This window comes from Streptomyces sp. NPDC002057, from assembly GCF_040296665.1.
Classification (GTDB): domain Bacteria; phylum Actinomycetota; class Actinomycetes; order Streptomycetales; family Streptomycetaceae; genus Streptomyces.
The window spans coordinates 1-112658 of record NZ_JBEOXR010000018.1 but is presented as its reverse complement, the minus strand read 5'-3'; the positions used below and the strand labels follow the sequence as shown (position 1 = coordinate 112658).

Annotated in this window: 106 protein-coding genes and 2 tRNA genes; 72 read left to right on the top strand and 36 right to left on the bottom strand. The window is 72.4% G+C overall.

Annotated elements, in window-relative coordinates; translation table 11 throughout:
* The first annotated feature begins 117 nt into the window (after positions 1-117).
* From ABT129_RS16975 to ABT129_RS16945, 7 genes are all read left to right on the top strand, one after another.
* Positions 118-1143, top strand: a complete 1026-nt coding sequence (locus tag ABT129_RS16975) for a glycosyltransferase family 2 protein (RefSeq protein ID WP_351901561.1) — start codon at positions 118-120, stop codon at positions 1141-1143.
* A complete protein-coding gene (locus ABT129_RS16970) occupies positions 1143-1619 on the top strand; it encodes a GtrA family protein (RefSeq protein ID WP_351901559.1) in 477 nt (158 codons plus the stop codon). Before ABT129_RS16975 ends, ABT129_RS16970 begins: the two co-directional genes overlap by 1 nt.
* Before the next feature lie 120 nt (positions 1620-1739).
* Positions 1740-2843, top strand: coding sequence for a glutamate 5-kinase (gene proB, locus ABT129_RS16965; protein ID WP_351901583.1), 1104 nt, complete (start codon positions 1740-1742; stop codon positions 2841-2843).
* A gap of 158 nt (positions 2844-3001) precedes the next feature.
* Positions 3002-3538, top strand: a complete 537-nt coding sequence (locus tag ABT129_RS16960; protein ID WP_351901557.1) for a DUF8830 family protein — start codon at positions 3002-3004, stop codon at positions 3536-3538.
* 213 nt (positions 3539-3751) lie between these two features.
* A complete protein-coding gene (locus tag ABT129_RS16955) occupies positions 3752-5035 on the top strand; it encodes a glutamate-5-semialdehyde dehydrogenase (RefSeq protein ID WP_351901555.1) in 1284 nt (427 codons plus the stop codon).
* Positions 5036-5111: 76 nt separating this feature from the next.
* Complete coding sequence (locus tag ABT129_RS16950; RefSeq protein ID WP_351901553.1) at positions 5112-5672, top strand: SCO2584 family spore wall biosynthesis protein; 561 nt, start codon at positions 5112-5114, stop codon at positions 5670-5672.
* 131 nt (positions 5673-5803) lie between these two features.
* The gene (locus ABT129_RS16945) at positions 5804-6895 is read left to right on the top strand and encodes an SCO2583 family membrane protein (protein ID WP_351901551.1); all 1092 of its coding nucleotides are present in this window, start codon (positions 5804-5806) and stop codon (positions 6893-6895) included.
* Positions 6896-6971: 76 nt separating this feature from the next.
* Here the strand turns inward: ABT129_RS16945 and ABT129_RS16940 are convergent, their stop codons facing one another.
* Complete coding sequence (locus tag ABT129_RS16940) at positions 6972-8090, bottom strand: M48 family metallopeptidase (protein WP_351901550.1); 1119 nt, start codon at positions 8088-8090, stop codon at positions 6972-6974.
* A 128-nt stretch (positions 8091-8218) separates the two neighbouring features.
* On the opposite strand from ABT129_RS16940, the gene ABT129_RS16935 reads away from it, so the two are divergent.
* The 7 genes from ABT129_RS16935 (at position 8219) to ABT129_RS16905 (ending at position 12556) form a co-directional block, all read left to right on the top strand.
* A complete protein-coding gene (locus ABT129_RS16935) occupies positions 8219-8506 on the top strand; it encodes a hypothetical protein (RefSeq protein WP_351901585.1) in 288 nt (95 codons plus the stop codon).
* A gap of 83 nt (positions 8507-8589) precedes the next feature.
* Positions 8590-8751, top strand: coding sequence for a hypothetical protein (locus ABT129_RS16930; protein WP_351901548.1), 162 nt, complete (start codon positions 8590-8592; stop codon positions 8749-8751).
* A 51-nt stretch (positions 8752-8802) separates the two neighbouring features.
* Positions 8803-9423, top strand: coding sequence for a nicotinate-nucleotide adenylyltransferase (gene nadD / locus ABT129_RS16925; RefSeq protein ID WP_351901546.1), 621 nt, complete (start codon positions 8803-8805; stop codon positions 9421-9423).
* Between the two features lie 19 nt (positions 9424-9442).
* Entirely contained in the window at positions 9443-11188 is a 1746-nt protein-coding gene (locus ABT129_RS16920; protein ID WP_351901544.1) for an LCP family protein, read from the top strand.
* Positions 11189-11271: 83 nt separating this feature from the next.
* Entirely contained in the window at positions 11272-11739 is a 468-nt protein-coding gene (rsfS, locus tag ABT129_RS16915) for a ribosome silencing factor (RefSeq protein WP_351901542.1), read from the top strand.
* Positions 11736-12389, top strand: a complete 654-nt coding sequence (locus ABT129_RS16910; RefSeq protein ID WP_351901581.1) for a histidine phosphatase family protein — start codon at positions 11736-11738, stop codon at positions 12387-12389. The genes rsfS and ABT129_RS16910 overlap by 4 nt, the downstream gene beginning before the upstream one ends.
* Before the next feature lie 94 nt (positions 12390-12483).
* Positions 12484-12556: transfer RNA gene (locus tag ABT129_RS16905), tRNA-Ala, on the top strand.
* Between the two features lie 3 nt (positions 12557-12559).
* Here ABT129_RS16905 and ABT129_RS16900 read toward each other — a convergent pair.
* Positions 12560-13465 carry a helix-turn-helix transcriptional regulator gene (locus ABT129_RS16900; protein ID WP_351901540.1) on the bottom strand — a complete coding sequence of 302 codons (906 nt, stop codon included), beginning with the start codon at positions 13463-13465 and terminating at the stop codon, positions 12560-12562.
* 101 nt (positions 13466-13566) lie between these two features.
* Between ABT129_RS16900 and ABT129_RS16895 the strand changes: the two genes are divergently transcribed.
* Both ABT129_RS16895 and ABT129_RS16890 read left to right on the top strand, forming a co-directional pair.
* Positions 13567-15000 carry an MFS transporter gene (locus ABT129_RS16895; RefSeq protein WP_351901538.1) on the top strand — a complete coding sequence of 478 codons (1434 nt, stop codon included), beginning with the start codon at positions 13567-13569 and terminating at the stop codon, positions 14998-15000.
* A gap of 137 nt (positions 15001-15137) precedes the next feature.
* On the top strand, positions 15138-15371 hold the full coding sequence (locus ABT129_RS16890) for a hypothetical protein (RefSeq protein WP_056559019.1): 234 nt from the start codon (positions 15138-15140) through the stop codon (positions 15369-15371).
* Here the strand turns inward: ABT129_RS16890 and ABT129_RS16885 are convergent.
* On the bottom strand, positions 15350-16570 hold the full coding sequence (locus ABT129_RS16885; protein WP_351901536.1) for a glycosyltransferase 87 family protein: 1221 nt from the start codon (positions 16568-16570) through the stop codon (positions 15350-15352). The genes ABT129_RS16890 and ABT129_RS16885 overlap by 22 nt on opposite strands.
* A 124-nt stretch (positions 16571-16694) precedes the next feature.
* Between ABT129_RS16885 and ABT129_RS16880 the strand changes: the two genes are divergently transcribed.
* From ABT129_RS16880 to ABT129_RS16835, 10 genes are all read left to right on the top strand, one after another.
* Positions 16695-16767: transfer RNA gene (locus ABT129_RS16880), tRNA-Ala, on the top strand.
* A gap of 326 nt (positions 16768-17093) precedes the next feature.
* The gene (leuS, locus tag ABT129_RS16875; RefSeq protein WP_351901534.1) at positions 17094-19970 is read left to right on the top strand and encodes a leucine--tRNA ligase; all 2877 of its coding nucleotides are present in this window, start codon (positions 17094-17096) and stop codon (positions 19968-19970) included.
* A 200-nt stretch (positions 19971-20170) separates the two neighbouring features.
* Positions 20171-20923: a hypothetical protein gene (locus ABT129_RS16870; RefSeq protein ID WP_351901532.1), complete on the top strand. Its 753-nt coding sequence runs from the start codon at positions 20171-20173 to the stop codon at positions 20921-20923.
* 75 nt (positions 20924-20998) lie between these two features.
* A complete protein-coding gene (locus ABT129_RS16865; RefSeq protein ID WP_351901531.1) occupies positions 20999-21844 on the top strand; it encodes a DegV family protein in 846 nt (281 codons plus the stop codon).
* A gap of 117 nt (positions 21845-21961) precedes the next feature.
* Complete coding sequence (locus ABT129_RS16860) at positions 21962-22996, top strand: ComEA family DNA-binding protein (protein ID WP_351901529.1); 1035 nt, start codon at positions 21962-21964, stop codon at positions 22994-22996.
* A complete protein-coding gene (locus ABT129_RS16855; RefSeq protein ID WP_351901527.1) occupies positions 22993-25551 on the top strand; it encodes a ComEC/Rec2 family competence protein in 2559 nt (852 codons plus the stop codon). The genes ABT129_RS16860 and ABT129_RS16855 overlap by 4 nt, the downstream gene beginning before the upstream one ends.
* Before the next feature lie 194 nt (positions 25552-25745).
* Complete coding sequence (locus ABT129_RS16850; RefSeq protein WP_351901525.1) at positions 25746-26366, top strand: winged helix-turn-helix domain-containing protein; 621 nt, start codon at positions 25746-25748, stop codon at positions 26364-26366.
* Between the two features lie 5 nt (positions 26367-26371).
* The gene (locus ABT129_RS16845; RefSeq protein ID WP_351901523.1) at positions 26372-27634 is read left to right on the top strand and encodes an MFS transporter; all 1263 of its coding nucleotides are present in this window, start codon (positions 26372-26374) and stop codon (positions 27632-27634) included.
* Between the two features lie 30 nt (positions 27635-27664).
* Complete coding sequence (locus ABT129_RS16840) at positions 27665-28528, top strand: arylamine N-acetyltransferase family protein (RefSeq protein ID WP_351901521.1); 864 nt, start codon at positions 27665-27667, stop codon at positions 28526-28528.
* Between the two features lie 98 nt (positions 28529-28626).
* On the top strand, positions 28627-29565 hold the full coding sequence (locus ABT129_RS16835) for a YceI family protein (RefSeq protein WP_351901519.1): 939 nt from the start codon (positions 28627-28629) through the stop codon (positions 29563-29565).
* Between the two features lie 18 nt (positions 29566-29583).
* On the opposite strand, the gene ABT129_RS16830 is transcribed toward ABT129_RS16835, so the two are convergent.
* Complete coding sequence (locus ABT129_RS16830; protein ID WP_502981788.1) at positions 29584-29844, bottom strand: hypothetical protein; 261 nt, start codon at positions 29842-29844, stop codon at positions 29584-29586.
* Positions 29845-29892: 48 nt separating this feature from the next.
* On the opposite strand from ABT129_RS16830, the gene holA reads away from it, so the two are divergent.
* Positions 29893-30882 (top strand): DNA polymerase III subunit delta, encoded by a 990-nt coding sequence (holA, locus tag ABT129_RS16825; RefSeq protein ID WP_351901515.1) that lies wholly within the window; start codon positions 29893-29895, stop codon positions 30880-30882.
* 608 nt (positions 30883-31490) lie between these two features.
* Here holA and rpsT read toward each other — a convergent pair.
* The gene (rpsT, locus tag ABT129_RS16820) at positions 31491-31757 is read right to left on the bottom strand and encodes a 30S ribosomal protein S20 (RefSeq protein WP_351901513.1); all 267 of its coding nucleotides are present in this window, start codon (positions 31755-31757) and stop codon (positions 31491-31493) included.
* Between the two features lie 183 nt (positions 31758-31940).
* Here rpsT and lepA point away from each other — a divergent pair, with 183 nt between their 5' ends.
* The 3 genes from lepA to hemW all read left to right on the top strand — a co-directional run bounded on the left by lepA (position 31941) and on the right by hemW (position 37188).
* Entirely contained in the window at positions 31941-33806 is a 1866-nt protein-coding gene (gene lepA, locus ABT129_RS16815) for a translation elongation factor 4 (protein ID WP_351901511.1), read from the top strand.
* A 184-nt stretch (positions 33807-33990) separates the two neighbouring features.
* Positions 33991-35868 (top strand): AMP-dependent synthetase/ligase, encoded by a 1878-nt coding sequence (locus tag ABT129_RS16810; RefSeq protein ID WP_351901509.1) that lies wholly within the window; start codon positions 33991-33993, stop codon positions 35866-35868.
* A 78-nt stretch (positions 35869-35946) separates the two neighbouring features.
* Entirely contained in the window at positions 35947-37188 is a 1242-nt protein-coding gene (gene hemW / locus ABT129_RS16805; RefSeq protein WP_351901507.1) for a radical SAM family heme chaperone HemW, read from the top strand.
* A 95-nt stretch (positions 37189-37283) separates the two neighbouring features.
* Here the strand turns inward: hemW and ABT129_RS16800 are convergent, their stop codons facing one another.
* Entirely contained in the window at positions 37284-38084 is an 801-nt protein-coding gene (locus tag ABT129_RS16800) for a DUF3097 domain-containing protein (protein WP_351901505.1), read from the bottom strand.
* Positions 38085-38094: 10 nt separating this feature from the next.
* On the bottom strand, positions 38095-38823 hold the full coding sequence (locus ABT129_RS16795; RefSeq protein WP_351901503.1) for an MBL fold metallo-hydrolase: 729 nt from the start codon (positions 38821-38823) through the stop codon (positions 38095-38097).
* A gap of 148 nt (positions 38824-38971) precedes the next feature.
* Between ABT129_RS16795 and hrcA the strand changes: the two genes are divergently transcribed.
* The 4 genes from hrcA to ABT129_RS16775 all read left to right on the top strand — a co-directional run bounded on the left by hrcA (position 38972) and on the right by ABT129_RS16775 (position 43072).
* The gene (gene hrcA / locus ABT129_RS16790; RefSeq protein WP_351901501.1) at positions 38972-39991 is read left to right on the top strand and encodes a heat-inducible transcriptional repressor HrcA; all 1020 of its coding nucleotides are present in this window, start codon (positions 38972-38974) and stop codon (positions 39989-39991) included.
* Complete coding sequence (dnaJ, locus tag ABT129_RS16785; protein WP_056559063.1) at positions 39992-41128, top strand: molecular chaperone DnaJ; 1137 nt, start codon at positions 39992-39994, stop codon at positions 41126-41128.
* A gap of 121 nt (positions 41129-41249) precedes the next feature.
* Entirely contained in the window at positions 41250-42332 is a 1083-nt protein-coding gene (locus ABT129_RS16780; RefSeq protein ID WP_351901498.1) for a nitronate monooxygenase, read from the top strand.
* Positions 42329-43072 carry a 16S rRNA (uracil(1498)-N(3))-methyltransferase gene (locus ABT129_RS16775; protein WP_351901496.1) on the top strand — a complete coding sequence of 248 codons (744 nt, stop codon included), beginning with the start codon at positions 42329-42331 and terminating at the stop codon, positions 43070-43072. Before ABT129_RS16780 ends, ABT129_RS16775 begins: the two co-directional genes overlap by 4 nt.
* Here ABT129_RS16775 and ABT129_RS16770 read toward each other — a convergent pair.
* The gene (locus ABT129_RS16770; protein ID WP_351901494.1) at positions 43069-43455 is read right to left on the bottom strand and encodes a hypothetical protein; all 387 of its coding nucleotides are present in this window, start codon (positions 43453-43455) and stop codon (positions 43069-43071) included. The two genes, ABT129_RS16775 and ABT129_RS16770, sit on opposite strands and share 4 nt — an antisense overlap.
* 74 nt (positions 43456-43529) lie before the next feature.
* Here ABT129_RS16770 and ABT129_RS16765 point away from each other — a divergent pair, with 74 nt between their 5' ends.
* The 5 genes from ABT129_RS16765 to ABT129_RS16745 all read left to right on the top strand — a co-directional run bounded on the left by ABT129_RS16765 (position 43530) and on the right by ABT129_RS16745 (position 48390).
* Positions 43530-44927: an ATP-binding protein gene (locus ABT129_RS16765; protein ID WP_351901492.1), complete on the top strand. Its 1398-nt coding sequence runs from the start codon at positions 43530-43532 to the stop codon at positions 44925-44927.
* Positions 44924-46018 (top strand): tetratricopeptide repeat protein, encoded by a 1095-nt coding sequence (locus ABT129_RS16760; RefSeq protein WP_351901490.1) that lies wholly within the window; start codon positions 44924-44926, stop codon positions 46016-46018. Before ABT129_RS16765 ends, ABT129_RS16760 begins: the two co-directional genes overlap by 4 nt.
* A 74-nt stretch (positions 46019-46092) precedes the next feature.
* Positions 46093-46452, top strand: coding sequence for a histidine triad nucleotide-binding protein (locus tag ABT129_RS16755; protein WP_351901488.1), 360 nt, complete (start codon positions 46093-46095; stop codon positions 46450-46452).
* 3 nt (positions 46453-46455) lie between these two features.
* Entirely contained in the window at positions 46456-47358 is a 903-nt protein-coding gene (locus tag ABT129_RS16750; RefSeq protein ID WP_351901486.1) for a ribonuclease Z, read from the top strand.
* A 9-nt stretch (positions 47359-47367) separates the two neighbouring features.
* Entirely contained in the window at positions 47368-48390 is a 1023-nt protein-coding gene (locus ABT129_RS16745) for an adenosine deaminase (protein ID WP_351901484.1), read from the top strand.
* Between the two features lie 64 nt (positions 48391-48454).
* On the opposite strand, the gene ABT129_RS16740 is transcribed toward ABT129_RS16745, so the two are convergent.
* The gene (locus tag ABT129_RS16740; RefSeq protein ID WP_351901482.1) at positions 48455-49786 is read right to left on the bottom strand and encodes an MFS transporter; all 1332 of its coding nucleotides are present in this window, start codon (positions 49784-49786) and stop codon (positions 48455-48457) included.
* Positions 49787-50057: 271 nt separating this feature from the next.
* Here ABT129_RS16740 and ABT129_RS16735 point away from each other — a divergent pair, with 271 nt between their 5' ends.
* The 5 genes from ABT129_RS16735 to ABT129_RS16715 all read left to right on the top strand — a co-directional run bounded on the left by ABT129_RS16735 (position 50058) and on the right by ABT129_RS16715 (position 54518).
* Positions 50058-51176: a PfkB family carbohydrate kinase gene (locus ABT129_RS16735; RefSeq protein ID WP_351901480.1), complete on the top strand. Its 1119-nt coding sequence runs from the start codon at positions 50058-50060 to the stop codon at positions 51174-51176.
* Between the two features lie 104 nt (positions 51177-51280).
* A complete protein-coding gene (locus ABT129_RS16730) occupies positions 51281-52357 on the top strand; it encodes a PhoH family protein (RefSeq protein WP_351901478.1) in 1077 nt (358 codons plus the stop codon).
* 12 nt (positions 52358-52369) lie between these two features.
* Positions 52370-52867, top strand: coding sequence for an rRNA maturation RNase YbeY (gene ybeY / locus ABT129_RS16725; RefSeq protein WP_351901476.1), 498 nt, complete (start codon positions 52370-52372; stop codon positions 52865-52867).
* A 5-nt stretch (positions 52868-52872) separates the two neighbouring features.
* Positions 52873-54168, top strand: a complete 1296-nt coding sequence (locus ABT129_RS16720; protein WP_351901474.1) for a hemolysin family protein — start codon at positions 52873-52875, stop codon at positions 54166-54168.
* Entirely contained in the window at positions 54165-54518 is a 354-nt protein-coding gene (locus ABT129_RS16715; protein ID WP_351901472.1) for an MmcQ/YjbR family DNA-binding protein, read from the top strand. The genes ABT129_RS16720 and ABT129_RS16715 overlap by 4 nt, the downstream gene beginning before the upstream one ends.
* 124 nt (positions 54519-54642) lie before the next feature.
* Here ABT129_RS16715 and ABT129_RS16710 read toward each other — a convergent pair whose 3' ends face one another.
* Positions 54643-56046: an MFS transporter gene (locus ABT129_RS16710; protein ID WP_351901470.1), complete on the bottom strand. Its 1404-nt coding sequence runs from the start codon at positions 56044-56046 to the stop codon at positions 54643-54645.
* A gap of 118 nt (positions 56047-56164) precedes the next feature.
* On the opposite strand from ABT129_RS16710, the gene ABT129_RS16705 reads away from it, so the two are divergent.
* From ABT129_RS16705 to ABT129_RS16675, 7 genes are all read left to right on the top strand, one after another.
* Positions 56165-57025, top strand: coding sequence for a helix-turn-helix transcriptional regulator (locus ABT129_RS16705; protein ID WP_351901579.1), 861 nt, complete (start codon positions 56165-56167; stop codon positions 57023-57025).
* Between the two features lie 27 nt (positions 57026-57052).
* Positions 57053-57415: a cytidine deaminase-like protein gene (locus ABT129_RS16700; RefSeq protein WP_351901468.1), complete on the top strand. Its 363-nt coding sequence runs from the start codon at positions 57053-57055 to the stop codon at positions 57413-57415.
* A 237-nt stretch (positions 57416-57652) separates the two neighbouring features.
* Positions 57653-58132 carry a hypothetical protein gene (locus ABT129_RS16695; RefSeq protein WP_351901466.1) on the top strand — a complete coding sequence of 160 codons (480 nt, stop codon included), beginning with the start codon at positions 57653-57655 and terminating at the stop codon, positions 58130-58132.
* A 216-nt stretch (positions 58133-58348) separates the two neighbouring features.
* Positions 58349-59686: a beta-xylosidase gene (locus tag ABT129_RS16690; protein ID WP_351901464.1), complete on the top strand. Its 1338-nt coding sequence runs from the start codon at positions 58349-58351 to the stop codon at positions 59684-59686.
* Positions 59687-59752: 66 nt separating this feature from the next.
* Positions 59753-60727, top strand: a complete 975-nt coding sequence (locus tag ABT129_RS16685; protein WP_351901462.1) for a WxL protein peptidoglycan domain-containing protein — start codon at positions 59753-59755, stop codon at positions 60725-60727.
* A 21-nt stretch (positions 60728-60748) separates the two neighbouring features.
* Positions 60749-61699 carry a GTPase Era gene (era, locus tag ABT129_RS16680; protein ID WP_502981786.1) on the top strand — a complete coding sequence of 317 codons (951 nt, stop codon included), beginning with the start codon at positions 60749-60751 and terminating at the stop codon, positions 61697-61699.
* Between the two features lie 67 nt (positions 61700-61766).
* Complete coding sequence (locus tag ABT129_RS16675) at positions 61767-63113, top strand: TerD family protein (RefSeq protein WP_351901458.1); 1347 nt, start codon at positions 61767-61769, stop codon at positions 63111-63113.
* A 24-nt stretch (positions 63114-63137) separates the two neighbouring features.
* Here the strand turns inward: ABT129_RS16675 and ABT129_RS16670 are convergent, their stop codons facing one another.
* Positions 63138-63389, bottom strand: a complete 252-nt coding sequence (locus ABT129_RS16670; RefSeq protein WP_351901456.1) for a protealysin inhibitor emfourin — start codon at positions 63387-63389, stop codon at positions 63138-63140.
* 21 nt (positions 63390-63410) lie between these two features.
* Positions 63411-64475 carry a M4 family metallopeptidase gene (locus ABT129_RS16665; RefSeq protein WP_351901454.1) on the bottom strand — a complete coding sequence of 355 codons (1065 nt, stop codon included), beginning with the start codon at positions 64473-64475 and terminating at the stop codon, positions 63411-63413.
* 289 nt (positions 64476-64764) lie between these two features.
* Here ABT129_RS16665 and leuA point away from each other — a divergent pair, with 289 nt between their 5' ends.
* From leuA to ABT129_RS16655, 3 genes are all read left to right on the top strand, one after another.
* Positions 64765-66528 (top strand): 2-isopropylmalate synthase, encoded by a 1764-nt coding sequence (gene leuA / locus ABT129_RS16660; RefSeq protein ID WP_351901452.1) that lies wholly within the window; start codon positions 64765-64767, stop codon positions 66526-66528.
* A gap of 49 nt (positions 66529-66577) precedes the next feature.
* On the top strand, positions 66578-66745 hold the full coding sequence (locus ABT129_RS38055; RefSeq protein ID WP_502981785.1) for an LAVTG motif-containing sortase-dependent surface protein: 168 nt from the start codon (positions 66578-66580) through the stop codon (positions 66743-66745).
* A gap of 131 nt (positions 66746-66876) precedes the next feature.
* On the top strand, positions 66877-67569 hold the full coding sequence (locus ABT129_RS16655) for a tellurite resistance TerB family protein (protein WP_351901450.1): 693 nt from the start codon (positions 66877-66879) through the stop codon (positions 67567-67569).
* A gap of 47 nt (positions 67570-67616) precedes the next feature.
* On the opposite strand, the gene ABT129_RS16650 is transcribed toward ABT129_RS16655, so the two are convergent.
* The 4 genes from ABT129_RS16650 to ABT129_RS16635 form a co-directional block, all read right to left on the bottom strand.
* Entirely contained in the window at positions 67617-69401 is a 1785-nt protein-coding gene (locus tag ABT129_RS16650; protein ID WP_351901448.1) for a LuxR C-terminal-related transcriptional regulator, read from the bottom strand.
* 69 nt (positions 69402-69470) lie between these two features.
* The gene (locus ABT129_RS16645; protein WP_351901446.1) at positions 69471-70841 is read right to left on the bottom strand and encodes an FAD-dependent oxidoreductase; all 1371 of its coding nucleotides are present in this window, start codon (positions 70839-70841) and stop codon (positions 69471-69473) included.
* Positions 70842-70978: 137 nt separating this feature from the next.
* Complete coding sequence (locus ABT129_RS16640; RefSeq protein WP_351901444.1) at positions 70979-71785, bottom strand: hypothetical protein; 807 nt, start codon at positions 71783-71785, stop codon at positions 70979-70981.
* 32 nt (positions 71786-71817) lie between these two features.
* Positions 71818-72234, bottom strand: a complete 417-nt coding sequence (locus ABT129_RS16635) for a helix-turn-helix domain-containing protein (RefSeq protein ID WP_351901442.1) — start codon at positions 72232-72234, stop codon at positions 71818-71820.
* Positions 72235-72396: 162 nt separating this feature from the next.
* On the opposite strand from ABT129_RS16635, the gene ABT129_RS16630 reads away from it, so the two are divergent.
* Together ABT129_RS16630 and ABT129_RS16625 are read left to right on the top strand one after the other, a co-directional pair.
* The gene (locus tag ABT129_RS16630; protein ID WP_351901440.1) at positions 72397-72618 is read left to right on the top strand and encodes a hypothetical protein; all 222 of its coding nucleotides are present in this window, start codon (positions 72397-72399) and stop codon (positions 72616-72618) included.
* Complete coding sequence (locus tag ABT129_RS16625; RefSeq protein ID WP_351901438.1) at positions 72615-72830, top strand: hypothetical protein; 216 nt, start codon at positions 72615-72617, stop codon at positions 72828-72830. Before ABT129_RS16630 ends, ABT129_RS16625 begins: the two co-directional genes overlap by 4 nt.
* A gap of 102 nt (positions 72831-72932) precedes the next feature.
* Here ABT129_RS16625 and ABT129_RS16620 read toward each other — a convergent pair whose 3' ends face one another.
* A complete protein-coding gene (locus ABT129_RS16620) occupies positions 72933-75257 on the bottom strand; it encodes a hypothetical protein (RefSeq protein ID WP_351901436.1) in 2325 nt (774 codons plus the stop codon).
* A gap of 238 nt (positions 75258-75495) precedes the next feature.
* Between ABT129_RS16620 and ABT129_RS16615 the strand changes: the two genes are divergently transcribed.
* From ABT129_RS16615 to ABT129_RS16605, 3 genes are all read left to right on the top strand, one after another.
* Positions 75496-76419 carry a hypothetical protein gene (locus ABT129_RS16615; RefSeq protein ID WP_351901434.1) on the top strand — a complete coding sequence of 308 codons (924 nt, stop codon included), beginning with the start codon at positions 75496-75498 and terminating at the stop codon, positions 76417-76419.
* A gap of 97 nt (positions 76420-76516) precedes the next feature.
* Positions 76517-77266, top strand: a complete 750-nt coding sequence (gene recO, locus ABT129_RS16610) for a DNA repair protein RecO (protein ID WP_351901432.1) — start codon at positions 76517-76519, stop codon at positions 77264-77266.
* A 13-nt stretch (positions 77267-77279) separates the two neighbouring features.
* Positions 77280-78104, top strand: coding sequence for an isoprenyl transferase (locus tag ABT129_RS16605; RefSeq protein WP_351901430.1), 825 nt, complete (start codon positions 77280-77282; stop codon positions 78102-78104).
* Positions 78105-78157: 53 nt separating this feature from the next.
* On the opposite strand, the gene ABT129_RS16600 is transcribed toward ABT129_RS16605, so the two are convergent.
* From ABT129_RS16600 to ABT129_RS16585, 4 genes are all read right to left on the bottom strand, one after another.
* On the bottom strand, positions 78158-78568 hold the full coding sequence (locus tag ABT129_RS16600) for a Fur family transcriptional regulator (protein WP_351901428.1): 411 nt from the start codon (positions 78566-78568) through the stop codon (positions 78158-78160).
* A gap of 71 nt (positions 78569-78639) precedes the next feature.
* The gene (locus ABT129_RS16595; protein WP_351901426.1) at positions 78640-79533 is read right to left on the bottom strand and encodes a metal ABC transporter permease; all 894 of its coding nucleotides are present in this window, start codon (positions 79531-79533) and stop codon (positions 78640-78642) included.
* Positions 79534-79549: 16 nt separating this feature from the next.
* Positions 79550-80323 carry a metal ABC transporter ATP-binding protein gene (locus ABT129_RS16590; protein WP_351901424.1) on the bottom strand — a complete coding sequence of 258 codons (774 nt, stop codon included), beginning with the start codon at positions 80321-80323 and terminating at the stop codon, positions 79550-79552.
* Between the two features lie 26 nt (positions 80324-80349).
* Positions 80350-81339 carry a metal ABC transporter substrate-binding protein gene (locus ABT129_RS16585; RefSeq protein WP_351901422.1) on the bottom strand — a complete coding sequence of 330 codons (990 nt, stop codon included), beginning with the start codon at positions 81337-81339 and terminating at the stop codon, positions 80350-80352.
* A gap of 166 nt (positions 81340-81505) precedes the next feature.
* On the opposite strand from ABT129_RS16585, the gene ABT129_RS16580 reads away from it, so the two are divergent.
* A complete protein-coding gene (locus ABT129_RS16580) occupies positions 81506-82888 on the top strand; it encodes a glycine--tRNA ligase (RefSeq protein WP_351901420.1) in 1383 nt (460 codons plus the stop codon).
* A 94-nt stretch (positions 82889-82982) separates the two neighbouring features.
* Here ABT129_RS16580 and ABT129_RS16575 read toward each other — a convergent pair whose 3' ends face one another.
* Together ABT129_RS16575 and ABT129_RS16570 are read right to left on the bottom strand one after the other, a co-directional pair.
* Complete coding sequence (locus tag ABT129_RS16575) at positions 82983-83573, bottom strand: TetR/AcrR family transcriptional regulator (RefSeq protein ID WP_351901418.1); 591 nt, start codon at positions 83571-83573, stop codon at positions 82983-82985.
* A gap of 43 nt (positions 83574-83616) precedes the next feature.
* Positions 83617-84654: an aldo/keto reductase gene (locus tag ABT129_RS16570; protein ID WP_351901416.1), complete on the bottom strand. Its 1038-nt coding sequence runs from the start codon at positions 84652-84654 to the stop codon at positions 83617-83619.
* 231 nt (positions 84655-84885) lie between these two features.
* Here ABT129_RS16570 and ABT129_RS16565 point away from each other — a divergent pair, with 231 nt between their 5' ends.
* Both ABT129_RS16565 and ABT129_RS16560 read left to right on the top strand, forming a co-directional pair.
* The gene (locus ABT129_RS16565) at positions 84886-85155 is read left to right on the top strand and encodes a DUF6243 family protein (RefSeq protein ID WP_351901414.1); all 270 of its coding nucleotides are present in this window, start codon (positions 84886-84888) and stop codon (positions 85153-85155) included.
* Positions 85156-85307: 152 nt separating this feature from the next.
* Positions 85308-86192, top strand: coding sequence for an MmyB family transcriptional regulator (locus tag ABT129_RS16560; protein WP_351901577.1), 885 nt, complete (start codon positions 85308-85310; stop codon positions 86190-86192).
* A 72-nt stretch (positions 86193-86264) separates the two neighbouring features.
* Here ABT129_RS16560 and ABT129_RS16555 read toward each other — a convergent pair whose 3' ends face one another.
* Positions 86265-87722, bottom strand: a complete 1458-nt coding sequence (locus tag ABT129_RS16555; protein WP_351901412.1) for an MFS transporter — start codon at positions 87720-87722, stop codon at positions 86265-86267.
* Between the two features lie 52 nt (positions 87723-87774).
* On the opposite strand from ABT129_RS16555, the gene dusB reads away from it, so the two are divergent.
* The 3 genes from dusB to ABT129_RS16540 all read left to right on the top strand — a co-directional run bounded on the left by dusB (position 87775) and on the right by ABT129_RS16540 (position 93738).
* Positions 87775-88911, top strand: coding sequence for a tRNA dihydrouridine synthase DusB (dusB, locus tag ABT129_RS16550; RefSeq protein ID WP_351901410.1), 1137 nt, complete (start codon positions 87775-87777; stop codon positions 88909-88911).
* A gap of 355 nt (positions 88912-89266) precedes the next feature.
* On the top strand, positions 89267-91978 hold the full coding sequence (ppdK, locus tag ABT129_RS16545) for a pyruvate, phosphate dikinase (RefSeq protein WP_351901408.1): 2712 nt from the start codon (positions 89267-89269) through the stop codon (positions 91976-91978).
* A gap of 707 nt (positions 91979-92685) precedes the next feature.
* Positions 92686-93738, top strand: a complete 1053-nt coding sequence (locus ABT129_RS16540; RefSeq protein WP_351901406.1) for an ArsR/SmtB family transcription factor — start codon at positions 92686-92688, stop codon at positions 93736-93738.
* A gap of 36 nt (positions 93739-93774) precedes the next feature.
* On the opposite strand, the gene ABT129_RS16535 is transcribed toward ABT129_RS16540, so the two are convergent.
* Positions 93775-94929: an alkaline phosphatase PhoX gene (locus ABT129_RS16535; RefSeq protein WP_351901404.1), complete on the bottom strand. Its 1155-nt coding sequence runs from the start codon at positions 94927-94929 to the stop codon at positions 93775-93777.
* A 229-nt stretch (positions 94930-95158) separates the two neighbouring features.
* Here ABT129_RS16535 and ABT129_RS16530 point away from each other — a divergent pair, with 229 nt between their 5' ends.
* Together ABT129_RS16530 and ABT129_RS16525 are read left to right on the top strand one after the other, a co-directional pair.
* Positions 95159-95608 (top strand): group III truncated hemoglobin, encoded by a 450-nt coding sequence (locus tag ABT129_RS16530; protein ID WP_351901402.1) that lies wholly within the window; start codon positions 95159-95161, stop codon positions 95606-95608.
* Between the two features lie 114 nt (positions 95609-95722).
* The gene (locus ABT129_RS16525) at positions 95723-96136 is read left to right on the top strand and encodes a VOC family protein (protein WP_351901400.1); all 414 of its coding nucleotides are present in this window, start codon (positions 95723-95725) and stop codon (positions 96134-96136) included.
* A gap of 43 nt (positions 96137-96179) precedes the next feature.
* On the opposite strand, the gene ABT129_RS16520 is transcribed toward ABT129_RS16525, so the two are convergent.
* The 6 genes from ABT129_RS16520 to ABT129_RS16495 form a co-directional block, all read right to left on the bottom strand.
* Positions 96180-96944 (bottom strand): SDR family NAD(P)-dependent oxidoreductase, encoded by a 765-nt coding sequence (locus ABT129_RS16520; RefSeq protein ID WP_351901398.1) that lies wholly within the window; start codon positions 96942-96944, stop codon positions 96180-96182.
* A 64-nt stretch (positions 96945-97008) separates the two neighbouring features.
* Positions 97009-98472: an MFS transporter gene (locus tag ABT129_RS16515; protein WP_351901396.1), complete on the bottom strand. Its 1464-nt coding sequence runs from the start codon at positions 98470-98472 to the stop codon at positions 97009-97011.
* Positions 98473-98559: 87 nt separating this feature from the next.
* The gene (locus tag ABT129_RS16510; protein WP_351901394.1) at positions 98560-99144 is read right to left on the bottom strand and encodes a TetR/AcrR family transcriptional regulator; all 585 of its coding nucleotides are present in this window, start codon (positions 99142-99144) and stop codon (positions 98560-98562) included.
* A 103-nt stretch (positions 99145-99247) separates the two neighbouring features.
* Positions 99248-99577, bottom strand: coding sequence for a nitrite reductase small subunit NirD (gene nirD, locus ABT129_RS16505; RefSeq protein ID WP_351901392.1), 330 nt, complete (start codon positions 99575-99577; stop codon positions 99248-99250).
* A complete protein-coding gene (gene nirB / locus ABT129_RS16500; RefSeq protein WP_351901390.1) occupies positions 99574-102162 on the bottom strand; it encodes a nitrite reductase large subunit NirB in 2589 nt (862 codons plus the stop codon). The genes nirD and nirB overlap by 4 nt, the downstream gene beginning before the upstream one ends.
* 1 nt (position 102163) lies before the next feature.
* Positions 102164-103360, bottom strand: coding sequence for an NAD(P)/FAD-dependent oxidoreductase (locus ABT129_RS16495; RefSeq protein ID WP_351901388.1), 1197 nt, complete (start codon positions 103358-103360; stop codon positions 102164-102166).
* 217 nt (positions 103361-103577) lie between these two features.
* On the opposite strand from ABT129_RS16495, the gene ABT129_RS16490 reads away from it, so the two are divergent.
* Genes ABT129_RS16490 through ABT129_RS16480 form a run of 3 tightly spaced genes read left to right on the top strand, consistent with a single transcriptional unit; the run spans position 103578 to position 106228 of the window.
* Positions 103578-105221, top strand: coding sequence for a ferredoxin reductase family protein (locus tag ABT129_RS16490; RefSeq protein WP_351901386.1), 1644 nt, complete (start codon positions 103578-103580; stop codon positions 105219-105221).
* Positions 105214-105405, top strand: a complete 192-nt coding sequence (locus ABT129_RS16485) for a hypothetical protein (protein ID WP_351901384.1) — start codon at positions 105214-105216, stop codon at positions 105403-105405. The genes ABT129_RS16490 and ABT129_RS16485 overlap by 8 nt, the downstream gene beginning before the upstream one ends.
* Positions 105406-105442: 37 nt before the next feature.
* Positions 105443-106228, top strand: a complete 786-nt coding sequence (locus tag ABT129_RS16480) for a sulfite exporter TauE/SafE family protein (RefSeq protein ID WP_351901382.1) — start codon at positions 105443-105445, stop codon at positions 106226-106228.
* Positions 106229-106276: 48 nt separating this feature from the next.
* On the opposite strand, the gene ABT129_RS16475 is transcribed toward ABT129_RS16480, so the two are convergent.
* The 5 genes from ABT129_RS16475 to ABT129_RS16455 all read right to left on the bottom strand — a co-directional run bounded on the left by ABT129_RS16475 (position 106277) and on the right by ABT129_RS16455 (position 110836).
* A complete protein-coding gene (locus tag ABT129_RS16475) occupies positions 106277-106894 on the bottom strand; it encodes a class F sortase (protein ID WP_351901380.1) in 618 nt (205 codons plus the stop codon).
* A 136-nt stretch (positions 106895-107030) separates the two neighbouring features.
* The gene (locus ABT129_RS16470; RefSeq protein WP_351901378.1) at positions 107031-107537 is read right to left on the bottom strand and encodes a GVDTG sorting domain-containing protein; all 507 of its coding nucleotides are present in this window, start codon (positions 107535-107537) and stop codon (positions 107031-107033) included.
* A gap of 258 nt (positions 107538-107795) precedes the next feature.
* Complete coding sequence (locus ABT129_RS16465; RefSeq protein WP_351901376.1) at positions 107796-108239, bottom strand: hypothetical protein; 444 nt, start codon at positions 108237-108239, stop codon at positions 107796-107798.
* The gene (locus ABT129_RS16460) at positions 108236-110053 is read right to left on the bottom strand and encodes a right-handed parallel beta-helix repeat-containing protein (protein ID WP_351901374.1); all 1818 of its coding nucleotides are present in this window, start codon (positions 110051-110053) and stop codon (positions 108236-108238) included. The genes ABT129_RS16465 and ABT129_RS16460 overlap by 4 nt, the downstream gene beginning before the upstream one ends.
* A gap of 21 nt (positions 110054-110074) precedes the next feature.
* Entirely contained in the window at positions 110075-110836 is a 762-nt protein-coding gene (locus ABT129_RS16455) for an aminotransferase class IV (RefSeq protein ID WP_351901372.1), read from the bottom strand.
* Between the two features lie 92 nt (positions 110837-110928).
* Between ABT129_RS16455 and ABT129_RS16450 the strand changes: the two genes are divergently transcribed.
* A complete protein-coding gene (locus ABT129_RS16450; RefSeq protein WP_351901370.1) occupies positions 110929-111558 on the top strand; it encodes an NADPH-dependent FMN reductase in 630 nt (209 codons plus the stop codon).
* A gap of 12 nt (positions 111559-111570) precedes the next feature.
* The coding region (locus tag ABT129_RS16445) for an ABC transporter permease (RefSeq protein ID WP_351901368.1) at positions 111571-112658 on the top strand (1088 nt) is incomplete at its 3' end.

Below are 112658 nucleotides of genomic sequence, written 5' to 3'. Positions count from 1 at the left end.
CTCGGGCGACGCCGGACGGTCACCGCCGCTCCGTACCCTGGCCGCGCTGCTCGAAGGAGAGTCCGGTGGCGGTCCCTCAGGACGTACTCTCGCCCATCCCTCTGGAGTGACCGTTCAATGACCAGGCTTTCCGTCGTCGTCCCCTGCTTCAACGAGGAGGACGTCGTCGAACGCTTCGACGCGCGGATGCGCCAGGTGCTCGACACGCTCCCCGTCGGCTACGAGATCTGCTACGTCGACGACGGCAGCTCCGACGGAACGCTGGACAAGCTCCGCCAGATCGCCGCCCGGCACCCGCACCGGACCCAGTACGCCTCCTTCAGCCGCAACTTCGGCAAGGAGGCCGCCATGCTGGCCGGGCTCCGCAAGTCCACCGGCGACGCCGTGGTCATCATGGACGCCGACCTCCAGCACCCGCCCGAACTCCTCGCGCGCATGCTGGACCTGCACCACCAGGGCCACGACCAGGTGATGGCACGGCGGACCCGCGAAGGCGACAAGAAGCTCCGCTCCGCGCTCAGCCGGATGTACTACCGGGCCGTCAACCGCTGGGTCGACGTGGAACTCACCGACGGCGTCGGCGACTTCCGTCTGCTCTCCCGCCCCGCCGTCGACGCCCTGCTCTCGCTGCCCGAGTACAACCGCTTCTCCAAGGGGCTCTTCTCCTGGATCGGCTTCGACACCGTCACCTTCGACTATCAGAACGCCGCACGCGAGGGCGGTGAGACGAAGTGGCGGTTCAGCTCCCTGGTCAACTACGGCATGGACGGGCTGATCTCCTTCAACAACCGTCCGCTGCGCATCGCGCTCTGGCTCGGGATGATGCTGAGCGGCCTCGCCGCCCTCTACGCGGTGTGGGTGACCGTCGCCGCCCTCTCCCAGGGCGTCACGGCCCCCGGCTACGTCACCCTGGTCGCGATCATCGTGGGCCTCGGCGGCGTGCAGATGGTGATGCTGGGGCTGATCGGCGAGTACATCGGCCGCATCTACTACGAGACCAAGCGCCGGCCGCACTTCCTCGTCAAGGAGACCCACCGCTCCTTCGGCCGAGGGGCCGCCGAACGCGCCGCCGCCGAACGGATCCGCGTCGTGGCCGGCGAGGCCGTCGCCACCGAGGTCGTGGCCACCGAGGGGGAGCGCTGATGGGCACCGACCCGGGCAGGCCGGCCCGCGCGGGGCGCGGACGCCTCGCCGAGATATTCCGCTTCGCGCTCGTCGGCGGGGTCAACACCGGCACCTTCTTCGGGTGTTACCTGCTGTTCCACCCGTGGATGCCGTACTTCGCCGCGTACTCCCTCGCCTTCCTCCTCAGCATGATCGGCTCCTTCTTCCTCAACACCTACTTCACCTACCGCACCCGGCCGACCTGGAAGAAGTTCGCCCTCTTCCCCCTCACCAACGTCACCAACTACCTGGTGCAGAGCGTCGGTCTGTACGCGCTCGTCACCTGGGCCGGAATGGACGACAGAATCGCGCCACTCGTCGCCGCCGTCGTCGCCATCCCGTTCACCTACCTGATCTCGCAGCGGATCCTGGTGCCCCGGGGCGCCGGACACGGCCCCGAGGACTCCGGTCCAGGGACCGGAACGGACGAGCGGCAGCCCTCCCGCCTCGCGTAGATTGCCCTGGCGGCCGCAGCGTGAGCACGCGGCGCGAAGGACAGCCGAGTGAGGACGACGCAGGTGGCGGCAGACGTGACGACGCAGGTGACGGGACAGACGGACGCGACGAGGCAGTACGTGACGGAGGCCCGCAGGATCGTCGTCAAGGTCGGCTCCTCCTCGCTCACCACCGCCTCCGGAGGGCTCGACGCCGACCGCGTCGACGCCCTCGTCGACGTGCTCGCCAAGGTCCGCAGCGGAGGCGAGAAGGAGATCGTCCTCGTCTCCTCCGGCGCCATCGCCGCCGGTCTCGCACCGCTCGGCCTCACCCGCCGCCCCAAGGACCTCGCCCGCCAGCAGGCCGCCGCCAGCGTCGGCCAGGGGCTCCTCGTCGCCCGCTACACCGCCTCCTTCGCCCGCTACGGCGTCCGCGTCGGCCAGGTCCTCCTCACCACCGACGACACCAGCAGGCGCGCCCACTACCGCAACGCCTACCGGACCCTCGACCAGCTGCTCGCCATGGGCGCGCTGCCGGTCGTCAACGAGAACGACACCGTCGCCACGGACGAGATCCGCTTCGGCGACAACGACCGGCTCGCCGCCCTCGTCGCCCATCTCGTCCGAGCCGACCTGCTCGTCCTGCTCTCGGACGTCGACGGCCTCTACGACGGCGACCCGGCCAAGCCCGGAACGTCGAGGATCGCGCAGGTCAGCGGCCCGGCCGACATCGCCCATGTGGAGATCGGCTCGGCCGGCAAGGCCGGCGTCGGCACCGGCGGCATGGTCACCAAGGTCGAGGCCGCCCGGATTGCCGCCGCCGCCGGCACCCCCGTGGTCCTCACCTCCGCGAGCCGCGCCGCCGACGCCCTGGCCGGCCGGGACACCGGCACGTACTTCCACCGCACCGGCCGCCGCTCCGCCGACCGCCTCCTCTGGCTCGCCCACGCCTCCACCCCGCAGGGCTCCCTGACCCTGGACGACGGAGCCGTACGCGCTGTCGTCGAGGGCAAGAAGTCCCTGCTCGCGGCCGGTGTCGCGGGAGTCGAGGGCGACTTCGTGGCCGGCGACCCCGTCGAACTGCGCGACACCGCGGGCCGGGCCGTCGCCCGCGGCCTCGTCAACTTCGACGCCAAGGAGCTGCCCCGGATGCTCGGGCGCTCCACCCACGAGCTCGCCAAGGCCCTCGGTCCCGAGTACGAGCGCGAGGTCGTCCACCGCGACGGCCTGGTCGTCCTCGGCTGACCCTCACGCCCCTCCCGAAACGGCTGAAAGTGCGGCCATCCGGAAGGGACGTTTACCAAAACCGCCCCAAGTACGCCCTCGGGCTGGTCAACTTTGTCTCGGGGGTAAGAGAGCAGGGGCGGGGTACAGCACCACACGCATCACACAGGAGGCCGCCGGTGAGACGAGCGCGCCCAGGGGCCACGCCCCGAGGGACTGCCGAACGCGCCCTGACCAGTGTCGAGGCCGGAGCCGACTTCGACGAGGCACGGGACAGGTCCACGGACAGGAAGACCGAGACCACCGAGACACATGAGGTTCGCGAGGCACGTGAAGCTCGCGAGACACGCGAGGCACGCGCCAAGGAACAGCCCGTGTCCAAGCTCTGGCACATCACCCTCAGCGTGTCGGGTGTGGAGTCGCCGCTGAAGGAGGTGCGACGCGGGCTGGAACAACTGGCCCACGACCACCCCTTCCTGCTGACCAGCCGGTACGCCAACGACCACGCCGAGATCCGGTACTGGGAGGAGGCCCGCGACCTGCACGACGCCGCGGCCGTCGCCCTGCGCCTGTGGGGCGAGCACCGGCAGACCGCCAAGCTGCCGCCGTGGGAGATCGTCGGCCTCGAGGTCATCGACCGCGAGACCTACCACCAGCGGATCGCGGAGGGCTACGGCCCGCCACCGGCCGCCCCGGTCGGCGTCCACCCGTACTGACGGACGCGCCGCGTCCCGCGAGGGAGGGGCCGCCTCCGGGTCCTCCGGCGGCGGGAGCTCCTCGCGGCGCGGCGGCGCGGCGGCGGGGCCTGGCCGCGTACGCCGACCTTCGGTCATGTCCCGCGGCGGGGCCGGGTCTCGCGAGCGCCGGGGTACGTCTCGGAGTGCGGGATACGTGAGGGATGTCCGCAGGGGTGCCAGTACCCTGCGGGCATGACCTCGCTCACGCCCCTCGACAACCTGTCCCCGGTCACCCGGGCCGCCTACCGGGCCCGTGGCGCCGCCGCCGAAATCGCGCCACTCCCGCGCGCGGCCAAGGACGACGCCCTGCTGGCGATCGCGGACGCCCTCGAAGTCCGTACCGCCGAGATCGTCGAGGCGAACGCCGAGGACATCGCCAAGGCCCGCGCCGCCGGGACCAGCGAGGCGATCATCGACCGGCTCACCCTCACCCCCGAGCGCGTCCGGGCCATCGCCGCCGACGTCCGTGACGTCGTCGCACTGCCCGACCCCGTCGGCGAGGTCGTCCGCGGCTCGACCCTCCCCAACGGCATCGACCTGCGCCAGGTCCGCGTGCCGCTCGGCGTCGTCGGCATCATCTACGAGGCCCGGCCCAACGTCACCGTCGACGCCGCCGCCCTCTGCCTGAAGTCCGGCAACGCCGTCCTGCTCCGCGGCTCCTCCTCCGCGTACGCCTCCAACACCGCCCTGGTGACCGTCCTGCGCGACGCCGTCGGCGGCGCGGGACTGCCCGCCGACGCCATCCAGCTCGTCCCCGGCGAGTCCCGCGAGTCGGTCCGCGAGCTGATGCGGGCCCGCGGCCTCGTCGACGTCCTCATCCCGCGCGGCGGCGCCTCCCTGATCCGGACGGTCGTCGAGGAGTCCACCGTCCCGGTCATCGAGACCGGCACCGGAAACTGCCACGTCTACGTCGACGCCCAGACCGACCTCGACATGGCCGTCGACATCCTGATCAACTCCAAGGCCCACCGGGTCAGCGTCTGCAACGCGGCCGAGACCCTCCTCGTCCACCAGGACGTCGCCGCGGCCTTCCTGCCCAGGGCCCTCGACGCCCTCGCGGAGGCCGGAGTCACCGTCCACGCCGACGAGCGGGTCCTCGCCCTCGCCGAGGGCTCCAAGGCCACCGTCGTCCCCGCCACGCCGGAGGACTGGGAGACCGAGTACCTCTCGTACGACATCGCCGCCGCCGTCGTCGACTCCCTCGACAAGGCCGTCGAGCACATCCGCACGTGGTCCTCCGGCCACACCGAGGCCATCGTCACCACCTCGCAGGCCGCGGCGCGCCGCTTCACCCAGCTGGTCGACTCCACCACGGTCGCCGTGAACGCCTCCACCCGGTTCACGGACGGCGGACAGTTCGGCTTCGGCGCGGAGATCGGCATCTCCACCCAGAAGCTGCACGCCAGGGGCCCGATGGGCCTTCCCGAGCTGACGTCGACCAAGTACATCGTCACCGGCGACGGTCACGTCCGGTAATCCCTCCTTTCGGTACGGGCCGGGAGGGTTCGCACTCTCCCTGCCCAAAACCACCTTCCGGGGCTACTCTGAATCCGTGCCGGACGACGTGGGGGGCACGCCGTTCCAGGACGGCGGGGACCCTGAGGACTCTGTCGACCGCGGAGGCGCCGACGAGGTCTACGCCGACGTGGTGTTCGACGAGGACTTCGTGCGGGCCGCGACGGTCCACGAACCGACCGCGGTCGAGCGACTCCTCGCCGCTGCCCAGGCCCGTGCCGAGGCCGAGGCCGCCCGCGCCCGCGCGGGTGGGGGACCGGGCGACGACGACTTCTACGAGGAGTGCCACGACTCCTCCGCCCTCACCTACGAGCCGGACGACATCGGCGACGACGCCAGCCCCTACGGCCGTCACGGCGGCGCCCTGCGCCCCTACCGGGGCAGCGCCCGCTGGCACCGCCCGACCGCCTGGCTCCTCGCCCTCGTCATGGGGGTCGGCATGGTCGCCCTGGCGTTCAGCGCCGTCTACCGGGGCGCGGCGGCCAACCGCCAGGACCAGATGCCGCCGCCGGCCACGACCGGTGTCGACACGCCCAACCCGAACCCGGGACCGCCCGCCGCCCACGCCCCCGCGGCACGCTCCGCGTCCCCGAAGTAACGCTCGGCGTCCCCCTGGCGGCCGAACCGCCCGGCTCCTCCGAGCCTCCCGCACACCCTGACGGCGCAATTCTTCCGAACTGTCGGACGGCTCGGCGTTTACCGAAGCCCCGGCGGACCTACCCTGAAGGTATGGCAGGGCGTGGCGACCCGCCTGAGGGGACGCCCGAGGGGTTCCCCGGCGGTGGTGAGGACGAGTACCGATCCGTCGTCTTCGACGAGGCGTTCGTCCGCGCTGCCCACCTCCAGGAGTTCTCGGCCCGGGAACGGATGGGCGAGCACGCCCAGGCCGTCCGCAGTCTCGGCTCTCCCCGGGAGGGCCGGAGCGGTTCCCGTCAGGCCGTCCTGCTGGTCCTGCTGATCCTCCTGGCCTTCGGCACCGCCATCTACCTGGGGGTGCGCAATCCGTACCAGCCGCCCGCCGACCAGCGGGCCGAGCCCTTGCGGACCACCGTGGTCCCCCTCGCCCCGCAGGGCACCGTGCCGGGCGGGGTGCCCGACCGGCTCTTCGACCACAGCCCCGTCGCCGAGTACCGCACCGGCGCCGCCGGCATCAACCTCCCCGTCACCGGACGCACCACCCACTTCGCCGAGAGCCAGGTCGTCACCGCCCTCAGCATCGCCAAGGAGTACCTGGTGGCCTCCTCCCTGGAGCCCGGCGTGGTGGCCGGGGCGACCGTGCGTCCCCCGCGCCTGCTGCTCGACCCCGACCAGCTGGAACAGTTCGACCGGAGCGTCGAGACACCCGCCGACGACGGCCGGCACGCCCTCGCCGCCTGGCTCGTCCGCTTCGACCCCCGGAAGGTCGCCCTCGCGGACCCCGCCGTGCGCGTCCAGGGCACCCTCCGCTTCGAGGAGACCAGCTCCGACACCCTGGACGTCACCGCGGACCACACGTACACCTACGCGCTCCGCCCGGCCGGCCAGGGCGGTGGGCCGGTCGCCGCGGCGTCCCTCTTCACCGTCCACCGCGAGGTGCACTTCCGCTTCGACCGCGAGGACCTGCGCATGCACCGGACCGAGCTGGTCACCAGCACCGTCGAGGCGGGCCCGCAGGCGTGCGGCGCGGACACCACCGGCTCCCTGAAACCGCTCCTGGCGGGAGCGCGGGCCCCCGAGGCCGGCGGACCGGTGGTCACCGACCCGTACGCCACGGGCCGGCCCGCCGCCCCCTCGCTGTGCGGAGCGCTCGCGCCGAGCGCCCAGCCCTCGCTCCCGTCCTGACGCTCCAGGCCTTGTCCGGGCACTCCTGACGCTCAGGCCTTGGCCGGATGACGCTCAGGCCTTGCCCGGGTGACGCTCAGGCCTTGGCCGGGCCGTCCTCGGAGCCGCTGTCCCCGGCGCCCTTGTCGTCCTCGGCGGTGCCGCCACCGTCCGACTTGCCCGGGCCGCCGGCGAACCGGTTGCGCAGCCGCCCGCCCAGGTCGCCCGCCAGGTCACCGGCGCCCCCGGCTATGTCGCCGACCAGCTTCATCAGCGGATCCTTGCTGGTCCGCACCGTGTCGGCGTAGTGCCCGGCCGACTCGCGGAAGGAGTCCGTGACCGAGGTGTCCTTGTCCTCCGACCGCTTCGGGTAGTGACCGTCCATGATCCGCTGGTAGTCGCGGGTCTCCGACCACTTCTTCAGCTCCGCCGCCCGCACGGTGGTGAAGGGGTGCGTGCGCGGCAGCACGTTGAGGATCTTGAGGACCGAGTCCCGCAGGTCCCCGGCCTTCTCGTACTCGTCGGCCTGGGCCAGGAACGCGTCCACGTTCATCTCGTGGAGGTGGTTGCCGCCGGCGATCTTCATCAGACCGCGCATCGAGGCCTGCACGTCCTGGCCGACGAGCAGCCCGGCCCGGTCGGCCGAGAGCTCCGACTTGCGGAACCACTCGCGCAGCGCCGTCACGATGGCCATGATCGCGACGTTGCCCAGCGGGATCCAGGCGATCTTGAGCGCCAGGCTCGTCAGGAAGAGCAGCACCGTGCGGTACACGGAGTGTCCGGAGAGGGCGTGGCCGACCTCGTGGCCGACGACCGCCCGCATCTCCTCCTCGTCGAGGAGCTCCACCAGGCCGGTGGTGACGACGATGATCGGCTCGTCCAGGCCGATGCACATCGCGTTGGGCTTGGGGTCCTGCGTCACGTACATCGGCGGGACCTTCTCCAGGTCCAGGATGTAACAGGCGTCCCGCAGCATGTCGTTGAGATGGCTGAACTGCGCGTCGCTCACCCGGACGGAGTCCGAGAGGAAGAGGAGTCGCAGGCTGCGCTCGGGCAGCAGCCCGCTGAGCGCCTTGAAGACCGTGTCGAAGCCGCTGAGCTTGCGCAGCGCCACCAGCGCCGAGCGGTCGGCCGGATGCTCATAGGCCCGCGAGGAGATGCCGGGGAACCGCTTCCGCTGCCTGCTCGGCACGTTCCCCTGGTCGTTCTCGGTCATGGATGCCCCCTGTTCGTACGAGTCGGTGCTCGTCCCCCTGACGGGACCCAGCCTAGGCGGTGGAGCTACCGTGTGCCGGGGCCTGTGGATAACTCGGGCACCAACGACCACGGAGGAGCACGACCGACATGCCGGACACCGTCGACACCGCTGCCGCCCTGCTCGCGGCCGCCGCACAGGAGGGGCCGGGGGACACGCTTCGCATCGTGCTGCTCGCCTCGATGGTGGGCGGCGCCCTGCTGGCCTGGTTCCTCCTGCGGGGCTACCGCAGCGATGACACCGTGGACTCCGACGCCCCGGACGGCGCCGGCGGAGGCCGGGACGTGGCCGGCGGAGCCCCGGACGGCGCCGGCGGAGCCCCCGACGTGACCGATCGAGCCCCGGACACGGTCAAGGACCGTGACGCCAACGCCTGAGTCGGCGTGAGCCCGTCCGGACCGCCCGCATACGATGTGCGCGAAGTCTCCGCTCCCATCCCCGATCGATAGGTCTGTCGAAGATGAGCCTCCACAGCACCGCCGCCAACCTGGTCTCTCTCGCCGAGGGCGCCGAGCACGGCGGCAACCACGAAAGCCTCAGCCCCTACCTCACCGGTCTGGGTGCCTTCGGTGCCCTGATGCTCCTGCTGTGGATCACCACTCGCTTCAACCGCGACCGCTGAACCGGCGACCCTGATCAGGCGTCCGCTGCCGTGCCAGTAGGCTCTGCACGCATGGGAGAGCAGGAAGTGCCTACTGGCGGGCGCGGGAAGCGCCGAGTCGGCGTGATGGGCGGGACCTTCGACCCGATCCACCACGGACACCTGGTGGCGGCGAGCGAGGTGGCCGCCCTGTTCCACCTGGACGAGGTGGTGTTCGTGCCGACAGGGCAGCCGTGGCAGAAGAGCCACAAGGCCGTCTCGGCCGCCGAGGACCGCTACCTGATGACGGTCATCGCGACGGCGTCCAACCCACAATTCTCGGTCAGCCGGATCGACATCGACCGCGGTGGCGCGACCTACACCATCGACACCCTGCGGGACCTGCGCTCTCTCAACAGCGACGCGGACCTCTTCTTCATCACCGGGGCCGACGCGCTGTCGCAGATCCTCACCTGGCGCGACGCCGAGGAGCTGTTCTCGCTCGCGCACTTCATCGGCGTCACCCGGCCGGGCCACGACCTCACCGACGACGGACTGCCCAAGGGCGGCGTCTCGCTGGTGGAGGTGCCCGCGCTCGCCATCTCCTCCACCGACTGCCGGGCGAGGGTCGCGCAGGGCGATCCCGTCTGGTACCTGGTCCCGGACGGCGTGGTGCGCTACATCGACAAGCGCCAGTTGTACCGCGGCGAGTGAGCTTCGGGGAGGGGCACCGGTGAACGATCAGCAGCATCCGTACGACCCGTACTATCCGCAGCCGCAGATCATCGGCTACGACGAGTACGGGCAGCCGGTGTACCAGCAGCCACAGGCGCCCCAGGGTGCCACCGGGCAGCACTACGACCCGTACGGCGGCCAGGAGCAGGCCCAGCAGGCCCAGCAGCCGCAACAGGCGTACGGCTACGACCCCTACGCCCAGCAGCAGTACCAGGAACCACAGCAGCAGCCCCAACAGCCGCAGCAGCACCAGGGGCAGCAGTACGACCCGTACGGACAGCAGGGCTACACCTACCCGTCCTACGACACGGGACAGCAGTGGGCCACCCAGGCGGAGCCCGCACCCGCCCCCGTACAGGCCCAGGCACCCGTGCAGGCCCCGCCGGCCGCGTCCGTCGCGGCCCCGGCCGGTGTCCCCGGGCAGCGCCCGGCCTCCGAGCGGCCCGCCCCCGCCCGCCAGGAAGCCGCCGCCGACGACGACCGCGAGTACCGCACCGAGCAGTTCTCGTTCATCGAGGAGCCCGACGAGGACTCCGAGGACGTCATCGACTGGCTGAAGTTCACCGAGAGCCGCTCGGAGCGGCGCGAGGAGGCCCGGCGCCGAGGGAAGAACCGGGTCATCGCGCTCGTCGTCGCGCTGGTCCTCGCGGTCGCCGGCGGCGTCGGCTACCTCTGGACGGCGGGCATGCTCCCCGGGTCGTCCGAGGGGGAGCAGAAGCAGAACACCGCGACCGGTCCGCAGAAGCGCGACACGATCGTCCTCCACCTCCACGACACCACGGGCGGCGGGACCTCCACCGCGCTGCTCGTGAACAACGCCACCACCAACCAGGGCACCACGATCCTGCTCCCCAACTCCCTCGTCGTCGCCGACTCCGAGGGCGCCCCGACCACCCTCGGCAAGTCGGTCGAGGACGACGGTTCCAGCGGGACCCGGGAGGCGATCGGCAACCTCCTCGGCGCCCCGATCACCGGCACCTGGCGCCTGGACACGCCGTACCTGGAGAACCTCGTCGAGCTCGTCAGCGGCATCGAGACGGACACCGACACGGACGTGCCCGCCCCGAAGAAGGGCGCCGAGCCGCTCGTGCGCAAGGGCGAGAAGCAGAGCCTGAACGGCCGGGCCGCCGTCGCCTACGCGACCTACCGCGCGCCCGGCGAGGCCGACACCAAGCAGCTCCAGCGTTTCGGCCAGGTCGTCCACGGGGTGCTCCGCAAGATCTCGGACAATCCCGAGTCCGCCACGGTGACCATCGAGAGCCTCACCCAGATCTTCGATCCGTCGCTCTCCGAGAAGGACCTCGCGGCCTCCCTCGCCAAACTCGCCGAGCACGCCAAGATCGGCGACCACAAGACGGCCCTGCTGCCGGTGGCACAGGACGGCACGCTGGCCGACGGCGCGAGCGACAGTGTGGTGAAGGACATCCTGGGCGGCAAGGTCACCGCCCCCGAGGCGGGCGATGTGACCCGCGTCTCGTTGCGGGACGCCTCCGGCAAGGACGCGACCGAGGCAGCCCGGATCGTCCTGATCAACGGCGGCTACGCCTTCGTGGGCGGAACCAAGGCGGACACCCAGGAGAAGTCGCAGGTCCTCTACGGTGACGACGCCCAGAAGGCGACGGCGGCCGAGGTCGCCGAGACGCTGGGGCTGCCGGCCGGGTCGGTCGCCAGGGGCAAGCCCTCCGGAACGACCGCGGTCACCGTGGTCCTGGGCCAGGACTACAAGGTTCCGGGGGCCCGGTAACGGCGCTCCGGAAAACGTTGGCGGGGCCGTCGGCGGTCCGTGAGACCCTGGAGGGGTACTGGACCGCCGACGAAAGCCTGCATGTGACCGCCACGGATCGCTCCATCGAACTCGTCAACGCCGCCGCTCAGGCGGCCGCAGACCGGCTCGCGCACGACATCATCGCGTACGACGTCAGTGATGTGCTGTCGATCACCGACGCCTTCCTGCTCGCCTCCGCGCCCAACGACCGTCAGGTCAAGTCGATCGTCGACGAGATCGAGGAGCGCCTGAACAAGGACCTCGGCGCCAAGCCGGTCCGCCGCGAGGGCGACCGCGACGCCCGCTGGATCCTCCTGGACTACGTCGACATCGTCGTCCACGTCCAGCACAGCGAGGAGCGGGTCTTCTACGCCCTGGAGCGGCTGTGGAAGGACTGCCCCGAGCTGCCGCTGCCCGAGGACGCGACGAAGACCCGCGGCAAGGGCGCCGAGCACGCCGCCCTGACCGGTGTCGACCTCTCCGAGCACGCCGCCGGGCTGCCGGACGAGGTGGACGGTGAGCTGAGCTGAACACCACCAAGGGCGGCACTGGCCGCCGTATCGTCCTCTGGCGCCACGGCCAGACCTCCTGGAACCTGGAGCGCCGCTTCCAGGGCTCGACCGACATCGAGCTGACGGAGGCCGGCGTCGCCCAGGCGCGCCGGGCCGCCCGGCTGCTCGCCGCGCTGAAGCCGGACGCCATCGTCGCCTCCGACCTGAAGCGCGCGGCGGCCACCGCGGCCGAGCTGGCCGTGCTCACCGGCCACACCGTCGCCCACGACTCCGCGCTGCGCGAGACGTACGCGGGGGAGTGGCAGGGGCTGACCCACGACGAGATCGTGGCGCGGTACGGCGAGCAGTACGCCGCGTGGAAGCGTGGCGAGCCCGTGCGCCGGGGCGGCGGCGAGCTGGAGACCGAGGTGGCCGACCGGGCCGCCCCGGTGGTCCTGGAGCACGCCGACAAGCTCCCCGAGAACGGCACGCTCGTCGTGGTGAGCCACGGCGGCACGATCCGCACCACCATCGGCCGGCTCCTCGGCCTGGAATCCCAGCACTGGGAGAGCCTGGGCGGCCTCACGAACTGCTGCTGGTCGGTCCTCGGCGAGGGTGCCCGCGGCTGGCGTCTGATGGAGCACAACGCGGGCACGCTGCCCGAGCCGGTCCTCGGCGACGACGACTGAGCCCCCGACCTGCCTGCCGGCGCCGGATTTCACTTTCCGGCAGGTCACAGGCTAAAGTTCTTCTTGTTCGCAGCGCGGAGCGCGAAGAACACGAGGGGCTATAGCTCAGTTGGTAGAGCGCCTGCATGGCATGCAGGAGGTCAGGAGTTCAATTCTCCTTAGCTCCACAATCACCGGATCCCGTCCCCAGCAGGGGGCGGGATTCGTCGTTCCGTCACCTCGCGCAGGGACGCGAGCCCGTGGCGGCTCTCCTCGTCGTTCGGCGTGTACGTCACGATCCGGCACTCCGGCATCCCGTTCACGGAGAGCGAGACCGAGGTCAACCGGACCTCGCCCACCCGCTCGTGGCGGAAGACCTTCACCCGCGTCCCCGGAGGGACGACGTCGCCGCTGCGCCACAGCCGCGCGAACTCCGGGCTGGCCTCCGCGAGGAGCCGTACGTACTCCTCCCACGCGGGCTCGCCCACATGGCGGCCGTACGCGCCCCTCAGCTGGGCCACCATCAGCGGCAGCTCCCGCTTCCGGTCGACCACCGGGCAGGTGGGTCCGGGCACGCTGAAGAGCGCCCACAGCACGTTGCGTATGCCGAACGGGCCGGTGTCCAGGCCCTGTCCGTCCTGGAAGAAGAGCCGCTCGTACATGGCGTTCGTCGCGAGCACGTCGTACCGCGCGTTGTAGAGCACCGCCGGGTGCGGGTCGAGGGCGTCGAGGATGCCCTGGATCTCCGGGCTGACCACCTCGACGTCCGAGGGCGATCTGTCCGGCGCGAACGGCACCTCGGCCAGGTGGTAGAGGTGCTCGCGCTCGGGACGGTCGAGCCGGAGCGTGCGGGCGACCGCGTCGAGCACCTGCGCGGACGCGTTGATCGGACGTCCCTGTTCCAGCCAGGTGTACCAGGTGACGCCGACGCCGGAGAGCTGGGCGACCTCCTCGCGGCGCAGCCCCGGCGTGCGGCGGCGGAGCCCCGGCGGCATCCCCACGTCCTCCGGGGTCACCCTGGCCCGGCGGCCGCGCAGGAACGCGGCCAGTTCCGGCCGTCGGCGTCGCTGTGTAGGAATTGCTGCCACGATCGTCACACCCCCATGGTCGAGTCCCCGTGCCGCTGCTGCCAGGTGGTGTCAGTACCCGTATCAGCGGGCTCTCGTTACCCGTATCCGATCGAGGTCACGCTCGACGCATGACCTCGACCGCAAGACGTCCCGTACTCAGTAAAGACGGTGGCACCGACAATCGCCCCGGACCCCTGCTCGGCGTGGTCCTCGCCGCCCAGTTCATGGCGCTCCTCGACGTCTTCATCGTCAACGTCGCCGCCCCCACCATCCGCGCCGAACTCTCCGCGTCCGGGGCCGCGCTCCAGCTGGTCGTCGCCGGATACACCATCGCCTACGCGGTGTTGCTGATCACCGGCGCCCGTCTCGGCGACCTCTTCGGACACCGCCGGATGTACCTCGGCGGCCTCGCCCTCTTCACCGCCGCCTCACTGGCCTGCGGACTCGCGGCCGACACAGGCCAGTTGATCGCCTTCCGGCTCGTCCAGGGCACGGGCGCCGCCCTGATGATCCCCCAGGTGCTCAGCCTCATCCAGCGCAACTTCACCGGCGAACACCGGGTCCGGGCCCTCAGCGCCTACTCCGCCGTCCTGGCCACCGGCGCCGCCGCGGGACAGGTCGTCGGCGGCGTCCTGGTCAGCGCCGACCTCTTCGGCACCGGCTGGCGGCCCGTCTTCCTCGTCAACGTCCCGATCGGCGTCGCGCTGCTGGTCCTCGGCGCCCGGGTGCTGCCCCGCGACACCCCGGCCGGACCCACGCGGGCGCGTGCCCTCGACCTGCCGGGCCTCGTCCTCCTCGCGGCCGCCGTGTCCCTCCTGACCGTCCCCCTGGTCCTCGGCCAGGAGCAGGACTGGCCGCTCTGGTCCTGGCTCTCGCTCGGCGGCTCCCTGGTGCTGCTCGCCCTCTTCGGCGCGTACGAGGCGGGGCTCGCCCGGCGCGGCGGCGCGCCGCTCATCGCCCCGCGCGTCCTGCGCCTCCCCGGCATGGGCCGGGCCGTCCTGTGGATCACCCTGGCGATGGGCGTCAACGCCGGCTTCCTGTTCACCCTCACCCTGCATCTGCAGGGCGGGCTCGGACAGAGCGCGCTGCGCGCCGGACTCACCTTCGGACCCGCCGCCGTCGTCTTCGGCACCGTCGGACTGACCTGGCGGCGGTGGCCCGCCGGGCTGCGCCGGATGCTGATCCCGGGCGGGTTCCTGCTCGCCGCCGCGGGCGCCCTCTCCGTCGGCGGGCTGCTCGCGGACGGCGGCACGGGCGGCTGGGGGCTCTTCCCGGCGCTGGGGGCGCTCGGGGCGGGCATCTCGCTGGCCTTCAGCCCGGCCCTGACGGGCGCGCTGGCCTCCGTACGGCCCGAGGACGCGGCCGACGCGAGCGGGCTGCTCGCGACCGTCACCCAGCTCGGTCAGCTGATCGGGGTCGCCGCCTTCGGCACCGTCTTCCTCGGCGCGGCGGCGGGACCCGGAGCGCGGGACTCCGCCGACGCGCTGTGGGCGACCACCCTGGCCCTGGCCGTCACCGCGGTCGTCGGCGCCGCCGTCGGGCCGCCGCGCCGAGCACGCTGACCCTCTTGCGAGGCCATGGCAGAATCGGACGGCCGGAGGGGGACGAGGATCCGGACGGGAGGGTGGCCCAAGTGCTCGGCGACAACGGCGGGGTGTCCTATGGGTGCACGGCCTGCGGCCACAGCTGGAGCTGACTGATGGGTGCACACAGGCGGAAGTGCGACTGGTGCGGCAGCGGCACGCCCATCGTGCGCGACATGGAACCCGTCAATCCGGGGTTCCAGTACTGGTGCGAGGAGTGCGCGCGGGCGCTGATCATAAAAGGCGACCCCATCGAGACGTACCGCGAACTCGAGGGGGAGCCGATCTACGGCCGGCTCCTCGACGAGCACTGCACCCTCAAACGGTTCTACTCCTTCGCCACGGCCTGACGCCGCAGCGTCAGCGCGTACCCCACGAACAGCGCCGTCGTCGTCAGCGGATAGATGGCGGACAGCACCATCTGAGCGGCGTTCTGGTCCAGTTCGGGCCGGCCCGGGTCGTGCGGAACCCACCACAGCGCGAACGAGGCGAAGGCCAGGGCCACCGCCGCCGTCACCGGCCACGGGCGCGTGGCGCGGTCCGCGAGCAGGATCAGCAGCGGCACGCACCAGACCCAGTGGTGGGACCAGGAGATCGGGCTGATCATCAGCGCCGTGAACGCGCAGACGATCACCGCCACCGCCTTGTCGTCGCGCAGCGCGGCCCGGACCGCCAGCACCATCGCCGCGCCGCCCAGGACGGCCGCGGTCACCGCCCACCACATGCCCGGGTCGTCGGTGTGCATCAGCCGGGCCAGGACCCCGCGGATCGACTGGTTGGCGGTCTCCTCGGCGAAGCCGACCCGACCGGTCTCGAACAGCGTCTCCGTCCAGAACTTCTTCGAGTCCGCCGGCAGCGCGAGCGCCACGGCCAGCGTCGTCGCCAGGAACACCCCGGTCGCCGTGGCCGCGGTGCGCAGCCAGGTGTTCCAGGTGCGGTCCCGACGCCACAGCAGCACGCCCGCGACGAGCAGCAGGACCACGAAGAGCCCCGGTGTGAGTTTCACCGCGGTCGCGAGGCCGATCCCCAGGCCGGCCCAGCGGCTGCCCCGGCGTCGGGTGAGATCCCAGAGCACCGCCACCGCTATGAGCAGGTTGATCTGGCCGTACCGCAGGGTCGTCCACACCGGCTCGCACCAGACCACGATCGCGGCGACCCACAGCGTCGTGCGCCACAGGTCGGTGCGGGACAGCGTCGGCCGCACCAGCTGGAGCGACAGCTGGACCAGGGCGACCACCAGGAGCAGGTTCCCGGCGGTCGTGAGCGTCCGCATCAGCGGCACGCCCACGAGGGTCAGGGGGACGAACAGCAGGGCCGCGAAGGGCGGGTAGGTCATGCCGAGGTTCGCCGAGGTGGCGCGCATCGCGTACAGGTCACCGCCCGCCCGTACCGTCTCGCCCTCGGCCCGGTAGACCATCACGTCGAGCATGTTCACGTGGGCGAGGCGTTGCGCCACCCAGAAGGCCGCGAACGAGAGCAGACAGACCGCCGCGGCGGTGGCCAGGGGCCACGGCCGGGCGCGGGTTTTGGAGAGCACGGAGACGGACACAGTCGGCGACCCTACCCGGCAGGTCAGAGGGGCCAGGAGAATCGATTTGGAGATCTGCCGGGGAGCCGGTTAATGTTCTGTCTGTCGCCGCGAGGGAAACCGAGACGGAGACGGAAACAAGCAAGGGGCTATAGCTCAGTTGGTAGAGCGCCTGCATGGCATGCAGGAGGTCAGGAGTTCAATTCTCCTTAGCTCCACAGAAAAGAAGCGGGTCACCCGGATCGGGTGGCCCGCTTCTTCGTGTCCGGCTCCACCGTTTCCCGGGGTCGGCCCCCACGGCGTCTTCGGGCCGGCTCCGCCGTGTGCCGCACCGTGGAACGCCGGTGCGGCCCGCTCGGGCCCTGCGGTACCCTGGCGCCATGCGTGCCGTACGCCTTCTGCTTACCGAGCCGCGCTGATCAGTCCCGACGGATGACAGACATCTGTCGGAGTCGGCGCGGCGTCCCCTCCTGTGCGAGGGGATTTTTCATTTCACGGCAGTCCGTGGCAGTGGGCAGAGACGATCGATGGAGCTTCAAGGACCATGACCGAGATCAATACGGCCGCCGAGACGGCGGCCCCGCATCGCTACACGGCGGCCATGGCCGCCGACATCGAGGCACGCTGGCAGGACTTCTGGGACGCCGAGGGCACGTACGAGGCCCCGAACCCCACCGGTGACCTGGCGGGCGACCCCGCGGTCGCCGCCCGGCCCAAGAAGTTCATCATGGACATGTTCCCGTACCCCTCGGGTGCGGGCCTGCACGTCGGCCACCCGCTCGGCTACATCGCCACGGACGTCTTCGCCCGCCACGCGCGCATGACCGGCCACAACGTGCTGCACACCCTGGGCTTCGACGCCTTCGGCCTGCCGGCCGAGCAGTACGCCGTGCAGACGGGCACCCACCCGCGGGTGTCCACCGAGGCCAACATGGAGAACATGAAGGTCCAGCTGCGCCGGCTGGGCCTGGGCCACGACAAGCGCCGGTCGTTCGCCACGATCGACCCGGAGTACTACAAGTGGACCCAGTGGATCTTCCTGCAGATCTTCAACTCCTGGTACGACGGAGAGGCCGCCAAGGCCCGTCCGATCGCCGAGCTGATCGAGCAGTTCGAGAACGGCACGCGTGAGATCCCGGGCCACGCGCGCGCGTGGAGCGAGCTGACCGCCGCCGAGCGCTCCGACGTCCTGGGCGAGTACCGCCTGGCGTACGCCTCCGACGCGCCCGTCAACTGGTGCCCCGGCCTGGGCACGGTCCTGGCCAACGAGGAGGTCACCGCCGACGGCCGTTCCGAGCGCGGCAACTTCCCCGTCTTCAAGTCCAAGCTGCGCCAGTGGAACATGCGGATCACCGCCTACGCGGACCGCCTGCTCGACGACCTGGACGCGCTGGACTGGCCCGAGGCCATCAAGCTGCAGCAGCGGAACTGGATCGGCCGCTCCGAGGGCGCCCGCGTCGACTTCCAGGTCGGCGACACCGGTGCGATCACCGTCTTCACCACCCGCCAGGACACCCTGTTCGGCGCCACCTACATGGTCCTGGCGCCCGAGCACGACCTGGTCGAGAAGATCGTCCCGGCCGTCTGGCCCGAGGGCACCCACTCCGTGTGGACCGGCGGACACGCCACCCCGTCCGAGGCCGTCGACGCCTACCGCAAGCAGGCCGCCGCCAAGTCCGACGTCGAGCGGCAGGCCGACGCCAAGGAGAAGACCGGCGTCTTCACCGGCGCGTACGCGACCAACCCGGTCAGCGGCGAGCAGGTCCCGGTCTTCATCGCCGACTACGTCCTGATGGGCTACGGCACCGGCGCCATCATGGCCGTCCCGGCGCACGACAGCCGCGACTTCGCCTTCGCCCGCGCCTTCGAACTGCCGATGCGCTGCGTCGTGCAGCCGAGCGACGACCGCGGCACCGACCCGTCGACCTGGGACGAGGCCTTCTCCTCGTACGAGGCCGAGCTGGTCAACTCCTCCAACGAGGACGTGGCGCTCGACGGCCTGGGCGTCATCGACGCCAAGGAGCGGATCACCGCCTGGCTGACCGACCGCGGCATCGGCGAGGGCACCGTCAACTTCCGGCTGCGCGACTGGCTGTTCAGCCGCCAGCGCTACTGGGGCGAGCCCTTCCCGATCGTCTACGACGAGGACGGCGTCGCCCACTCGCTGCCCGAGTCGATGCTGCCGCTGGAGCTGCCGGAGGTCGAGGACTACTCGCCGCGCACCTTCGACCCGGACGACGCGGACACCCAGCCGGAGACGCCGCTGTCCCGCAACGAGGACTGGGTCCACGTCACCCTGGACCTCGGTGACGGCGCGGGTCCGCGCCCGTACCGCCGCGAGACCAACACCATGCCCAACTGGGCCGGTTCCTGCTGGTACGAGCTGCGCTACCTGGACCCGCGCAACTCCGAGCAGCTGGTCGACCCGGCTGTCGAGCAGTACTGGATGGGCCCCCGCGAGGGCATGCCGACCGGCGGTGTCGACCTGTACGTCGGCGGCGCCGAGCACGCCGTGCTGCACCTGCTGTACGCGCGGTTCTGGTCCAAGATGCTGTTCGACCTGGGCCACATCTCCTCGGCCGAGCCGTTCCACAAGCTGTACAACCAGGGCATGATCCAGGCCTTCGTCTACCGGGACGCGCGCGGGATCGCCGTGCCGGCGGCCGAGGTCGAGGAGCGGGACGGCGGCTTCTGGTACCAGGGCGAGAAGGTCACCCGCGTCCTGGGCAAGATGGGCAAGTCCCTGAAGAACGCCGTGACGCCCGACGAGATCTGCTCCGAGTACGGCGCGGACACCCTGCGCCTGTACGAGATGGCGATGGGCCCGCTGGACGTGTCGCGCCCCTGGGACACGCGCGCGGTGGTCGGCCAGTACCGGCTGCTGCAGCGGCTGTGGCGCAACATCGTCGACGAGTCGACCGGTGAGGTCACCGTCGTCGACACCGCGCCCGACGAGGACTCGCTGCGCGCCCTGCACAAGGCGATCGACGGCGTCGGCCAGGACATGGTCGCGATGCGCTTCAACACCGCCATCGCCAAGATCACCGAGCTGAACAACCACCTGACCAAGTCCGGCGGCGCGCTCTCCCGGCCGGTCGCCGAGCAGCTGGTGCTGCTGGCAGCCCCGCTGGCCCCGCACATCGCCGAGGAGCTGTGGCGCAAGCTGGGCCACACCGAATCGGTCGTCCACCAGGGCTTCCCGGTCGCCGACCCGGCGTACGTCGTCGACGAGACCGTGACCTGCGTCGTGCAGATCAAGGGCAAGGTCAAGGCCCGCCTGGAGGTCGCGCCGTCGATCACGGACGCGGAGCTGGAGACGCTGGCGCTGGCCGACGCGCACGTCGTCGCGGCGCTGGGCGGCGCGGAGATCCGCAAGGTGATCGTGCGGGCGCCGAAGCTGGTCAACATCGTCGCGGGCTGACGAGACGGCCGACGGCGACCCGCTGAGGGCGACGCCTGAGGCTGTCGTCCGAGGGCGGTGGTCCGAGGGCTGTCGTCCGACGGCATAGGGGTTTCCCCTACGGGCAGGTTGGGGGTTCCGATGGAACCCTCGGCCTGCCCGTTCCGTTTACGGTGGAGGGACCACACCCGTGGTGACCCACAGACGCCGGAGGGGCGCACATGGAAGAAGCCATCATCACGATCATGGCGCTGCTCTTCTTGTCCTTCGTGGCGCTGGGCGTCTTCGTCACCGTGAAGGCGGTCAAGGCCACCAAGCGCGGCGTCGACCGCACCCTGGGCCAGGCCCGGCGCACGGTCGAGGACACCACGCTGCGGGCCAAGAGCTTCGGTCAGACCGGAGTCCAGGGCGAGCTCGCCCGGCTCCGGCTCTCGCTGCGCACCTCCATGCGGGCCACGCAGGAGGCGCTGCAGGCCGGGGTGGGAGAGGACGCCTCCCTGAAGGAGTCGCTCGACCTGTTCCACCGGCTCAGCGCGCACGGGATCGAACTGGACGGGGACCTCAAGCGCCTTGAGCGGGAGCCCGACAAGACGTGGGTGTCCGGGCAGCTCCCCGAACTCGCCGCGCGGACCGAGCGGATCACGAGCTCGGCCGACGCGCTGCGCCGCGCCGCCCGGGACCGCGCCCTGAAGTTCGCCGAGGACGACCTGTCGACGCTCAGCGAGCAGATCGACGTCGAAGCGGGTGCGCTGCGGCACTGGACCACGGGTCCCGAGACCACGCACGGCACGGCACCGGGAGCGACCTCCGGGAACACGGTGCCGAGGGCCGCACCGGGTCACGAGGGCCCGGGCGCCGCGTCCGGGCACACGGGTCCGGAGGCCGGTGGCGAGCAGCCCGCGATCACGGCGCCCGATCCCCGACTGACCGCCTACCCCTGGGAGAAGTCGGCCCGGCCGGAGACCACCACCTGACGGAACGGGTGCTCGGTCGTGTCCGGGGTGGGGCCGGACTGCCGCGCGGCGGCCCCGGCGGGTAACCTCCCGCTCATGTCCCGGCATGTCGCGATCGTCACCGATTCCACGGCCTACCTGCCACGCCAGACGAGGGAGCGGCACGCCATCATCACGGTCCCGTTGACCGTGGTCATCGGCGACCGCGCCCTTGAGGAGGGCACCGAGGTATCGGCCAAGGCCCTCGTCGAGGCCCTGCAGAAGAAGCGGCCCGTCACCACCTCGCGGCCGAGCCCCGAGATCTTCGCCGAGGCCTACCGCGAGGCCGCCGAGGCGGGTGCGAAGGGCATCGTCTCGCTCCACCTCTCCGCCGAGGTCTCCGGAACCTACGACGCGGCCGTGCTCGCCGCGAAGGACGCACCCGTGCCCGTACGGGTGGTGGACACCCGCATGATGGGCATGGCACTGGGCTTCTGCGTCCTGGCGGCCGCGCAGGTCGCGGAGGCGGGCGGTTCGCTCGACGAGGCGGTCGCGGCGGCCGAGAAGCGCGCCGAGGGGACCTCCGCCTACTTCTACGTCGACACCCTGGACCACCTGCGTCGCGGCGGGCGCATCGGGACGGCTCAGGCGCTGCTCGGCTCCGCGCTCGCGGTGAAGCCGCTCCTCGAACTCGAAGGCGGACGGATCGAGCTGAGGGAGAAGGTGCGGACGGCCTCGAAGGCCATCGCACGGCTCGAGGAGATCGCCGTGGAACGCGCCGGCGCCGGCCCCGTCGACATCGCCGTCCACCACCTCTCCGCGCCCGAGCGCGCGGCCGCCCTCGCGGACCGGCTCGGGGAGCGGCTACCGGGCATGGGAGAACTCCACGTCAGCGAGGTGGGGGCGGTCATCGGCGCCCACACGGGACCCGGACTGCTCGCGGTCGTCGTCTCGCCGCGCTGATCCGCTCCCCGAGCCTTGTCCCTCGGGAGGGTGACGGAGTTGTCCACAGTGGGGGCTCCGTCCACGGAACGCGGATGAGCCCCGCACGGGGCGGTGGTGGTTCCTACCGTCACCTGCATGACTCCTCGTACACGCATCGCATCGACCACCCCCGGCGTCCTCGGCTCGGCGGGTTCTCCCACCAGCGGTCCCGGCAGGGCGCCCGGGTCCGACGGGCGCGGCCGTTCCGGAGGGCGTGGCGCGCCTCCTGGGCGCGCCGGGAGGCGGACCCGGGTCAGGCGGCCCGCCACGGTTCCCGAGGCCGTCGTACGGCGGCGGGGGGACGCGCTGTTCCCGGCGGCGTCGCCGGTGGAGGCGGTCGGCGAGGCCGAGGCCCCGGGGGTGGTGAGTGCGCCCGAGGCGCTGGAGCGTGGGTCACCGCCCGGCCCGTGGTCGCGGCTGAGGGAGGCGCTGCGGGAGCGGACCCCGGTGTGGGTGCAGACGCGGTGCGGGCTCGAACCGAGGGCGCTGGCCGCGCTGACGGTGGTCCTGATCGTGGCAGCGGGTCTCGCGGGCGGGTACTTCTGGACGGGGCGGCCGGAGCCGGTGCGTGCTCCCGAGCTCGTCCGCTCCGCCCCCGTCGCGGCGGCACCCGCCCCACCCACCGGTCCGGGGCCGGGGGCGCGGCCGGGTTCCCAGCCGGTGCCGGCGGCCGTCGGGGCGCGGGTGATCGTCGACGTCGGCGGCAAGGTGCGCAGGCCCGGGGTGCTGACCCTGCCCGCGGGCTCACGGGTGGCGGACGCCCTGCGGGCCGCGGGCGGGGCGAAGCCCGGCGCCGACCTCACCGGACTCAACCGGGCACGTGTGCTGTTCGACGGCGAGCAGGTTCTCGTCGGTCTGCCCGGGGCGCCGGCCGGCGGCGCCCCCGGTGGCTCCGGCTCCGGTCCCGCTCCGGGAAGCGGGGCGGGTGGCGGGCCGGCGGTGCCGTTGAGCCTCAACACGGCCACGGTGGAGCAGCTCGACACCCTCCCGGGCGTCGGCCCGGTCCTTGCCCGGCACATCGTCGACCATCGCGTGGAGCACGGCGGCTTCCGGTCGGTCGGGGAGCTGCGCGAGGTCAACGGCATCGGTGAGCGGCGGTTCGCCGACCTCGAACCCCTGGTCCGGCCATGAGCCGCGTCGAGGCGACGGCGGGGGAGCGGGGGCTCCGTGACTCCTCGCCCGCGCCCTCGGACGAATCCTCGGGCGAGTCCTCCTGGAAGGAGGCGCCCGCCGATCTCCGGCTCGTGCCGCTCGCGGTGGCGGCCTGGGCGGCGGCGGCCTGCGCGGTGGGTGTCGCCGGGTGGTGGACGGTGGCGGGTGTCGCGGTCTGTCTGGCGGGAGCCGGCGTCCTGATGACACCGCTCCCGCGCCGGTGGTTCGGCGGCACGAGCGGTGGTGGCGGTCACGGTGGCGGCGGGGAGCGGGGGCCCACGCCCGGGTGGCGGTTGCGGGCGACCGCGTGGGTCGGGGTCCTGCTGTGTGCCGCGGCTGGGGCCACCTCGGCGGGGCTGCACGCGGCGGACCTGCGGCGCGGACCCGTACCGGCTCTGGCGCGGGAGTACGCGCGGGCGCAGCTGGAGGTGACGGTGACCTCCGATCCCGAACTCACCCGGCCCCGGGTGCGGGGGAGCGCGACGGCGCCGGTCTCCGTCCTCCTGGACGGCGAGGTGACCCGGGCCGAGCGATCGGACGGCACGGTCCACCGGACCAGGGCGCCGGTGCTGCTGATCGTGCCGCCGGGCGAGGGGAGGGAGGAATGGCTGCGGCTCCTGCCCTCCACCCGGCTGCGGGTCGGCGCCCGCCTCGCGCCGCCCTCGCGGTCCGGAGACCCCTTCGCGGCGGTGCTCAAGGTCGACGGGGCCGGACCGCCCCGTGTGATCGGCGCACCGAGCACGCCGCAACGGGCGGCGGGGGAGCTGCGCGCCGGACTGCGACGGGCGACCGAGGGGCTCGATCCGGACGCGCGGGCCCTGCTGCCCGGCCTGGTCGTCGGGGACACCTCCCGGATCGGGCCCGAGCTGCGGGCCGCCTTCGAGGCCACGGATCTCACGCATGTGCTCGCCGTCAGCGGAAGCAATCTGTCGATCGTCCTGTTGCTGCTCGTCGGGCGTCCGGGGCGGGCGCACCAGGTGGAGCGGGGCGGGCTCGCCCCCCGGCTCGGCCTGTCCCTGCGGGTCACCGCGGTGGCCGGAGGCGCGCTGACGCTCGCCTTCGTGGTGGTCTGCCGGCCGGATCCGAGCGTGCTGCGCGCCGCGGCCTGCGGTCTCGTCGTGCTGATCGCGATCGGCACCGGACGGCGGAGATCGCTGATCCCCGCGCTGGCCGCCGCCGTCCTCGTCCTGGTGCTCTACGACCCCTGGCTCGCGCGCAGTTACGGGTTCCTGCTCTCGGTCCTGGCCACCGGAGCGCTCCTGACGATCGCTCCGCGGTGGAGCGAGGCCCTGCGGCGGCGCGGTGTGCCCGACCGGCTCGCGGAGGCGCTGGCCGCGTCACTCGCGGCGCAGGCGGTGTGCGCTCCCGTCGTGGTGGTCTTCGCCGCCCGGGTCAGTCTGGTCGCGATCCCGGCGAACCTGTTCGCCGAGCTCGCGGTGGCGCCCGCGACGGTGTTCGGCTTCGCCACGCTCGCCCTGGCGCCGGTGTGGACCACGGGCGCGGAGGGCCTGGCGTGGGTGGCGGGGTGGCCCGCCGGGTGGATCGCCCGGGTGGCCCGCACGGGCGCTGCCCTGCCGGGGGCGGAACTGTCCTGGCCCGGCGGATGGTGGGGCGGCCTCGCCCTCGCGCTGCTCACGGCCGCCGTGGTGCTCGGGGTGCGCCGGCTGCCGTACCGGGGGACGGTCGGTGTGCTCGTCGCCGCCCTGCTGCTCCTGGTGGTGGTGCGGCCGGCCCCGCTGGCCCGGTGGGCCACCGGATGGCCGCCGCCGGGCTGGGTGTTCGCGATGTGCGAGGTGGGGCAGGGGGACGCGACGGTCCTCGCCGTGGGCGGCGACGCGGCCGTCGTGGTGGACGCCGGCCCCGACCCCGTGCCGGTGGATCGCTGTCTGCGTGAACTCGGGGTGCGCCGGGTGCCGTTGCTGGTGCTGACCCACTTCCACGCGGACCATGTGGCCGGGTTGCCGGGGGTGCTGCGGGGGCGCTCGGTGGCGGCGATCCAGACGACGGGGCTCGAAGAGCCGCCCGCGCAGGCCGCGTTCGTGCGGCGGACTGCGGCGGCCGCGCGGGTGCCGCTGATCCGTGCCGGGCCCGGGGAGCGGAGGAGGATCGGGCAGCTGGACTGGCGGGTGCTCTGGCCGACGGTGGGAGCCGGTGAGTCCTCCGCCGGGCCGAACGACGCCAGTGTCACGCTCCTCGTCCGGGCCGCAGGAGGGCTGACCCTGCTGCTGCTCGGTGATCTGGAACCGCCGGCGCAGCGGGCGTTGTTGCGGGCCCATCCCGCTCTCGCGCCGGTGGACGTGCTCAAGGTGGCCCACCACGGTTCCGCCCACCAGGACCCGGGGCTGATACGGGCCGTACGGCCGAGGCTCGCGCTGGTGTCGACGGGGCGGGACAACCCGTACGGGCATCCCTCGCCCCGGACGGTGGAGGCGTTGCGGGGCGGTGGGGCGAGGGTGCTGCGGACCGATCGGGACGGGGCGATCGCGGTGGTGGGGGCGGGGCCCGGACTCGTGGCGGTGCCGAGGGGAGGGTGAGGCGGTCGGCGGCTGTGCCGAGGGGAGGGTGAGGGGCGCGGGGCCGTGGTGAGGGGAGGGGGACGGGGCTCGTGGCCGGGTCGAGGGGGAGCGGCGGGGGGTGTGGTCGTGGCGACGGGAGGAGGTCCGGAGGGGCGGCCCGCCGGTGTAAAGAAATGCTTGTAAAGAAGTCTTTCTAAAGCTATCTTTCCATCATGCCGGAGACCAGTGACCCACGGCCCGAGGGCGAGCAGCCCCGCAGTATTCGACTCACCGACCCCCGCGCCCTGCGGGCCTACGCCCACCCCCTGCGGATGACCCTCGTGGGACTCCTGCGCGGCAGCGGACCCTTCACCGCCACGCGGGCCGCGGAGCTGACCGGGGAGTCCGTCGCCAGTTGCTCCTACCACCTGCGGATACTCGCCAAGTACGGCCTCGTGGAGGAGGCGCCGGGCGGCCGGGGGCGGGAGAAGCCCTGGCGGGCCACGGCGCGCTACACCGAGTGGCCGGAGTACAGCGAGGACGCGGCGGTCTCGCAGGCCGCCGACGCGCTGAGCGCCGCGATCGCCGAGCGGTACTTCGAGCGGGTCACCGCCGCCATGGAGAACCGTCACCGGCTGCCGAAGGAGTGGCGGGAGGCCGAGCAGTTCGGCGACTCCCTGCTCCACCTCACCCCCGAGGAGCTGACCTCCCTCGGCGAACGGATCAACTCCCTGCTCATGCCCTACGAGGCGCGCGCGTCCGACCCGTCCCTCCGGCCGGAGGGCGCCCGGCCCGTCATCGTCCTGCGGATCGCCTACCTGGACCAGGAATCCCCCGAGAACGAGAAGGAGTGAGCGGGATGACCCTCGCGGAACGCATACCGGAGCTGCTGCGCGAGCGGACCTTCCGCCGCTACTGGACCGGGCAGACCATCTCCCTCGCGGGAGACCAGATATCGCTCATGGCGATCCCGCTCGCCGCCGTCCTGGTACTCGGCGCCGACGCCACGGCGATGGGGTGGCTCAAGGCCGCCGAACTCCTGCCCGCGCTCCTGCTCAACCTGCCGTTCGGCGCCTGGGCCGACCGGCAGGCCAGCCGTAGACGCACCATGATCGCGGCCGACATCGGGCGGGCGGTACTGGTGCTGACGCTCCCCGTGGCGTACGCGCTGGACGTGCTGACGCTCACCCAGCTGTACGTGGTGGCCTTCGGGATCGGCGCGCTCACCGTGCTCTTCGAGGTCTGCAACACCACGCTGTTCGTGGCGCTCGTCCCCACCGAGCGCTATGTGCAGGCGAACGCGCTGGTCAACGGCAGCCGTTCGACGGCTTGGCTGGCGGGGCCCGGGGTCGGCGGACTTCTCGTACAGTTCCTCACCGCCCCCTTCGCCCTGCTCGCGGACGCCCTCACCTATCTGGTGTCGGCCGGCTACCTGGCCCGGATCAAGCCGGTCGAACCTCCGCCGGCCCCCGTGGCCAAGGGGCACTTCACGGAGGGGCTGCGCTGGCTGGTCCGGGAGCGTTCGATGCGCGCGCTCTTCGCCGCCTCCGGAACCGTGCAGTTCTTCAACTACATGTTCCACACCCTCTTCGTGCTGTACGTGACCACCGAACTGGGCATCGGCGCGGGCCTGCTCGGCCTGATTCTCGGAGCGGGAGCCGTGGGCGGCCTCCTCGGAGCGGTGTGCAGCGGGGCGGTCGTCCGGCGGATCGGCATCGGCGGCTCGCTCGTCGCCGGGTTCCTCGGGTTCACGCTGCCCCTGATCCTCATCCCCCTGGCCGAAGGGCCGCTGCCGCTGGTGGTGGCCGTGCTGTTCGTGGCGGAGTTCCTCTCCTGCGTCGGCGTGATGATCGTGGACATCGCCGCGGGGTCGTTCCAGATGGCGCTGATCCCCGACGCCGTACGGGCCCGCGTCATGGGAGCCTTCCGGACCCTCAACCACGGGTTCCGCCCCATCGGCGCACTCGTCGGAGGCCTGCTCGGCACCGCGATCGGGCTGCGTCCGACCCTGTGGATCGCCACCGTCGGAGCCGTCCTCGCGGTGCTGTGGGTGCTGCCGTCGCCGCTGCCGCGGATGAGGGAGCTGCCCACCGGCGAAGGGGAATCGGCGCCCGTCGGATAGGGGAGTTCTCCGGCGCGGCAGACTGCGCGCATGACCACAGAGCCGACGCCCTCCGTTCCGTCCGAGTCCCCCGTTCCGTCCGAGTCCTCCGTGCCTTCGGTGTCCGAGGTCGAGGCCCATCTGCGACGGATCGGCGCGGAGCGGCCGGTCCGGGCGGACGCCCCCGCACTGCGCGCGCTGCACCTGCGTCACCTGCTCACCGTGCCGTTCGAGAACCTGTCCATCCACCTCGGCGAGGACATCGTCCTGGACGAGAGGGCGCTGCTCGGCAAGGTGGTCGGTGCCCGCAGGGGCGGCTTCTGCTACGAGGTCAACACCGCGTTCGCCGTACTGCTGCGGGGGCTCGGGTACCGGGTCTCGCTGCTCCAGGCCCGGGTCTTCGGGGACGAGGGACGGCCGGGCATCCCGTACGACCACATGGCCCTGCTCGTGGAGACGGCGGAGGGGGAACGCCGGCTGGCCGACGTCGGGTTCGGCGACCACAGCACCTTCCCGCTGGACTTCGACGAGCGGGGGGACCAGCGGGACCCGGGCGGTGTGTTCCGGATCGTGGAGGCCCCCGAGGGCGACCTGGACGTGCTGCGGGACGGGAAGCCGCAGTACCGGGTGGAGCGGCGGCCGCGTGAGCTCGCCGACTTCACGGCGGGTGCCTGGTACCACCGGACCTCGCCCGACTCGCACTTCCCGCGCAGCCTCGTCTGCTCCCTGCTCACCGAGGAGGGCCGGATCACCCTCAGCGGCCGGAAGCTGATCACCCGGACCCGGGGCGAGCGCGGCGAGCGGATCCTCGGGAGCGAGGAGGAGGCGCGGAGCGCGTACCGGGACCTGTTCGGGATCGCACTCGACGTGCTGCCGGTCGTGCGGGGTGGAATTTCCGATTCGAACCCTCAGTAACGCTTGCTGCCACTTGACCGGTTTGCCTCGAACGCCCCAGTGATGATCGAATGCGAATTCGTTGCACAGTGAACGAGTCGCACGGGGGTGCGTGAAGAATGTTCGATCGTCTCTTCGGGAAGCGTGCGGCGGGCGCCGCGCGAGGCGGTCCGCTCGCCGGTGTCACCGTTCCCGCCTCGGCCGGAGTGCTGACCTGCCGGGTGCTCGACCCCGTGCACGAACCCGTCCGGCGGGCCGAGTTCGTCGTCAGCGACACCGCGGGCCGCAAGGTGATCGCCGGGGAGACCGACCCGTACGGCACGGCCTTCGCGACCGTGCCGGCGGGCGAGTACCGGCTCGCGGTCACCGCCGAGGGCTACACGCCTCACCACGGCAGCGCCGTCGTCACCGAAGGCGGTCACACGGGGCTCGGGGACGTCCTGCTGCAGATCGCCCCGCAGCCCCAACTCCCTGAGCCCGGCGACTGGGAGATCGACCCCACCCACTCGCAGATCGGCTTCACCGCACGCCACATCGGCCTCGCGCGCATCCACGGCCGGTTCAACAGCTTCGCCGGCGCGGTGCGGATCGGCGACCGCATGGAGCACTCCGCCCTGCACGTCGTCATCGACGCGTCCTCCATCGACACCGGCGTGCGGATGCGCGACGACCACCTGCGCTCCGGCGACTTCCTCGACGTCGGGGCCCACCCGACGCTGGAGTTCTTCAGCGAGCGCTTCACGCACCGGGGCGGCAACCGCTGGGCGGTCACCGGGGCGCTCACCCTCCACGGGGTGAGCCGCACGGTGACGCTCGACACCCGGTACCTCGGCCTCGGCAGCGGCCTCGAAGGAGAGACCCGGTGCGCCTGCCGGGCCACCACCGAGCTGCACCGGGAGGACTTCACCCTCACCTGGCGGACGCTGCTCGCGCGGGGGATCGCGGCGGTCGGATCCAGCATCAGCATCGATCTGGACGTTCAGATCGTGCCCCAGCGGTTCGAGCCCGAGCAGGTCGTGCCCGAACGGGCCGTGCGCCACTCGGCGGCGCGGGGCTGAGGCGCCGCGCCGGGGGAGCTAGGGGGCCTCCAGCCAGCCCTCGTACTCGGCGGCCAGGTCGTCCAGCGCCGCCGGGTCGAGCCGGCCGTGCGGGTCCTCGACGACCACCAGCCACTGGGCGTCCTCGGCGTCGTCCTCACCGGCCAGGGAGTCCCGGACGAGCTGCGGTTCCTCGGCGACGCCGAATCGGTCGGGAAGCTCCCCGGCGACCTCTTCGGCGGCGTCGCGGTCGGGGAGTACCAGTACGTGTCGTTCACTCACCCCGCCATTCTCGGGCATCGCCGTCGGGGGCCCGACTGTCGGTGGCCCGTGGGATGCTGGATCGCGATGGCCACCAGAAAGACTTCCCCCGACGACCTCCTCGGCCCCGTGACGCTCGCCGTGGGGCAGGAGGACCTGCTCCTCGACCGCGTCGTCCAGGAGGTGGTGGCGGCCGCCCGGGCCGCCGACGCCGACACGGACGTGCGCGACCTCATGCCCGACCAGCTCCAGCCCGGCTCGCTGGCGGAGCTCACCAGCCCCTCGCTCTTCGCCGAGCGCAAGGTGCTGATCGTGCGGAACGCCCAGGACCTGTCCGCCGACACGGTCAAGGACGTCAAGGCCTACCTCGACGGCCCCATCGAGGACATCTCGCTCGTCCTGCTGCATGCGGGCGGCGCCAAGGGCAAGGGCCTGCTCGACGCGGCGCGCAAGGCGGGGGCGCGGGAGGTGGCCTGTCCGAAGACGACGAAGCCGGCGGAACGGCTGACGTTCGTCCGGCAGGAGTTCCGGACGCTGGGGCGGGCGGCCACGCCCGAGGCCTGCCAGGCGCTCGTGGACTCGATCGGCAGCGACCTGCGGGAGCTCGCCTCCGCCGTCGCGCAGCTGACGTCCGATGTCGACGGGACGATCGACGAGGCCGTCGTCGGGCGGTACTACACGGGCCGCGCCGAGGCCTCCTCCTTCAACATCGCGGACCGCGCGGTCGAGGGGCGGGCGGCGGAGGCCCTGGAGGCGCTGCGCTGGTCCCTCTCGACCGGGGTCGCGCCGGTGCTCGTCACCAGTGCGCTCGCACAGGGTGTACGGGCGATCGGCAAGCTGTCGTCTGCGCGGGGCGGGCGCCCCGCCGACCTGGCGCGGGAGCTGGGCATGCCGCCCTGGAAGATCGACCGCGTACGGCAGCAGATGCGGGGCTGGACCCCGGACGGGGTGTCGGTGGCGCTGCGGGCGATCGCGGAGGCGGACGCGGGGGTGAAGGGCGGCGGGGACGACCCGGAGTACGCCCTGGAGAAGGCGGTGGTCGCGGTGGCGCGGGCGGCGAGGATGCGGCGGGGGTAGGGGGCGGGGTCCGTGCCGGCCGCCCTCAGGGGTTGCCGGTTGCTGCCCCGTGGGGCCCGGCGGTTTGGCTTGCTGTCCCTGTCCCTGCTGGGTTGTCGGGCGGACGGCGTGGTCGGTCCGTGCGGGGTGGATGGTGGCCGGTGGGGACCTTCCCCCACCCCGCCCCTTCCCGAAACCCTGCCGGGGGCTGGTGGGGGTCGGGGTTAAGGGCGGGTTCCCGGGGCTGTGCCCCGGACCCCCCTGGGGCTGTGCCCCGGACCCCCCTGGGGCTGTGCCCCGGACCCCCCTGGGGCTGTGCCCCGGACCCCCCTGGGGCTGTGCCCCGGACCCCTGGGGGCTGCGCCCCGGACCCCTGGGGGCTGCGCCCCGGACCCCTGGGGGCGGTGGACCGTCCCGAACAGCCTCCGTCCAGCCCTCTCCAGCCCCATCCAGCTCCGGACACGCCGAAGGCCCCGGTCGCCTCCTGGGGAAGGAGGGGGCGGGGCCTTCGGGGTGAGCTGGTGGGCTCGCACCCGCGTGGCGAACGCGTCCGCGTGCGAGTCCTGGGTGGCCGGGCGGGAGCGGGAGAGAGGGCCCGCTGGGTCCCGTGCGGCCTGTTACATCAGAGCTCAGCCCTGGAGGGAGGCAGCCTTGATCGCCAGCGCCGACTTCTTGTTGGCGGCGGCGTTCTTGTGGATGACACCCTTCGAGACAGCCTTGTCGAGCTGACGCGAGGCGGCACGAGTGGCGATGGTCGCCTTCTCGACGTCGCCGGCGGCGACGGCCTCGCGGGCCTTGCGGATCGCGGTCTTGAGCGAGGACTTGACGGCCTTGTTGCGCAGGCGCGCCTTCTCGTTCGTCTTGTTCCGCTTGATCTGGGACTTGATGTTCGCCACGAAAAGAGCCTTTACAGGTTCGATGTTCCTTCTGGATGCGCCTCGCAGCTGAGAGGGCATACGAGACACAGCTGTCCACAGTATCAGCCGCCCTCGTGGCCGCCCAAACCGGGCGCAGGGCGACGGGCATGGGACCATGGAGCCTACGTATCGATCCGACATCGCCCCGAGACGAGACCCTGCGTGCCCGCGACTCCTACCAACGTGCCCGAGCCGAGCCGTACCGACCCGGCTCTGATCCGCAACTTCTGCATCATCGCGCACATCGACCACGGCAAGTCCACGCTCGCCGACCGGATGCTCCAGCTGACCGGTGTGGTCGACCAGCGGCAGATGCGTGCCCAGTATCTCGACCGCATGGACATCGAGCGGGAACGCGGCATCACGATCAAGTCTCAGGCGGTCCGGCTGCCCTGGGCGCCGACCGAGGGGTCGGCCCAGGGCAACACGCACATCCTGAACATGATCGACACCCCCGGGCACGTCGACTTCACGTACGAGGTCTCGCGCTCGCTCGCGGCCTGTGAGGGCACGGTCCTGCTGGTCGACGCGGCCCAGGGCATCGAGGCGCAGACCCTGGCCAACCTGTACCTGGCGATGGAGAACGACCTCACCATCGTCCCGGTGCTGAACAAGATCGACCTGCCGGCCGCCCAGCCGGAGAAGTTCTCCGAGGAGCTGGCCAACCTCATCGGCTGCCAGCCGGAGGACGTCCTCAAGGTCTCCGCGAAGACCGGTGTCGGTGTCGACGCGCTGCTCGACCGGGTCGTCCGCGACGTTCCCGCCCCGGTCGGTGTCGCCGACGCCCCCGCCCGCGCGATGATCTTCGACTCCGTGTACGACTCGTACCGGGGTGTGGTCACGTACGTGCGAGTGGTCGACGGCCAGCTCAACAAGCGCGAGCGCATCAAGATGATGTCGACCGGCGCCACCCACGAGCTCCTGGAGATCGGCGTCTCCTCCCCGGAGATGACGCCGTCCGACGGTCTCGGCGTCGGCGAGGTCGGCTACCTCATCACCGGTGTGAAGGACGTCCGTCAGTCCAAGGTCGGTGACACGATCACCTCCCTGAACAAGGGCGCCACCGAGGCCCTCGGCGGTTACAAGGACCCGAAGCCGATGGTGTTCTCGGGCCTCTACCCGCTGGACGGCTCGGAGTACCCGGACCTCCGCGAGGCCCTCGACAAGCTCCAGCTCAACGACGCCGCGCTCGTCTACGAGCCGGAGACCTCGGCCGCGCTCGGCTTCGGCTTCCGCGTCGGCTTCCTGGGCCTGCTCCACCTCGACGTCATCCGCGAGCGCCTGGAGCGCGAGTTCGGGCTCGACCTGATCGCCACCGCCCCCAACGTGGTCTACCGCGTGGTCATGGAGGACGGCAGCGAGCACACGGTCACCAACCCGAGCGAGTTCCCCGAGGGCAAGATCAACGACGTGTACGAGCCCGTCGTACGCGCCACGATCCTCGCCCCCAGTGAGTTCATCGGCGCGATCATGGAGCTGTGCCAGACCCGTCGCGGCACGCTGATCGGCATGGACTACCTCTCCGAGGACCGGGTCGAGATCCGCTACACCCTGCCCCTCGCCGAGATCGTCTTCGACTTCTTCGACCAGCTGAAGTCCAAGACGCGCGGTTACGCCTCCCTGGACTACGAGCCCACCGGAGAGCAGGCCTCCAGCCTGGTCAAGGTCGACATCCTGCTGCACGGCGACAAGGTCGACGCGTTCTCCGCCGTCACCCACAAGGACGCCGCGTACGCCTACGGTGTGCGGCTCGTCGCCAAGCTGCGCGAGCTCATCCCGCGGCAGGCCTTCGAGGTGCCGATCCAGGCCGCGATCGGCTCCCGGGTCATCGCCCGCGAGACCATCCGCGCCATCCGCAAGGACGTCCTCGCCAAGTGCTACGGCGGTGACATCTCCCGTAAGCGGAAGCTGCTGGAGAAGCAGAAGGAAGGCAAGAAGCGCATGAAGATGGTCGGCTCGGTGGAGGTGCCCCAGGAGGCCTTCATCGCCGTGCTGTCGAGCGACGAGTCCTCCGGCAAGAAGAAGTAGCCGGAAGAGACGGTCGATGAACGGGTCCACGTGCAGGGTGCGCGTGGGCCCGTTCGTTATCAAGCGGCGGCCTGCAGACTCTTACGCGCCGGTCGTCGGGCCTTTACTCTGATCCCGAACTCGAAGGTTACTCGCCAGTTAGTTACGAACCACCAGAAGGCACCGCCGCCGCCCGGAGGACGTCGTGAGCGACACACAGACCCAGATCGAGAACCGGCCGCCCTCCGTGGCGACCCTCTTCCTTGAGCGCGTCGAGCGGACCCCGGACGCGGAGGCCTACCGCTACCCGGTCCCCGCCGCCTCCGGTGCCGGCCCGGACGACTGGAAGTCGCTCAGCTGGGGCCAGGCCGCCGAGCGGGTCTACGCGATCGCCGCGGGCCTCGTCGACCTGGGGGTGCAGCCCGAGCAGCGGGTCGCCCTCGCCTCCTCCACCCGGGTGGAGTGGATCCTCGCCGACCTCGGCGTGATGTGCGCGGCCGCCGCGACCACCACGGTCTACCCGCAGACGAACGCCGAGGAGTCGGCGTTCATCCTCTCCGACTCCGAGTCCCGGGTCCTCATCGCCGAGGACGCCGCCCAGCTCGCCAAGGCCGTCGAGCGCCGCGCCGACCTGCCGCACCTCCACCACGTGATCGTCATCGACGCCACCGGGGTGGAGAGCGACGGCGAGTGGGTCCTCTCCCTCGCCGACCTGGAGGCGCGCGGCAAGGCCTACCTGGAGAAGCACCCCGAGGCCGTCAAGGAGCGGGTCGCGGCGATCACCTCCACGCAGCTCGCCACGATCATCTACACCTCGGGCACCACCGGCCGCCCCAAGGGCGTCCGCCTCCCGCACGACAACTGGTCCTACATGGCCAAGGCCATCGCCGCCACCGGCCTCGTCACCCAGGACGACGTCCAGTACCTGTGGCTGCCGCTCGCGCACGTCTTCGGCAAGGTCCTCACCTCCGGCCAGATCGAGGTCGGCCACGTCACCGCCGTCGACGGCCGCGTCGACAAGATCATCGAGAACCTTCCGGTGGTCCAGCCGACCTACATGGCGGCCGTTCCCCGCATCTTCGAGAAGGTCTACAACGGCGTCGCCGCCAAGGCCCGCGCCGCCGGCGGAGCCAAGTACAAGATCTTCCAGTGGGCGGCCGGCGTCTCCCGCGACTACGCCAAGGCCAGCCAGGACAACTTCCGCCGCACCGGCACCGCCTCCGTGCCCTTCGGCCTCACGGCCAAGCACAAGGTCGCCGACGCCCTCGTCTACGCCAAGATCCGGGACGCCTTCGGCGGCAACCTGCGCGCCTGCATCTCCGGCTCCGCCGCGCTCGCCCCCGACATCGGCTACTTCTTCTCCGGCGCGGGCATCCACATCCTGGAGGGCTACGGCCTCACGGAGTCCTCCGCCGCCTCCTTCGTCAACCCGGGCGAGGCCTACCGCACCGGCACCGTCGGCAAGCCGCTCCCCGGCACCGAGGTCCGGATCGCCGACGACGGCGAGATCCTGCTGCGCGGCCCCGGCATCATGGAGGGCTACCACGGCCTGCCGGAGAAGACGGCCGAGGTCCTGGAGTCCGACGGCTGGTTCCACACCGGTGACATCGGCGAGCTGTCCGCCGACGGCTACCTCCGGATCACCGACCGGAAGAAGGACCTGATCAAGACGTCCGGCGGCAAGTACATCGCGCCGGCCGAGGTCGAGGGCCAGTTCAAGGCCGTCTGCCCGTTCGTCTCGAACATCCTCGTCCACGGAGCCGACCGGAACTTCTGCACCGCGCTGATCGCCCTGGACGAGCCCTCCATCCTCGGCTGGGCCGCCGACCACGACCTCGCGGGCAAGTCGTACGCCGAGGTCGTCGCCGCCCCGCAGACCGTGAAGATGGTCCAGGGGTACGTCGACCGCCTCAACGAGGGCCTGCAGCGCTGGCAGACGATCAAGAAGTTCCGTCTGCTCCCGCGCGACCTCGACATCGAGCACGGCGAGCTCACCCCGTCGCTGAAGCTGAAGCGGCCGGTTGTGGAGCGCGAGTACAAGGGGCTCATCGACGAGATGTACGCGGGATCCCGGGAGTCCTGACCTCCGGCGCCCGGCCTGTGGACAAGCGGCGGGCCGCTTGTCCACAGGGAGAGCGTCCACCTCGGCCGGTGCGGGACAATGGGGCTCATGCCTTCCGTACTGCCCGATGGTGAGACCGTTCCCGACGACGGGGCGCTGCCCCCGCACGCCCTGGAAGGGGCGGGGGAGCGGCCGCTCGGGTTCTACCTGCACGTGCCGTACTGCGCGACCCGCTGCGGCTACTGCGACTTCAACACCTACACCGCGAGCGAGCTGCGCGGCACCGGCGGCGTGCTCGCCTCCCGGGACAACTACGCCGAGCAGGTCGTCGAGGAGATCCGGCTCGCCCGGAAGGTCCTCGGCGACGACCCCCGGCCGGTGCGGACCGTGTTCGTCGGCGGGGGCACGCCGACGCTGCTCGCCGCCGGGGACCTCGTACGGATGCTGGGGGCCGTACGCGACGAGTTCGGGCTCGCGGACGACGCCGAAGTGACCACCGAGGCGAACCCGGAGTCCGTGAACCCCGCGTACCTCGCCGAGCTGCGGGAGGGCGGCTTCAACCGGATCTCCTTCGGCATGCAGAGCGCCAAGCAGCACGTCCTGAAGATCCTCGACCGGACGCACACGCCCGGACGGCCCGAGGCCTGTGTCGCGGAGGCGCGGGCGGCCGGCTTCGACCACGTCAACCTCGACCTCATCTACGGCACGCCGGGCGAGACCGACGACGACTGGCGGGCCTCGCTCGACGCGGCCATCGGCGCCGGACCCGACCACGTCAGCGCCTACGCGCTGATCGTCGAGGAGGGGACGCAGCTGGCCCGCCGCATCCGGCGCGGCGAGGTCCCGATGACCGACGACGACGTGCACGCCGACCGCTACCTGATCGCCGAGGACGTCCTCTCCGGGGCCGGGTTCGAGTGGTACGAGGTGTCCAACTGGGCCACCTCGGAGGCCGGCCGCTGCCTCCACAACGAGCTGTACTGGCGGGGCGCCGACTGGTGGGGCGCGGGCCCCGGAGCCCACAGCCACGTCGGCGGCGTGCGCTGGTGGAACGTGAAGCACCCCGGGACGTACGCGGCCGCCCTCGCCGGAGGGAAGTCGCCCGGGGCCGGGCGGGAGCTGCTCTCCGATGAGGACCGGCGGGTCGAGCGGATCCTCCTCGAACTGCGGCTCCTGGAGGGCGTGGAGCTTTCGCTGCTCAAGCCGGCCGGGCTCGCGGCCTCCCGCAAGGCGCTCGCCGACGGGCTGCTCGACGCCGAGCCGTACGCGGCCGGGCGGGCGGTGCTGACGCTGCGGGGGCGGTTGCTGGCGGATGCCGTGGTGCGGGATCTGGTGGATTAGGGCGGCTACCGGTGGCGCGGGCCCTCGGTAGGGCCCCGCGCCGTTGGGAGGGCCAGGGGGAGAGACGTCGGCCGGCGCAACGAGCCGGCCAGAGGTCAGGGCGCGGTCACGTGGTCGATCAGCCGTTCCACCGCGCCCAGCAGCTCCGGTTCCAGGTCCCGGTAGCTCGTCACCCTCGACAGGATGTGCTGCCAGGCCGCGCCCGTGTTCTCCGGCCAGCCCAGGGCCCGGCACACGCCCGTCTTCCAGTCCTGGCCGCGCGGGACCGTCGGCCAGGCCGGGATGCCGAGCGAGGAGGGCTTCACCGCCTCCCAGACGTCGATGTACGGGTGGCCCACGACCAGGACGTCCGGCGAGGTCACCCGGGCCGCGATCCTCGACTCCTTCGAGCCCGGGACCAGGTGGTCCACCAGGACGCCGAGGCGGGCGTCCGGCGCCGGGGCGAACTCCGCGACGATCGCCGGCAGGTCGTCCACGCCCTCCAGGTACTCCACGACCACGCCCTCGATCCGCAGGTCGTCGCCCCAGACCCGCTCCACGAGCTCCGCGTCGTGGCGGCCCTCGACGTAGATCCGGCCCGCCCGGGCCACGCGCGCGCGGGCCCCCGGCACCGCGATCGAGCCCGAGGCCGTACGGGTCGGACGCGCGGGAGCGGCGGACGGGCGGACCAGGGTCACCACGCGGCCCTCCAGGAGGAAGCCGCGCGGGTCCAGCGGGAACACCCGGTGCTTGCCGAAGCGGTCCTCCAGGGTCACCGTGCCCGCCTCGCAGCCGATCACCGCCCCGCAGAAGCCCGTCGTGACCTCCTCGACGACGAGGTCACGGTCGGCCGGCACCTCGGGAACGGGCGCCGACTTCTTCCAAGGGGGTGTCAGATCCGGGTTGTAGCTGCGCATTTCGGTGACGTTAGGCCACCGGGAAGCGGCGTGCCAGTTCCTCCCGCTGGAGTCGTACGAACGCGGCGTCCACCACCGCCCCGTGCCCCGGCACGTACAGCGCGTCCTCGCCGCCGAGCCGCAGCAGCCGGTCCAGCGCGTCCGGCCAGCGGGCGGGGATCGCGTCCGGGCCCGCCTGCGGCTCGCCCGACTCCTCGACCAGGTCGCCGCAGAAGACGACCTCGCGCGAGCCGGGGACGAGGACCACCAGGTCGTGACCCGTGTGGGCGGGGCCGACGTTCGCCAGGAGGACCTGCCGGTCGCCCAGGTCGAGCGTCCACTCGCCGGAGACCACGTGGCGCGGGGAGACCAGGACGTCCACCGCCTCCGCCGCCGCCGACGCGTCGAGACCCTGCCGTACGGCGTCCCCGCGCAGCGCCTCCCGCTCCCGCTCCCGGCCGAGCAGCTCGTCGGAGCCGACCGCGCCGAAGACCTCCGCGCCCGCGAACGCCGCCGTGCCGAGCACATGGTCGAAATGCGGATGGCTCAGTGCGATGTGCGTCACTCTCCGGCCGCCCGTGAGCCCCGTGATCTGGGTCCGCAGCTCGGCGCCCTCCGCGAGCGAGGAGCCCGTGTCGTACAGCAGCACGCCCCGTTCCCCCAGTACCAGTCCGACCGTGGCGTCCCATCCCGGCAGCCGTCGCCGGCCCACACCGTCCGCGAGCCGCTCCCACCCGTACGCTTCCCAATCCACGTCCATGCCGCGACGCTAACCGATGGGGGCACCGCCGCCTTGCCAGGAGCGACGCCCGCCGCCGTACACTGGCCGGGGGGTCGCTGGCACTCGAAGAGGGTGAGTGCCAAAAGCGGAGCAACCGGAACGACGACGACAGCTGGAGGTGCGCACCATGCTCAGCGAACGCAGACTCGAGGTCCTGCGCGCCATCGTCCAGGACTACGTCGGGACGGAGGAGCCGGTCGGCTCCAAGGCGCTCACCGAGCGCCACAAGCTCGGCGTCTCGCCCGCCACCGTGCGCAACGACATGGCCGTGCTGGAGGAGGAGGGCTTCATCGCCCAGCCCCACACCAGCGCCGGCCGCATCCCGACCGACAAGGGCTACCGCCTCTTCGTCGACCGGCTCGCCGGCGTCAAGCCGCTGTCGACGCCCGAGCGCCGGGCCATCCACAACTTCCTCGACGGCGCGGTGGACCTGGACGACGTCGTCGGCCGCACGGTCCGCCTGCTCGCGCAGCTGACCCGGCAGGTCGCCGTCGTCCAGTACCCCTCGCTGACCCGTTCGACCGTCCGGCACGTGGAACTGCTCTCGCTGGCACCCGCCCGCCTGATGCTCGTCCTCATCACGGACACCGGCCGGGTCGAGCAGCGCGTCATCGACTGCCCCGTGCCCTTCGGCGAGACCTCGCTCGCCGATCTGCGGGCCCGGCTCAACAGCCGGGTCGTCGGCCGCCGGTTCGCCGACGTGCCGCAGCTGGTGCAGGACCTCCCCGAGTCCTTCGAGGAGGTCGAGGACCGCGCCACGGTCTCGACCGTGCTCGCCACCCTCCTGGAAACCCTGGTCGAGGAGCACGAGGAACGGCTGATGATCGGCGGCACCGCCAATCTCACCCGCTTCGGCCCCGACTTCCCCCTGATGATCAGGCCCGTCCTGGAGGCGCTGGAGGAGCAGGTCGTGCTCCTCAAGCTGCTGGGCGAGGCCAAGGAATCGGGCATGACCGTACGCATCGGGCACGAGAACGCCCACGAGGGGCTGAGCTCCACGTCCGTCGTCTCGGTCGGCTACGGTTCGGGCGGCGAGGCAGTCGCCAAACTCGGCGTGGTCGGACCGACCCGCATGGACTACCCCGGAACGATGGGAGCGGTACGCGCAGTGGCACGTTACGTCGGACAGATCCTGGCGGAGTCGTAAGTGGCCACGGACTACTACGCCGTACTCGGCGTGCGCCGCGACGCGTCCCAGGACGAGATCAAGAAGGCGTTCCGGAGGCTCGCGCGCGAGCTGCACCCGGACGTCAATCCCGATCCGAAGACGCAGGAACGCTTCAAGGAGATCAACGCCGCCTACGAGGTCCTCTCGGACCCGCAGAAGAAGCAGGTCTACGACCTGGGCGGCGACCCCCTCTCGGCCTCCGGCGGAGGCGGCGCGGGCGGGTTCGGGGCCGGTGGCTTCGGCAACTTCTCCGACATCATGGACGCCTTCTTCGGCACGGCCTCGCAGCGCGGCCCGCGCTCGCGCACCCGCCGCGGCCAGGACGCCATGATCCGTCTGGAGATCGACCTCAACGAGGCCGCCTTCGGCACCACCAAGGACATCCAGGTCGACACGGCGGTCGTCTGTACGACCTGCTCGGGCGAGGGCGCCGCACCCGGCACCTCCGCGCAGACCTGTGACATGTGCCGCGGCCGCGGCGAGGTCTCGCAGGTCACCCGGTCCTTCCTGGGCCAGGTCATGACCTCGCGCCCCTGCCCGCAGTGCCAGGGCTTCGGCACCGTCGTCCCGACCCCGTGCCCCGAGTGCGCGGGCGACGGCCGGGTCCGGTCCCGCCGTACCCTCACCGTCAAGATCCCGGCCGGTGTCGACAACGGCACCCGGATCCAGCTCGCGGGCGAGGGCGAGGTCGGCCCCGGCGGCGGCCCCGCCGGCGACCTGTACGTCGAGATCCACGAGACCCCGCACGAGACCTTCCAGCGGCGGGGCGACGACCTGCACTGCACGGTCACCCTCCCGATGACGGCGGCGGCGCTCGGCACCAAGGTGCAGCTGCAGACCCTCGACGGCCTGGAGGAGATCGACGTCCGTCCGGGCACCCAGTCCGGCCAGTCGATCCCGCTGCACGGCCGTGGCGTCACCCACCTGCGGGGCAACGGCCGGGGCGACCTGATCGTGCACGTCGAGGTGCAGACCCCGGGCAAGCTCGACGCCGAGCAGGAACGACTGCTGCGCGAACTGGCCAAGCTGCGCGGCGAGGAGCGGCCCACCGGCCAGTTCCAGCCGGGGCAGCAAGGGTTGTTCTCACGGTTGAAGGACGCGTTCAACGGGCGGTAGGCCCGGCGGAACGGTTCAGGGAGGGGCGGCACTCGCACAGGCGGGTGCCGCCCCTTCCGTATGGCCTCGTGACCTGACGTACGGATTCGGCCCCGAAGCAGGGGCATGACACGATGCCCATATGTCCACCACCGCACTGAACGATCTCTCTCGGTTTCCGATCGTGCAGGCCCCCATGGCGGGTGGCGCCTCCTGCCCCGAGCTGGTCGGAGCCGTCTGCGAGGCCGGGGCGCTCGGCTTCCTGGCCGGCGGGTACAAGACGGCCGGAGGCCTCTACCAGGAGATCAAGCAGGTGCGCGGGCTCACCGCACGCCCCTTCGGTGTCAACCTCTTCATGCCACAGACCGGACGGCCCGCCGACCCCGCCGCCGTCGAGGTCTACCGCCACCAGCTGGCCGGCGAGGCCACCTGGTACGACGTCCCGCTCGGCGAGGCCGACGACAGCCGCGACGACGCCTACGACGCCAAGCTGGCCCTCCTCCTGGAGGACCCGGTCCGCGTCGTCTCCTTCACCTTCGGCTGCCCCACGCCGGAGGCCCTGGCCTCCTTCGCCCGCGTCGGTACGTTCACGATCGTGACCGTCACCTCCGCCGAGGAGGCCCTCGCCGCCCAGCAGGCCGGCGCCGACGCCGTCTGCGTCCAGGGCGTCGAGGCCGGTGGACACCAGGGCACCCACCGCGACGACCCGGCCGACGACGGCGCCCCCGGCACCGGACTGCTCGCCCTCCTCACCCAGGTCCGCGAGAGCGTCGCCCTGCCGATCGTCGCCACCGGCGGGATCATGCGCGGCGCCCAGATCGCCGCCGTCCTGGCCGCCGGGGCCGACGCGGCCCAGCTCGGCACCGCCTTCCTCCGCTGCCCCGAGTCGGGCGCCCACCCGCTGCACAAGCGGGCCCTGACGGACCCGCTGTTCACCCGGACCGCCTTCACCCGGGCCTTCTCCGGACGTCCGGCGCGCGGCCTGGTCAACCGCTTCATGCGTGAGCACGGGCCGTACGCCCCCGCCGCGTACCCCGAGATCCACCACCTCACCGCCCCGCTCCGCAAGGCCGCCGCCACCGCGAACGACGCCCAGGGCATGGCCCTGTGGGCCGGGCAGGGCCACCGGCTCGCCCGTGAACTCCCCGCCGGGCAGCTGGTCGAGGTGCTGGCCACCGAACTCGACACCGCCCTCTCCGAGCTGGCCCCCAGGAGCGCCTCATGACCGCACCCGTCTTCGTCGTCGACGCCGTCCCCGGCGCCGGAAGCTTCCTCCTGGACGGCCCCGAGGGCCGGCACGCCGTCTCCGTGAAGCGGCTGCGGGAGGGCGAGGAGCTCGTCCTCGCCGACGGCCGGGGCCGCTGGGCCGCGTGCGTGGTGCTCGCCGCCGAGGGCAAGGACCAGCTGACCGTGCGGGTCGACGCGGTCCACGAGGATCCCGAGGAGGAGCCCCGGATCACCGTCGTCCAGGCACTGCCCAAGGGCGACCGGGGCGAACTCGCCGTCGAGACGATGACGGAGACCGGCGTCGACGGGATCGTGCCGTGGGCCGCCTCCCGCTGCATCACGCAGTGGAAGGGCGACCGGGGCCTCAAGGCGCTCGCCAAGTGGCGCTCCACCGCGCGCGAGGCCGGCAAGCAGTCGCGCCGCTCCCGGTTCCCCGAGGTCGCGGACCCGATGACGACCAAGCAGGTCGCGGCCCTTCTCGCGGGGGCCGACTTCGCGGCCGTCCTGCACGAGGACCGCGACCACCCGAGCGGGGCGCTCGCCACCGCCGAACTCCCCGAGAAGGGCTCGGTCGTGCTGGTCGTCGGCCCCGAGGGCGGGGTCTCCCCGGAGGAGCTCGCCGCGTTCGAGGCGGCCGGGGCGAAGCCGTACCGGCTCGGCCGCAGCGTGCTGCGCACCTCGACGGCGGGCACGGCGGCGACGGCGCTCGTCCTGGGGCGTACGGGGCGCTGGAGCTAGACGCGGGGGCCGTTCGCCGGTCCCTCCCGCCCCTCCGCTCCCGTCAGGACGTCGAAGAGGGGCCAGCCGTCCGTCTCGCGTACGCCGTGCGCGGCCGGGAAGAGGCCGCGGGCCGAGGCCTCGTCGAGGAAGCGGCGGACCACGCCCGGCTCGTTCAGGTTGAGCCGGCCGCCGTCCGTGGCGGCCACCTCGCCGGCGCCCGTCGTGTACCCGCCCGTGACGCGGCCCGGGCCGCTCCGGAAGACGAGCCGGAGACCGGTGTGGCGGGTCCCGGCCGGGCGCAGGGTCAGGTACGTCCGGCACTCCGGGTGGGTGTGGCCGACGTTCCACAGCCACACCGCCCCGTCCACCGTCAGTCTGCGCGGTGCGCGCGTCCGTCTCATGCGGCGCACCCTACGCCCGGCCGGGTACCGCACCCGGTGGACAGCGGCCCCCGGCGCATCCATAGGGTGGCGGCATGGCCGACGAGTCCCCTCTGATCCGCAGTCTGCGCGCCGCCGTGGCCGCCGCCCCCGGCGACGTGCCCCTGCGTCTCCACTTCGCCGAACTCCTCCTCTCCGGGGGACGGAACGACGAGGCCGTCGCCGAGGCGGCCGTCGCCCTCCAGCACGCGCCGGGGGACGCGGACGCGCGTGCGCTGATGATGCGGGCGATGGGGCTGCCGCCCACCCCGCCCACGACGCCGCCCACCCCGCCCACGACAGCGAGCGCCGCTCCGGCACCCGCCCCGGCGGAGGGCGCCCCGGCCCCGGCGGAGGGCGCCCCGGCCCCGGCGGAGGGCGCCCCGGCCCCGGCGGAGGGCGCCCCCGATCAGCCCCCGTCCTCGCCCCCGGCCCCGGCCGCCGCGGGCGACGGACCCGCCTTCGACTGGGCCGCCGCCGAGCAGCAGGTCCAGGACGTCGTCGGACCCCGCTTCCTGGAGGGCCCGCAGGCCGCGGACGGCGAGGGCACCGCCGGGGACGCCGCCGCCTGGGACGTCGACGCCCCCGGCTCCGTGCGCCTCGCCGACGTCGGCGGGATGGACGAGGTCAAGGACCGCCTGGAGGCCGCCTTCCTCGCCCCCATGCGCAACCCCGAACTGCGCAGGCTCTACGGCAAGTCGCTCCGGGGCGGCCTGCTCCTCTATGGCCCGCCCGGCTGCGGCAAGACGTTCATCGCCCGGGCCGTCGCGGGCGAGCTCGGCGCGAACTTCCTCACCGTCTCGCTCTCCGACGTCCTCGACATGTGGATCGGGGCCTCCGAGAAGAACATCCACGACATCTTCGAGACCGCCCGCCGCCAAGCCCCCTGCGTCGTCTTCCTCGACGAGCTGGACGCCCTCGGCGCCAAGCGCTCCCGTACGCACTCCAGCGGTCTGCGCAACGTCGTCAACCAGCTCCTCACCGAGCTCGACGGCATCGCGAGCGGCGCGGGCAACGAGGGCGTCTTCGTGCTCGCCGCCACCAACGTGCCCTGGGACGTGGACATCGCGCTCCGCCGCCCCGGCCGCCTCGACCGCACCCTGCTCGTGCTCCCCCCGGACGCCACCGCCCGCGAGGCGATCCTCCGCTACCACCTGCGCGAGCGCCCCATCGAGGCCGTCGACCTCGGCAAGCTCGTCAAGGCCACCGAGGACTTCTCCGGCGCCGACCTCGCCCACGTCTGCGAGACCGCCGCCGAGACCGCGCTCCTCGACTCCGCCCGCAGCGGCTCCGTCCGGCTCATCACCACCAAGGACCTGCTCGGCGCCGCCAAGCAGATCAAGCCGTCCACCGAGCCGTGGTTCGCGGCCGCCCGGAACGTGGCCATGTTCGCCAACGAGGGCGGCCTGTACGACGACCTCCTCGCCCACCTCAAGCGGAAGCGCAAGCTGTGACCACCCCGACGACGCTCCTGCGCGCCGAGGCGCTCTACGACACCGGGCGGTACGCGCAGGCCGGCGAGCTCGTCGCCCAGCACCTGGCGACCGAACCGGAGGACGCCGAGGCACTCGTCCTGCTCGCCCGCTGCCACCACCGCGCCGAGGACCACCCGGCCGCCCTGGACGCCGTGGACCGGGCGCTGAGCGCCGAACCCGAGCTGCTCATGGCCTGGCTGATGCGCGTACAGATCCTGCTGGGCCTGCGGCGGTTCCAGGACGCGGAGACCTCCGCCCGGTACGCCGTCCAGCTCGCCCCGCAGTACTGGGGCACCCACTACGCCCTGGGCACCGCCCTCGCCCAGTTCGGCGAGCACGCGCGCACGCCCGCGCGGACCGTCGAGGCGTACGAGGCCGCCCGCGTCGCCGTCGGCCTCGCCCCCGAGGAGGACGCGGCCCACTTCCTGGTCGGCCTGACCGCCCAGCGACGGGGCGACCACGCCACCGCGCAGCGGGCGTACGAGGCGACGCTGCGGCTCAACCCGCAGAGCAGCGAGGCCCACAACAACCTCTCCCTGCTGAGGCTGCGGCGCCGCTGGTTCCGGCGCGGGGCCTGGACCCAGGCCGCCGAGGGCTTCGTCGCCTCCGCCGCCCTCGACATCGAGGACCGCAAGGCCCGCTACAACCTGGAGGCCATGGCCTGGAACACCGTGGCCGGAGCCCGCTGGGTGGCCCTGCTCGGCTTCATCGCCTCGACGTTCGGCGCCGCCCCGGTACGCGACGGGGCCACCGGCGCCGAGGCCTTCGTCCCCTTCGCGATCGGCGCGGCCGTGCTCGTCGGCGCCTGGGGCGGCTGGGTCCTGTGGATGGGCCGCCGGGTGCCGCCCCGGCTGCGCCGCCCGATGCTCCTCGTGGCGCGCTCCTGCGGGCCGGTGATCGCGATGGCCACCGTCGTGGGACTGCTCGGCCTGTACTCGGTGGTGACGATGGCCCTGTGGTCCTTCGACGCGGGCGTGGTCGGCGGGCTCGGGACGCCCCTGTTCTGGGCCGTGATCATCACGTACTGGGTGAGCCGCTCGGCCCTGAACCGGCGCGCGCCCAAGGACTGAGCCCGGACGGGTGACGGCGGGGGCGGCGGATAGCATGCCCGTGTACCGACCGACGAGGCGAGGAGGCCCGGGCCATGGCCGGAGAGCCGCAGAACGACTGCCTGTTCTGCAAGATCGTGGCGGGGGAGGTACCGGCGACGATCGTGCGCGAGACGGAGACGACGGTCGCCTTCCGCGACATCAACCCGCAGGCGCCCAGCCACGTCCTGGTGATCCCGCGCCTCCACTACCCGGACGCCGCCTCGCTGGCCGCCGGAGCGCCGGAGGTCGCGGCCGACGTGCTGCGCGAGGCCGGTGAGGTCGCCGCGCAGGAGAAGACCGACGGCCACGGCTACCGGATCGTCCTCAACACCGGCGCGGGCGCGGGCCAGACCGTCTTCCACGCCCACGCGCACGTGCTCGGCGGGCGCGGCCTCAACTGGCCCCCCGGATAGCCCGTGTCCGTACGCGAACTGGTCGTCCTCGGCACCGCCAGCCAGGTCCCGACCCGACACCGCAACCACAACGGCTACCTGCTGCGCTGGGACGGACAGGGCATCCTCTTCGATCCCGGCGAGGGCACCCAGCGCCAGATGCTGCGGGCCGGCGTCGCCGCGCACGACCTCGACCGGATCTGCGTCACGCACTTCCACGGCGACCACTCGCTCGGCCTGGCCGGGGTGATCCAGCGGATCAACCTCGACCAGGTCCCGCACCCCGTCACCGCGCACTACCCGGCGAGCGGACAGCACTTCTTCGAGCGGCTGCGGTACGCCACCGCCTACCGCGAGACCGTGAAGCTGACCGAGGCCCCGGTGGCCGACGACGGGCCGCTCGCCGTCACCGACACGTACACCCTCGACGCGCGCAGGCTCTCGCACCCCGTCGAGTCGTACGGCTACCGGCTCACCGAACCCGATGGGCGCCGCATCCTGCCCGAGAAGCTCGCCGCGCACGGCATCGAGGGCCCCGACGTGGGCCGCATCCAGCGCGAGGGCGTCCTCGACGGCGTCACCCTCGACGACGTCAGCGAGGTCCGGCGCGGGCAGCGCTTCGTCTTCGTCATGGACACCCGGCTCTGCGAGGGCGTGCACGCCCTGGCGGAGGGCGCCGACATGCTCGTCATCGAGTCGACCTTCCTCGACGAGGACGTCCGCCTCGCCACCGACCACGGCCATCTGACCGCCGGACAGGCCGCCGCCGTCGCCCGGGACGCGGGCGTACGCCACCTCGTCCTCACCCACTTCTCGCAGCGCTACTCCGACCCGTCGGAGTTCGAGCGGCAGGCGCGGGCGGCCGGGTTCGACGGCGAACTGAGCATTGCCCAGGACCTCATGCGGGTCCCCGTACCGAAGAGATAGACACCCCCCATGCACCTCCCCACCGGCCTTCCCGTCGGTCTTCCCAAGGCCGAGCTGCACCTCCACATCGAGGGCACCCTCGAACCCGAGCTGGCCTTCGCGCTCGCCGCCCGCAACGGCGTCACCCTGCCGTACGAGGACACCGCCGCCCTGCGCGAGGCGTACCGCTTCAGCGACCTGCAGTCCTTCCTGGACCTCTACTACGGCCTGATGGCGGTCCTGCGCACCGCCGAGGACTTCACGGAACTCACCGACGCCTACCTGGAGCGGGCCGCCGCGCAGGGCGTCCGGCACGCCGAGATCTTCTTCGACCCGCAGGCGCACACCGCGCGCGGCGTCCCCCTCGGCACCGTGGTCGAGGGCCTGAGCGCCTCCCTCGAACGCTCCGAGGAGCGGTACGGGATCTCCACCCGGCTCATCATGTGCTTCCTGCGTGACGAGTCGGCCGCATCGGCGCTCGCCACCCTCGACGCCGCGAAGCCCCACCTCGACCGGATCACCGGGGTCGGCCTCGACTCGGCCGAGGTCGGCCACCCGCCGGCCAAGTTCCGCGAGGTGTACGAGGCCGCCGCCGCGCTCGGCCTGCGCCGCGTCGCCCACGCGGGCGAGGAGGGTCCGGCCGCCTACGTCCGCGAGGCGCTCGACGTCCTCGGAGTGGAGCGCGTCGACCACGGCCTGCGCTGCATGGAGGACCCGGACCTGGTCGCCCGCCTCGCCCGCGAACGGATCCCGCTCACCCTCTGCCCGCTGTCGAACGTCCGCCTCCGCGTGATCGACACCCTCGCCGACCATCCGCTGCGGGCGATGATGGCGGCGGGGCTGCTCGTCACCGTGAACTCGGACGACCCGGCGTACTTCGGGGGGTACGTGGGCGAGAACTTCGAGGGGGTGCGGGACGCGCTGGGGCTCTCGCACGAGCAGCTTCGGGAGCTGGCGCGGAACTCGTTCCTGGCGTCGTTCCTGGAGGACGACGAGCCCCGGCGGGCGCGGTATCTCGCCGAGGTGGAGGCGTACGAGTTCGACACGGTGTAGGCGGCCGGCGGGGGTGCGGACGGGGCGCGCGCTGCGGGCGAGGGCCTGAGCGGCAGCCGCCCCCTCACCCCCGGTCGCTCGGCCTCGCCAGCCCGTACGACGACTTCGCCGGCCGGCGACGGCCCGCCGTGACCGGCACGGGCGCGACCTCCTGTTCCGGCGCGCCCATCTGGGGGACCGTGGGCGGTGTCGCCGCAGCCGTTCCGCCCAGGATCGCGGCCGGCGCCCCGCCCCTCCGGCGCACCGAGCCGGGGACCAGGGGACGGCCCGAGGCGTGGCGGGCCACCGCCGTCATCGGGGCGGCGACCAGGAGCAGCAGGGCGCACAGGGTCAGGCCCATGCCCGTGTATCCGGCGCTCTCCGACAGGAGGCTGCCGGCCAGGGGGCCGCAGGCCACGCCCAGGGAGGACGCCGAGCCGACGAGGACGGCCCAGCGGCCGCGCGGGTCGAGGGAGGCGGCCAGGCCCAGGAGGTAGGAGAGGACCACCGGGTAGACGGCGTTCCACAGGATCTCGCCGGTGGCGAAGGAGAGCAGGTCTCCCGCCGCCGAGCTGAGCAGCACGCAGCCGGCGATGAGGACGGTCCCCACCCCGATCGGGACGGCCCGGCCGAGGCGCGATCCGAGCGCCCCCGCCGCCGTGACCCCGACGAGCCCGGCGCCGAGCGCCGCCGCGAAGACCGCGCCGACGGTGACCTCGGAGAGACCGGCCTGGGTGAGTCCGATGCGGCCGCTGACGCCCCACAGCGCGTTCTGCGCGAGGGACCAGCAGAGGATGCCGCCCGCGAGCACGGCTCCGGCCCGGCGGTAGGGGAGCGGGCCCGTGGCCGCCGTGGCCTCCCGTACCGCGCGCGCGGCGTCCGGCAGGCGGCCCGTCAGCGGCCACACGAGGGCCGCCGCGCAGGCGATGGCGAGCAGCGGCGGGGCGTGGCCGCCGGCCAGGTGCGGGAGGGTGAGGTAGAGGGCGCCCGCCGTGGCCGACACGGAGAGCAGGCCGAGGATGGAGGCCCGGTGCGGGTCCCGCCGGCCGGCGATCCCGGCGGCGGCCACCGCCGTGGCCGTACCCGAGCCGAGGCCGCCGAGGACCGCGCCCGCGACGACCAGGGGCACGATGCCGGTGGCGGCGGCGGAGCCGTATCCGACGGCCATGGCGAGGAGGCCCGCGCGGGCCGCCCGGCGGGGGCCGACGCGATCGCCGCGCGCGGCGAGCGTGAAGCCCGCCGAGGAGGAGCCGAGCAGCAGGACGGAGCCGACGAGGCCTGCCTGTGCGGGGGTGAGGCCGAGCCCGGCGGAGAGCCGGCCGACGACGGTCGGCACCAGGTACGGGGCGAGGTATCCGGCCGTGAAGAGGGAGACGAGGGCGACGAGAGCCCCCGGGACGCGCGGGCGCGACGACATGGGCGTTCCAGGAACTGAACAGGGATATGAGACGGCGCCCGGTGGTCCCACGGGGTCGCGGCACCATGTGTATCAAGCATCCGAGTGAGCGGAGAAGGTGGTATCCCCCGATTCAGGCTGTGATGTGGGTCACCATGTGTTTGGGCCGGGGGAGGTGAGGGAACGCGCGTGCGCCGCGTTGCGTCACCCCCGCCTCTCCACCCCCATCGGGCACACTGTCCAGATCGGCACCACGGTGCCGATCCACCGCACCACGACCGGGGAGTCCGCCGTGACCACAGCAAGGGGAGACCAGCCGCACCAGGACGCCGGAGTCGACCCCCTGGTGTGTCTGCGCGAGCCCACCGACCCCGCGTGCGACGTCTTCCTGACCGGAACCGTCTTCCTCGACATCATCTTCACCGGCCTCGACAGCGCCCCCGTCCGGGGCACCGAGTCCTGGGCCCGGGGCATGGGATCGAGCCCCGGCGGCGTCGCCAACATGGCCACCGCCCTCGCCCGCCTCGGCCTGCGCACCTCCCTCGCCGCCGCCTTCGGCGACGACCACTACGGCGAGTACTGCTGGGACGCGCTCGAACAGGGCGAGGGCATCGACCTCTCCCTCTCCCGCACCGTCCCCGGCTGGCACTCCCCGGTCACGGTCTCGATGGCCTACGAGGGCGAGCGCACGATGGTCTCCCACGGCCACGAGGCCCCGCCGCTGGAAGGCGCCCTGCCCGCCTACCCGCCGCGCGCCCGCGCGGCCGTCGCCTCCCTCGTCCCCGGCCGCGGCGAGGAATGGGTCGCCCGGGCCGCCCGCGGCGGCGCCAAGGTCTTCGCCGACGTCGGCTGGGACGACACCGGCCGCTGGGACCTGGCCGGCCTCCCCGACCTCGCCCACTGCGAGGCCTTCCTGCCCAACGCCGCCGAGGCGATGCGCTACACCCGCACCGACTGCCCCCGGGCCGCCGCCCGCGCCCTCGCCGACAAGGTCCGCTACGCCGTCGTCACCCTCGGCTCCGAGGGCGCCTACGCCGTCGACGGCGCCACCGGCGAGACCGCCGAGGTCCCCGCCATCCAGGTCTCCGCCCTCGACCCGACCGGCGCCGGGGACGTCTTCGTCGCCGGATTCGTCACCGGCACCCTCGCCGACTGGCCGCTCGCCGACCGGCTCGCCTTCGCCGGGCTCACCGCCGCCCTCTCCGTCCAGGAGTTCGGCGGCTCCCTGTCCGCCCCCACCTGGGGCGAGATCGCCGCCTGGTGGCAGCACGTCCAGGGCCACGCCCAGCAGGACCCCGAGACCCTCCGCGGCCGCTACGCCTTCCTGGAGCGGCTCCTCCCGGCCCCCGCGCGCCCCTGGCCGCTGCGCCGCGCGGTGCCCACGATCGGCTTCCGCGCCGCCGCCTCGTAAATCCCTTCGGCCTGTCACCGCCAGGTCGTAGGCTGGGGAGCCAGAGGTTGTCGAGCGGCGAGAACCCTGCAACGGGAGGTATGCGCAGGCCACAGTGCCGGCCCATGACTCAGACACCCACATCCCAGGACTCGCCCCGCGACGGGGCGCCCGGACAGGCCCATGCCCAGTTCACCGTCCCCGCCAAGCACCCGATGGTGAGCCTGCTCGGCTCCGGTGACGCGCTGCTCCGCGTGATCGAGCGGTCGTTCCCGCAGGCCGACATCCACGTCCGGGGCAACCAGGTCAGCGCGATCGGCGACGCGGCGGAAGTCGCGCTGATCCAGCGCCTGTTCGACGAGATGATGCTGGTGCTCCGCACCGGTCAGCCGATGACGGAGGACGCAGTGGAACGCTCGATCGCCATGCTCAGGGCGAGCGAGAACGGATCGGAGGGCGGCGAGGAGACTCCCGCCGAGGTGCTCACGCAGAACATCCTCTCCAACCGGGGACGCACGATCCGCCCCAAGACGCTCAACCAGAAGCGGTACGTCGACGCGATCGACAAGCACACGATCGTCTTCGGCATCGGCCCCGCCGGCACCGGAAAGACCTACCTCGCCATGGCGAAGGCGGTCCAGGCCCTGCAGTCCAAGCAGGTCACCCGGATCATCCTGACCCGCCCGGCCGTCGAGGCCGGCGAGCGCCTCGGCTTCCTGCCCGGCACGCTCTACGAGAAGATCGACCCCTACCTGCGCCCGCTCTACGACGCCCTGCACGACATGCTCGACCCCGACTCGATCCCCAAGCTCATGGCGAGCGGCACGATCGAGGTCGCGCCGCTGGCGTACATGCGGGGCCGCACCCTGAACGACGCCTTCATCATCCTCGACGAGGCGCAGAACACGAACCCCGAGCAGATGAAGATGTTCCTCACCCGCCTCGGCTTCGACTCGAAGATCGTCATCACCGGTGACGTCACCCAGGTCGACCTGCCGAACGGGACGAAGAGCGGTCTGCGCCAGGTCCGGGACATCCTGGAAGGCGTCCAGGACGTCCACTTCTCGGCGCTCACGTCGCAGGATGTCGTCCGGCACAAGCTCGTCGGCCGTATCGTCGACGCGTACGAGCAGTACGACCTCCGCAACGAGAGCCGCGACGACAGCCGCGGTGAGCATCGGCGCGGCCGCAACGGGAAGTAGAACGCAGAACACATGTCGATCGACGTCAACAACGAGTCCGGTACCGAGGTCGACGAGCAGGCGATCCTCGACATCGCCCGCTACGCGCTCGCGCGCATGCGCATCCACCCGCTCTCCGAGCTGTCGGTGATCGTCGTGGACACGGAGGCGATGGAGCAGCTCCACATCCAGTGGATGGACCTGCCGGGACCGACGGACGTCATGTCGTTCCCGATGGACGAGCTGCGTCCGCCGACGAAGGACGACGCGGAGCCCCCGCAGGGGCTCCTCGGCGACATCGTGCTCTGCCCCGAGGTCGCCACCCAGCAGGGCAAGGACGCGCCGACGGAGCACTCCATGGACGAGGAGCTGCAGCTCCTGACCGTCCACGGGGTGCTCCACCTCCTCGGGTACGACCACGAGGAGCCCGAGGAGAAGGCCGAGATGTTCGGTCTCCAGGCGGCGATCGTCGACGGCTGGCGCGCGGAGAAGGGCCTGACCGGCCCCTCCCCGGCGCCGACCGTCTCCTGACCCCGATGGACGTGTCGCTGATCCTCGGGGCGGTCGCCCTGGTCGTCGTGGCCTGGCTCGCCGCCTGCGCCGAGGCCGGACTCGCCCGCGTCTCCAGCTTCCGCGCCGCCGAGGCCGTACGGTCCGGCCGGCGCGGGGCCGAGAAGCTCACCCAGGTGGCCTCCGACCCGACCCGCTATCTCAACGTGGCGCTGCTCGTCCGGGTCGCCTGCGAGATGGCGGCCGGTGTCCTCGTCACCTACGCCTGCCTGGAGGCCTTCCCGGAGACCTGGGAGGCGCTGCTCGTCGCCATCGCCGTCATGGTCCTCGTCTCGTACGTGGCCGTCGGTGTCTCGCCGCGCACGATCGGCCGCCAGCACCCGCTGAACACGGCGACGGCCGCCGCGTACGTCCTGCTGCCGCTGGCCCGGATCATGGGGCCGATCCCGCAGCTGCTCATCCTCATCGGCAACGCGCTGACGCCGGGCAAGGGGTTCCGCAAGGGCCCGTTCGCCTCCGAGGCGGAGCTGCGGGCCATGGTGGACCTCGCCGAGCAGGAGTCGCTGATCGAGGACGAGGAGCGCCGCATGGTGCACTCCGTCTTCGAGCTGGGCGACACCCTCGTGCGGGAGGTGATGGTGCCGCGGACCGACCTCGTCTGCATCGAGCGGTACAAGACGATCCGTCAGGCCCTCACGCTCGCGCTCCGCTCCGGTTTCTCGCGCATCCCGGTGACCGGGGAGAACGAGGACGACATCGTCGGCATCGTGTACCTGAAGGACCTGGTCCGCAAGACGCACATCAACCGGGAGTCCGAGGCGGACCTGGTGTCGACGGCGATGCGGGCCGCCGCCTTCGTGCCGGACACCAAGAACGCCGGTGACCTGCTGCGCGAGATGCAGCAGGAGCGCAACCACGTCGCCGTCGTCATCGACGAGTACGGCGGCACGGCGGGGATCGTCACCATCGAGGACATCCTGGAGGAGATCGTCGGCGAGATCACCGACGAGTACGACCGGGAGCTGCCGCCGGTCCAGGAGCTCGGCGAGGGCCGCCACCGGGTGACCGCCCGGCTCGACATCGGGGACCTCGGGGAGCTGTACGGCTACGGACCCGACGAGTACGACGACGAGGACGTGGAGACCGTCGGCGGTCTGCTCGCCAAGGCGCTCGGCAGGGTTCCGATCGCCGGCGCGAAGGCGGTCGTGGAGCTGCCGGACGGGCGCGCGCTGCGGCTGACGGCCGAGGCGCCGGCCGGCCGGCGGAACAAGATCGTCACCGTTCTGGTCGAACCGCTGGAACCGGAGGAGGAGCCCGCGTGACCCCCGAGCAGCTGCGTACCTTCTGTCTCGCCTTCAACGACGCGTCGGAGGAGTTCCCGTTCGGCCCGGAGACCTCCGTCTTCAAGGTCGCGGGGAAGCTGTTCGCGCTGTCGGCGCTCGACTCCGAGCCGCTGAGGGTCAACCTCAAGTGCGATCCGGACGAGGCGGTACGGCTCCGCGAGGAGCATCCCGCGATCGTGCCCGGCTATCACATGAGCAAGCGGCACTGGAACACGGTGACCGTCGGAGAGCTCCCGGACCGGATGGTCCGGGAGCTGGTCGAGGACTCGTACGACCTGGTGGTCGCGGGCCTGCCGAAGGCCGTACGGCTCCGCCTCGACCGGCCGTAGTCCCACCCCGTCACGGCCTCCCTCCCGACCGGCCGTAGTCCCCGCCCCGTCACGGGCTCCGCCCCGACCGGCCGCGGCCCTCGCGTACCGGCTCCGTGGCACCGGCTCCGCCGCCGGTCGTCGTTCAGGACCGGCGGCGCAGGCCGACGCCGACGAGGAGCGCCGTCGCGAGCACGATCGCCGCGTCCAGGGCGAGGACCGTGCGGACACCGCCGTACAGGTCGCCGCCGGTCGTGGCGAGCACGCCGAGCAGCGGGATGCCGACGGTGATGCCGACCTGCTGGGTGGTGGTCACCAGACCGGTCGCCAGGCCCTGCTCCTCGTCCGGGACACCGGAGGTGACGGTCAGTCCGTACGAGATGATCGCGCCCAGGTGGCACATGGACGCCAGCGAGACCGCGACCGTCGCCAGGACCGCGCCCGCCTGCTCGGTGACGCCGAGCAGCGCGGCCGTGAGCAGGGCCTGTCCGGCGAGGGAGCCGACCAGGGTGCGGCGGGCGCCGATCCGGCCGATCACCTTCGGCGCGAGCATGCCGGCCACGACCGACACCACGCCCTGCACGCCGAAGACCAGGCCGGTCGCGAACGCCGACAGGCCGAGGGTCTCCTGGAGGTACAGGGTGAGCACGAAGACGACCGTCGACATCATCGCGAAGGTGACCAGACCGCCCAGGTTGCCGAAGGCCACCGTGCCGCGCCGCAGCATCGGCAGCGAGACCAGCGGGGCCGGGTGCCGGGACTCCACCCGGACGAAGGCCGCGAGCAGCAGGACGCCCGCCACCAGGGTGACCCGCACGTTCGTGCCGCCGAAGCCGTGCTCGGCCGCCGTCGACAGGGAGTAGATCAGGGCGAGCAGACCACCGGTGACGGTGACCGCGCCGGGCACGTCGAGCCGGGGCCGCTCGGGGGTGCGGGACTCGGGGAGCAGACCGGGGGCCAGCGGCAGCACGATGACGCTGAAGAGGGCGAGCAGGCCCATCGTGGAGCGCCAGCCGAGGGCGTCGGTCATGACGCCGCCGAGGACCATCCCGACGGTGAAGCCGAGCGAGAGCAGCGTGCCGGAGATGCCGAGCGCCCGGTCGCGCAGCGGGCCCTCGGGGAAGGTGGTGGTCAGCAGGGACATGCCGGTGGGGACGATCGCGGCGGCGCCGATGCCCTGGAGGGCACGTCCGGTGAGGAAGGCGGCCGGGTTCCAGGCGAAGGTGGCGAGCAGCGAGGCGGCGCCGAAGACGGCGAGCCCGGCGAGGAAGAGCCTCTTGCGTCCGTAGAGGTCGCCGACGCGGCCGAAGAGGAGCAGGAAGCCGCCGGAGGGCAGGGCGAAGGCGGTGACGGCCCACTGGAGGGCGGACTGCCCGAGGCCGAGGTCGGCGCCGAGGACGGGCAGGGCCACGTTCAGCACGGAGAAGTCGAGCGCGACCATGAACTGGGCGGCGCACAGGACGAAGAGGATGAGCCTCGTGCGGCCGGTGAGGGCCGGGGGAGCGGCGGGGGCCGTGGGGTCGGCGGGCGGGGTGGTCAGCGTGGTCATGACCTCACCCTCGGCGTCCGGGAACATCGCTGGGGAGCGGGAACTTATCCTGTTGGTCGCACCACCAGGCATCCAGGGGGAGGAAGCACACGTGGCCACCGCTCTCGAGAGCACCACGATGAAGCAGCACCGACTGGGCGAACTGCGCGAGTTCCTGATGAGCCGTCGGGCCCGGGTGAGCCCGGCGCAGGCGGGGCTGCCGGACGGCGGTGCGCGGCGCCGCACGCCGGGGCTGCGCCGGGAGGAGGTCGCGGTCCTCGCGGGGGTCGGGGTCTCCTGGTACCAGTGGCTGGAGCAGGGGCGGGACATCACGGTCTCGCCGCAGGTGCTCGACTCGGTGGCGCGGGTGCTGCGGCTGAGCCCGGCGGAACGGCGGCATCTGTACGTCCTGGCGGCGCTGAACCCGCCGGCCCCGGAGACGGCTCCGGAGGACCGGGACATGTGCGAGGGGCTGCGGAGGCTCATCGACGCGTGGATGCCGTTCCCGGCGCACATCATGGACGTGTACTGGAACACGGTCCTGTACAACGACGCGGCGGCGATCGTGCTCGGGATGCGGCCGGAGATCTCGCAGAACTGCCTGGTGGACTTCTTCACCGACCCGCTGTACCGCTCGCGGATGGGCCACTGGGAGGAGCTCGCGCCGAAGGTCGTCGCCCAGTTCCGCTCGGCGTGCTCGGAGTGCCCGGACGACGAGGGCTTCCGGGCGGTGGTCGAGGAGGCCAAGGAGCTGAGCCCGGAGTTCGCGGAGCTGTGGGGGCGGCGGGACATCCTGCCGGGCGGCCAGAACCGCAAGGAGATGGAGCATCCGCTGGTCGGCACGCTCGTCGTCGAGGCGACGCAGCTCCGGGTCCCGGCCCGTCCGGACCTGGTGATCGTGATGCACACGCCGCTGCCGGAAGCGGACACGGCGGCGAAGCTGGAGTGGCTGGTGTCGCCGGAGGGACGCCGGGGGGCGATGTACCCGGTCGCGGGCTGACCTCCGAGCCGGACCTATGCTCGGGGCATGACACTCAGCAGCGAGCACGGCGACCTCGGCGCCGAGGACCTCAAGATCATCACTCTGGCGCGGAGCGCCCGCGCGCGCAACGGCGTGTCCGAGGGGGCCGCGGTGCGGGACGAGACCGGCCGCACCTATGTGGCGGGGACCGTGGAGCTGGAGTCGCTCAAGCTGAGCGCGCTGCGGACCGCGGTCGCCATGGCGGTGGCCAGCGGCGCCGAGTCCCTGGAGGCGGCGGCCGTCGTGTCGAACGCCGAGGCGGCCTCGGACGAGGACCGCGCCGCGGTGCGCGACCTCGGTGGCCCGCAGACCCCGGTGCTGCTCGCGGGCCCCGACGGCCGGCTCCGCGCGGCGGTCACGGCGGGCTGAGGCGGAGAGCCCCACCGCTCCCGGCGGGACGGTGGGAACAGGACAGCGGGGGTCCGGCGCGCGCGCGGGACCCCCGCGCCTTTGTGTCCTTGTGAAGGATCACCGCATCTTCTCTTGCCTTCCCCGGTCGTCTGCGTCTCAATGAACAGCGGTTCGCCCGACGGACCGTCAGATCTCTCGTCCTTCACGCAGTGTCCGCACCCCTGCGTTCGTCATCGGAAGGGGTTCGAACTCGCCATGAGAAGCAGAAGCACCTTAGGAACCGTCGCGGTCCTCGCCGGAGGACTCGCCGCCGCCTCCCTCGCCTTCGCGCCGACGGCCGCCGCCGTCTCGCCGGGGTCGGCGACGGCGACGTACGACTGCGGATCGTGGGGCGGCGGCAGCGCCACCCTCGTCGCGACGCAGAGCGGCACGGCCGCGACCGTCACCGTCACCTCGGCCGTCACGACGCCGATCGCGGTCGGCGCCAACCAGATCAACGCCACGCTCACGATGGCGAAGGCCGGTGGTGGCACGCGGGTCTTCACCGGGAAGAAGAACCCCGCGCTCCCCGCCGGGGGCTCCGTGGTCATCGGCCCGCTGAGCGGGACCGTGGCCTCGGGCGACAGCCTCAACTCGTACTTCGCGGGTGTCGCCCTCAAGATGGTGATCTTCGGGGTCACGGTGAACTGTGACGCCCTGACCTCGCAGTCGCCCGGCCCGTTCGTCTTCAGCTGAGCCCTGCGCGGGGCGGCTGCGGCCGAGCCTCGTACCGTCCCGGACCGGTGTCGCCACAGGCGGCACCGGTCACTGTCGTGACCTGCGGAAACGTCCACAGATCCGCGATCTTGACAGAATCTGATGGGTCATCAGTCGATGTCTCCCGCGTGCATTGACTTCTCTCCGCCCGCAGCCGTCAATGGCGCCCACTCATCCCTAGGAGGGGGCACACCCATGGCACTCACCCGATCCCGGGCGGCGGCCCGAAGACGGCGCTGGACCGCCGTCCTCGGCGCCACCGCCCTCGCCGTCACGGGCGGCGCGCTCGCCGCCCCGGCCGGCGCGACCACCACCTCACAGCCGGTGGAGTTCCAGACCCGCTGCGTCCCGCCGCCGATCGCCGGCATCCCGCCCATCACGGGCACCACCACCGCCGCGATCACGGTCGACAAGACCAGCCCCAAGGTCGGCGACACCGTGACCGTGACCTACACGATCACCAAGCCCGCCGCGTCCAACCCCGTCGACCTCGCGCTCCCGGCCGACATCATGACGCCCAGCGGCAAGGTCACCCTCGGCGGCGCCCAGACCGGAGCGGTGACCGTCACCGGCCCCAAGAAGAACCCGCCGGTCCCCGGCAAGGGCACCTTCCCGGCCTTCTCCATGACCGGCACCTTCACGGTCACCCAGGCCGGATCGATCACCCTCTCGCCCGGCGACTACAACATCCACACCAGCTACATCATGGAGCTGGACACCCCCTGTACGGTGCTCAACCCGCCCGCCCCGGTCTCCGAGACGGTCGTCGCGAGCCCCGTCACCAGCCCCAACACCCGCGCGCTCCAGCTCGACACGGCCTCCGGCGCCCCCGGCGTCCGGGTCACCGTCAACGGCTCCAGGTTCACCCCGCTCACCGAGGTCACCGTCGTCGGCCGCGCCGGAGCGGCGGAGACCGCCGACAGGATGACCGTCACCACCGACAGCGACGGCTCCTTCGCGGCGCGCCTCAAGGTCAACGACAAGGCGACCACCGGGGTCGTGGCCTACGAGGGTGCCGCCTGGAACGCCGACAAGGGCGCCGGGCCCGCCGCGTACACCGTCGTCGACGACACGCCGCAGCCCCCGGACAGCCAGAAGATCACCGCGGCCGTCACGGCGGGCGAGCTGTCCATGACCCAGGCCGGGGACGCCGTCCAGCTGTCCTCGGTCGACTTCGGCCAGGGCGGCGCCGCCACCGGCGACCTGAAGACGGTGACGGTCAAGGACTTCCGCGGCGGCCCCGCGGGCTGGTCCCTCACCGGCAAGGTCACCGACTTCACCGGCCCCGGCGGCTCCATCGGCGCCGGCAGCCTCAGCTGGACCCCGGCCTGCACCGCCAAGGCCGGCAGCCCCAGCACCTGCGCGGCCGGTTCGGCCGGCCCGGTCGGCAGCGGCGGCGCGACCCTCGCCTCCACGCCGAACGGCGCCGTCACCGGCGGCGAGTTCACCGTCGACGCCGGGCTCTCCCTCGACGTCCCGGCCTTCACGGCGCCGGGCTCGTACGCGGGCGTCCTGACGCTGACCCTGTCCTGACCGTGCGGCGGGCCGGGCGCGCACCCGGTCGGCCCGCTCCGATCCGCACCCCGGGGGTTCGCACCCGTGCGCCTGAAGTCGTACGTCCTCCTCCTGAGCAGCCTTCTCCTCGCCGTCCTGGCGGCCGCGCCGAGCGCCTCGGCCGCCGAGAACGGCGAGTGGGCCGTCTATCCGGCCGCCGCCCGGCTGGGCAGCCGTCCCTACTTCTTCCTCTCCGCCGACCCCGGCTCCACGGTCACCGACCGGGTCACCGTCGCCAACAGGACGACCGCCCCGCTGACCTTCCGGCTCTACGGCGCCGACGCCTACAACACCGACCGGGACGGCGGCTTCGCCGTCCGCACCCAGCAGGAGAGGCAGACCGGCGCCGGTGCCTGGATCACGCCCGAGCGGACCAGGATCACCGTCCCGCCCGGCTCCTCCGTCACCGTGCCCTACACGCTGACCGTCCCCGCCGACGCCGACCCCGGCGACCACCCGGGGGCCCTCGTCGCCCTCGACGAGCGGATCAGGCCCGGCGGGAAGGGCTCCGTCGCCGTCGGCGTCCAGCGCGCGGTCGCCGCCCGCCTCTACCTCCGGGTGAACGGGCCGACCGTCCCCGCCCTCGCCGTCGAGGACGTCCGCCTCGACCAGGACCGGCCGCTGGTCCCCGGCACCCGTACGAGCAGCGCCGTCGTCTCGTACACCCTGTACAACCGGGGAAACGTCACCCTCAACCCCAAGGTCGCCCTGCGGGCCGAGGGGCTCTTCGGGCGCACCCTCCTCGACCGCGACCTGGCGAAGGTGCCGGCCGAGCTGCTGCCCCGGCAGAAGATCCGCCTCACCGAGCGGTGGACCGGCTCCCCGCAGCTCGACTGGGGCGACATCACCCTCACCGCCACCGCCAGGGACGTGAGGGAGACCGGCACCGTCTCCTTCCTCGCACTGCCCTGGCTCGCCGCCGCGACCCTGCTCGTGGGGGGTGCCGCGGGCCTCTTCGGCCTGCGGATACGGCGGTACCGGACGGCCCGTACGGGACCGGACGCGCACGTGAGTACGTGAGGGGGGCGCTCATCGGGGACAATGGCCCCCATGAGCGCTCGCAACCAAGAAACCGAAGCCGTCCACCGGGCCGGCTTCGCCTGCTTCGTCGGCCGCCCCAACGCGGGCAAGTCCACCCTCACGAACGCTCTGGTCGGTCAGAAGGTGGCCATCACCTCGAACCGGCCGCAGACCACCCGGCACACCGTCCGGGGCATCGTGCACCGCCCGGAGGCGCAGCTGATCCTGGTGGACACCCCCGGCCTCCACAAGCCGCGCACCCTCCTCGGAGAGCGGCTCAACGACGTCGTGCGCACCACCTGGGCCGAGGTCGACGTCATCGGCTTCTGCCTGCCCGCCGACCAGAAGCTCGGCCCCGGCGACCGCTTCATCGCCAAGGAGCTCGCCGGGATCAAGAAGACCCCCAAGGTCGCGATCATCACCAAGACCGACCTGGTCGACTCCAAGACCCTCGCCGAGCAGCTCATCGCGATCGACCTGCTCGGCAAGGAACTGGGCTTCGAGTGGGCGCAGATCGTCCCGGTCTCGGCCGTCGGCAACAAGCAGGTCCAGCTCGTCGCCGACCTGCTGATCCCGCTGCTCCCGGAGTCCCCGCCGCTCTACCCGGAGGGCGACCTGACGGACGAGCCGGAGCAGGTCATGGTCGCGGAGCTGATCCGCGAGGCCGCGCTCGAAGGCGTCCGGGACGAGCTGCCGCACTCGATCGCGGTCGTCGTCGAGGAGATGATCCCGCGGGAGAACCGCCCGGCGGACCGGCCGCTGCTCGACATCCACGCCAACGTGTACATCGAGCGCCCCAGCCAGAAGGGCATCATCATCGGCCCGAAGGGCAGCCGCCTCAAGGAGGTCGGCATGAAGTCCCGCAAGCACATCGAGGCGCTGCTCGGCACCCCGGTCTTCCTCGACCTGCACGTGAAGGTCGCGAAGGACTGGCAGCGGGATCCCAAGCAGCTCAGAAAGCTCGGTTTCTGACGCCGGCTCGTCCTCCGCGTCCGTGGCGCCCGTCGACTTCCTGTCGGACGCATGCCAGCATGGCGCCGTGACAGAGATCGTCAAGGGGGGAAACCTGTCGGTCCCCGGGCAGGCGTGGCGGATAGCGGTCGTCCGGCGGGACGCCGGTGACGGGGTGCCGGAGGTCGATGCCTCGGCGCTGCTGCTCGACGCCTCGGGCAGCGTCAGGGGCGACGGAGACCTGGTCTTCTACAACCAGCCGGTGCACGCCTCCGGCGCGGTGCGCCTGGTCGGGCAGGTACGGGACGAGGAGCGGCGGGTCGCCGACTGGCTGGAGATCGACACCGCGCGCGTGGAGCCCGCCGTCCAGCGCATCGTGATCACCGCCTCCTGCGAGCACGGGACGTTCGGTCAGGTGCCGGGCCTCCACATCCGGACAGTGAGCGCCACCACCGGCGAGCAGCTCGCGCTGTACGAGGTCGACGACGCGAGCACCGAGACGGCCTTCCTGCTCGGCGAGTTCTACCGGCGCGACGGGGCGTGGAAGTTCCGCGCGGTCGGCCAGGGGTACGCCTCCGGGCTCGTCGGCCTCGCCGAGGACTTCGGCATCGTCGGCAGCGACCCGGATCCCGCCCCGGACGACGAGCCCGCGCACGACGACGAGCCCGTCCCGGTCGACGAGCCCGTCTCCGTCGGCGCCTCTCCGGAGGCCGTTCCCGAGGAGCTCCTCGCCAAGGTCCGGGAGGCCGAGGCGGAGGCCGGGGCCGCCCCCGTACGGACACCGCCGCGAGTCCCCGTACAGCGACCCCGGCGGACCGGCCCGCGGTCGGACGCCGAGCTCTTCGGAGAGGACTTCCCGGAGTTCTTCCGCAGCGGCGAGGGCAAGGCCGACATCACCGTCGACGGGCCGGTCCCGGCCGGTTGGGTCGTCGTCGAGTCGACCCGGAAGGGCGACGGCTACTTCGCTGTGCACAGCATCGACGAGAAGGGCGACAGCGACGCCCTGCTCGCGAACACGCTGATGCAGGACCAGGGGGCCCGTCGGGTCCTGCGGTACGACGGCAAGGCCCCGCTGCGCCTGCGCGTGAGTTCCCACGAGCCGTGGACGGTCGCCGTCCGTCCGGTGAGCACCCTGGAGGTCCTCGACGGCGCCGCCGAGGGACGCGGCTCCGACGTGCTGCTGTACACGGGCCCGGCCGGCCTGCTCACGTCCCGGCTCCGCACGGGGTTCGGCTTCGAGTGGTTCAACATCCACGGCTACGAGCCGGACGGCCGCGACCACCTGCTCGCCAACGAGGCGAACAGGTTCCCCCGGGAGACGCGTCCCCTGCCCGCGGGGCCCCTGCTCGTGCAGCTCGTCAGCGCCGACGGGGACTGGTCCCTGAAGGTCCGGCCGCCGAAGGAGAACAGGTTCTGGCACCGCGCCTCCCGCTAGGTCCCGTCCGACCGTCCCCGGGACCTACGCGCCTTCCTCGAGGACCCTCGTCACGAGGGTCCTCTGCGCGTCCGTGAGGCGCGGGTCGCGGCAGCGGACCGTGCGGCCGTCGACCGTGATCTCGTACGAGAAGCCGTCCGGCACCCCCCGGGCCCCGTCGTCGCCGTCCGCGAGGGCGGCGGTGGCCAGGGACGTCCACTCGGGGTCCGAGACCTCCACCTCCGCCGACCGCTCGATGCCCGCGAAACCGCCCGTGCGCCGCACTCGAATCCGCATGGGACCTGTGTACCAGCCGGATCAGTCGGTCGGTACGCCCACCGCCGACCAGGCCTTCAGGACGGCCTGGATCTCCTCCCCGTCGCCGTACCGCGCCCGCGCCGCCGCCACCGTGGCCGCCGCGAACTCGGAGAAGCGGGCCTCGGGGGTGAGGCTCCCGCCGGTCATCACGTCGTACCAGATCTGCCCGGCCCGCTCCCAGGCGTTCCCGCCGAGCTCGGTCGCGGCCAGGTAGAAGGCGTGGTTGGGGATGCCGGAGTTGATGTGGACGCCGCCGTTGTCGCGGCCGGTGCGGACGTAGTCGTCCATGTGGCCGGGCTGCGGGTCCTTGCCGAGGACGTCGTCGTCGTACGCCGTGCCCGGGGCCTTCATGGAGCGCAGCGCCGTCCCCTCCACGTTCGGGTGGAAGAGGCCCTCGCCGATGAGCCAGTCGGCCTGCCCGGCGCTCTGGCCGAGGGCGTACTGCTTGACGAGGGAGCCGAAGACGTCCGAGACGGACTCGTTGAGCGCGCCGGACTGGCTGAAGTACTCCAGGTTCGCCGAGTACTGGGTGAAGCCGTGGGCCAGCTCGTGGCCGATGACGTCCACGGGCAGCGTGAAGTCGAGGAAGATCTCGTCGTCGCCGTCGCCGAACACCATCTGCTCGCCGTTCCAGAAGGCGTTGCCGTAGTTCTCGTCGTAGTGGACCGAGGCGAGGAGCGGCAGCCCGGAGCCGTCGATCGAGTCGTGGCCGTAGGCGTTCAGGAAGAGGTCGAAGGTGGCGCCGAGGCCCGCGTACGCCCGGTTGACGGTGGCGTCCCCGGTCGCCTCGTCGCCCTCGCCCCGGACCTTGACGCCCGGCAGGTCGGTGCGGCGCTCGCAGTCGTGGATCGTGCGGTGCGGCCGGCCGGCCTCGGCGGGGGAGAGGGTGGGCGCGCTGCCGGGCAGCGGCAGGACCCGGAACGTACGGGCCGAGGCGTCCGCCACGAGGGTGCGGCGGGCGGCGGCGGCGACGGCCGGGTTCGAGGAGTGCGCCAGGTGCTCCAGGAGGTGCGGGGGGACGATCGTGCAGAAGGCGGGCGTGTGACGCGCCGTGTGGGGAGTCATCTTCGCAATGTGGCACTGCGTGAGGACGGTGTCACGAGATGCGACGAGGATTGGCGAAATGGAGTGATGCGTCACTGTTCGCTCTTGACGTGGGCGCCGTCCCGCATACTGAAACGGGACGTCCGCCTCCGTCCCCCTGGGCTAAGCTGCGGCACATCATGCGTTTCGGGCTGCTTCTCCTTAGCTGCCGCGGCGAGGGCCTGTAGTCGTAGGCCGACCCCCTCCCCGCGGGACCTGGTGTTGCGTTCGACAGTCGGCCGTCCCCCGCTGGACCCGAGGAGCCCTACGCATGTCGCAGTCCCCGTTCATCGGCCGTCCCACCCCCGTCACCAACGCGACGCAGCTGCAGAAGCCGTCCGGGATGCCGATCCACAAGTACGGTCGCTACGAGGCCGTGGTCATCCCCGACCGCACCTGGCCCGAGCAGCGGATCACCGAGGCGCCCCGCTGGCTGTCCACCGACCTGCGCGACGGCAACCAGGCGCTGATCGACCCGATGTCCCCGGCCCGCAAGCGCGAGATGTTCGACCTGCTCGTACGCATGGGCTACAAGGAGATCGAGGTCGGCTTCCCGTCCTCCGGCGACACCGACTTCGCGTTCGTGCGCTCCATCATCGAAGAGGGCGCGATCCCGGACGACGTCACCATCTCCGTCCTGACGCAGGCCCGCGAGGACCTGATCGAGCGGACCGTGGAGTCCCTGGTCGGCGCCCGGCGCGCCACCGTCCACCTGTACAACGCGACCGCGCCCACCTTCCGCCGGGTCGTCTTCCGCGGCTCGAAGGAGCAGATCAAGCAGATCGCCGTGGACGGCACCCGGCTGGTCATGGAGTACGCGGAGAAGCTGCTCGACGAGCGCACGGTCTTCGGCTACCAGTACAGCCCCGAGATCTTCACCGACACCGAGCTGGACTTCGCCCTGGAGGTCTGCGAGGCGGTCTGCGACGTCTGGCAGCCGGGTCCGGGCCGCGAGATCATCCTCAACCTGCCCGCCACCGTGGAGCGTTCGACGCCGTCCACGCACGCGGACCGGTTCGAGTGGATGTCCCGGAACCTGACCCGCCGCGAGCACGTGTGCCTGTCGGTCCACCCGCACAACGATCGCGGAACGGCCGTGGCGGCGGCCGAGCTGGCGATCATGGCCGGCGCCGACCGCATCGAGGGCTGCCTGTTCGGGCAGGGCGAGCGCACCGGCAACGTCGACCTGGTGACGCTGGGCATGAACCTGTTCAGCCAGGGCGTCGACCCGCAGATCGACTTCTCGCAGATCGACGAGATCCGCCGCACCAGCGAGTACTGCAACCAGATGGAGGTCCACCCGCGCCACCCCTACGCGGGCGACCTGGTCTACACCGCCTTCTCCGGCTCCCACCAGGACGCCATCAAGAAGGGCTTCGACGCCATGGAGGCCGACGCGGCCGCCGCCGGCGTGACCGTGGACGACATCGAGTGGGCGGTGCCGTACCTGCCCATCGACCCGAAGGACGTCGGCCGCTCCTACGAGGCCGTCATCCGGGTCAACTCGCAGTCCGGCAAGGGCGGTATCGCGTACGTCCTGAAGAACGACCACAAGCTGGACCTGCCCCGCCGGATGCAGATCGAGTTCTCGAAGATCATCCAGCAGAAGACGGACTCCGAGGGCGGCGAGGTCACGCCGGCCGCGATCTGGGCCGTCTTCCAGGACGAGTACCTGCCCAACCCGCAGAACGCCTGGGGACGCATCCAGCTGCGCTCCGGCCAGACCACCTCCGACACGGACGGCACGGACACGCTGACCGTCGAGGCGGTCGTGGACGGCTCCGAGACCGTGCTGTCCGGCTCCGGCAACGGCCCGATCTCCGCCTTCTTCGCCGCCCTGCAGTCGATCGGCGTGGACGCCCGCCTGCTGGACTACCAGGAGCACACGATGAGCGAGGGCGCCTCCGCGCAGGCCGCCTCGTACATCGAGTGCGCCATCGACGGCCAGGTCCTGTGGGGCATCGGCATCGACGCCAACACGACCCGCGCCTCCCTGAAGGCGGTCATCTCGGCGGTCAACCGCTCGGCCCGCTGAGCCGCCGACGCGTTCCCCGACCGCTGCCCCGCACCCTTCCTCCCGGAGGGTGCGGGGCGGCGTCGTTCCCGCACCACCGCGCTCCGCCACCCCGGAGGGTGATCTCGCGACGACCGGTTCGGCCATCGGCCCCGGTGCGACCGGGGCCGCTGCGGCCGCCCTCCCCGTCGGCGGAGGCTTCCTGGCCTTCGCAAAGCGCCGCCGGCGCGCCTCCTGAGGCCGGCGGAAGGGTGACGTGTCTCGGCCAACTCCACGGTGAACTCCTGACGGGGTGCTGACGCCACATCAAGGATGTGGCTAACATCACGCCAACGCCGGCAGTGCAGCCGGGCCGTTGAGGAGGTGCGTGTGCGGTCTGCCCGGAATTCACGTGGTGGGAAAGTGGGCGTCTGCGGAATCCGCACCTCCTGGAACACGGTCGGAGACGGCGAGTTCTTCTGCGAGGAGTGCGGGGGCGACCGGAACTACCGGCGGCGCACCGGCCGCCGCAGGTTCGCCGTCCTGGGCGTCCCGGTCCTGCCCCGGGGCTGTACGGGCCCCGTCGTCGAGTGCGCGGCCTGTCACACGCACTTCGGCACGGAGGTGCTCGACCACCCGACGACGAGCCGGTTCTCCGCGATGCTGCGGGACGCCGTGCACACCGTCGCCCTGGCCGTCCTCGCGGCCGGCGGCACCGACTCCCGCGAGGTCCTCGACCGGGCCGTGAGCGCGGTCCGGTCCGCCGGCTTCGCCGAGTGCACGGCCGTCCAGCTCGTCGACCTCGTCGAGGCCCTGGAGGCCGACACCGGGCGCTTCATGCCCGAGGTGAACCCCGAGGGGACCCTCCTCGCGATCGAGCTGCACGAGGCCCTGGAGCCGCTCGCCCCGCACCTGTCGCCCTCCGGGCGGGAGTCGATCCTGATCCAGGCCGCCCGGATCGCCCTCGCCGACGGGATGTACAGCCCGGCCGAGCGGGAGGTCCTCGGAACCGTCGGGAACGCGCTCGCGCTCGCCCCCGACGACACCGTGCGACTGCTCGCCTCGGCGAGGACCGTCTCCTAGCCGGCCGGTACCGCCGCGGGGCGACGGCCGACGGGCCGCGTGGCCCTTCAGACCAGGCCGTGCGCGTACGCGTAGGCCGTGGCGGAGGCGCGGGAGCCGACGCCCAGCCTGGCGAGGATGTTGTTCAGATGGCGGGCCACCGTGTGCTCGCTGATCACCAGCGTCCGGGCGATGTCCTGGTTCGTCCCGCCCGAGGCGACCAGCCTCAGCACCTCCGCCTCCCGCGCGGTGAGACCGCCCGGCAGCCGCCGCCGCGACCCGCCGGAGAGCAGCGCCGCCGCGCGCCGGGCGTCCGGTACGGCCCCGAGCCGCTCGAAGACCGCCCGCGCGGTGCCCAGCTCCAGCCGGGCCGCCTCCTCGTCGCCCGCCGCCCGGTGGGCCGCCGCGAGCGCCATCCGCACCCGCGCGGCCTCGTACGGCACCCGGAGCTCCAGCCACCCGGCGAGCGCCCGCCGCAGCGGCCGGAGCGCGTCGGGGGCCTTCCGGGCCAGCGCCACCGAGCCGAGGGCCGTGTCGGCCAGGGCCCGCAGCAGCGGTACGTCTCCGGCGAGTGCGTCCAGCTCCGCCGCGGCCCGCGCCGCCCCGGGTACGTCACGGACGGCGAGGGCCACCTCCGCGCGGGCGGCGAGGAGGCGGGCCAGACCCAGGACGTCGTGGTGGGCCTCGCCCCGGCAGGCGAGGGCCAGGTCGACGCCCGCCACCGCCGCGTCGGGCCGGCCCTGCGCGAGGCGCAGCAGCGCGAGGCCCGGCTGGGGGATCCGGCCCAGTTCGTGGGCGTGCCCGTACGAGACGGCGGCCGCTTCGAGGCGGCCCTGGCGCCGCTGGACGTCGCCGGCGGTGTAGTAGGCGGCGGCGGCCGACTCCAGGCGGTCCACCGGCACCTCGCGGCAGGCCTGCCGCGCCTCGGCCTCGGCGAGCGCCCAGACCCCGAGGAGGTCGAGGACCTCGACGCGGTGGGCCCGGCAGACGCCCCGGAAGGGGTTCTCGCCGGCGGGCACGGTCATGGGGAGGGGAACGGGGGTACGGGCGTCCGCGCCGGTCCCCGCCGCCGACCCGGCCGCCCCGGTCCCCGCCGCCCCGTCCGCCGGGTGGCCCGACCACGGCGGGGAACACCACTCCATCGCCGCGTTCGTCCACTCCACCGCCCGCGCGAGGTCGGCGGCCTCCATGCACTGGGTGAGGGCCAGGCCGTACAGCCGGCCCGTGAGCATGCCGCTCAGTTCGCCCGCCACCACCGCGCACATCGCGTCGTCGAGGAGGCCGAGGGCCTCGGCCCTGCGACCGGCCGCGAACAGGACGCGGGACTCGGCCTGGCGGCTGAGGGCGAGGAGGTCGGGGCTGCCGGAGGCGAGCGCGAGTTCCGTCATGCGGTGGGTCGCGGCGAGGGCGGCCTCGTGGTCGCCGTGCGCCACCGCCTCCTCGGCCGCCGACCAGGCGAGGAAGCACTGTTCCGGGCAGTCCGGCAGGTCCTCCAGGTGGTGCCGGGCCCGGTGCAGCCAGCCGGCCGCGGCGGCGGGCCGTCCGAGCCCCGCGTACTCGTGGGACAGCCACCAGGAGGCGAGTCCGGCGCCCCGGCGGTCGTGGGCCGCGAGGTAGGCGGCGTGCGCGCGGAGCCGGGCGGTCACGGACTCGTCGACGTGCCCCGACCACCAGGCGGCGTCGGCGAGGACGGAGAGGTCGTCGGCGGTCAGCCCGCGGGAGGGGTGCAGGTCGTGGGCGTGGAGCAGCTCGTACGCCTCGGCCCAGGACTCACGGGCGGCGGCCTCCCTGGCGCGCTCGACCGCGTCGGCCGCCGTGGTGGTGCGTCGGGTGTGGGCCGTGGGTGCGGACATGGCTCTCGCCTCCTCCCGGTCCTCTCAGGGTAGGACCGGGAGGAGGCGAGGGCCGCCCGTACGGGGGTGCTACTCGATGGCGCCGCTCGCGCGGAGCATGTCCTCGCGCTCGACGATCTTCACGCGCTCGCGGCCCTGCGGCTCGCCGAGCGCCTTCTCGGCGGCGTCCAGGGCGTACCAGCCCTCCCACGTCGTGTACGTGAGGCCCTTGCCCTCCAGGAAGGAGACGACCGCCTCCGGCTCCGGGGTGGCCGGGGTCAGCAGGCGCCCGTTCGCGAAGTCGTCCAGGAGGTTCGCCACGGTCTCGTTGGCGTCGCCCTTGGTGTGGCCGATGAGGCCGACGGGGCCGCGCCGGATCCAGCCGGTGCAGTACGTGGAGGCCATGTGCTCGCCGGTCTCCTCGATGACCCGGCCGCCCTCGTCCGGCACGGTGCCGGTCGTGGTGTCCCAGGGGAGCTTGGGCAGCTCGTCGGAGAGGTAGCCGACCGCGCGGTAGACGGCCGACACGTCCCAGTCGGTGGTGGCGCCGGTGCTCGTCACGTTCCCGGTGCCGTCCAGCTCGGTGCGCTCGGTGCGGAGACCGACGACCTTGCCGTCCTCGCCGAGGATCTCGACGGGCGACTCGAAGAAGTGCAGGAACAGCTTGTGCGGGCGGTCGCCGACGTCGCGGATCGCCCAGTTCTCCAGCGTCTTGGCGACCATGTCGGTCTGCTTGTTCTTGCGCCGCTCGGCGATCGAGCCCTCGTCGTAGTCGATGTCCTCGGGGTTGACGATGACCTCGATGGTGGGGGAGTGGTCCAGCTCGCGCAGCTCCATGGGGCTGAACTTGGCCTGGGCCGGGCCACGGCGCCCGAAGACGTGGATCTCGACGGCCTTGTTGACCTTGAGACCGTCGTAGACGTTCGCCGGGATCTCGGTCGGCAGCAGCTCGTCGCCGGTCTTGGCGAGGATGCGGGCGATGTCGAGGGCCACGTTGCCGACGCCGAGGACGGCGACCTTCTCCGCTTCGAGCGGCCAGGTGCGCGGGACGTCCGGGTGGCCGTCGTACCAGGAGGCGAAGTCGGCCGCGCCGTACGAGCCGTCCAGCTCGACACCGGGGATCTTCAGCTCGCGGTCGGCCATGGCGCCGGTCGAGAAGACCACGGCGTCGTAGAAGGCGCGCAGGTCGTCGAGGTGGACGTCGGTGCCGTAGTCGACGTTGCCGAAGAGGCGGACCTGAGGCTTGTCGAGGACCTGGTGGAGGGCCTTGACGATGCCCTTGATGCGGGGGTGGTCGGGGGCGACGCCGTACCGGATGAGGCCGAAGGGCGCCGGCATCCGCTCGAAGAGGTCGATGGACACGCCCGGCTCGGCGGCGGCCTCGGACTTCAGCAGCGCATCGGCGGCGTAGATTCCGGCGGGGCCGGCGCCGACGATCGCGACCCGGAGGGGGCGGGGCATGACTGGGTTCCCTTCGCAAGCGACATGGCGGCGAAGCCGCCGACACTTAGGTCACCCTAATTAACATCCCGCGAGAAGTGGTACCCGACCCCGGTCTATGAGCCCATAAGGCGAACTTATGACTTCCCAAAGCCGGACTAGGCCCCGCCCTCGGCGAGGGCCTCGACCGTCAGGAGGGCCAGCGCCGCCAGGCCGCCGAGCCCGCAGAGGAGGAGGAACGTCCCCGCCGCGATGCTCAGGCGCTGCATGAACCCCGGCGTCAGCGTGTAGACGTCCGCCGGGTCCTTCGGATCGTAGGCGACCTCGAGGTACGGTCCGTGGCTGAGGTGGGAGACGGTACGGGTCGTCCCGCCGGTGTCGACGTAGAGATAGGTCCCCGGCACGTTGGCCGGCCGGGCGAACTCCCTGACACCGTGCTTGCGCACCCGCCGCGTGTGGGTCCACTGCCCGATCTCGTAGACGGCGGCCCCGAGGACCACCGTCGTGATCAGCCCGATCACGGCGGCGCCGGCCGCGTAGCCGGCGCCGCCGGTGACCCCGGTGACCACGGAGAGGGCGACGACCGCCCCGAGGGACACGAGCGCGAACCACATGAACCGGCGCAGGTGCCTGCGCTGCCAGTGCGTCCTGAAGGTCCTCAGGACGACGAGCGCGGCGCCGTCGACCTCCTCGTCCGGCTCCGGCAGCAGCGGGTTCACACCGTCGGCGAAGGCGGTGGCGGCGGCCTCGCCCACGCCCTCGACCCGGTGGACCGCGGGCGTCGTCCCGGCGGGGGCCCGCAACTCGACGGCGACGGCCCCTCCTTCGGCCCGCACCCGGGCGATGGCCGCGGCGGGGATCGTGAGCTCCTCGCGGGGCCGCTCCAGGAACAGCCCCTCGGGGGCGGCGCTCAGGGTGATGCCGCCGTGGCCCTTGAGGACGGGTATGGACGCGATGATCGACATGGCCGAGAGCCTAGGGCGAACGGCCGTCCGCGTCAGCCCTTGAGCGCCGTGACGAACGCGGACCGGGCGAGGCCGCCATGACCGGGGCGGGCCTTCGGCCTGCCCGACGCCGCGGACCGGGCCGATGCCGGGAACGCCGTCGAGGAGAGTCCGGGAACAACCCGTGGTGCGAACGCGCGGATCTCCGTCGCCACCGTCTCCGGCTCCGCCGCCTCGTGGGAATAGGACGCGAACGGCGACTTATCGATGAGTTCCCTACACGTCCGTTCGAAAATACCGCCGGTTTGTAGTACCTCGCCGATTCGCATCGCCAGGTCCAGCTGCGGCTTTCGAATTCCCTGCTCGAACAGGCCGATCTGCGCACCCGGAACGAACACGCGTCTGCCCCGTTCCTCCCTGGTAAGCCCCGTACCCTCCCGGCGCCCCTTCAGCAGCTCGCCGCAGAACACCCCCACGTCCTGCCGCCTGCCTCTGGCCAAGGATTAACTCCCCTGCGCGAAGCCATAGTTGTACGGCCTGCACGTCTGCCGATTCTACGGATCCGGCCCCACCCTGGTGAGGCGAAGCGGGAAATGGATTCAGAAAGGCATACGTTGGTGAAGGAAGACATCATGAAGACGACCACGGGGGCCATCGAAGCCGCACAAGAGGCAGTGACGGAATTGCGCGAGGCACTCGCGAGCGCGGGAATCAGGCTTCCCTCGCTCGGGCTCGACGTCGTCACCCTCGCCGCCGATCCTCCGAGGCCGCTCGTCGAATTGGGATGCTGCACGGTGGAAACGGCACGGCTCCTCGCCGCCGCCGTCCTGCCGGGGGAGGAGAACCGGTCATGACACTGCCCATCGGGTCGTACGTCGTGGAGATCCGCACCGGGCGGGTCGGGACGGTCATGGGGCACGAGGGGCCCTATGTCCAGGTCCGGCCGCTGGGCGGCGGACGCGAGTGGGACGTGGAGCCCGAAGAGGTGCGGGAGGCGACGTCGGCCGAGCGGTTGAGCGCGGCCACGGCGCACGTGAACGCGCGAAGCCGGGGCGAGGTGCCCTGACGGCACGCGAGGAAGCGGAACGCCCGGCCGGGGAGGGTCCCCGGCCGGGCGTTCGTCGTGCGGAGTCGGGCGGACGGACGGCGGCGCGGCGTCCGCGGCCGTCTAGCCGCCGCTCGGGCGCCGCCTCCTCCACCACACCAGGGCCGCTCCCGCCGCCGCCAGGGCCGCGGCGATTCCGGTGATCAGGCCGACGGGGGCGCTCGACCCGGTGTCGGCGAGGTCTCCGTCGGGGTCCTGCGGGTCCCGGGTCGGGGCCGGGCCGGGGGCCGTGGTCGACGGAGCCGGGGTGGACGGGGTGTCCGTGGGCTTCGGCGGGTCCGACTCCGTCGGCGACGGGGCCGGGGTCGGGGTCGTCGGGGTCGGGGTCGGCGTGGGGTTCTGGCTTCCCGCCCTGCCGCTGGTGTCACCGCCGAGGAACGTGAGGCCGTCCTCCTTGTAGGAGAGGGCCTCGCCCTTCACGTGGCGGGTGACGTCGTCCAGGTTGGGCTTCCGCGCGGTGAACGTCGTCCGGGGGATGTCGCGCTGCGGCTGCTTCGAGAAGTCCACGCCGCCGGTGGTGTAGATGTACACCTTGTCGCCGACGGGGAGTTCGTACTCGTAGTCGCCCTCGGTGAACGAGCGGCGCATCTCGCGCCACACGGTCGTCTTGTCCCACGAGGCGTTCTCGCCCCGCAGGGGCCAGCGCCGGACGTCGTCGCTGTCGATGATCCGGTTGAACGAGCCGCCGAACGCCGTCGGGTCCTTCGTGACCGTCTGGCGGACGTACTCGGCTCCGATGCGGGCCTTGTAGACGCGGCGCAGGTCGGCGTACCTGGCGTCCTCGTTGATCTTCTTCTCGACCACCGGCACGATCGTGTCCTGGTAGACGCGCATGTTGTGGGCGATCTGCTCCTTGGTCAGATCGCACTTCGCGCCACCGCCACCGGGGGTGTCGTAGTCCTGGGCGACCGTCTTGACCTCAAGAGGGCTGTCGAGGATGTAGACGCCGTCGTCCTGGAGCCGCACCTGGGCCTGCTTCGGCACGATCCAGTTCCGGGTGGAGTTCATGCACGGCACCCCGTCGACGCGGGAGATGCCGTACCAGAACGTCCTGCCCTCCTCGGTCTTGGGATCCTGCGCGCGGCCGAACTCGCGCTTCATCTCCATGTCGGCTTCGAGGAGGACGCGCCCGGCGTCGGTCCGGTCGAACGGCGCCTTCATGATCGTGCCCGGGTCGTCCGGGTTGAGGTTGACCCAGAAGTGGTCCGGGGTCAGGGCCAGCCAGGTGTAGAAGGCGTCGGAGATGAGCTGGGCCTTCGCCCTGCCGCCGTATCCCGGGCTCTGCTCCTCGTCGGTGTTCCTCGCGCTGTACGCGTAGTGGAGGTTCCCGCTCTTCGTCTGCCCGATGTACGACAGGTCGAGGGTGGAGAAGTCGACGCCGCCGGGGCCGCGGATGTTCTGCGCCGGGTTCTGGACGAGGCCGCGGGCCCGCTCCACCTGCCGGCGATGGGTCTCGGGGTTGGGCGCCGAGCGCTGCGTCATGTCCACGCCCGAGCCGACGGCCGGCCTGCGGGGGTCCGGGTTCATGCCGTCGGCGACCTTGCGCATGTACGCGGTCTGCTTGAACTGTGGGTCGGGCGTGGCGGAGTGCCGGTAGTACTTGATGCCCGCGTCGCCGTACTTCCTGATCGTGTTGGCGTCGGGTTCCTGGCCGTTGATGTAGACGACGCGCCAGCCGCGCTGGACGAGCGCCTTGTCGACCGGGAGCTGCTTGGCGTCGAAACCGATCCCGGACTTGATCTCGTAGATCGTCTTCGTCCGCATGTTGATCGCGTCGAAGTTCCGGGTGCTGCGCGGGAAGTTGTCGCCGAGCTCGGCCTTCAGCTCCCGGTACAGCCGCGGGTCCAGCTCCTTGAGGCTGCCCTGGCAGATCCAGTCGACCCCGCCGAGGTTGAAGTGGCGGACGACCTGGCGCTCGAAGCCCTCGCCGCGCTTGTTGTTGCCCTCGTTGCGGATGTAGACGTTGTTCAGCCACTCGTTGAAGCTTCCGGCGTACGGCTTGGGCCCGGCCTGCTTCTCCTTCCAGGTGGCGGCGGCGTTCTCGATGCTGCCCCACGGGTACTTCTTGGGGTCGTTCCCCTGCGGGAGACCGACCACCGAGGGGTCCGCCAGACCGTCGAAGCCCTTGGAGAGGTGCTCGTACGGGTAGAGGATCCGCTCGGCGTTCGGAGTCGACCACTGGCCGGGTCCCGCGGGCTTCCAGCCCGGCAGCGACGCGCGGGGCGGTGGTGTCGGAGTGGTGCCGTACCTGTCCATGCAGCGCTGGGGCGCCGCCTCCGCCTCGCCCTGGAGACCGGGCAGGCCTCCGGCGAGGAGGACGGTCGTGCCGAGCACGACGGCGGCCGCCCGTGCGGTCAGCCGACCGCGGGCGCGTATCGATGAGTGCACGATGTGAATTCCCTCGTGGGGGCAGGGAAGCGTGTGCACCGGCGCGCGCGGCGACGGTGCGGGAGGGGGCGCTGCGTGGCCCCCGTAGCGGCAGCTGCCCCGTCCAGCACCATAGCCACCGACGGAGTGCTCGCCGCAAGACGTTCCGCGCGTGTCGTCTGTGTCAACTCCCTTACAGTGTGCGGACTTTGCGAAGGGATCGCGGATGCGGGGGACGGGCCCGCCTAGGCTCTGGGACATGAGCAACGACCACTCCGCCGCCGCGCGGGAGCTCCTCGTCGAGCGGTGGCTCGACGACGCGCACGTCCTCGCCCACCGGCTCGAACAGGTCCACCTGCCCGAGGGGTTCCCCTTCGACTGGACACCGGCCTCGCTCACCGACCTCGAAGCGGCCCTGCTCGCCGACGAGGAGGGGCCCGACGAGGAGTTCGAGCGGGCCGCCTGCGTCTACGTCGGCGAGATCCTGATGGACGTCTGCGGCGGCCGGTGGGGGCTCGACACGGACGCCGACCCCGTGGACGGGGAGCCGGTCGTCGAACCGGACCCGGCCCTCGGCCTGCCGCCCGTCTCCCTGCCGGGCCTGATCGCCGTCGCCGTCGCCGTGGGCAGCGGGCACGAACTCACCGGGGAACGGGAGCGGCTCCTCGCCGCCGTGGAGGCCCACCGGGCCGCCGTCCCCGGCTGGGAACCCGTCAAGGAGCGCTCACCGCTGGACCCGCTCGGCCCGCAGCCGGAGGACCCGTGGCTGACCGGCCGGCTCCGCGAGCGGGAGGAGGCCTTCCCCGCCTGGGCGGCGGCCGCTCCCGCCGCCGGTCCCTGGGACTTCTCCCTCGACAGCCTCGACCGGCTCGAAGACCTCGTCCGCGGCCGGTACGCGACCACCGAGGCGTTCGACGCCGACCTGGACGGGGCCTTCCTCACCGGGGCGGTCTGGTACCTCGGCGAGGTCGTCCGGCGGCACGGCGACAGCGTCTGGCTCCACTGGGCCGAGGACCCCGGAGCCGAGCGCGGCAGCCACCACCACCCCGACAACCCCTGGTCGGGGCTGCCCTTCCTCCACCAGCCCCACCGGCGCGGGGCCCGGCCCCTGGACCCGGTGGAGACGCTGCGGGGCGTGGTCCGGTACGGGGACGCGTACCGGCTGCGGGGGCTCGTCCCGTAACCCCGCACGGCGCCGGCCAGAGGCCGACCCCTCCACCGCCCCGGCCCCTTCCACGACTCCGGCCCGGGGTGCCTCCGCCGTACGCGAGAATGGGCGCATGAGTCTGTTCCGCGACGACGGCATCGTGCTGCGCACCCAGAAGCTGGGTGAAGCGGACCGCATCATCACCCTCCTCACGCGCGGTCACGGGCGCGTACGCGCCGTGGCGCGCGGGGTCCGGCGGACCAAGTCGAAGTTCGGCGCGCGGCTCGAACCGTTCTCCCACGTGGACGTGCAGTTCTTCGCCCGGGGGAGTGAGCTGGTCGGACGCGGCCTGCCGCTCTGCACCCAGAGCGAGACCATCGCCGCGTACGGCAGCGGGATCGTCACCGACTACGCCCGCTACACCGCCGGCACCGCCATGCTGGAGACGGCGGAGCGGTTCACCGACCACGAGGGCGAGCCCGCCGTGCAGCAGTACCTGCTGCTCGTGGGCGGCCTGCGGACCCTCGCCCGGGGCGAACACGCCCCCCACCTGATCCTGGACGCCTTCCTCCTCCGCTCCCTCGCTGTGAACGGCTACGCGCCCAGCTTCGAGGACTGCGCCAGATGCGGGATCCACGGTCCCAACCGGTTCTTCTCGGTCGGGGCGGGCGGTGTCATATGCGGCGACTGCCGGGTGCCCGGAAGCGTCGTACCCTCGGCGGAGGCCATCGGCCTGCTCAGCGCGCTGCTCACCGGCGACTGGGCGACGGCGGACGCGTGCGAGCCGCGTCACGTCAGGGAGGGCAGCGGGCTCGTGTCCGCCTATCTGCACTGGCACCTGGAGCGCGGCCTGCGCTCCCTGCGGTACGTAGAGAAAAGCTAGGAGAGACCACGTCATGGCCATCGCACGACTCCTCGGTCGCCAGCGCCGGGAGTACAGCACCCCCGAGCCGCACCCGTCCGGCGCCCACCCGCCGAAGCTCCAGTCCGAGCTCGTCCCGGAGCACGTCGCGATCGTCATGGACGGCAACGGCCGCTGGGCCAAGGAGCGCGGCCTGCCCCGCACCGAGGGCCACAAGGTCGGCGCCGAGCAGGTGCTCGACGTGCTCCAGGGGGCGATCGAGATGGGCGTGGGGTCGATCTCGCTGTACGCCTTCTCCACCGAGAACTGGAAGCGCTCCCCCGAGGAGGTGCGCTTCCTCATGAACTTCAACCGCGACTTCATCCGCAAGTCCCGCGACCAGCTCGACGCGCTCGGCATCCGGGTGCGCTGGGTCGGCCGGATGCCGAAGCTGTGGAAGTCGGTGGCCAAGGAGCTCGAGGTCGCGCAGGAGCAGACCAATGACAACACCAGGCTCACCCTGTACTTCTGCATGAACTACGGCGGTCGCGCGGAGCTCACGGACGCGGCGCAGGCGCTGGCCGAGGACGTGAAGGCCGGCCGGCTCGACCCGGCGAAGATCACCGAGAAGACCATCCAGAAGTACCTCTACTACCCGGACATGCCGGACGTGGACCTCTTCCTGCGGCCCAGCGGCGAGCAGCGCACCTCCAACTACCTGATCTGGCAGAGCGCGTACGCCGAGATGGTCTTCCAGGACGTGCTGTGGCCCGACTTCGACCGCCGCGACCTGTGGCGGGCCTGCGTCGAGTACGCCCAGCGCGACCGGCGCTTCGGCGGCGTCGACCCGGCCGACATGGCCGTCCTCGACAAGGGCTGAGCGGAGACGGAAGGGCCCGCACCCCACGGGGTGCGGGCCCTTCGTATGTCAGGTCACTTCCCGGCGCACTCCGCGCACGTGCCGAAGATCTCCACCGTGTGCGCCACGTTCACGAAGCCGTGCTCCGAGGCGATCGTCTCGGCCCACTGCTCCACCATGGGGCCCTCCACCTCCACGGCCTTGCCGCAGAGCCGGCAGACCAGATGGTGGTGGTGGTCGCCGGTCGAGCAGCGCCGGTACACCGTCTCGCCCTCGCTCGTGCGCAGCGCGTCGACCTCGCCCGCGTCCGCCAGGGACTGGAGCGTGCGGTAGACGGTGGTGAGGCCGACCGAGTCGCCGCGGTGCTTGAGCATGTCGTGCAGCTCCTGGGCGCTGCGGAACTCGTCCACCTCGTTCAGCGCCGCCGACACGGCGGCCCGCTGCTTGGTCGAGCGGCCTCGTACGGGGGGTCCTGCCGTCACCACGAGGGCCTCCTTGAATGCTTGTCTGCCCCCGCCATTCTGCCAGCCCCCCGCGCCCCCGCGGCCGGACCGGATCAGACCTTCACGTCGTCCGTCGGCCGCCGGGTCGCCGGAACCGGTGCGTCGCAGCTCTCCGCGCCCGTCTCGGCCGCCCGCGCCCGCCGTCTGGCGAGCGGTGCGGCGAGCAGGGTCAGCAGGACGAAGACCCCGATCGCGTACAGCACGATCGTCGCGCCGGGCGGTACGTCCTGGTAGTACGAGGTGACCGTGCCCGCCAGGGTGACCGTGATGCCCGTCACCACCGCGAGGACGAACGTCGCGCGGAAGGACTTCGACAGTTGCTGGGCCGCCGCCACCGGCACCACCATGAGCGCGCTGACGAGGAGCAGGCCGACGACCCGCATGGCGACCGTGACGGTCACCGCGGCCGTCACCGCGATCAGCAGGTTCAGGGCGCGCACCGGGAGGCCGGTGACCCGGGCGAACTCCTCGTCCTGGCTGACCGCGAAGAGCTGCCGGCGCAGTCCGACCGTGACCAGGACGACGAAGGCGGCCAGGACGCCGATCGCCGTGATGTCCTCGGTGGAGACCGTGGAGAGCGAGCCGAAGAGGTACGAGCTGAGGTTGGCGTTGGAGCCGGTCGGCGAGAGGTTGATCAGCAGGACGCCGCCCGCCATGCCGCCGTAGAAGAGCAGTGCGAGCGCGAGGTCGCCGCGGGTCTTCCCGTACGCCCGGATCAGCTCCATCGCGACCGAGCCGACGACGGCGACCAGGGTCGCCATCCAGACCGGGCTGGAGTTCAGCAGGAAGCCGAGGCCGACGCCGGTCATGGCGACGTGGCCGATGCCGTCGCCCATCAGCGCCTGACGGCGCTGGACCAGGTAGATGCCGACGGCGGGCGCGGTGATGCCGACGAGCACGGCCGCGAGGAGCGCGCGCTGCATGAAGGCGAGCTGGAGGATTTCCATGATCAGGTCAGCTTCCTCAGGTCAGCAGACCCGTGCGGAGCGGCTCACCGGCCGCGTGCGGATGGACGTGGTCGTGGCCCGGCAGCGCGTGCTGCCCGAGCGCCTCCGGCGGCGGGCCGTCGTGGACGACACAACCGTCGCGGAGCACGACCGCGCGGTCGATCAGCGGCTCCAGGGGGCCCAGCTCGTGCAGGACGAGGAGGACCGACGTACCGCCCGCGACCTGCTCGCGCAGGGTCGCGGCCAGGATCTCCTGGCTGGCCAGGTCGACCCCGGCCATCGGCTCGTCCATGATCAGGAGTTCGGGCTCGGAGGCGAGCGCGCGGGCGATCAGGACCCGCTGGTGCTGGCCGCCGGAGAGCGCGGAGACGGAGTCCCCGGCGCGGTCGGCGAGACCGACGAGGTCGATGGCCCGCTCGACGGCGGCCTTGTCGTCCTTGGTCAGCCAGCCGAACCTGCGGCGGGAGAGCCGGCCGGAGGAGACGACCTCGCGGATGGTGGCGGGGACGCCGCTCGCGGCGGTGGTGCGCTGCGGTACGTAGCCGACCCGGGCCCAGTCGCGGAACCGCCTCCGCTCCGTGCCGAACAGCTCGATCGTGCCGCCGGTCAGCGGCACCTGGCCGATGACGGCGCGGACCGCGGTGGACTTGCCGGAGCCGTTGGCGCCGAGCAGGGCGACGACCTCACCGCGGCGGACGGTGAGGTCGACACCGCGGAGGACGGGCCGGGCGCCGAGGGCCGCCGTGGCCCCGCGGACGGAGATGACGGGTTCCGTTTCGAGGGCTGCCATGGCTCGTACCTCCTGCTGTGCTGTGATCACTTGGCGCCGAGGGCCTTCTGCAGCGCGGTGAGGTTCGACCGCATGACCTCGATGTAGTCATCGCCCTTGGAGGTCTCGGTGATTCCCTCCAGCGGGTCGAGCACGTCGGTCTTCAGGCCGGTGTCGCTCGCGAGGGTCTTCGCGGTCCTGTCGCTCGCCAGGGTCTCGAAGAAGACGGTGGTGACCTTGTCGTGCTCCGCGATGTCCTGGAGTTCCTTGATCCGGGCGGGGCTCGGCTCGGACTCGGGGTCGATGCCGGAGATGCCCTCCTGGTCCAGGCCGTACCGCTCGGCGAGGTAGCCGAAGGCGGAGTGCGTGGTGATGAAGGTCTTCGTCGCGGTGTTCTTCAGGCCGGTCTCGAAGGCGGTGTCCAGGTCGCCGAGCTTCTTGACGAGGGCGGCGGTGTTCTTCTCGTAGTCGGCGGCGTGGGCCGGGTCGGCCTTCTCCAGGGCGGTGCCGACACCCTTGGCGACCTCGGCGTACTTCACGGGGTCGAGCCAGATGTGCGGGTCGGCGCCGGCCTCGGAGCCGTGGTCGTGGCCCGCCTCTTCCTCCGCGTGCTCCTCGGTGCCGTGGTCGTGGCCCTCGTGGCCGACCTCGGTGCCGTGCTTCTCGAGCTTCGTGAGGGTGGCGGCGTCGACGGTGTGCTCCACGCCGGCCTGGGCGATCGCGTCGTCGACGGCGGGCTGGATGCCCTTGAGGTAGAGGACGACGTCGGCCTCGCCGAGCTCGCCGATCTGCTTCGGCTTGAGCTCCAGGTCGTGGGGTTCGACGCCGGGCTTGGTGAGCGTGTTGACGGCGACGTGGCCGCCGCCTATCTGCTCGGCCAGGTACTGCATGGGGTAGAACGACGCCACGACGTCCAGCTTGCCGTCGGCGCCCTTGCCGGCCGCGTCGGAGGTCCCGCCGCAGGCGGAGAGGGTCACGAGGCCGAGCGCGACGGCTCCGGCGACGGCGGTGGTGGGTATCAGGCGGCGTACGTTCATGACACTCATTTTCAACAAAACTGGAAACGATTGTCAATTGTCGTACGTGTGGCCCCGCCCACGCGACCTCTCGGGCGGGCCCCGCACCGAACCGATTTGATACAGGGGGTGCGGGCGCCGGTAACCTGAGGCATTCGCACTTCGTCGTCGTAATGAAGAGAGCACCGTGGCCGCCGACAAGATCGACACCATCGTCAGCCTGAGCAAGCGCCGTGGCTTCGTCTACCCGTGCAGTGAGATCTACGGCGGCCAGAAGGCCGCCTGGGACTACGGACCGCTGGGTGTCGAACTCAAGGAGAACATCAAGCGCCAGTGGTGGCGTTACATGGTCACCGCGCGCGAGGACGTCGTCGGCATCGACTCGTCGGTCATCCTGGCCACCGAGGTCTGGGAGGCCTCCGGCCACGTCGCCACCTTCACCGACCCGCTGACCGAGTGCACCTCCTGCCACAAGCGCTTCCGCGCGGACCACCTGGAGGAGGCGTACGAGGAGAAGCACGGCCGTCTCCCCGAGAACGGCTTCGCCGACCTCAACTGCCCCAACTGTGGCAACAAGGGCACCTTCACCGAGCCCAAGCAGTTCTCCGGCCTGCTCTCCACGCACCTCGGCCCGACCCAGGACACCGGCTCCGTCGCGTACCTGCGTCCCGAGACCGCCCAGGGCATCTTCACCAACTTCGGCCAGGTCCTGCAGACCTCGCGGAAGAAGCCGCCGTTCGGCATCGGGCAGATGGGCAAGTCCTTCCGGAACGAGATCACTCCGGGCAACTTCATCTTCCGCACCCGCGAGTTCGAGCAGATGGAGATGGAGTTCTTCGTCAAGCCGGGCGAGGACGAGCAGTGGCAGGAATACTGGATGGAGCAGCGCTGGAACTGGTACACGGGCCTGGGTCTCCGTGAGGAGAACATGCGCTGGTTCGAGCACCCCAAGGAGAAGCTCTCCCACTACTCGAAGCGCACCGCCGACATCGAGTACCGCTTCTCCTTCGGCGGCAGCGAGTGGGGCGAGCTGGAGGGCGTCGCCAACCGCACGGACTACGACCTGAACGCGCACGCGCAGGCCTCCGGCGCCAACCTCACCTTCCTGGACCAGGAGTCCGGCGACCGCTACACGCCGTACGTCATCGAGCCCGCCGCCGGTGTCGGCCGCGCGATGCTGGCCTTCCTCCTCGACGCGTACAGCGAGGACGAGGCCCCCAACGCCAAGGGCGTCATGGAGAAGCGCGCCGTGCTGCGCCTCGACCCGCGCCTGTCCCCGGTCAAGGCCGCCGTCCTGCCGCTGTCCCGCAACGCGCAGCTCTCCCCGAAGGCCAAGGGCCTGGCGGCGGACCTGCGCCAGAACTGGAACATCGAGTTCGACGACGCCGGCGCCATCGGCCGCCGCTACCGCCGCCAGGACGAGATCGGCACCCCGTTCTGCGTGACCGTCGACTTCGACACCCTCGACGACAACGCGGTGACCGTGCGCGAGCGCGACACCATGAAGCAGGAGCGCGTCTCCCTCGACCAGATCCAGGGCTACCTGGGCAGCCGCCTGCTCGGCTGCTGATTCCGCTCGGAGAGCCTTCGTACGGGAGAGCCCCCGGTTCCGTCCTCGGAACCGGGGGCTCTCCCGTGCCGTCGGGCGAAGGAGGTCGCGGTTCTCAGGCCCGCAGTGCCCGCCGCACCAGGGAGACGACCGCCGTGAACGCGTCCTCGGCGCCCGGCGCGGACCAGTCGGCGGCGTGCGCCGGGTTGTGGAAGCGGTCCGTGGCGTCGAAGACCGCGCGGGCCGTCGTCCCGAAGTCCCGCTCCGGGGCCGCGAACAGCCCCTCGCCGTGACCGTCCTCCAGGATGCGGGCGATCTGCTCCACGAGGTGCTCCTCGTGCCGGTCGACCACCGCGCTGTTCTCGCCGATCAGGACCTGGAACGTGGCCATCAGCTCCGGATCGCCGCCGGCCTTGCGGCGCTTGAGGGTGAAGAGGGCCGTGAGCCAGCCGGTCAGCCGCTCGTCCGCGGGCTCCCCGCCCTCGACGTACGGCCGCAGCGCGACGATCGTCCGCTCCAGCCACCGCTCGGTCACCGCCTCGCGCAGGGCCGCCTTGGTGCGGAAGTGGCGGTAGACGCTGCCGTGGCTGACGCCGAGGACCCGGGCCACGTCCACGACGGTCGCCTTCGCCGGCCCGTAGCGCCGGAGCACCTCCTCCGTGGCTTCGAGGATGCGCTCGGCGGTCAGGGTCTCGGTGGCGGCCATGGAATGACAGTACCTGTCAGTCACCACGCTCCGGCGGGGCCGGTCAGCGCTCGCTGTCCAGGTGCGCCATCTGCGCCGCCGGGTAGCGCTCGCCGGCCGCGGCGCCCGCCGGGACGGCCTCCTCGATCGCGGCCAGGTCGGCGGCGTCGAGCGTGACGTCCAGGGCGCCGAGCGCCTCCGCGAGCCGGTCCCGGCGCCGGGCGCCGACCAGCGGGACGATGTCCGCGCCGTGCCGCTCGGCCTGCGCCAGGACCCAGGCGACGGCGATCTGCGCGACCGTGACGCCCTTGGCCCCGGCCAGCACTCGCAGTCGCTCCACCAGGTCCAGGTTCCGGTGGAGGTTCTCGCCCTGGAAACGCGGGCTCATGCCCCGGAAGTCGTTCGCCGCCAGCTCCCGGTCGCGGGCGAAGTGGCCGCTGATCAGTCCGCGCGACAGCACCCCGTACGCCGTGACGCCCACGCCCAGCTCCCGGGCGGTGGGGAGGATCTTCTCCTCGATGGAGCGGGAGATCAGCGAGTACTCGATCTGGAGGTCCGCGATCGGGGCCACGGCCGCCGCCCGGCGCAGGGTGTCCGCGCCGACCTCGGAGAGTCCGATGTGCCGGACGTGACCCGCCTCGACCAGCTCGGCGATGGCGCCCACGGTCTCCTCGATCGGGACGTCCGGGTCGACACGGGCGATCCGGTAGATGTCGATGTGGTCGGTGCCCAGCCGCTGGAGCGAGTACGCCGCGAAGTTCTTCACGGCCGCCGGCCGCCCGTCGTACCCCGTGAACCCGCCCTGGACCGTGCGCAGCGCGCCGAACTTCACGCTGGTCAGAGCCTGCTCGCGGGCGGCGGCCGGCGCGCTGCGCAGCGCCTCGGCGATCAGCAGCTCGTTGTGCCCCATCCCGTAGAAGTCGCCGGTGTCGAGCAGAGTCACACCGGCGTCCAGGGCGGCGTGAAGGGTCGCGATCGATTCGGCGCGGTCGCTCTCGCCGTACAGCGCGGACATCCCCATGCAGCCCAGACCGAGGGCGGAGACCCGGGGGCCGGTGGTGCCGAGCGGGCGGGTGGGGACGGGGGGCCTGGTGGTGCTCATGGCTGTCTCCTCGGAAGGGGGGCGGACGGTGTGACAGAACAACCATGACATGACCGATGACAGATTTCAATATTTGTCATTCCTTCAAGGGGTGCGGGGAAAATCGGGTGCTCCCGCCAGGAGGCCCGGGTAGCGTCACCGGCATGTCCTCGTTCTTCCAGATCTACGAGTGAGCGCCGTCACCGGCAGACAGAGCTCGACCACCGCCCACCTCACCGACGGGAGAACACCATGGCCAAGAGCCGCAACAACCTCCTCGGCGTCGGAGGACAGCGCAAGAAGCTGTCCCGCGCCGACCAGCACGGCGCCGGCCACGGCCGCACGGCGGCCCAGCGCGCCGACGACGACCGCAAGCAGGCCCTCCTGAAGAAGATGCGCGAGCGCGCGCGGGGAGCCGGGAGCACCGACGACACCGGGACGGCCGCCAGCGCCCCGGGCACCGACGACACCGGGACGGCGGCCGACGCCACCGCCACCGGCACCGGCACCGGCCAGGAGTAGTCACCACCACCGCACGACGAAGGGCCCGGGGCGTCCGCCGCCCCGGGCCCTTCCGTACGCCCTACCCCACCGACCTCGGCAGCCGCACGGACAGGGCCAAGCAGTACCTGGCAACGGGCTGACCGCCCCGGCACGCTGGAGGCGTGACGACCATGACGACGGCCGCTCCCGAGACCCGGCGGCACGAGCTCGCCGCCTTCCTGCGCAGCCGGCGCGAACGCATCACCCCCGAACAGGTCGGCCTGCCCCGGGGCCGCCGCCGCCGCACCCCCGGCCTGCGCCGCGAGGAGGTCGCCCACCTGTCCGCCGTCGGCGTCACCTGGTACACCTGGCTGGAGCAGGCCCGGGACATCCAGGTCTCCCCGCAGGTCCTCGACGCCCTCGCCGACGCGCTGCTCCTCGACCCGACCGAGCGCGGCCACCTCTTCGCCCTCGCGGGACAGACCGACCTGCACCCCGGCGCGCCCTGCCCGGCCGTCACCCCCGCGCTGCGCGCGCTCCTGGAGCAGCTGGAGCCGATCCCCGCGGCCGTCCAGAACAGCCGCTTCGACTTCCTCGCCCACAACCGCACCTTCGGCCGGCTCTTCTGCGACCTCGACGCCCTGCCCCGCGAGGACCGCAACTCCCTCTGGCTGGCCTTCACCGACGACGACTTCCGGGCCGCCGCCACCGATCTGCCGGACCTCCTGCCCATCCTCGCCGGGAAGCTCCGCGCCTCCATGGCCGAGCACCTGGCCGAGCCCGCCTGGAAGGCGCTCGTCCAGCGGCTCGAAGCGGCCTCGCCCGCGTTCCGGGAGATCTGGGCCCGGCACGACGTGGTCGCCCCGGGCGGTCGCACCAAGGTGATCCACAACGCCCACGTGGGTCTGCTCAGGTTCGAGCACACCAACCTCTGGCTCGGCCCGACCTCCGGTCCGCACCTCGTCACGTACGTCCCCGTGGACGACGAGACCCGGGCCGGCGTGGAACGGCTCCTGGCGCTGGTGATCGAGGAGCGCGGGGCGGCTCGCGACGGCGCGGGCCTCACCGTCGTCTGAGGCCGGTACGGACCGTCGCCGCCGAGGGCCACGCGGACCGTCGTCCGAGGCCGGTACGGACCCTCCCGGGCCTCACCGGTGTCCGGCGTCCGCCGGTACCGCGGGCCGCGGACCCTCGTCCTCCTCCGCCAGGCACCGGGCCGTCCGCTCCGCCGTCCCCCGGGCCCATTTCCCGCTGGTCAGCGCCCCGACCACGAGAACGGCGAGGCCGCAGGCCGTCACGACCCAGTAGCCCGGCAGGGCCGCCGCCGCGTAGGCGTCCGGGGGCATCCCCGCGCCCGCCCCGGCCGCGAGCACCGCGCCGACGACCGCCACCCCGAGCGTCTGCCCGACCTGGCGGCTCGTGGAGGCGACCGCCGCCGCCACCCCGGCCTGCGCGCGGGGCATGCCCGACACCGCCGTGTTGGTGATGGGGGCGTTCACCAGACCGAAGCCGATGCCGAAGACCACGTACCCGGTGAAGAGCAGCGGATCGCTCGTCTCCGCCCCGAAGGCCGCGAAGAGCAGCGCCCCCGACGCCATCGCCGTGCCCGCGAGCAGCAGCGGGATCCGGGGCCCGCGCGCGCCGGTGAGCCGTCCCGACAGCGGGGCGAAGACGAGGGTCATGCCCGCCATCGGCAGCATGAAGAGCCCGGCGCGCAGCGGGGAGAGGCCGCGCACGTCCTGGAGGTACAGGGTGTTCAGGAAGAGGAAGCCGCCGAACCCCGCGAAGGCGCAGACCGCGACGACGGTCGCCCCGCTGAACGGCGCGCTGCGGAAGAACCTCAGGTCGATGAGGGGCTCGTGGCGCCTCGGCTCGTACAGGAGCAGCCCGACGAGCGCCGCGGCCGCGATCCCGGCGAAGAGCGGGTCGGTCTCGATGATCGCGTACGTGAGACAGCCGAGGAGCGCCGCCACCAGGAGCTGTCCGACGGGGTCGGGGCGGCGGGGCCGGGGCGCGCGGGACTCGGGGACGTACCGCAGGGTGAGGAGGAGGGCGACGAGGGCGACCGGCAGGTTGACCCAGAAGATCGCCCGCCAGCCGACCGACTCGACGAGCACTCCGCCCACCAGGGGTCCCGCGGCCATGGAGACGCCGACGACCCCGCCCCAGACCCCGATGGCACGCGCGCGTGCGGCAGGCTCGGTGAAGGTGTTGGTGATGATCGACATGGCGACCGGGTTGAGCATCGAGCCGCCCACGGCCTGCACCGCCCGGAAGGCGATCAGCGCCTCCAGGTTCGGGGCGAGGGAGCAGAGCAGCGAGCCGAGCGCGAAGACGATCAGGCCGGTCACGAAGACCTTGCGGCGCCCGACGCGGTCGGCGGTGGAACCCGCCAGCATCAGCAGCGAGGCCAGGACGAGGGTGTAGGCGTCGATGGTCCACTGCAGGCCGGAGACGCAGGCGTCCAGGTCGCGCCGGAGGGAGGGCAGGGCGACGTTGAGCGCGGTGTTGTCCAGACTGACGATCAACAGGCTCATGCAGCAGATCGCCAGGACGACGAGCTTCCGGTCCCGGGGGAGCCGCGAGGAGCGTGTGAGCTCGGGCATGCTCGGATCGTACGGCTGCCTCACGACCGCCGCAGTGCGCGACAATGGCCCCATGACCGCGTTCTCCCCCCTCGCCATCGGGCCGCACATCGTGCAGCCGCCGGTGGTGCTCGCCCCGATGGCCGGCATCACCAACGCCCCTTTCCGTACCCTCTGCCGCGAGTACAGCGGCGGCAAGGGGCTGTTCGTGAGCGAGATGATCACGACGCGCGCCCTGGTCGAGCGCAACGAGAAGACGATGCAGCTCATCCGCTTCGACGCGACCGAGCGGCCGCGCTCGATCCAGCTGTACGGGGTGGATCCGGTGACGGTCGGCAAGGCCGTACGGATGATCGTCGACGAGGACCTCGCCGACCACATCGACCTGAACTTCGGCTGCCCCGTCCCCAAGGTCACGCGGAAGGGCGGCGGCTCGGCCCTGCCCTACAAGCGGCCGCTGCTGCGCGCGATCCTGCACGAGGCCGTGACCAACGCCGGCGACCTGCCGGTCACCATGAAGATGCGCAAGGGCATCGACGACGACCACATCACCTTCCTGGACGCGGGCCGGATCGCGGTGGAGGAGGGCGTCACGGCGATCGCCCTGCACGGGCGGACGGCGGCCCAGCACTACGGCGGCACGGCGGACTGGGACGCGATCGCGCGCCTCAAGGAGCACGTGCCCGAGATCCCGGTCCTCGGCAACGGCGACATCTGGTCGGCCGACGACGCCCTGCGGATGATGCGCGAGACGGGCTGCGACGGCGTGGTCGTCGGGCGCGGCTGCCTCGGGCGGCCCTGGCTCTTCGCGGACCTGGTGGCGGGCTTCGAGGGCACGGAGGCGTACGCGCAGCCCGGTCTGAAGGAGGTCGCGGACGCGATGGTGCGGCACGCGCGGCTGCTCGGCGAGTGGCTCGGCGACGAGGCACGCGGTGTCATCGACTTCCGCAAGCACGTGGCCTGGTACCTGAAGGGCTTCTCGGTGGGCTCCGAGATGCGCAAGAAGCTGGCGATCACCTCCTCCCTGGACGAACTGAGCGCTCAGTTGAGCGAGCTGGACCTGGACCAGCCGTGGCCGGTGGGTGCGGACGGCCCTCGGGGCCGTACGTCCGGAAACAACCGAGTCGTCCTGCCGGACGGCTGGTTGAAGGACCCCTACGACTGCTCCGGAGTGAGCGAGGAAGCCGAGCTGGACACGTCCGGCGGCTGAGATCCGGCCTTTCCGGAGGAGTGATCCTCGCCACCCTTGAGGGGTGTGGTGCTCAGATGAGCAGGTTACGAACGGCTGCACCGCCTGAAGGGTGGCACGGGGTGCCACCCTTTTTGCGTTCAAGAGTTGAACGCAAGTGCTCGGATGCGCGCTCATGTGAGCGTCTTCGGTCTTCTTTCGGTCATGACGACTTCGGGGCCTGAAAGCGGAAGCTACCTGTCGGTTACTTTCGAAGTGCTGGCGGACGGGTGGTTAAGGCCACGTGACCGCTAGGCGTACCTCCCCAGAAGCCTTCGATCTGGGTATGTTCCTCGCCGTCAGGGCAGCCAACCGAGTCATCGAGGAGTCGGGACCCGTGTCGGAAAACAATGATCAGAAGTTCGTGTACGACTTCACCGAGGGCAACAGGGACCTGAAGGACCTGCTCGGTGGCAAGGGCGCGAACCTGGCCGAGATGACCAACCTCGGTCTGCCGGTCCCTCCGGGCTTCACGATCACCACCGAGGCGTGCAAGGTCTACCTCGAGAGCGGCTCGGAGCCGGTCGAGCTCCGCGACGAGGTCAGCGCGCACCTCGACGCCCTCGAGCAGTGGATGGGCAAGAAGCTCGGGCAGGCGGACGACCCGCTGCTCGTCTCCGTCCGCTCCGGGGCCAAGTTCTCCATGCCGGGCATGATGGACACCGTCCTCAACATCGGCCTCTCCGACGAGTCCGTCGCCGGCCTCGCCCGCCAGGCCGACAACGAGCGCTTCGCCTGGGACTCGTACCGCCGCCTCATCCAGATGTTCGGCAAGACCGTCCTCGGCGTCGAGGGCGAGCTCTTCGAGGACGCGCTGGACGAGGCGAAGGCCGCGAAGAAGGTCGCCAGCGACACCGACCTCGACGCCGCCGACCTGAAGCGGGTCGTCGAGCACTTCAAGGCGATCGTGAAGGCCGAGACCGGCCGCGACTTCCCCCAGGACCCGCGTGAGCAGATGGACCTCGCCATCGAGGCCGTCTTCAACTCCTGGAACACCGACCGCGCGAAGCTGTACCGCCGCCAGGAGCGCATCCCGGGCGACCTCGGCACCGCCGTCAACGTCTGCTCGATGGTCTTCGGCAACCTCGGCCCGGACTCCGGCACCGGCGTCGCCTTCACCCGCGACCCCGCCTCCGGCCACGCCGGCGTCTACGGCGACTACCTGCAGAACGCGCAGGGCGAGGACGTCGTCGCCGGTATCCGCAACACCGTGCCGCTGGCCGACCTCGAGTCGATCGACAAGACGTCGTACGACCAGCTCATGCACATCATGAACACGCTGGAGACCCACTACAAGGATCTCTGCGACATCGAGTTCACCATCGAGCGCGGCCAGCTCTGGATGCTCCAGACCCGCGTCGGCAAGCGCACCGCCGGTGCCGCCTTCCGTATCGCCACGCAGCTCGTGGACCAGGGCCTGATCGACGAGGCCGAGGCGCTCCAGCGCGTCACCGGCGCGCAGCTCGCCCAGCTGATGTTCCCCAAGTTCGACGAGGACGCGAAGGTCGACCAGATCGGGCGCGGCATCGCCGCCTCCCCGGGCGCCGCGGTCGGCAAGGCCGTCTTCGACTCGTACACCGCGGTCAAGTGGTCCCGCTCCGGCGAGAAGGTCATCCTGATCCGCCGCGAGACCAACCCGGACGACCTGGACGGCATGATCGCCGCCGAGGGCATCCTCACCTCCCGCGGCGGCAAGACCTCGCACGCGGCCGTCGTCGCCCGCGGCATGGGCAAGACCTGTGTCTGCGGCGCCGAGGAGCTGGAGGTCGACACCAAGCGCCGCCGCATGACCACCGCCGACGGCCAGGTCGTCGAGGAGGGCGACGTCGTCTCCATCGACGGCTCCACCGGCAAGGTCTACCTCGGTGAGGTGCCCGTCGTACCGTCCCCGGTCGTCGAGTACTTCGAGGGCCGCATGCACGCCGGCGCCGACGACGCCGACGAGCTGGTCCAGGCCGTCCACCGGATCATGGCCTACGCCGACCGCGTCCGCCGGCTGCGCGTCCGCGCCAACGCCGACAACGCCGAGGACGCCAACCGCGCCCGCCGCTTCGGCGCCCAGGGCATCGGCCTCTGCCGCACCGAGCACATGTTCCTCGGCGAGCGCCGCCAGTACGTCGAGCGGCTGATCCTCGCCGACACGGACGCCGAGCGCGACCAGGCCCTCGAAGCGCTCCTGCCGCTGCAGAAGACGGACTTCGTCGAGCTCTTCGAGGCCATGGACGGCCTGCCCGTCACGGTCCGGCTGCTCGACCCGCCGCTGCACGAGTTCCTGCCCGACATCACCGAGCTGTCGGTCCGCGTCGCCCTCGCCGAGTCCCGCAAGGAGCCGCACGAGAACGACCTGCGCCTCCTCCAGGCCGTGCACCGGCTGCACGAGCAGAACCCGATGCTGGGTCTGCGCGGTGTCCGCCTCGGCCTGGTCATCCCCGGTCTGTTCACCATGCAGGTCCGGGCGATCGCCGAGGCCGCGGCCCAGCGCGTCGACGCCAAGGGCGACCCGCGCGTCGAGATCATGATCCCGCTCGTCGGCACCGTCCAGGAGCTGGAGATCGTCCGCGAGGAGGCCGAGCAGGTCATCGCCGAGGTCCAGGCCCGCACCGGCGTGGAGCTGAAGCTGGCCCTCGGCACCATGATCGAGCTGCCGCGCGCCGCCGTGACCGCCGGTCAGATCGCCGAGGCCGCGGAGTTCTTCTCCTTCGGCACCAACGACCTGACGCAGACGGTCTGGGGCTTCTCCCGCGACGACGTGGAGGCCTCGTTCTTCACCGCGTACCTGGAGAAGGGCATCTTCGGCGTCAGCCCCTTCGAGACCATCGACAAGGACGGCGTGGGCGCGCTCGTGCGCAGCGCCGTGGAGGCCGGCCGGGCCACCCGCCCCGACATCAAGCTCGGTGTCTGCGGCGAGCACGGCGGCGACCCGGAGTCGGTGCACTTCTTCCACGAGGTCGGCCTCGACTACGTCTCCTGCTCGCCCTTCCGGATTCCGGTGGCGCGTCTGGAGGCCGGCCGCGCGGCGGCCGAGTCGAAGGGCAGCGACAGCCGCTGAACCGTGCCGGACGCCGGTTCGGGAGCGGCCGCGGGTCCTCCTGGGCCCGGCTTCGGGAGCGGCCCCCGGTCCTGCTGAACCGGGGTTCAGGAGCGGCGGTCGGGCCCTCCTGAACCCCGGTTCAGCAGCGAAAACACGGAACCACCCCGGTACCACCGGGGCTGCCGTCGGTCACTTTCACCCTCACCGACGGGCGGCGGCTCCGGGCACCAAAGAGAGACGGGGCGGACACCTTTGTGCGGAGGTGTCCGCCCCGTCGTTTTCGTCCCGTGCCCCGCCGGGCCTTTCGACGCGCTCATTTCGCGTGATCGTCGACCGGATGTGAGTTCGTGTTCAATTACGGCCGATTCAAATATTGGCCATTGAACTTTCCTGTTTCCTCGCCGCAAAGTCCGTGCCGCAAAGTCCTCGGCCCGAGAACGGAGCGGGCGCGACCCCCGGATCCCCACCCGGAGGTCGCGCCCTTTACCGATGCCGGGCAGGTGAGCCGCAACCCTCGCCGACCGCCGCCGGACGGGCAAAGCCCCCCACGGTCTTCACCACGTCACCTCGGTCCTGAAGGTTTCCTGCCCGACCCGTACAGCTTTTCGGTTCCGGCCCGATTGCCGCGATGCTTTTCAACTGTGGCTGAAACACCCTGGTAACGTGCAGTGATGGTGTGCATACTCGTCGTCGGGGGTGGTTGCGAGTGCACAGGTGGGGACGTCATGCTGCGGATTCATTTCACCGGAAACGACTTGGCGGGGGTGCGGACGGCCGCCCGGCCCGATGTTCTGTGGGAAACGATTCTGAGCTTTCACCGGTTAAGGGACCGGCGTGGCCCCGTCGTCTACGGAGAATGGCGCTCCGAAACCCGGATGCGGCTCGGCGGTGAGACCCGGCTCCTCGCCGCGCTCGTTCCCAGCCGCGGCTATTTCCCCGACTTCCTGACGCCCGCGGAGGGCGTCCACGGGCTCGACGAAGGCCTCCAGGCGATCCGTGCGACCGACTCCGGCCGGCTGCGCGGCGAACTCTCCCTGCTCGCCGCGGACCGTTCCGGCGGGCGGACCGTGCCCCATTCGCTGCGCGCCCTCGCCGACGGCGGCGCGGAGCCCTTCGACCGGCTCGTGGGGGCCCTGCGGAGCTACCACCGGGCGGCCGTCGAGCCGTACTGGCCGCACATCCGGGCCCGTGTCGAGGCCGACCGCGCCCGCCGGGGCCGCGCGCTCCTGGACGGCGGCGCCGACGAGCTCCTCGCCTCGCTGCCGCCGATGCTGCGCTGGCGCGCGCCCGTCCTGGAGGCCGACTACCCGGTCGAGCGGGAGGTCCACCTCGACGGGCGGGGGCTGCTGCTCCAGCCCTCGTACTTCTGCCGGGGGACCCCCGTCGTGCTGCGCGATCCCGAGCTGCCGCCGGTCCTCGTCTACCCCGTGACCCACGGCGAGGCGCCGACCGTCCGGGCGCCGGGCGGCTCCTCGCTCGCCAAACTGGTCGGCCAGACCCGCTCGACCGTCCTGCACGCCATCGGCGACGGGGGCACGACGAGCGAACTCGCCCGCCGGGCCGGGGTGTCGCTCGCCTCGGCGAGCCAGCACGCGGGCGTCCTGCGCGAGGCCGGGCTCATCGCGACCCTGCGCCACGGCAACGCGGTCCTGCACACACTGACGCCGTTGGGCGCCGCCCTGCTCGGCGGCGCCCAACGGCCGGTGGAACTGTCGTCCGCCGGTCAGCGGACGGGTGACCTGCGGTGCTACGCGCGGAACGGGCCGGTCACCTCGTAGGCGTACGCGGGGACCGGCCGGCTCGCCCCGTGGGCGCTACGCGCGGAACGGGCCCGTCACCTCGTAGGTGATGCCGCCGGAGGAGCTGCCGCTGGTGCCCCGCTGGCTGGAGAAGTACAGGCGCTTGCCGTCGGGGGAGAAGGCGGGCCCGGTGATCTCCGAGGAGGACTGGCCGCTGATCCGCAGGAACGGGGCGACGACGTCGTCCGGGGTGATGACGCAGATCTCCATGGTGCCGCCGTCCTCGGCGACGAACAGGTCGCCGGAGGAGGTGCCGGTGACGTTGTCGACGCCGGTGAGCGGCGCGCCGCCGGAGACGAGCGAGTCGTCGTAGGCCAGCTCGTACGTGCCGGAGGCGAGGTTGACCTGCCAGACCCGGTTGTCGCCCTTGGTGGTGAACCAGACGGTGTCGTTCGCGTAGTAGCAGCCCTCGCCGCCGCTGAACTTCTTCGCCCCGGAGACCTGGCTGCGGGTCACGGTGGGGGAGCCGTCCGGGTCCGGCACGTTCTGCCAGGTGAAGGAGCCGGAGGTGGCGGTCGAGGCCTTGAACACCTGGAGGGTGCCGGAGGTGAGGTTGCCCCAGGTGGTCGGGATGAACCGGTAGAAGCAGCCGTCGGTCTCGTCCTCGGTCAGGTAGATGACCTTGCGGACCGGGTCGGCGGCGGCGGCCTCGTGCTTGAACCGGCCCATCGCGTCGCGGCGGTAGCTGGTGCCGCCCCACGGGTTGGACTCGTAGACGTAGCCGAGGGACACCTCCTCGCAGGAGAGCCAGGTGTTCCACGGGGTCGCGCCGCCCGCGCAGTTCTGCCGGGTGCCGGAGAGGATGCGGTACGCGCCGGTGATCGTGCCCGCGGAGTTGAACTTCACCGCGCTCGCGCCGCCGCTCGGGTTGATCTCCGAGTTCGAGACGTAGATCCAGCCCGTGCCGTCGACGAAGCAGGCGCCGCCGTCGGGCGCGCTGTGCCAGGTGTACGAGGTGCCGGGGACCGACTGGCCGGACCGGGCGATCACCCGGCTGGTGAACCCGGCGGGCAGCAGGATGCCGTTCGCGTCCGCCGAGCCGAGGGGCCCGTAGGGGCCCGTGCCCGGCTGGGCGGGGGCGGCGAAGGCCGCGCCGTGCCAGAGACTGCCGCCGAAGGCGGCGGCCGACGTGCCGATGACCGCTCCACGCAGGAAACTGCGTCGCTCCACGTCTCACTCCTGAGAAGGGTGGTGAACCGCCCCGTCACGCCGGTCGGGCGACGGGGTCGCGCGCTTCCGGAACCTAGGAGTACGGAATTGACTGTGCATCAACAAGCGGTGAAGGGGAAGCGGCGGGCGAGGGGCGGGCGCGGGGGCGGGTGCGTTCCGTCGCGCACCCTCGGGCTCCGGAGGACCTTCGGCACTTGGGGAGCGGGTGACGGGGCGGGAGGCTGGGGGCATGCGTGCCACCCGGGACATCAGCGATCGCGGCGACCTCGACGTCCTGCTGCGCCGGTTCTACGGCGCGGCCTTCGACGACCCGCTCATCGGGCCGTTCTTCACCGAGATCGCCGGGACCGACCTGGAGGTCCACCTGCCGCGCATCGCCGACTTCTGGGAGCGGGCCCTCTTCCGTACCGCCGACTACGGGCGCGACGCCTTCGCCCCGCACGCCGCCCTCCACTCCGCGCGGCCCCTCACCGCCGCCCACTTCGGCCGCTGGACGCAGCTCTGGCACGCCACGGTCGACGGCCTGCACGCCGGGCCCCGGGCCGAGCGGGCCAAGGCGCAGGGCGAGCGGATCGCCCTCGCCCTGCTGCGGCGGCTCGCCGGGCCCGGCGCGGACACCGGGGGCACCGGCGGTGGATTCGTACCGTTGGCGGCGCTGGAGCTGCGCACCGTGGCCTGAGCGAAAAAAATCCTCGGGAGAGCGATGAGTTACGGGCGAGCCGTCCGTCCTACCTCTTGAAAGCGCCGGAACGCACCGAGCGGCCCGGCCGACCGAAGGAAGAGAGAGCCCGCCATGGCCCCGCAGATGATCTTCGTGAACCTGCCCGTCAAGAACGTCGACGCCAGCAAGGCCTTCTTCGAGAAGCTCGGTTTCTCCTCCAACCCGCAGTTCAGCGACGAGACCACCGCCTGTGTGGTCTTCAGCGACACGATCTTCGCGATGCTCCTCGAAGAGCCCAAGTTCCGGTCCTTCATGGCCCCCGGCAAGGAGCTCTCCGACGCCACCAAGGCCACCGAGGTCCTGGTCACCCTGAGCACGGAGAGCCGCGAGAAGTGCGACGAGCTGGCGGACGCCGCCCTCGCCGCCGGCGGCACCCCCGCGAAGGAGCCGATGGACCTGGGCTTCATGTACGGCCGCTCCTTCACGGACCTGGACGGCCACCACTGGGAGCTGTTCTGGATGGACCCGGCGGCCGCCCAGGGCTGAGCCCGGCGGGCGCGTGCGGGGCCGCACGCGCCGGCCGTACGCGTCAGGCGGAGACGCCGCCGTCGATCACCAGGTCCGTGCCGACGGCGGAGCCCGCCGCGTCCGACGCGAGGTACAGCACGGCCGCCGCCACCTCGGCGGCGGAGGAGATCCGGCCCAGCGGGGACTCCGCCTTCATCCGGACCTCCCGCTCGGCCTCCGTCTCGCCGGGCCGCAGCGACATCGTGGACTCCGCGGCGCCGGGGCTGACGGCGTTGATGCGGACCCCGTCGGCGATGTGGTCCAGGGCCGCGGCCCTGGTCAGCGCCGAGACCGCCGCCTTCGAGACCTGGTAGCCGAAGACCCCGGGGATCCGGACGTGCGGGCCCAGGTTCGACGAGATGTTCACGATCGCCCCGCCCCCGTGCGCCCGCATGTGCGCCACCTCGGCCTGAAGGGCGTGCAGCACCCCCGTCACGTTGATGTCGAGCAGCGTCCGCCAGTCGTCCAGGGGGAAGTCGGCGGCGCTGTGGCCGCCGCCCCGGAAGACCCCGGCGTTGTTGACGGCCACGTCGAGACCGCCGAAGACCTCGACCGTCCGCCGGACCAGTTCCCGGGTGGACCCGGCGTCGGCCACGTCGGCGGTGACGGCCGCCGCGGTGCCCCCGGCGGCCTCGATCAGGCCGACCGTGCCCGCGAGGGGCTCGGCGGTACGGCCGGCGACGACGACCTTCGCGCCCTCGGCGGCGAAGGCGAGCGCGACGGCCCGGCCGAGCCCGGAACCGGCACCGGTGACGAGGACGACGCGGTCGGTGAAGCGTGCGGACATGGTGGGTCAACTCCCTGGTGGATGAAGGTGAACGAGGTACGTGCGAGAGGTGACGCGGAGCGCGTCACCCGGTGCGGGTCGTGGTGGCGGCGAGGGCGGCGGCCACCGCGAGGGCGGCGAAGAGGACGGCCGCCGCCGCGAGCGACACGGCGTCGCCGCCGAGCGTGAGCAGCGCGGCGAAGACCACGGTCGGCCCGAGTTCCATCGCCGTGTTCAGGACACCGCCCGCGAGCCCCGCCCGGTGCGCCGGGACGCCCTCGGTGGCCAGGACGGCGGCGGCCGCGAAGGACAGCGCGCCGCCGGCCGGCAGCAGGATCAGGCCGGGGAGCAGTCCGTACGCGTACGGCACGGAGGCGTCGGAGCCGGTCGCGGCGAGCAGCCCGAGCCCCACCGCCGCCGTCCCGAGCCCGGTCGCGGTGACGCGCCCGGGGCCGTACCGCCCGATCAGCGGACCCGCGAGCCGTCCCGCGCCGAGCAGGGCGGCCGCGAAGGGCACGAAGGCGGCGGAGGTGAGCAGTTCGTTCCAGCCGCGCTCCTGCTGGAACGCGAGGGAGAGCAGCACGAAGACCGTGGCCGTGCCGGCCGCCGTGAGCCCGATCGCCGCCAGGCCGAGGACGCGGCGGCCGTCGCGCAGGAAGTCCGGGGGCAGGAGCGGGTCGGCGGTGCGGCGCTCCACGGCCCCGAAGGCGGCGAGCAGGACGAGCCCGGCGACCAGGGGGACGAGGACCGGGGCGGAGCCCCACGGGTGGGCGTCGGTGAGGACGAGCCCGTAGCTGGCGAGCGTGATGCCCGCGGTGGCGAGCAGGGCGCCGGGGAGGTCCAGGGCGCGGCCCCGCCCCGGTGGTGTCGCGGGCAGCAGCCGGGGCGCGAGGGCCAGGGCGGCGAGGGTGACCGCCACCGGGACCGCGAAGGTGCCGCGCCAGGAGGTGGCGGCCGCGATCACTCCGGAGAGCAGGTTCCCGGCCGTCGCGCCGAGCACGGAGAGGCCGCCCCAGGTGGCCATCGCCCTGCCGTACGCGGCCGGTTCGGGGAAGAGGGACCGCAGTACGGCCATCGCCGCCGGGGCGACGAGCGCCGCGCCCACCCCCTGCCCGAACCGGGCGGCGAGCAGCGTCTCGTACCCGGGGGTGAGCGGGGCGAGGGCCGAGGCGGCGCCGAAGACGAGCAGGCCCGCGGTGAGGGTCCGGCGCCCGCCGAAGCGGTCGGCGAGCCGCCCGCCGAGCAGGAGCAGCCCGGCGAAGGTCAGCCCGTAGGCGGCGCTCAGCAGGATCAACTGGGCGCGGTCGAGCCGGAACTCGGCGCCGATGCGGGGGAGGGGCACGGCGAGGGAGGCGAGCGTGAAGATGAGCGTCATCTGCACGGCGCCGAGCAGGAGGAAGCCGTGCCGGGCCGGTCGCTCCCGGCCGGCCCCCGCCGCTCGCCCGCCGGTCGCCCCCGCCGCTCGCCCGGCGGTCGCCTCCGCCGATGGCCCGCCGCTCGCCCCCGCCGCTCGCCCGCCGGTCGCCTCCGCCGTGTCCTGTGTGTGCATGACCCGCCCCCCATATTTGACCGTACGTTCCATAATGAGGGCCGAAGAAAGGGCGCCCCCCGTGGGCGCCCTTTCGACCCGTGTCCCTCAGTCCAGCAGGCTCAGGGCCTGCTCCGCCGCGTCCCGGACCCTGGCCGGGTCGCTCGACGCCTTGCCGACCACGCGGATGCCCTGGAGCAGGACGAGCAGCATCCGGGCGAGCGCCCGCGGGTCCCGGTCGGCCGGGAGTTCGCCCCCGGCGCGGGCCCGGGTGAGCGCCCCGTACAGGAGCGTCTCGATCAGCTCCCAGCTGAGCTCCACCCGGCGGGCGACCGCCGTGTCGTGCGGCCCCAGCTCCGCCGCCGAGTTGGTGACGAAACAGCCGTTCAGGCGCTCCCCGTCCGTCGACGCCTCGGCGGCGAAGCGGCGGACGAGCGCGCGGACGGCCGGCAGTGCAGGGCCCGCCGAGGACAGCTCCTCGACGGTCCGCGGGTCGCGGGTCTCCAGGTAGCGGTCCATCGCCTTCAGGTACAGGTCGTGCTTGTTGCCGAAGGTCGCGTAGATGCTGGCCCGGCCGACGCCGAGCCGCTCCACGAGGTCCGACATCGTCGTCGCCTCGTAGCCGCGCGCCCAGAACAGTTCGAGGGCGGCCTGGAGCGCGGCGTCGGGGTCGAATTCCTTGGTCCTGGCCACGGAGTGACCGTATGTCTTTCTGGAACGATCGGTCAAGGTCGATCGGTGGGGACGGCCTCGCGGGGCGAACCGTCGAGGTGCGCTTCCCCGGTGCCCGGTCGGCCTAGAGGGAGCGCACCGGATACACCGCCACCACGACCTCCTCGTCGTCCAGGCACCGGCCCGTCTCCAGGTCGAAGCGCTGCTTCAGGAGCGGCGAGGCCACGAACGGACGTCCGTCCGCCGAACCGAGGAGCCCCCGGGAGAGCACCTGGGCCCCCGTGAACGGGTCGCGGTTGTCGATCGCGTACGTGCGCCCCGACCGGTCCCGGAAGACCGCCGCCTGCCGGCCGTCCGGCAGCAGCGCCGCCACCCCCCGGCCCGGGGTCAGCCGGGCCACCTCGCAGACCGCCATCCAGGAATCGGGAGACGGGGACAGTTCGAGCGTCGTCATCGGGAGGTGACCCCTTCCAGGGTGAGGAACGTGAGATCCGGCTTGATCTGGTCGCGCTCCGGCACGAAGCGGACCGAGGGGTCCGGCGCCTCCGGCGCGTTCACGAAGGAGACGAAGCGCCGCAGCCGTTCCGGGTCGTCCAGGGTCTGCGCCCACTCGTCCTGGTAGCCGGCGACGTGCGCCGCCATCAGCGCCTCCAGCTCGTCGCACAGCCCCAGCGAGTCGTGCACCACCACGTCCTTGAGGTGGTCGAGCCCGCCCTCCAGGCGCTCCAGCCAGGTCGACGTCCGCTCCAGGCGGTCCGCCGTCCGGATGTAGAACATCAGGAACCGGTCGATCAGCCGCACCAGTTCGGCGTCCGACAGGTCCTGGGCGAGCAGATCCGCGTGGCGCGGGGTCGCGCCGCCGTTCCCGCCGACGTACAGGTTCCAGCCGTTGGCCGTCGCGATGATCCCGAAGTCCTTCGACTGCGCCTCCGCGCACTCGCGGGCGCACCCCGAGACAGCCGACTTGAGCTTGTGCGGGGCGCGCAGGCCCCGGTAGCGCAGCTCCAGCTGGATCGCCATCCTCACCGAGTCCTGGACGCCGTACCGGCACCAGGTCTGCCCGACGCAGGACTTCACCGTGCGCAACGACTTGCCGTACGCGTGCCCCGACTCGAAGCCCGCGTCGACGAGGCGCGTCCAGATCGCCGGGAGCTGGTCCACCCGGGCGCCGAAGAGGTCGATCCGCTGACCGCCCGTGATCTTCGTGTAGAGGCCGAAGTCGCGGGCCACCTCGCCGATCACGATCAGCTTGTCCGGGGTGATCTCGCCGCCGGGGATGCGCGGCACGACCGAGTACGAGCCGTTGCGCTGCATGTTGGCGAGGAAGTGGTCGTTGGTGTCCTGGAGGGAGGCCTGCTCGCCGTCCAGGATGTAGCCGCCGATGCCGAGCGTCGGGGCGAGGCTGGCCAGGATCGACCCCACGGTCGGCTTGCAGACCTCACAGCCCTCGCCGCCCCGCGCCTCCGGCCGCCCGTGCGAGTCGAGGAGCGCGGCGAAGGAGGCCACCCGCAGGGTGCGGGCGATCTCGTACAGCTCGCTCCTGCCGTACGGGAAGCAGCGGCAGAGTCCCTTGTCGGTGGCGGCCGGCAGCAGCTTCTCGATGGTCTTCACGCAACTGCCGCAGCCCGTACCGGCCTTGGTGCACTTGTTCACCTCGGCGAGCGTGGAGCACGCGCCGATGGCGTGCTTCGTGACGTTGTGGCAGGAGCAGATCACCGCGTCGTCCGGCAGCGCCGAAGGGCCGAGCGCCACCGGGGCGCCCGCGCCCGCCGGAAGCACCAGCTGCTCGGGGGAGACCGGCGGCACGGTGCCGGTGAGCGGGCGGAGCAGTCCGTACTGCTCGGCGTCGCCCACCAGGACACCGCCGAGGAGGACGCCGTCGCCGCTCACGACCAGCTTCTTGTAGACACCCGAGCGGGAGTCGGAGTACACGACGTCGAGACAGCCCTCGGCCGTGCCGTGCGCGTCGCCGAAGGAGGCCACGTCCACGCCGAGCAGCTTCAGCTTCGTCGACAGGTCGGCGCCGGTGAACCCCTCGCCCTCGTCCGCGCCGGTCTCGTCCGCCAGGGTCGCGGCCACCGTCAGGGCCATCTCGTAGCCCGGCGCCACCAGGCCGTACACCCGCCCGTCGGCGGCGAGCGCGCACTCGCCGATCGCGAAGACCGCCGGGTCGGAGGTACGGCACCGCTCGTCGACCGCGATGCCGCCGCGCTCCCCGACGGCGAGACCGCAGTCGCGGGCCAGCTGGTCCCGGGGCCGTACACCCGCCGAGAACACGACCATGTCCGTGGCCAGTTCGGAACCGTCCGACAGCCGCATGCCCGTCACGGCGCCGTCCGCCGTCACGACCTCCTGCGTGCCCGTCCCCGTGTGGACGGTCAGGCCCATCCGCTCGATCGTGCGGAGCAGCGCGGCGCCGCCGCCCTCGTCGACCTGCACCGGCATCAGACGCGGCGCGAACTCCACGACGTGGGTGTCGAGCCCGAGGCCCTTGAGCGCGCCCGCCGCCTCCAGACCGAGCAGCCCGCCGCCGACGACCGCGCCGCTCGTCGCCGTCCTCGCGTACTCCTCGATCGCGAGCAGGTCCTCGATCGTGCGGTACACGAAACAGCCCCGGGCGTCCTTGCCGGGCACCGGCGGGACGAAGGGGTACGAGCCGGTGGCGAGGACGAGCGAGTCGTACGCGAAGACCCGGCCGGATCGGGCCGTGACCGTACGGGCCTCCCGGTCCACCGACTCCGCAGGATCGCCGACGTACAGCTCGATGCCGTACTTCTCCATGAAGCCCGCCTCGACCATCGACAGGTCCTCGGGCGTCCTGCCGGAGAAGTACGAGGTCAGCTGCACCCGGTCGTAGGCGGGGCGCGGCTCCTCACAGAGGACCACGACCCTCGCCCGCTCGGTGACCCCGCGCTCGGCGAGCGACTCCAGGAACCGCTGGCCGACCATTCCGTGGCCGACCAGGACGATCGTCGGGGTGGGCGCGGTCGGGTCGGTGGTCGTGCCGGCGGCCGCGTCGGCGGTCGTGTCAGCGCTCATGTCAGGAGCCTCCGTCGTCGGTGAGCAGGTGGAGCAAGGGGGCCTGCGGGAGGGCCTCGTCGCCCTCCCAGGCCCGGGCGAGCGCGCCGACCGCGGCCAGGTCGCCGAGGAGGACGCCCCCGACGAGCCGGTCCCCGCGGACGACGACCTTGCGGTAGGCGCTGCGGGTGGCGTCGGTGAGCTGGACGATGTCGTCTCCGGGCCGCGGGGTGACCTCGCCGAAGGCGGCGAGGTCGAGGGGGTGGGCGCCGGTGAGGGTGAGGCGGGTGAGGGCGCGGGTGCCGGTGTAGGGGGCGAGGTCCGTGCCCACCACGGGAGCCAGGATCTCCGCCAGCGCGTCCGCCTGTTCCAGGGCCGGGCCCGCCAGTCCGTAGACGCGGCCCGCGTGCTCCGCGCAGTCGCCGACCGCGTGGATGTACGGGTCCGAGGTGCGCAGTTCGTCGTCGACCACGATCCCCCGGGCCACGTCGAGCCCCGCCTCCCGGGCCAGGGCCACCCTGGGGCGGACCCCGCAGGCCAGGACCACGACCTGGGCGTCGAGCACGAAGCCGTCGGCCAGTTCGACCGCCGTGACCGCCCCGTCCTGCTGCCGCAGCCCGCTCACCCGGCACTCGGTGTGCACCTCGACGCCGAGGGACTCGACGTGCTCGCGCAGCAGGGCCGAAGCCCGGTCGTCGAGTTGGCGCTCCATGAGGCGCTCGCCCTGCTGGGTGAGCACCACCTCCGCGCCGCGTGCCGCCAGGGCCCGCGCCGCCGAGACCCCGAGGAGCCCGCCGCCGATGACCACCGCCCGCGTCCCGGGCCGTACCCGGTCGCGCAGCTCCAGGCAGTCGTCGAGCGTGCGGAAGGCGTGGACCCCTTCGGGGAGTTCCGGCCCGCGCAGGCCGCGCAGCGGCGGCAGCACCGGGTTGGAGCCGGTGGCGAGGACCAGCCGGTCGTACCCGACGAGCGAACCGTCCGCGCACTCCACCGTCCGCGCCGCCCGGTCGATCCGCACCGCCCGCACCCCGAGCCGTACCGGCTCCCGGGTCCCGGGCAGGGCGATCACCTCCGGGGCGTACCGTCCGGCGAGGACGTCGGCGAGCAGCACCCTGTTGTACGGGGCGTGCGGCTCCTCGCCGAGGAGGGTGACGGGCAGGCGCTGGGCGAGCCGGGCGCCCGCCGTTCCGCCCCCGACCACCACGATCCGTGTACTCATACCGGGAAGCGTGCGCGGCGGGTGTTACCCGACGGCATCCCGACTGTTTCCCGTACGGAACGCTGATCTCCGCCCCCGGCCGCGCCCGCTGTGAGGCCGGGCGGTGCGGCCGTCAGGGTTAACCCGTGGTCAGGCTCGGCTCAAGCCAGGCTTAAGGATCGGGGGGACGGAGCTGAGCTGCGGATTCCCGTATACGGGCGCACCTAGGGTGCCGGATGTGACCACCGAGGCCCGCCACCACCCTCTCTACGTACCCCTCGACACCGAGCGGTCCGCCGCCCCGGTTCCCGCGCCCGCGCCCGCCCCGCCGATACCGCCCCGGCCGGGCACGGCGCCAACGACACCGCCCCGGCCGGGCACGGCCCCCCGGCCCGCTCCGGCTCCGGCGATGCCCGCCCGGCCCGCTCCGGCTCCGGCGACGCCCGCCCGGCCCGCTCCGGCTCCGGCGATGCCCGCCCGGCCCGCTCCGGCTCCGGCGATGCCCGCCCGGCCCGCTCCGGCTCCGGCGATGCCCGCCCGGTCCGCTCCGGCCGGCCCGAGGCCCGTCCCCGCCCTGCGGCTCGCCCCCGAGCGGCTGCGGAGCGCGATCCTCGCCGGTGCCGGGGCCGTCACCCTCCTCTGGGGCGTCCAGGCCCGGCCGTCCGCCCGGCTCGACGTCCTCTTCGCGACCGGCGCCCACCTCACCGGACTCCTCGCCGGGTACGGCGTCCTCGTCCTGCTGCTGCTCATGGCCCGCGTCCCGGCCGTCGAGCACGGCGTCGGCGCCGACCGCCTCGCCCGCGCGCACGCCCTCGGCGGCCGGTACGTCCTCGGCCTGATCGTCGCCCACGCGGTCCTCGCGCTCTGCGGCTACGCCGTGCACACCCGTACCGACCTCGTCACCGCCACCGGCGACCTCCTCGCGTACGGGGCGATCGCCGCCGCCACCGCCGGCACCGCCCTGTTCGTCGCCGTCGGCGTCACCTCCGCCCGGGCCGTACGCCGCCGGGTCCGGCACGAGACCTGGCGCGCGATCCACCTCGGCGGACTCCTCGCCGCCGCCCTCGGCTTCGTCCACCAGCTCGCCGGACCCGACATCGCCGGCAGCCTCCTCACCCGCTGGCTCTGGTCGATGGCACACGGCACCGTCGCCGTCCTGCTCCTCTGGTACCGGCTCGTCGTCCCCGTCCGCGCCGCCCTCCGCCACGAGCTGCGGGTCGTCGAGGTCCGCGACGAGGGCCCCGGCGTCGTCTCCGTCCTCGTCCGGGGCAGGGGAGTGGCCCGGCTGTGCGCCGAACCCGGCCAGTTCTTCCGCTGGCGCTTCCTGCGGCGCGGACTGTGGGCGACCGCCCTGCCCTTCTCGCTCTCCGCGCCCGTCCGCGACGACACCCTGCGGATCACCGTCAAGGCGCTCGGCGACCACACCCGCCGCATCCGGCGGCTCCGCCCCGGCACCCGCGTCCTGGCCTCGGGCCCGTTCGGCGCGCTCACCGCCCACCGCCGCACCCGCCGCAAGGTCCTGCTGCTCGCCGGAGGCGTCGGCATCACCCCGCTGCGCGCCCTCTTCGAGACGCTGCCCGGCGGCCCCGGCGACGTGACCCTCCTCTACCGGGCCTCCGACACGGCCTCCCTCGTCCTGCGGGAGGAGCTGGAGTCCATCGCCCGCGAACGCCGGGCCGCCCTCCACTTCCTCCTCGGCCGCTCGGACGACTCCTTCGACCCGCTCGCCCCGCGCGCCCTGCGCCACCTGGTGCCGGACCTCGCCGCCCACGACGTGTACCTGTGCGGCCCGCCCGCGATGGCGAAGGCCGCCACCGCCAACCTGATCCGGGCCGGAGTGCCGGCCTCCCGCATCCACAGCGAGGACTTCGACCATGCCTAGACACGGTGCCCCGCGCGTCCCGGTCGTCGAGCGGGCCAGACGGCGGCTCGCCGCCGCGCTCCTCGGCACCGGGGCGCTCGCCGCGACCCTCCTCACGGTCTCGGTCACCCCGGCCGCACCGCCCGCCCCCGACCGGGAGCCGGGCGCCGCAAGCTCAGACGTAGCTCAACTCTCCATCGATTGATGGACGGGGCAACGATCGTCTCCCTAGGCTCTCGGGCATGCCCGAGATATCGCTGACCACCCTCGTCCTGCTCTGTCTCGCCGCGCTCGTGGCGGGCTGGATCGACGCCGTGGTCGGCGGGGGCGGGCTGCTCCTGCTGCCCGCCCTGCTGCTCGGCCTGCCCCACGTCCAGGCCGCGCACGTCCTCGGCACCAACAAGGCCGTCGCGATCGTGGGCACCACGGGCGCCGCCGTCACCTACGTCCGCAAGGCACCCGTCCAGGTCTGGACGGCGGTGCGCGTCGGGCTCGCCGCCCTCGCGGGCTCCATGGGCGGCGCCTTCTTCGCGGCGGGGATCAGCAGCGACGTCCTGCGCCCGGTCATCATGGTGGTGCTGCTCGCCGTCGCGGCCTTCGTGATGCTGCGGCCCTCGTTCGGCGCGAAGGCCGAGGGGGAGGACCGGGCCCCGCTGACCCGGGCCCGGATCGTGACCGCGATCGTGGTGGTCGGCGGCGGGATCGGCTTCTACGACGGCCTGTTCGGGCCGGGCACCGGCACCTTCCTGGTCCTCGCGCTGACCGCCGTGCTCCACCTCGACCTGGTGACGGCCTCCGCCACCGCCAAGATCGTCAACGTCTGCACCAACGCGGGCGCGCTCGCGATGTTCGCCCACCAGGGCAGCGTGTACTGGCAGCTGGCGGCCGTCATGGCGGTCTTCAACCTGGTCGGCGGCATGGTCGGGGCGCGGATGGCGCTGAGCAGGGGCGCCGAGTTCGTGCGGGGGGTGCTGCTCGTCGTGGTGCTCTCGCTGGTCGCGAAGCTGGCCTTCGACCAGTGGGCGTGACCCCGCAGTCCGCAGTCCGCCGTCGGCCGGTGGCGTGACCCCTGTCGTCTATCTGACCCCGATGAGGTGGCCGTAGGCGACCACGTTGCCCTGGTAGCCGTTCTTCTTCGAGAAGCCGCCGCCGCAGGTGATCACCCGGATCTCGGCCCGGCCGGCCTCGTCGTACACCTTCCGGTCCGGGAAGTCCTCGTTCTCGTACACCTCGACCGCGTCGACCGTGAAGACGGCCGTCCGCCCGTCCTGCCGGTCCACCTCGATCCGGTGGCCCTTCTTGAGGGCGCCGAGCGTGTAGAAGACGGCGGGCCCCTCGGCGTTGTCGACGTGGCCCGCGACGATCGCCGTGCCCTTGGCACCGGGCGGGGTGCCGTTCTCGTACCAGCCGGCCATGTTCCGGTTCCCGGCCGGCGGTACGTCGAGCGAACCGTTCGGGGCGAGCCCGAGCCGCATCATCGGGGTGTCCACATCGGTCTCGGGGATCCGCAGCCGGACCGGCGCCGAGGGCGGCAGCGGGTCGGCCGCGGCGTCGGTGTGCACGCTGGGCCCGGCGGCGAAGGCCTGCGCGGCCGACGGCACGGGCGGGGTGACCTGCTCCGATCCGTTCTGGACGAGCCAGAGCCCGACGCAGGCGGCCACGGCTATGCCCCAGCCCTTGGTCCTGTTGCTCACCTGGGTTCCCTCGGTCGGTTCGTGGACCGGCCCACGAGGCGGGCCGCCGTACCGGCCCACGGGCGGGCCGTGGATGTGGCCCTGCCCCCGCCGGGCCGTGTACGGGCTCGCGGCGGGGGCAGGACAGGCGGTGGCCTCAGTGCCCCCGCGCGCCGCTCGCCCGGCGGCGCAGGAGCAGGACCCCGCCCACGGCAGCCGCGGCCAGCACCGCCGCACCTGCCGTGACCTGGGCGGTGTCGGGGCCGACGCTGCCCCCGACACCGGTGTGGACGTGGCCGCTGGGACGCCGGTGCGTGACGGTCAGGTCGCCCCGGGCCGTCTTGCCGTTGTCGCAGGCCACGCTGATGCCGTACGTACCGGCCTTGGCGTGCTCCGGTACGCGGAACTGGCCGACCACGACCTCCTTGTGCGTGCTCGGACTCAGCTGGAACTCGCCCGCGCCGAGCGAGTTCGCGTCCCCGACGCCGTGACCGTGCTTGCCGCAGGCGAGCGTGTTGACGGTGACGGTGGTGCCGGGTGAGGCATCGGAGGGGTAGACCTCGAGCGACTCGTAGTTCCCGGCGAACGCCACGGGGGCGGCCAGGGCTCCGAGCGCGGCGACCGTCAGCGCGGTACCGGTGAACAGGCGGACAGTGGTGCGCATGGGGGGCCTCCGGGGCGCGCTTGCGGTCGAGCGGGGCGGTCCTCCCGGGAGGGACTTCCCGGAACGGCCTTCTGTGACCGAGATAAGAGCCGCCGCGCGCCCCGCGCCTGCTGATGAGGCATCAGGATTGGGCCGTCCGATACGGTGTGTCGCCTGGATTTCCCGCATGTACGCAGGTCAGAGCGGGTTTCTTCGTGTCAGTGGATGTTCCGCGCCGAACGGGTGACACCGCCGCCCGCTCGGCGCGCTCCACTCCGCTCACACCACCCCGGTCAGGCTCCCGATCGCCGCCAGGGCCCACTCCTGGGCCCCCACGGTCGTCCCCGCCGCGACGCCCGTGGCGACGGGGGCGAGGGCGCCCCGGAGGGTGGTGAGCGCACGGCGCACCCTGCCCTCCTCGACGGGCTCCGGCCGGGTGATCTCCGCCAGGACCTCCTCGGCCGCGTCCCGGGTGTCCTGCCGGTCCTGCTCGGCGAGGCCGGAGCCGGGGAGCCGGCGGAGGAGCTCGTTCACCCGCGCGGCGAGTTCCTCGTACCCCGGCGCGACGGTGGTGTCGCTCCGCTGGTTCTGGGTGACGGTCTCGTTGTTCCAGGCGAACTGGGCGTGCGAGACGGAGTGGTTGAAGACCGGCCCGTCGTGACGGCGCACCTCCGGAGCGGAGTCGGCGTCCTGCGAGCGGTCGGCGTTCCGCGGGTCGTTCATGAGCGGGAACCGTTCCCTTCGGTGTCGGTGTCGGTGTCGGTGTCGGTCTCGGCGTCGGTCCCGGTCTCGGCGTCGGCCCCGGTGTCAGCCTCGGCGTCGGCCTCGTTCTCGTTCTCGTTCCGGACGTTCTCGCCCCGGTTCTGGACGACGTTCTCGTTGCCCCAGGCCACCTGGATGTCCCGGACCGGCCCGTTGAAGACCGGTCCGTTGAAGATGTTGATGATCTGCGGCGGCGGCCCGGCCGGCTTCTCCGCGTGCCGGACGACCTTCAGCGAGGTCCGCAGCCGGACCGTGTCGACCCGGCCGTTGCCGGCGACGGCCACCCCACGGGTGCCGTTCACCGCACAGTCCACCACCTGCCCGCCGGCCTCCTCGTCGAAGCTCGCCCCGGCGGTCGCGCAGTCGGTGAACTCGCTCCGCGCGAGGTCCACGTAGGCCGATCCCGTCCCGTAGACGCCGAGCGACCCCGAGCCGGTCACGGTGAGGTTCCGGGCGATGAGCCGTCCGCTGCCCAGCGCGCCGGCCCCGGCGCCGCTCACCGCCGTGACGGTGCTGTCGGTCACCCGCAGCTGGGCCTCGTCGGCGACGCCGAATCCGAGGACGCCGCCGTCCGCCGTGACGTCCTTGAGCGTGACGCGGGACTGGCCGCCGATCGCCACGGCGGCCATCTCGACGTCGCGGAACACCGCGTCGGAGACCTCGGCGGTGGTGCCTCCGTTGCCCCGTACCTCCAGGCCGGACGAGCAGCGCTCCACCCGGACGTGCGCGAAGGCGGCCCCTGCCTCGTCGAAGACCCGGAGCGCGGTGTTGGTCAGGTCCTCGACCACGAGGTGGGTGAAGCGGCCCCGGGCGCCGCCGATGACGGCGACGCCGACGTTCCCGCCCACGACACGGCAGCCGTGCACCTCGGGCGCGCCGCCGTCGGTCGAGAACACCGCGATGTTCCCCGAGTTCAGGACCTGGCAGTCCTCGAACCGGCCCCGGGCCTCGGTCTGGACGTTGATCCCGGTGTCCCGGCAGTCGGTGAGGACGCAGCCGCGCACCACCGGGTCCGCGCCGCTCGCCGCGCCGATCCCGTGCCGCGCCCCCGTGACGCGGGTGTGGTCGACGGTGCCCCGGGACTGCTCGATGAACATGATCCCCTCCGCGTGGACGGCGGTGATCACGCAGTCCGCCACGGTGAGCCGCGCCCGGGCGTCCGCCATGAGGGCCGCCTTCCCGGTGCCGGTCAGCTCGCAGCCGATCACCTCGGCGTGCGCGTCGCTGACGCGCAGCCCGTGGATGCGGCTGTCCTCGATCCGGCTGTTCCGGACCGAGACGCGGGCTCCTTCGAGCACGGCGACGGCGTTGTCGGCGGCGTCGGTGAACCGGCACCGCTCCACGAGCCCCGTGCCGCCGGTGAACAGCGCCCGGCCGTGCGCGAGCACGCTGTCCCGCAGCGTGACGGAGGTGTGCGGCCGGGCGTGCAGGGCGACGCCGCCGTGCGCCCGGATCTCGGAGTGGTCGAGGGTGAGCGTTCCCGTGTGGCAGCCGACGGCGTCCGCCTCGCGGCCGACCAGCGTGAGGCCGTGGACGCGGACCGATCCGAAGGAGTCCAGGGCGCTGCCCCGGGTCCGGCCGACCACGACGGAGCCGGGGCCCTCGGCGGCGGTCAGCTCCACCTCGCCCCGGACGGTGAGCGTCTCCTCGTACCGTCCGGGCGCGATCTCGATCCGCGCGGGCCGGCGGCGTGCGGCCGCCGCCCGGAGCGCCGAGGAGATGTCCGGGTGGGCGCGGCGGCCGCCGTGCGGGGAGACGAGGTACCTCGCGACCATGCCGATGTCCCCCGCTCCGCTCTACAGCTCGTCCCACTCCACCGCGTCGTACGCCGAGTACACCCGCTCCATCAGCTCCTCGTCCACCGCGAACGCGACCTCGTCGATCGCCGTCACGGGCGCGACGGAGAGGGAGTTGGTCACCAGGGCGGCCCGGTAGCCCGACAGGTCGGCCAGGGTGACCGGGCGCCGGACCGACCCCAACCGGGGCTCCAGGAGGGCCATGGTGATCCCCCGGAGGCAGGGCGCCGACGGCCAGACCAGGGAAGTCCCGTCCCAGAAGGCGATGTTGGTGATGGATCCCTCGGCGATCTCGCCGTAGGGGGAGGTCAGCACGGCCTCGTCGTATCCGGCGCGCAGGGCCGCCTCGCGGTGGTAGCTCTGGCCGAATCCGCCCAGGTGCTTGATGTGCGGCGCGGGGCGCCAGTACTCGACCGTCGTCAGCCGCTGCGGGGCGCCGGGGCCGTCCGGAGCCGGGGCGCCGACCGTCACCGCGATACGGATTCCCGGGTACACGTACACCCGCACCGAGGCGTCCCGCCGTCCGGCGGCCTCCAGGGCGCCGAGGATCAGGGCGCGCACCCGCTCGCCCTCCAGCCCCTGGCCGAAGAGCTCGCGGGTGGAGCGGTCGAGCCGGGCGAGGTGCAGGTCGAGGCCCTTCACGCGCCCGTCCCGCACCTGCGTCGCCGTGAAGTGACCGAAGCCGCTCATCAGGGCGGCGAGCAGCGCCGGGTCGGCCACCGGGGCGCCGTCGATCTCGATGTGCGGGGGCGGAGTCGTCATGGGGTCACCGTACGGCGGGGGAATGGGCCTTGAGGAAGCTCCCCGGAACGGCGCTTGACCTCAACTAAACTTGAGGTACCACGATCAACGACATGGACATCACGAAGCCCGCAACGACCACCGTCTCCCCCGTCGCCGCCGCCCCCGCGCCCCTCGCCCTCGCCCTCGTCGTCGCCAGCGACCGCGACGGCCGCTTCGCCCCCGTCATCGCCGACTGGTTCCGCTCCCGCCTCGCCGGTCGCGAGGACTTCACCGTCACCGTCGTCGACCTCGCCGAGGTCGACCTCCCCACCTCCCTCTCGTACAGCCCGAACCCGGCCGTCACCGCCGAACTCGCCAAGGTGACACCGGTGTTGGAGGCCGCCGACGCCTTCGTCGTCATCACCCCCGAGTACAACCACTCCTTCCCCGCCTCCCTCAAGAACCTGATCGACCGGCACTACACCGAATGGCAGGCCAAGCCCGTCGGCTTCGTCTCCTACGGCGGCATCTCCGGCGGCCTGCGCGCCGTCGAACAGCTCCGCCAGGTCTACGCCGAGATGCACGCCGTCACCCTCCGCGACACCGTCTCCTTCCACAACGCCCACGGTCTGTTCGACGAGACCGGGCGCCACAAGGACCCCGCCGGAGCCGAGATCGCGGCCAAGGCCCTCCTCGACCAGCTCGTCTGGTGGGGAAACGCCCTCAGGGACGCCAAGACCGTCCGCCCCTACGGCGCGTGAGGAGACGTCACCGTGCTGCTGCGACTCCTCGTCCCCCGCCTGGGGCCGTACCGCCCCCTCCTCGTGCTCCTGGTCGCCCTCCAGCTCGTCCAGTCCCTGGCCTCCCTCGCCCTCCCCACCCTCAACGCCGGTGTCATCGACGAGGGCGTCCTGCGCGGCGACACCGGCCGCGTCCTCAGCGGCGGCGCCGTGATGATCGCCGTCACCCTCGTCCAGGCCGTGGTCGCGGCCGCCGCCACGTACGTCGGTGCCAGGATCGCCATGGGCGTCGCCCGCGACCTGCGCTCCGAGGTCTTCCGGCACATCCAGGACTTCTCCGCCCGGGAGCGGGGCCGGTTCGGCGCCGCCTCCCTCATCACCCGGGCGACCAACGACATCCAGCAGATCCAGACCTTCACCGTCCTCGTCCTGACCATGCTGGTCGCCGCGCCGCTCCTCTGCGTCGGCGGGATCGCGATGGCCCTGCGCCAGGACGTGCCGCTCGCCCTGGTCCTGCTCCTCTTCGTGCCGGTGATGGCCGGGGCCGTCGGCGCGATCGTGCTGCGGATGCGGCCGCTGTTCCGGGGCATGCAGGAGCGCGTCGACGGCGCCAACCGGGTGCTGCGCGAGCAGATCACCGGCGTCCGGGTGGTCCGTGCCTTCGTCCGCGACCGGCACGAGCGGGAACGGTTCGGCGCCGCCAACGACGAGCTGCTCTCCGTCGGCCTCCGGGCCGGCCGGCTCCAGGCCCTGATGTACCCGACGGTGCTCATCGTCTGGGAGCTCACGACCGTCGCCCTGGTGTACGTCGGCGCCCACCGGATCGAGTCCGGCGCCCTCCAGCCGGGCGGGCTCGTCGCCTTCCTCGGCTATCTGCTCCAGACCGCGATGTCCGTGATGATGGTCCTCTTCCTCCTCATGAACATGCCCCGGGCCGAGGTGGGCGCCGAGCGGGTCCGCGAGGTGCTCGACACCCGCTCCTCCGTCGTCCCGCCGGCCGATCCGGTGCGGACCCTGGACGGCCGGGGGCATCTGGAGGTCCGGGGCGCGGACTTCCGGTACCCGGGCGCGGAGGAGTCGGTCCTCAAGGAGGTCGGGCTCGTCGCCCGGCCCGGTGAGAC

Excerpts from the sequence above, each read along its gene's own strand:
- ABT129_RS16975 (WP_351901561.1), top strand. The coding sequence starts at position 118 with ATGACCAGGCTTTCCGTCGTCGTCCCCTGCTTCAACGAGGAGGACGTC.
- ABT129_RS16970 (WP_351901559.1), top strand. The coding sequence starts at position 1,143 with ATGGGCACCGACCCGGGCAGGCCGGCCCGCGCGGGGCGCGGACGCCTC.
- ABT129_RS16955 (WP_351901555.1), top strand. The coding sequence starts at position 3,752 with ATGACCTCGCTCACGCCCCTCGACAACCTGTCCCCGGTCACCCGGGCC.
- ABT129_RS16945 (WP_351901551.1), top strand. The coding sequence starts at position 5,804 with ATGGCAGGGCGTGGCGACCCGCCTGAGGGGACGCCCGAGGGGTTCCCC.
- ABT129_RS16940 (WP_351901550.1), bottom strand. The coding sequence starts at position 8,090 with ATGACCGAGAACGACCAGGGGAACGTGCCGAGCAGGCAGCGGAAGCGG.
- ABT129_RS16935 (WP_351901585.1), top strand. The coding sequence starts at position 8,219 with ATGCCGGACACCGTCGACACCGCTGCCGCCCTGCTCGCGGCCGCCGCA.
- ABT129_RS16930 (WP_351901548.1), top strand. The coding sequence starts at position 8,590 with ATGAGCCTCCACAGCACCGCCGCCAACCTGGTCTCTCTCGCCGAGGGC.
- nadD (WP_351901546.1), top strand. The coding sequence starts at position 8,803 with ATGGGAGAGCAGGAAGTGCCTACTGGCGGGCGCGGGAAGCGCCGAGTC.
- ABT129_RS16895 (WP_351901538.1), top strand. The coding sequence starts at position 13,567 with ATGACCTCGACCGCAAGACGTCCCGTACTCAGTAAAGACGGTGGCACC.
- ABT129_RS16890 (WP_056559019.1), top strand. The coding sequence starts at position 15,138 with ATGGGTGCACACAGGCGGAAGTGCGACTGGTGCGGCAGCGGCACGCCC.
- leuS (WP_351901534.1), top strand. The coding sequence starts at position 17,094 with ATGACCGAGATCAATACGGCCGCCGAGACGGCGGCCCCGCATCGCTAC.
- ABT129_RS16870 (WP_351901532.1), top strand. The coding sequence starts at position 20,171 with ATGGAAGAAGCCATCATCACGATCATGGCGCTGCTCTTCTTGTCCTTC.
- ABT129_RS16865 (WP_351901531.1), top strand. The coding sequence starts at position 20,999 with ATGTCCCGGCATGTCGCGATCGTCACCGATTCCACGGCCTACCTGCCA.
- ABT129_RS16860 (WP_351901529.1), top strand. The coding sequence starts at position 21,962 with ATGACTCCTCGTACACGCATCGCATCGACCACCCCCGGCGTCCTCGGC.
- ABT129_RS16855 (WP_351901527.1), top strand. The coding sequence starts at position 22,993 with ATGAGCCGCGTCGAGGCGACGGCGGGGGAGCGGGGGCTCCGTGACTCC.
- ABT129_RS16850 (WP_351901525.1), top strand. The coding sequence starts at position 25,746 with ATGCCGGAGACCAGTGACCCACGGCCCGAGGGCGAGCAGCCCCGCAGT.
- ABT129_RS16845 (WP_351901523.1), top strand. The coding sequence starts at position 26,372 with ATGACCCTCGCGGAACGCATACCGGAGCTGCTGCGCGAGCGGACCTTC.
- ABT129_RS16840 (WP_351901521.1), top strand. The coding sequence starts at position 27,665 with ATGACCACAGAGCCGACGCCCTCCGTTCCGTCCGAGTCCCCCGTTCCG.
- ABT129_RS16835 (WP_351901519.1), top strand. The coding sequence starts at position 28,627 with ATGTTCGATCGTCTCTTCGGGAAGCGTGCGGCGGGCGCCGCGCGAGGC.
- ABT129_RS16830 (WP_502981788.1), bottom strand. The coding sequence starts at position 29,844 with ATGCCCGAGAATGGCGGGGTGAGTGAACGACACGTACTGGTACTCCCC.
- holA (WP_351901515.1), top strand. The coding sequence starts at position 29,893 with ATGGCCACCAGAAAGACTTCCCCCGACGACCTCCTCGGCCCCGTGACG.
- hemW (WP_351901507.1), top strand. The coding sequence starts at position 35,947 with ATGGGGCTCATGCCTTCCGTACTGCCCGATGGTGAGACCGTTCCCGAC.
- ABT129_RS16800 (WP_351901505.1), bottom strand. The coding sequence starts at position 38,084 with ATGCGCAGCTACAACCCGGATCTGACACCCCCTTGGAAGAAGTCGGCG.
- ABT129_RS16795 (WP_351901503.1), bottom strand. The coding sequence starts at position 38,823 with ATGGACGTGGATTGGGAAGCGTACGGGTGGGAGCGGCTCGCGGACGGT.
- hrcA (WP_351901501.1), top strand. The coding sequence starts at position 38,972 with ATGCTCAGCGAACGCAGACTCGAGGTCCTGCGCGCCATCGTCCAGGAC.
- ABT129_RS16780 (WP_351901498.1), top strand. The coding sequence starts at position 41,250 with ATGTCCACCACCGCACTGAACGATCTCTCTCGGTTTCCGATCGTGCAG.
- ABT129_RS16775 (WP_351901496.1), top strand. The coding sequence starts at position 42,329 with ATGACCGCACCCGTCTTCGTCGTCGACGCCGTCCCCGGCGCCGGAAGC.
- ABT129_RS16770 (WP_351901494.1), bottom strand. The coding sequence starts at position 43,455 with ATGAGACGGACGCGCGCACCGCGCAGACTGACGGTGGACGGGGCGGTG.
- ABT129_RS16765 (WP_351901492.1), top strand. The coding sequence starts at position 43,530 with ATGGCCGACGAGTCCCCTCTGATCCGCAGTCTGCGCGCCGCCGTGGCC.
- ABT129_RS16755 (WP_351901488.1), top strand. The coding sequence starts at position 46,093 with ATGGCCGGAGAGCCGCAGAACGACTGCCTGTTCTGCAAGATCGTGGCG.
- ABT129_RS16745 (WP_351901484.1), top strand. The coding sequence starts at position 47,368 with ATGCACCTCCCCACCGGCCTTCCCGTCGGTCTTCCCAAGGCCGAGCTG.
- ABT129_RS16740 (WP_351901482.1), bottom strand. The coding sequence starts at position 49,786 with ATGTCGTCGCGCCCGCGCGTCCCGGGGGCTCTCGTCGCCCTCGTCTCC.
- ABT129_RS16730 (WP_351901478.1), top strand. The coding sequence starts at position 51,281 with ATGACTCAGACACCCACATCCCAGGACTCGCCCCGCGACGGGGCGCCC.
- ybeY (WP_351901476.1), top strand. The coding sequence starts at position 52,370 with ATGTCGATCGACGTCAACAACGAGTCCGGTACCGAGGTCGACGAGCAG.
- ABT129_RS16720 (WP_351901474.1), top strand. The coding sequence starts at position 52,873 with ATGGACGTGTCGCTGATCCTCGGGGCGGTCGCCCTGGTCGTCGTGGCC.
- ABT129_RS16710 (WP_351901470.1), bottom strand. The coding sequence starts at position 56,046 with ATGACCACGCTGACCACCCCGCCCGCCGACCCCACGGCCCCCGCCGCT.
- ABT129_RS16705 (WP_351901579.1), top strand. The coding sequence starts at position 56,165 with ATGAAGCAGCACCGACTGGGCGAACTGCGCGAGTTCCTGATGAGCCGT.
- ABT129_RS16700 (WP_351901468.1), top strand. The coding sequence starts at position 57,053 with ATGACACTCAGCAGCGAGCACGGCGACCTCGGCGCCGAGGACCTCAAG.
- ABT129_RS16695 (WP_351901466.1), top strand. The coding sequence starts at position 57,653 with ATGAGAAGCAGAAGCACCTTAGGAACCGTCGCGGTCCTCGCCGGAGGA.
- ABT129_RS16690 (WP_351901464.1), top strand. The coding sequence starts at position 58,349 with ATGGCACTCACCCGATCCCGGGCGGCGGCCCGAAGACGGCGCTGGACC.
- era (WP_502981786.1), top strand. The coding sequence starts at position 60,749 with ATGGCCCCCATGAGCGCTCGCAACCAAGAAACCGAAGCCGTCCACCGG.
- ABT129_RS16670 (WP_351901456.1), bottom strand. The coding sequence starts at position 63,389 with ATGCGGATTCGAGTGCGGCGCACGGGCGGTTTCGCGGGCATCGAGCGG.
- ABT129_RS16665 (WP_351901454.1), bottom strand. The coding sequence starts at position 64,475 with ATGACTCCCCACACGGCGCGTCACACGCCCGCCTTCTGCACGATCGTC.
- leuA (WP_351901452.1), top strand. The coding sequence starts at position 64,765 with ATGTCGCAGTCCCCGTTCATCGGCCGTCCCACCCCCGTCACCAACGCG.
- ABT129_RS16650 (WP_351901448.1), bottom strand. The coding sequence starts at position 69,401 with ATGTCCGCACCCACGGCCCACACCCGACGCACCACCACGGCGGCCGAC.
- ABT129_RS16645 (WP_351901446.1), bottom strand. The coding sequence starts at position 70,841 with ATGCCCCGCCCCCTCCGGGTCGCGATCGTCGGCGCCGGCCCCGCCGGA.
- ABT129_RS16640 (WP_351901444.1), bottom strand. The coding sequence starts at position 71,785 with ATGTCGATCATCGCGTCCATACCCGTCCTCAAGGGCCACGGCGGCATC.
- ABT129_RS16630 (WP_351901440.1), top strand. The coding sequence starts at position 72,397 with ATGAAGACGACCACGGGGGCCATCGAAGCCGCACAAGAGGCAGTGACG.
- ABT129_RS16625 (WP_351901438.1), top strand. The coding sequence starts at position 72,615 with ATGACACTGCCCATCGGGTCGTACGTCGTGGAGATCCGCACCGGGCGG.
- ABT129_RS16615 (WP_351901434.1), top strand. The coding sequence starts at position 75,496 with ATGAGCAACGACCACTCCGCCGCCGCGCGGGAGCTCCTCGTCGAGCGG.
- recO (WP_351901432.1), top strand. The coding sequence starts at position 76,517 with ATGAGTCTGTTCCGCGACGACGGCATCGTGCTGCGCACCCAGAAGCTG.
- ABT129_RS16605 (WP_351901430.1), top strand. The coding sequence starts at position 77,280 with ATGGCCATCGCACGACTCCTCGGTCGCCAGCGCCGGGAGTACAGCACC.
- ABT129_RS16595 (WP_351901426.1), bottom strand. The coding sequence starts at position 79,533 with ATGGAAATCCTCCAGCTCGCCTTCATGCAGCGCGCGCTCCTCGCGGCC.
- ABT129_RS16590 (WP_351901424.1), bottom strand. The coding sequence starts at position 80,323 with ATGGCAGCCCTCGAAACGGAACCCGTCATCTCCGTCCGCGGGGCCACG.
- ABT129_RS16585 (WP_351901422.1), bottom strand. The coding sequence starts at position 81,339 with ATGAACGTACGCCGCCTGATACCCACCACCGCCGTCGCCGGAGCCGTC.
- ABT129_RS16575 (WP_351901418.1), bottom strand. The coding sequence starts at position 83,573 with ATGGCCGCCACCGAGACCCTGACCGCCGAGCGCATCCTCGAAGCCACG.
- ABT129_RS16570 (WP_351901416.1), bottom strand. The coding sequence starts at position 84,654 with ATGAGCACCACCAGGCCCCCCGTCCCCACCCGCCCGCTCGGCACCACC.
- ABT129_RS16565 (WP_351901414.1), top strand. The coding sequence starts at position 84,886 with ATGGCCAAGAGCCGCAACAACCTCCTCGGCGTCGGAGGACAGCGCAAG.
- ABT129_RS16560 (WP_351901577.1), top strand. The coding sequence starts at position 85,308 with ATGACGACGGCCGCTCCCGAGACCCGGCGGCACGAGCTCGCCGCCTTC.
- ABT129_RS16555 (WP_351901412.1), bottom strand. The coding sequence starts at position 87,722 with ATGCCCGAGCTCACACGCTCCTCGCGGCTCCCCCGGGACCGGAAGCTC.
- dusB (WP_351901410.1), top strand. The coding sequence starts at position 87,775 with ATGACCGCGTTCTCCCCCCTCGCCATCGGGCCGCACATCGTGCAGCCG.
- ABT129_RS16540 (WP_351901406.1), top strand. The coding sequence starts at position 92,686 with ATGCTGCGGATTCATTTCACCGGAAACGACTTGGCGGGGGTGCGGACG.
- ABT129_RS16530 (WP_351901402.1), top strand. The coding sequence starts at position 95,159 with ATGCGTGCCACCCGGGACATCAGCGATCGCGGCGACCTCGACGTCCTG.
- ABT129_RS16525 (WP_351901400.1), top strand. The coding sequence starts at position 95,723 with ATGGCCCCGCAGATGATCTTCGTGAACCTGCCCGTCAAGAACGTCGAC.
- ABT129_RS16520 (WP_351901398.1), bottom strand. The coding sequence starts at position 96,944 with ATGTCCGCACGCTTCACCGACCGCGTCGTCCTCGTCACCGGTGCCGGT.
- ABT129_RS16515 (WP_351901396.1), bottom strand. The coding sequence starts at position 98,472 with ATGCACACACAGGACACGGCGGAGGCGACCGGCGGGCGAGCGGCGGGG.
- nirD (WP_351901392.1), bottom strand. The coding sequence starts at position 99,577 with ATGACGACGCTCGAACTGTCCCCGTCTCCCGATTCCTGGATGGCGGTC.
- nirB (WP_351901390.1), bottom strand. The coding sequence starts at position 102,162 with ATGAGCGCTGACACGACCGCCGACGCGGCCGCCGGCACGACCACCGAC.
- ABT129_RS16495 (WP_351901388.1), bottom strand. The coding sequence starts at position 103,360 with ATGAGTACACGGATCGTGGTGGTCGGGGGCGGAACGGCGGGCGCCCGG.
- ABT129_RS16485 (WP_351901384.1), top strand. The coding sequence starts at position 105,214 with ATGCCTAGACACGGTGCCCCGCGCGTCCCGGTCGTCGAGCGGGCCAGA.
- ABT129_RS16480 (WP_351901382.1), top strand. The coding sequence starts at position 105,443 with ATGCCCGAGATATCGCTGACCACCCTCGTCCTGCTCTGTCTCGCCGCG.
- ABT129_RS16470 (WP_351901378.1), bottom strand. The coding sequence starts at position 107,537 with ATGCGCACCACTGTCCGCCTGTTCACCGGTACCGCGCTGACGGTCGCC.
- ABT129_RS16465 (WP_351901376.1), bottom strand. The coding sequence starts at position 108,239 with ATGAACGACCCGCGGAACGCCGACCGCTCGCAGGACGCCGACTCCGCT.
- ABT129_RS16460 (WP_351901374.1), bottom strand. The coding sequence starts at position 110,053 with ATGGTCGCGAGGTACCTCGTCTCCCCGCACGGCGGCCGCCGCGCCCAC.
- ABT129_RS16455 (WP_351901372.1), bottom strand. The coding sequence starts at position 110,836 with ATGACGACTCCGCCCCCGCACATCGAGATCGACGGCGCCCCGGTGGCC.
- ABT129_RS16450 (WP_351901370.1), top strand. The coding sequence starts at position 110,929 with ATGGACATCACGAAGCCCGCAACGACCACCGTCTCCCCCGTCGCCGCC.